Below are 113,572 nucleotides of genomic sequence, written 5' to 3'. Positions count from 1 at the left end.
CCGCGGGCTGTGCCGCCTCGGGCTGCTGCTGCGAGGTGCTGTCGACGACCCGGGCCTGTGTCCCGATGCGGACCTGGCGCAGCAGCGTGAAGGCGAGCAGCGCCATGAGGGCCAGCAGTCCGGCAGCGGTGTACATCGCGATCTGCAGACCGTGGGTGAATGCCTCGCGCGCCGCGGTGGCGAGCGCCTGGCCCAGCTCCTGCGGCATCCGGGTGGTGACGTCGAGTGCCGTGCCCAGGGTGTCGCGCGCGGACTCCAGCAGGGACGGCTCGACCCCGCTGGGGGCGTTCTCGGCGAGATCGGCGCGGTAGACGGCGGCGCCGACGCTGCCGAGGACGGAGATGCCGAGCGCGCCGCCGAACTCCGTGGCGATCTGGGAGAGACCGGAGACCGTGCCGGCCTTCTCCGGCGGGGCGGTCGCGATGATCATGTCCGAGGAGATGGTCAGGACGAGCGTGATGCCTCCGGCCATGGTCGCCGTGCCGGCGACCAGCGCGGCGATGCCGGTGCCGCCGTCGAGCTGGCCGAGGATGACGAAGCCGACGGCGCCGATGAGGAGTCCCGCACCGACGACGAACGCCGGGCGCACCCGACGGACGATCAGCGGTGCGAGGGCGGCGGCGGTCATGGCGGCGCCGGCTGCCGGGAGCGCGTACAGACCGGCGACGAAGGGCCGCACCCCGGCCACCATCTGCAGGTACTGAGTGGTGAACAGGCTGGAGCCCACCATCGAGAAGACGCCGAGGGTGTTGGCCGTGATGGAGGCGGTGAAACCCTTGCTGCGGAACAGCTTCACGTCGAGCATCGGCTGCGCGAGCGAGCGCTGCCTGCGCAGGAAGATGTAGCCGATCAGCAGTCCGGCCGCCATGACGGCGATCGGCGTGACGCTCAGGCCGTCCTGGGCGATGTGCTGCACGCCGTAGATGGTCGGCAGCATCGCGGCCAGCGAGAGGACCGCGCTGAGGATGTCGAACGGGCCCGGGTTCGGGTCCTTGGACTCCGGCAGCATCAGCGGCGCGAGCAGGATGAGCAGGGCCATGATCGGGAGATTGACCAGGAAGACGGAGCCCCACCAGAAGTGCTCCAGGAGCGCGCCTCCCATCAGCGGTCCGAGCATGGCGCCCGCCGCGAACGCGCCGGTCCACACGGCGATGGCGGCCCGTCGCTGTTCCGCGTCGTGGAACATGTTGCGGATCAGGGAGAGCGTCGACGGCATCAGCGTCGCGCCACCGAGACCGAGCAGCGCCCGGGTCGCGATGAGCATCTCCGCACTGTCCGAGTAGGCGCCGAACGCGGACGCGGTGCCGAAGGCGGCGGCGCCGAAAAGTAACAGCTTCCGGCGACCGATCCGGTCACCGAGCGTGCCCATCGTGAGCAGCAGCCCCGCGAGCATGAACGGATAGATGTCGATGATCCACAGCAGCTGCGAGCTGCTGGGCTCCAGAGACGCGCTGATCATCGGCAGTGCGTACGACAGGACGTGCATGTCGAGGGAGATCAGGAGGACGGGGAGGATCAGGACGGCGAGCCCGAACCACGCCTTGCGGTCGGCACGTTGCGTGTCTGAGTTCATGAAACTGAACCATACGTACGTCCTAGATGCTTGTCTAGTACGAGCGTCTCAGCCGTCCGTCTGAGAGGTACGTATCAGACGCTGGTGCGAGACGTTTGTCTGGTACGCATGTATGTGACAAATGTGCGACCGAGGCTAGGATGATCCCGTGGGAAATCGAGAAGACCTGCTGGTCGGTGCCAAGAAATGCCTGTACGAGCGGGGCTATGCCCGGACCACGGCGCGCGACATCGTCGCCGCGTCCGGTGCCAACCTCGCTGCGATCGGCTACCACTTCGGCTCGAAGGAGGCGTTGCTCAGTGCTGCGGTGATCGAGGCGTTCGAGGAGTGGGGGCAGGAGCTGCGCAGAATCCTGGACGAGGCGGCCGACCCCACGGTCGACGCGGCCTGGGAACGTGTCACGCAGTTCTTCGTGACGCATCGCCCGCTCCTGCTCGCCAGCATCGAGGCGTTCGCGCAGGCCGACCGCGTGCCCGGTCTTCGTGAACAGCTGGCCGAGATGTACGAACGGGCCCGGTTGGCGCTGGCGGCCCCGCTCGCCCCGAACCTGGGCGACGCCCCCGACGACCGGACGATGTGGCTGGTGGGCTCCTTCCACCTCGCTCTGGTCTCCGGCCTCGGTCTGCAGTGGCTCCTCGACCCGGAGAACGCGCCGAGCGGGGAGGAACTCGCCCAGGCGATGCGCATCTTCGTCGGCGCGGTCGGCCCGGCCACGGCACCCCCCGCAGACAGCGCCGTGGGGGCCGGCAGCGTCGACTGAGTCGACGTCCGGCCCGGCAGGCAGGCCTCCCGCAGTGGAGGGTGGGTGTAACTCCCCCCTCCGCAGGGGGTGTGACCCGGTTTCCGTCCGACCAAGGTCCGCCTTACCCTGACACCCTCACGCAGGGCGACCGCACATGCTCGGGGAGCAATGGCTTCCGGCACGGCGGCCGCTGAGCAGCCGCGAGCGATGAGGAGCTTGTGTTGGAAGACGACGACATGTGGACCCGGGTGAGACCCGCGTCGGGCGTGAGCGGAGAGGTCGCCGCCGACGGTGAACTCGTGCTGCGCTGCGCGGTCACCGGCCGGCGATGGACGAGCGGTTCCGAAGCCGCGGCCATGTGGATCGCCCTGCAGCAGCACCGGTGGCGCCTCGACGCCGCCGCGGCCGACCTGAGCCGGGTGTGGACGATGGACCCGCTCCTGGTCCGGGTCGCCCTCGGGCAATGGGTGGAGGAGCTTCAGGCGCACGGTGTCGTCGAGGACGACCCGGGGCCGCCCGGCCCCGTCCGTCCGCCTCGCGCCGACGGCCGGTACTGACCTCCGGGGCCGGAGTGGGCGCCCTCAAGGCCTGTTCAGGTCCTAGAGGTTGAGGTGCGCGAGCACCGCGAGCACCCGGCGATTGTCGTCACAGGACTGGGCCAGCCCCAGCTTGCCGAAGATGTTGTTGGTGTGCTTGCTCACCGACTTCTCCGCGATGTTCATCTGCCGCGCGATCGCCGCGTTGCTGCGCCCTTCGGCCATCAGGCCCAGCACCTCGCGCTCCCTCGCCGTCAGCGACTGGACCGTGCCCTGCGTCGAGTTGCGGGCCAGGAGCTGGGAGACGACCGAGGTGTCCATGGCGGTGCCGCCCGCGGCCACCCGCCGTACCGCGTCGACGAACTCGCTCACCTCGAAGACCCGGTCCTTGAGCAGATAGCCGATCCCGCCCCGGTGGTCGGAGAGCAACTCCCGTGCGTACAGATGCTCCACGTGCTGCGACAGGACGAGCACGGGGAGGCCGGGCATCTCACGGCGCGCCTGTGCCACCGCCTGAAGCCCCTCGTCCGTGAACGTGGGTGGCAGACGAACATCGACGACCGCGACGTCGGGGCGGTGCTCCAGGAGGGCCCGCAGCAGGTCGGGCCCATTGTCCACGGCCTCGACCACCTCGAAGTCGTTCAGCGTGAGCAACTGGATGATGCCCTCCCGCAGCAGGGCGAGGTCCTCGGCGATCACAACACGCACGGCAGCTCCATGGTCACTGTGGTGGGACCCCCCACCGGACTGTTCAGTTCGAGTGTTCCGTCGAAGGGCGCGAGTCTGCGGCGCAGACCGTCCAGCCCGCCGCCCTCGCGGATGCCCGCGCCCCCGGCACCGTCGTCGCCGACCACCAGACGCAGCCGCCCGCCGGAGTATTCGAGCCTGACCCACGCCGAGTCCGCCCCGCTGTGCTTGGCGACGTTCGCCAGTGCCTCGGCGACCGCGAAATAGCCGGCCGACTCCACCGGCGCCTGGGCGCGTCCAGGGAGGGCGATGTCGACCTGGACGGGAATGGGCAGGTCGAGCGCGAGAGCCCGGACGGCGCCCTCCAGTCCCCGTTCGGCCAGGACCGGCGGGTGAATGCCCCGTACCAGGTCGCGGAGTTCGGCCAGCGCTTGGGCGCTGGCCTGGCGGGCGTCCACGAGCAACTGCCGGGCCACGACCGGATTCTTGACGAGCATCTGCTCGGCCAGGCCCAGCTTGAGTCCGACCGCCACCAGCCTGGCCTGTGCCCCGTCGTGCAGGTCGCGCTCGATCCGCCGTAACTCCGCGGCCTGCGCGTCCACCGCGGCCGACCTGGTCTCGGTCAACTCGGCCACGCGGCGCGACAGATCGGCCTTGGCGGTGGGGGAGAGGAGGCGGCGTGTGATCCGGGTGTACGTCCGCAGCAGCCGTTCACCGCTCCAGAACCCGAGGAACAGGAACCCCAGTCCCTGGACGAACGCGAGCAGCCCCATGGGCCAGCTGTGGACGGGCCAGGTCAGACCGTAGCCGTAGAAGTCCTCCATGTACGGCCAGAACAGCGGAGTGGCCACCACTCCGTGGATTCCGTAGATGATCAGCCAGGCGGGCAGGAGGCCGAAGACCAGCCCGAGCGGAGCGTCGATCAGCAGCCACAGAAGGTCCCGCCAGGTCGCCGGGTCGGTCACCAGCTTCCGGTAGTGGCGCACACTGCTCGGGACGTCGAGCGGTTCGAAGTCCTCCGCCGGCTCGGGCCGGTACGGACGCGCGATGTGCACGCCCCACCACTCGCGCAGGAACCGCCGGTGCATGTCGGCGAAGCCGCGTACCGCGAACAGGGCTATCGGGAGCGTCAGGACGCCGACGCCCACCGGCGTCACCCCGAGCGAAGCGAGCACGATGGCGAGCAGGGGAATGGCCCCGAGCTGGGACAGGAAGGCCAGGGTCAGGCCCCGGCGCGCGGCCACCAAGCCGTTGATCAACCAGGGACGCAGCTCGTCGCGCAGTCGCTGCCGCAGCCGAGTCGGTGTCACGGGTACAACAGCTCCCGGCTCCTGTCTTCGGTCTCGGACTGCGGGGCGCGGTCCCCCTCGGCCTGCGGGTTCCGCCCCTCAGTGAGGGTACGTCAGCGGGCGTGGCGATGGGCGGGAGGGGGAGTTTTCTCCCCCTCGAAGAGGGGGGTTGGGCGGCTACTGCCGCTTCCCGCCGGTCAGCAGACTTCTTTCCATGAGCACAGAGTTCGCGACGACCACGGAAGTTCCCGGAACCGGGAAGACCACGCTGCGGCGGCCCGCGTCGGGCAGCAGCGACTTCTCCCAGCTGAGCCGCCGGATGGCCGCGGAGGGACTGCTGGACCGCCGACCCGTCTACTACACGGTGCGCTTCAGCCTCGTACTCCTCGCCTTCGCCGGCGGCTGGTACGCGATGTTCGCCCTGGGCGACACCTGGCTCCAACTGGTGCTGGCCGCTGCGATGTCCGTCGTCTTCGCGCAGGTCGCGCTCATCTCCCACGACCTGGCCCATCGTCAGGTGTTCAGCCGGCGCCTGCCCAGCGAGATCAGCGGACGCATCGCGGCCAACCTCCTCATGGGCATGAGCTACGGGTGGTGGATGAACAAGCACACCCGCCACCACGCGAACCCCAACCACGAGGAGCGGGACCCGGACGTGGCCCCCGACATCCTGGTCTGGTCCAAGCGCCAGGCCCGGCAGGCGAGCGGCCTGGCCCGGTTCATCGGGCGGCGGCAGGCGTACCTCTTCTTCCCGCTGCTGCTCCTGGAGGGTCTCAACCTCAGCTTCAACAGCTTCCGCGCGCTGAGCAGCCCGACGATGAAGCGCCCCTTACTCGAGGGCACCCTGCTCGTCGTCCACTTCGTCGCCTACTTCGGCGTCGTCTTCGCCGCGCTCCCCCCGGGCAAGGCGCTCGCGTTCATCGGGGTGCACCAGGCACTGATCGGCGTCTACATGGGGTGCGTCTTCGCTCCCAACCACAAGGGCATGCTGATGGTGACGCCCGACATGAAGCTGGACTTTCTCCGCCGCCAGGTCCTCACCTCCCGCAACGTGCGAGGCGGCCCGTTCGTCGACGTCGCCATGGGCGGCCTGAACTACCAGGTGGAGCACCATCTCTTCCCGAGCATGCCCACCCCCGCGCTCGGCCGCGCCGCCGAGATCACCCGGGAGTTCTGCGCGGAGAAGGACATCCCGTACTACGAGGTCGGGCTGCTCCGCTCCTACCGCGAGATCCTGAGCCACCTGCACCGGACGGGTGAGCCCATCCGCGAGGCCCACTGATCCGGCGGCGGGAGAGCGAGGCAGGCACCATCCGGACGGGCGGCGGGTCCACCGAGGACACGCCGCCCCAGCGACATCAGGAATGCGGAATTCCGTGCACGGATGACCACGCCGTGCTACAGTCGAGATCAGTTGCAGTTGTGGTTCCCATAGACTTCAAGTGCCTTTGACGATGATGAATCGTCGGGCACTTTTTGTATTTTCGGTGCTGTTTCCGGACGGGGAAATCATCGCGGCGACGCCGGGATTCGCACAGTGCGGATTCCCGGGTAATGCCCCGAAGGAGATATGGCATGGCTACTGGCACCGTGAAGTGGTTCAACTCGGAAAAGGGTTTCGGCTTCATCGAGCAGGAGGGTGGCGGCCCGGACGTGTTCGCCCACTACTCCAACATCGCGACCTCCGGCTTCCGTGAGCTGCAGGAGGGCCAGAAGGTGACCTTCGACGTCACGCAGGGCCAGAAGGGCCCGCAGGCGGAGAACATCCTCCCCGCCTGACGTCTTCGCGTCCGACGCAGCTGGGGCCCTCACCCGAGTGGTGAGGGCCCCGGCTCGTTGCATTTCTCGGCCGTTTCCGGTTTCCACGGCCATTTCCCGGCACACAGGTTGCCCACCCAGGTTCCACAAAGGTTTCCATGAGCAGTTCAGCCCGCCCGGACCAGACCCGTCGCCCCGCCACGTCCAAGGACGAATTCGCGCAGCCGGTCAGCCACACCCCGGCCCTTTCCGCCGTCGCGTCCTTCGACGAGCTCGGCCTGCCCGCAGAGGTACGGGAGCTGCTCACCGCGCACGGCGTCGACACGCCCTTCCCGATCCAGGCGGCCACGCTGCCGAACGCCCTCGCCGGACGTGACGTCCTGGGGCGCGGGCGCACCGGCTCCGGCAAGACGCTGGCCTTCGGGCTGCCGCTCCTCGTACGCACCGCCGGCCGGCGGGCCGAGGCCCGGAAGCCGCGGGCGCTCGTCCTCGTGCCCACGCGCGAGCTGGCCCAGCAGGTCACCGACGCGCTCGCGCCGTACGCCCGGGTGCTGAAGCTGCGGCTGGCCACCGTGGTCGGCGGCATGTCGATCGGGCGGCAGGCCGCCGCGCTGCGCGACGGGGCCGAGGTCGTCGTCGCGACCCCCGGCCGCCTCATGGATCTCGTCGAGCGCAAGGACGCCCGCCTGGACCGGGTGGACATCACCGTCCTCGACGAGGCCGACCAGATGGCCGACATGGGCTTCATGGACCAGGTCACCGGACTGCTCGACCTCGTACGCGACGGCGGCCAGCGCATGCTGTTCTCCGCCACCCTCGACCGGAACGTCGACCTCCTGGTCCAGCGCTACCTCCACGACCCCGTGGTCCACTCGGTCGACCCCTCGGCCGCCGCCGTCACCACCATGGAGCACCACGTCCTGCAGGTGCACGGCGCCGACAAGTTCGCCACCGCCACGGAGATCGCCGCCCGCGACGGTCGCGTGATCATGTTCCTGGCCACCAAGGCCGCCGTCGACCGCTTCACCGCGCACCTGCTCGGCAGCGGCGTACGGGCCGCGGCCCTGCACGGCGACAAGTCCCAGCCGATGCGCACCCGCACCCTGGACCGGTTCCGCACCGGCGACGTGACGGTCCTCGTCGCCACGAACGTCGCCGCGCGCGGCATCCACGTCGACGACCTCGACCTCGTCGTCAACGTCGATCCGCCGGCCGACCACAAGGACTATCTGCACCGCGGCGGCCGCACCGCGCGCGCCGGCGAGTCCGGCAGCGTGGTCACGCTGGTCCTGCCCGACCAGCGGCGCGACGTGGTCCGTCTCATGGCGGACGCGGGGCTCCGCCCCCAGGTCACCCAGGTCCGCTCCGGCGAGGCCGAACTCAGCCGCATCACCGGTGCCAAGGCCCCGTCCGGTGTTCCCGTCGACGGCAGCGCGCCGAGCAGCGAACGCCCCAAGCGCGGAGGCGCGCAGTTCCGGGGGATCGGGACGGTCCCCGGCAAGCCCGGCCGGGCCAAGAACGAGTCCCGGCGGTCGGCCGAGGAGCGCAAGATGGCCGAGGCCCGCAAGGCCGCCCGCATCCGCCGCGGACGCTGACGCCGCAGGCGGACCAGGCCCTAGTCGCTGACGCCCCCTCCTCAGCCGTACGGGTCCTCAGCCGCTGACGCCCCCCGCCTCAGTCGCCCCCGGTCTCAGTCGCACCGGTACGTGAAGCGGGTCTCCGCGGTGTGCCCCGGGGTGGGCGAGACGATCACCAGCTTGGCCGTGGCCCGGTGCTCACCCCGGCCTCGGAACGTCCACAGCAGATGCAGGCGCGCCTGTGTCTGGTGGCGGGCGAGCCGCTCCCGCAGCAGCCCGGACGTGGTGCCGTCGCTGCGTTCCCAGCGGTACGTCACGGTGCCGGGCCGCCCGTCGGTGTCCAGAACCGCCACCACGTCCGCCGTACCGTCGCACGCGAGCGGCTGCTCCGGGGCGGCGACCGTCACCCGGCGTACGGACACCTCCGGTCCGAACCGCTGCCAGGCGAGGAAGACCAGCACGGCGAGCAGCACCACGCCGGCCAGGGCGTACCGGCCCAGCGCCCCACGGCGGCGGCGGGCCGGCGGCACGTCACCCGGGTCCCGGCCGGGCAGGGTGCCGTGCCAGATCTGTGCCGTCGTGGGGCCGTCGGCCGCCCGTCGTAGCGCGGCCGCCGTCACCCCGGGACCGAAGCGCAGGACCTCGCCCTCCACGCGGTCGGGCGGTACGTCCTCGGCCGGCCGCTCGAACCAGTGGCTGCCGAGGACCGTGGCGCTGTACTCGTCCGGGTCGTACGGACGTCGGGGATCGCTCATGAGATCGTGCACCGCCGCGTCAGGATCTGTTGCGTGGAGCCGCCGTTCGCGGCCGAGGGGTCCGTCGTCGCCCGCACACCCCAGTAGCAGCCGTTGCCCCGGAAGGTGTGGGTGAGGGTGATCGTGTACTGCGTCGCTCCGCTCCGCCGGACGCTCCCGGAGCCGTCGGAAACGCCAAGCTCCCCCTTGGTGTCACCCGTGTACCAGCCGATGAGGAGGGTCACCGGGCCGGTCCCGTCGGTGAGGACCTCGAACGACGCCTCGGCGGTGGTCGGGCCGGTCTGACGCAGCGAGGTAACCGACACCGACTTCACCCCGACCGGCCGTGGCGCCGGTGGTGTGGTGCCGGTGTCCGTGGTCGGGGCGGACGTCGTCGGGGTCCAGGTCGGAGTCGTCGTCGGCGTCCCCGTGCCGGTCGCGGTCGGGGTGGCCGTCACGGTCGGCGGGGCGGTGGTGGTCGGTACGTCCGAGGGCGATGTCGGGGGAGTGGCCGACGGGCTCGCGGAGGAACTGGCCGTCGGGGAAGGGCTGTCCGGTGTAGGAGTGGTGCCGGGCGCGGTGTCCGGCCGCGCGCTCGTCGTGGCGAAGGCCTCGGTCGTCGTACGGCCCGGCCCGTCGTCCCCGGCGCGCGCGGCGACCGCGGCCAGCACGGCGAGGATCAGCGCGGCGACGCCGGCCGGCAGCACCCTCGGCCACAGCCGGACCCCACGCCCCGCGCGCGGCGGCAGGGTGGTCGTGGCGAGCGCGGTCGTGCCCGTGGCCGGGCCGCCGGACGAGGGGAAGAGCAGCGGAAGCAGGGCCGCGAGCGCCGCGAGCCGCCGCTGGCCACGCTCCTCCCAGTCGGGCCCGTAGGCGGCCGTGGCGACCGTCTCCAGCTCGGTCACGAACGCCTCCGCGTTCTCCGGTCGTTGCCCGGGAGCCTTCGCGAGACCACGCCGGATCAGCGGACGCAGCGGCTCCGGCGCGTCCGCGTCGGGAACGGGTGCGTCGAGGTGCTGGAGCGCCAGTTCGGCGATGTTCTGTCCGGTGAACGGCTTGTGCCCGGTCAGGCACTCGTAGAAGGTCGCGGTCGCCGCGTACACGTCGGCGGCGGGGGACGCGGGCTCGCCGTTCCACTGTTCGGGAGCCATGTACGCCGGAGTGCCGGCGACGCCGGGTGTGCTGCCGCGGTCCGTCGCGATGCCGAAGTCGACGAGCTTGGACGATCCGTCGGCCGCGACCAGCACGTTCTCGGGTTTGTAGTCGCGGTGCACGACCCCCGCCCGGTGCGCGGCGGCCAGGCCCAGGAGCGAGCCCTTGAGCACCACGAGCGCCGCCTCCGGACCGGTGGCACCCTCCCGGGCCAGCAGCGCGCGCAGGGCGAGCCCGTCGACCAGTTCCATGACGATCGCCGCGCCGCGCGGGGCCTCGACGTACTCGTACAGACCCACGACGTACGGCGAGTCGAGGCCGCCCAGAAGGCGCGCCTCCGACCGGAAGCCCCGCACGAAGGCGGCGTCCGTCCGCAGGCGTTCGCCGAGGTACTTCACCGCCACCGGCACGCCGGTCGCGTCATGGACGGCGAGGACCACTCGCCCGCTGCCGCCCGAACCCAATTCCCGGTACTCCGTGTACCCGGGGACCACCCATGCGTCCATTTCGCCCCCCGTCCTCCTTCACGAGGACAGATTCCGGCCACGGCCGGTTCCCGGCAAGGGCGCGTGGGCGGCGCATGGACTTCTCGTACGAGCCCATGGACTCTTCTGCGACCGCCCCCGGCGGCGGGTCACCGGACCCTACGGTGTTCCCGGCCGTGGGGGCGCCCGCTCCCCTTCGCGTTCATGTCCTGTACCGCGCCCCCACAGGTCGACGACACGTCCCCGCCCCCTCACCCACTGATCTTGGGCTCGCTCGGACCACCGTCCCCCGGAATCCATCAGAGGTGCTCAGACCCATGACGGAACTCAATCGGCGCCGCTTTCTCCAGATAGCCGGCGCCACCGCCGGCTTCGCCGCCCTCGGCAGCAGCATCGCCCGGGCCGCCGCCATTCCCGCCGCCCGCGCGTCCGGGACTCTCGCCGACGTCGAGCACATCGTCGTGCTGATGCAGGAGAACCGCTCCTTCGACCACTATTTCGGCGCGCTGAACGGCGTCCGCGGCTTCGGCGACCCGCGCCCGATCACCCTGCCCAGCGGCAAGTCGGTCTGGCACCAGCAGGACGGCGCCAAGACCGTGCTGCCGTACCACCCCACGGCCGACGACCTCGGCATGCAGTTCATCGCCGGGCTCAACCACGACTGGGCAGGCGGCCACCGGGCCTTCAACAACGGCAAGTACGACCAGTGGATCCCCGCCAAGTCCGCGGGCACGATGGCGTATCTGAACCGGAACGACATCCCGTTCCACTACGCGCTCGCCGACGCGTTCACCGTCTGCGACGCCTACCACTGCTCCTTCATCGGCGCCACCGACCCCAACCGCTACTACATGTGGACCGGCCACACCGGCAACGACCGCACCGGCGGCGGCCCCGTCCTCGGCAACGAGGAGGCGGGGTACTCCTGGACGACCTACCCCGAGCGGCTGGAGCAGGCCGGGATCTCGTGGAAGATCTACCAGGACATCGGCGACGGCCTGAACGCGGCCGGCCACTGGGGCTGGATCAACGACGCCTACCGCGGCAACTACGGCGACAACTCCCTGCTCTACTTCAACCAGTACCGCAACGCGCAGCCGGGCAACCCGCTCTACGACAAGGCCCGCACCGGCACCGACGTCAAGAACGGCGGCGGCTTCTTCGACATCCTTCGGGCCGACGTCGCCGCGAACCGGCTCCCGCAGATCTCCTGGATCGCCGCCCCGGAGGCCTTCACGGAGCACCCCAACTTCCCCTCGAACTACGGTGCCTGGTACATCGCCCAGGTCCTCGACGCGCTCACCTCCAACCCGGAGGTGTGGAGCAGGACGGCGCTGTTCATCACGTATGACGAGAACGACGGCTACTTCGACCACGTCGTCCCGCCCTACCCGCCGTCCTCGGCCGCACAGGGGCTCTCCACCGTCGACACCTCCCTCGACCGGTTCAGCGGCAACGCCAGTTACGCCGCCGGCGTCTACGGCCTGGGCCAGCGTGTGCCGATGCTCGTCGTCTCCCCCTGGAGCAAGGGCGGTTACGTCTGCTCCGAGGTCTTCGACCACACCTCGATCATCCGGTTCATGGAGCGCCGCTTCGGCGTGCGGGAGCCGCAGATCTCGCCCTGGCGGCGGGCCGTCTGCGGCGACCTGACCTCCGCCTTCGACTTCGGGCTCGAGGACCCCGCGCCGGCCGCGCTGCCCGACACCTCGGCCTACAAGCCGCTGGACAACCAGCGGCACCCCAGCTACGTCCCCAAGCCGCCCACCAAGCCGGTCCTGCCCGTCCAGGAGGCAGGGCAGCGGCCGACCAGGCCGCTGCCGTACGAGCTGTACGTCGACGGCTCGGCCACCCCGTCCACCGGCCGCTACACCCTCACCTTCGGCGCGGGCGCCAAGGCCGGAGCCCACTTCTACGTCACCGCGCCGAACCGCACCGACGGGCCGTGGACGTACACGACGGGGGCCGGGGCGAGCCTGCCGGACACCTGGAACACGGCGTACTCCGCGGGGACGTACGACCTCACGGCCACCGGCCCGCAGGGCTTCCTGCGCCGCTTCCGGGGATCCGGCACGACGGCGGGCCCCGAGGTGACGGCCCGTCACGACGGCGTCGGCGGCAACCTGGTGCTGACGATGAGGAACCCGGGCGCCGCGGCCGTCACCCTCACCGTCTCCAGCGCCCCGGCCTACGGCGGCCAGTCGCGGACCTTCACGGTGGCCACGGGCGCGACCGTGACGCACACCGTGGACCTGAGCGGCAGCGGGCGCTGGTACGACCTGTCGGTCGTCTCCAGCGGAGACAGCACCTTCCTGCGCCGTTTCGCCGGCCATGTGGAGACCGGTGCCCCGAGCGTCAGCGACCCCGGCATCATCACCGCCTAGAACACGGGAGAGGCGGTGCGGGGGCTCGGGCGGGGCGGCAGGTCAGACGGTGACGACCTGCACGCCCGCGTCCGTCAGCTCCCGCACCGCCTCGGTCGGGATCGCCGCGTCCGTCACCAGGACGTCTACGTGATCGATCCCGCAGATCCGGGCGAAGGCCCGCCTGCCCAGCTTCGAGGAGTCGGCGACCACGACGACCCGGCTCGCCCGCTCGGCGAAGAGCCGGCTGATCCCCGCCTCGTCCTCGTGATGGGCCATGAGCCCCAGCCGCGGGTCGATGCCGTCGACACCGAGGACGACGACGTCGAGCACGACCTCGTCGAGCACCCCGGCGGCCAGTGGGCCGACCAGTTCGTACGTCTGCGAGCGGGCCACGCCCCCGGAGACGACGATCTTGATCTGCGGCCGGACGGCGAGCTCGCCCGCGATGTTGAGCGCGTTGGTGACCACGGTCAGTGCCGGGGTGCCGACCGTCTCCCGTGCCCCACCGCCGGCGAAGCGCAGCGCGAGGGCGCGAGCCACCTCGGTCGTGGTCGTCCCGCCGTTGAGACCCACGACCTCGCCCTCATGGACGAGCTCCGCCACGGCCGCGGCGATGCGCTGCTTCTCCGAGGCGTGCCGGGAGGACTTGTAGCGCAGCGGAAGCTCGTACGAGACCCCTTGCGGCACCGCCCCACCGCGCGTACGGACGAGGAGTCGCTGTTCCGCGAGTTCGTCCAGGTCCCGGCGGATCGTGGCCGGGGAGACGTCGAGCGTCGCCGCGGCGTCCTCGACCTCCAGCCGTCCGGTGGCGGCGAGCAGTTCGAGGAGCGTGTTCCACCGCTCGTGCTTCGACATGATCGCGATCTTAGCGCCGTCCGGGGGAAGGGAGCCCTGGACCGAACGCACCGACTGATGGATACTGCGCACAGGACAGATGCGTGATGTTGCTTGAAAGTATGGTTTTACGAGCAAGAGTAAGCATCACTCGCCAGTGAAGGAGCCGCACGTGCCCACCTCGGGACTCTCCCCCTCCCGCACCGCCGTCGAAATCGCCTCCCAGCCCGCCTCCTGGCGCAAGGCCGCCGAGACGCTGCCCCAGCACCGCGCGGCCCTCCCGGTGCGCGGTGAGCGGGTCGCGGTGGTCGGCTGCGGCACCTCCTGGTTCATCGCCCAGGCCTACGCCCAGCTCCGCGAGAGCGGCGGCCACGGCGAGACCGACGCCTTCGCGGCCTCCGAGTTCCCGCTCGGTCGCCGCTACGACCGGATCCTGGCGATCACCCGCTCGGGCACCACGACCGAGGTCCTCGACCTGCTCACCCGCGTCAAGGGGTCCGTCGCCACCGGCGCCCTCACCGCGGACCCGGAGACCCCCGTGATGGAGGCCGCCGACGACGCGGCCGTCCTCGACTTCGCCGACGAGGAGTCGGTGGTGCAGACCCGCTTCGCCACCACCGCCCTCGCCCTGCTCCGCGCCCACCTGGAGGCCGAGGACGCCCTTCCGGCCGGGGTCCGTACGGTGGAGCGGGCGGCCAAGGACGCCGAGCGGGCCGTCGCCGAACCCCTCGCCGCCGAGATCACCGGCGCCGAGCAGTACACCTTCCTCGGCACCGGCTGGACCTACGGCCTCGCCCTCGAAGCCGGACTGAAGATGCGCGAGGCCGCAGGCGCCTGGACCGAGGCGTACCCCGCCATGGAGTACCGGCACGGCCCCATCAGCATCACCGCGCCCGGCCGGGTCGCGTGGTCCTTCGGCCCCGTCCCCACCGGCCTCGCCGACGACGTCGCCCGCGTCGGCGGCACCCTCGTCGCGGAGTCGGGCGGCGCCGACGACCACCTCGACCCGATGGCCGACCTCGTCCGCGCGCAGCGACTCGCGGTCCTGCTCGCCGAGACCCAGGGCCAGGACCCGGACCGACCGCGCAACCTCACCCGGTCCGTCGTCCTCACCACCGGTGGAGCGGAGCGGAACTGATGCCACTGACCACCACCGACGAGATCGTCCTCGGCGCGCGCGAGCGGAACGCCGGCGCGGGGGCGTTCAACGTGATCCAGATCGAGCACGCTCAGGCCATCGTGGCCGGCGCCGAGGCCGCGGGTCTGCCCGTGATCCTCCAGATCAGCGAGAACACGGCGCGCTACCACGGCTCGCTGGAACCCATCGGACTCGCCACCCTGGCCATCGCCCGCCGGGCCGCCGTCCCGGTCTCCGTCCACCTCGACCACGCCGAGTCGCCCGAGCTCGTACGCGAGGCGGTCGCCCTCGGCTTCCGCTCCGTCATGTTCGACGCGTCCACCCTCCCGTACGAGGAGAACGTGGCCGCCACCCGCGAGATGACGGACTACTGCCACCGCAACGACGTCTGGGTGGAGGCCGAACTCGGCGAGGTGGGCGGCAAGGACGGCGCCCACGCCCCCGGCGTGCGCACCGACCCGGACGAGGCGCGGCAGTTCGTCGCCGCCACCGCCGTCGACGCCCTCGCCGTGGCCGTCGGCAGCTCCCACGCGATGCTCACCCGGGACGCCGTCCTCGACTTCGCACTCGTCTCCCGGCTGCGCGAGGCCGTGGGCGTCCCCCTCGTGCTGCACGGCTCGTCCGGCGTCGGGGACGTGGACCTCAGCTGGGCCGTCAACGCCGGTATGACGAAGGTGAACGTCGCCACGCACCTGAACAAGGCGTTCACCCGGGCCGTCCGGACCCACCTGGGGGAGAACGGCTCGACCGTCGACCCGCGCCGCTATCTCGGCCCGGCGCGCACCGCCGTCGCGGAGGCGGTCACCCATCTCCTCCGGGTGCTGGCCGCCGACGCGCCCCTCATTCGCACGTGACGCGGTCGCGCGGCGTGTAGTGGGTACGGAAGGTCTCCCGTCCCACCTCCGCCCCGTCGTCGCGGAAGACCCGGTCCACGGTGATGTCGAAGCCCTCCAGCGGGGGCTGCGGTTCACACTTGGGACCGGTGCCCTTCCGCTCGGCGGGCTCCGTGAGGTTGGTGCGGGGGCCTTCCACGGCCTCCACGGCGTCGTACTTCTTCGTGCCCAGGAAGCTGATGGTCACCGAGGAGTCCGTGGAGCTCGCCCGGATGTAGATCCACGCGTCGGAGTTGTTGCGGAACTTCAGGTCCAGCGTGCCCCAGGCCACGGTCGCCTCCCGGCCCGGCGGGTACCGCTCGATGTAGAAGGAGTGCGCCCCGTACTCGACCGGCTTGACCCCGGCGAAGAAGATCGCGTTGAAGACCGTGGTGGCGACGGCGGAGACACCGCCGCCGGGTGCCGAGTGGTACTGCCCGTCCAGGATCATCGTGCCGTCGACGAAGCCGTTGGCCTTGGTGCGCTCACCGACGGTCCGGTTGAAGCTCCAGACCTCCCCCGGCCTCACCAGTGAGCCGTTGATCAGCTCGACGGCCCGGCCGATGTTGATCGTCCGGTACGGCGCCGTGGGGAAGTTGACCGTGAAGGTCGACATCTGTTCCCTGATCCCCATCTCCGCCACCGACTCACGGGTGAGGACTGGCTGGATCAGCTGGGTGGCCACCGGCCCGGTCCGTGCGGCCTCGCCCTTCTTCGGAAGCAGCGGGAGGACCGCGTCGCGCAGGGCGGCGGCGGACACCTCGTGGCCCGCGCGGCCGTCCGACAGCACGACCACCCGGCCGTCCTCCTCCACGCCCAGCTTGGCCTCGACCGGCCCGGTGGCGATCGCGCCGAGCGGTCGCGCCACCGCCGGGTCGCGGATCAGCGCCTGGGCGTTCAGCGTGGGGACGAGCCGGCCCTTGTCGTCCGCCTTCACCGTCAGATGGGCACCGAGCGTCGTCGGAGTGATCTGGAAACTCTTGCCGTCGACGGTGAGAGTGACGGGTCCCGACATCGCCGGGGTCCCGAACTCGTTGAGGAAACGCACGGTTTCGGTCTCGCCGACCTTGGGCCGGAACACGGCGGTCGGAAGCGTCACCGGGTTCCCCGCCACGCGCTCGGGGTAGTTGGCGCGCAGGGTCTCGACGGCGCCGTCGACGTCCAGCCGCTGTCCGTCGCGGGCCTGGACCGTGACCGCCTGGCCGTTCCTGAAGGACACGGACCCCTCGACGGTCGCGCGGTCGTACGTCCGGGCCGTCTCGCCCATCGCCTTACGTGCCTCGGTCTCGTCGAAGGAGACGACGGGTTCGATGTCCCGTTCGTCGGAGGAGAACAGTCGCCCGATCACGGTCGCCGGGTCGCGCGCGGGGTCGGCGGCCTTGTCGACGGTCTTCCCGACGTCGACGCTCAGGCCGGCCGCGGCGGGCTCGACGGTTCCGGTGCTCTCACCGATCCGCACCGGAATGGGAGCTGTCCAAGAGGCCGGGGCCGAGGACGTCAGCTTCGCGCGTGCCTCGTCGCGGCTCATGCCGCCGATGTCCACGCCGTCGACCCGGGTGCCCTCGGATATCTCGTCGCCGGTGGCGACGAGACCCGCGACGTACAGTCCGCCCGCGGCGACGAGGGCCACTCCGGCCGCCGTCACCGCGATGAGCAGGCGCCGACGGCCGCGGGACGAGGCGACGGCTTCGTCGTCGGCGCCGCCGTGCGTGGAGTCGCGCACACAACCCTCCCGGTGCGGTCGGGGTACCCGAGATCCACGGGCGACGTTACGCCGAGTGGGTGCCCCACGCATGTCGTAAGCCTCTGACCAGCAGCGATGTGGAGGCATTCGCCGACGCGGAGGAGAAGCGGAGGAGGACGCGCGGGCGGTGGGGGCGCGACGGCCGAGCCGTACGCGCCCCGCCCCGCTCCGATTCAGCCCTCCGCCGGGTCCGAGAGCTCGTTCGACCGCGCCACCCGCGCATACCAGCGGGCGCTCGACTTGGGCGTACGGGCGAGCGACTCGTAGTCGACGTGGATCGCCCCGAACCGCTTCGCATAGCCGTAGGCCCACTCGAAGTTGTCCATGAGCGACCAGAGGAAGTAGCCGCGGACGTCCGCCCCGTCGGCGATCGCCCGGTGCACGGCGTCCAGGTGCGCGTGGACGTAGGCGGCGCGCTCCGGGTCGTGGACGGTGCCGTCCGGGCCGACCTCGTCCTCGTACGCGGCGCCGTTCTCGCTGATCACCAGCGGCAGGCCGGGGTACTGGGACGAGACCCGGGTCAGCAGGTCGTACAGCGCGCTCGGGTCGACGGCCCAGTCCATCGCCGTGCGCTCGCCCGGCGCCCGGTGGAAGGCGACCGAGTCAGCACCGGGCCACGGTGAGTGCTCGCTGTTGCCGTGGCCGTCGTCCTGTGGCTTCTCCTCGCCCTCGGCGACGTGCGAGACGACCGTCGGCGTGTAGTAGTTGATCGCGAGCAGGTCCAGGGGCTGATTGATGGTGGCCGGGTCGCCGGCCCGGACGAAGGACCAGTCGGTGAGGTGCGCCGTATCGGCGAGCAGGTCCTGCGGGTAGGCACCCTCCAGCATCGGGCCGAGCCAGACGCGATTGCCGACGGCGTCGATCCGGCGGGCCGCGTCCCCGTCCTCGGCGGAGGGGGTCAGGGGCCGCACCTCGTGCAGATTGAGGGAGACGGCGATCTGACGGTCCGCCGGCAGCGCGGCCCGCAGGGCCTGTACGGCGAGTCCGTGACCGAGGTTGAGGTGGTGGGCGGCGCGCAGGGCGGCCACCGGGTCGGTGCGGCCCGGGGCGTGGACCCCGGAGCCGTAGCCGAGAAAGGCGCTGCACCAGGGCTCGTTGAGCGTGGTCCAGCGGGTGACCCGGTCGCCGACGGCCGCGGCGACGATCCCCGCGTACTCGGCGAACCGCTCGGCGGTCGCCCGCTCCGGCCAGCCGCCAGCGTCCTCCAGGTCCTGGGGCAGGTCCCAGTGGTAGAGCGTGAGGGCCGGTTCGATGCCAGCGGCGAGCAGCTCGTCGACCAGGCGACGGTAGAAGTCCAGCCCCTTCTGGACGGCCGGGCCCCGCCCGGTCGGCTGGACCCGGGACCAGGACACGGAGAACCGATAGGCGTTCAGGCCGAGTTCGGACATCAGCCGGACGTCCTCGCGGTACCGGTGGTAGTGATCGACCGCCACGTCGCCGGTGTGGCCCTCGAACACCTTCCCCGGGGTGTGCGAGAAGGTGTCCCAGATCGACGGGGTACGGCCGTCCTCGGCCGCCGCGCCCTCGATCTGGTACGCGGCGGTGGCCGCGCCCCAGAGGAAGCCGGGCGGGAACGAGCGGGTGGCGGTGAGCGGTCGGGGATCTGTCGCGGTCATGCGGAAGTGCTCCCGGGTGAGAGAGATGTACGGGGAGGGAAGTACGGGAGTTCGGGGCGCCCGGTCAGCTCTTGACCGCACCCGAGGTGATGCCGCCGACGATGTGCTTGCCGAGCACGGCGAAGACCAGCAGCAGCGGCAGCGTGGAGATCAGCGCGCCGGTCAGCACGATCGCCTGGTCGACGGTGTGATTGCCCGCGCCGAGACCGGCCAGGGCCACCTGGAGGGTCGGACTGCCGTCCGGGGTCAGTGCGATGAAGGGCCAGAAGAAGTCGTTCCAGGCCTGCACGAAGACCAGCATGCCGAGCACCGCCATCGCGGGCCTGGCCACCGGGAACACCACGTGCCAGATGATCCGCAGACTGTGCGCGCCGTCCATCCGGGCCGCCTCCACCAGCTCCACCGGCAGCGCCTCGATCAGGTACTGCCGCATGAAGAACACTCCGAAGGCGGCGACCAGGGACGGCAGGACGACGGACTGGAGCTGGTCGACCCAGCCGAGGTCGGTGATGATCTGGTAGAGCGGGATGACGCTGAGCTGCGGCGGGATCGTCATCGTCGCCACCACGAGCGCCAGCATGGCGCCCCGCCCCTTGAAGGGCAGCTTGGCGAAGGCGAAGCCGGCCAGAGTGGAGAACAGCACGGTGGACAGCGCCACGAGCCCCGCGACGACGGTGGTGTTGACCAGCGCCTCGCCCATGTCGACCTGGTTCCAGGCGAAGGTGAGGTTGTCGAAGAGCCGGGGGCCGGGCAGCAGCGGCGCCGGGGCCGTCGCGACCCGCTCGCCCGAGTGCGAGGCGGCGACCAGGTTCCAGTACAGCGGGAAGAGCGAGACCAGCGCGGCCAGGCCCAGCAGGACGTAGGTCAGAGGGCCGGCGTGGTGCTGACGGCCCGCCGACGGGCGAAGACGTATACGTGACATGAGCTCAGGCCCCCAGCTTCCTACGGTTCGCCCGGGACACGAGCGTCTGGACGGCTCCGATCAGCAGCAGGAGCAGCAGCATCACCCAGGCGATGGCGGACGCCTGTCCCAGCGCGCCGGTCACCCAGCCCTTCTCGTACATCAGCAGGCTCAGCGTCTGGAACTGGTTGCCGCTGCCGCCGCTCACGCCGAGACTGCCACCGAAGATCATCGGCTCCCCGAACAGCTGGGTGGCTCCGATCGTGGAGACGACGATCGTGAACAGGATCGTCGGACGGATCGACGGGATCGTCACGCTGAGGAACTGCCGCCAGCGCGAGGCGCCGTCGAGCGCCGCCGCCTCGTACAGATCCTGCGGCACGGCCTGCATCGCCGCGAGGTAGATCAACGCGTTGTAGCCGGTCCAGCGCCAGGTGACGATCGTCGAGATCGCCACCTGGGAGGGCCACTTGGAGGACTCCCAGTCCACCGGGTCGAAGCCGACCCAGCCCAGGGCGGTGTTGATGAGTCCGTAGTCGGTGTTGAAGAGCTGGGCGAAGACGAGCGTCGCCGCCGCGATCGAGGTCGCGTACGGAGCGAGGACCGCGACCCGGAAGAAGCCGCGTCCGCGCAGCCTGTAGTTGAGCAGGTGGGCCAGGCCCAGGGCCATCAGGAGCTGCGGGACCGTGGAGATGACACCGATGGTGAAGGTGTTGGAGAGCGCCTTCCAGAAGAACGCGCTGTCGGCGAGGTCGGTGTAGTTCTCGAGCCCCTTCCACTGCGCGTCGCCCCCGAGTTCGACCCGGTGCAGCGAGAGCCAGCCCGTGTAGATCAGCGGGAAGAGCCCGAAGGCGGCGAAGGTGAGGAAGAACGGGGCGACGAAGGCGTACGGGCTGAGCCGCAGGTCCCATCGGTAGAGCCGGCTGCGCCAACCACCGGGAGACGGAGGCGATGTGTGAGGTGCGGGGGAGGGCGGGGCGGGCGGCGGGGAGCCGTCGGCCGCCGCCCGGAGGGAGGTGGCCACGGGGGCGTCCCTTCGGAATCGGTGCGGATGTGCTGCGCGCGGGGGTGCGGTGGGACGGCCGCCCGGCGGGGGAGCGCCGGGCGGCTCGTGGCGCCCCCGCTACTGCTCGATCTTGTCCTCGATCAGCTTCTTGACGTTGTCCCACGCCTTCGCGGGATCGGTGCCGCGCTGCTCGATGTCGAGGATGCCGTTGTCGGTGAGGAAGGTCTTCACCTGGCCGTCCCAGCGGCTGATCGGGGCCGGCGTGATGCCCGCCGCGGCCTCCGAGTAGATCTTGCCGACCGGAGTGTCGCCGAAGTACGGCAACTTGGCGTCCCGCACGACCGCCGAGGTGAGGGTGTGCTTGGTCGAGGGGATGTTGCCGTTCACGCCGAAGACCTTGGCGTGCTGCGCGGGCGCGGTGAGCCAGGCGGCCAGCTCCGCGGCCTCCTTGGCGTGCTTGCCCGACTTCGGGACGGCGAGGAACGCCCCGCCCCAGTTACCGGCCACCGGCGGCACGGCGATGTCCCACTTGCCCTGGTTCTCCGGGCCCGCGGAGTCCTTGATGATGCCGGTCATCCAGCTGGGGCAGGCGACGGTGGCGAACTTGGAGTTCTTGAAGGCGGCGTTCCAGGTCTGCTTCTCGTCGAACTGGCGAAGCTTGGCGGTGAGCCCGCCCTGCGCCGCCGCCACGGCGGTCTCCCAGGCCTTCTTCACGCCGGGGCTGTTCTCGTAGTCCAGCTCGCCCTTGGTGTTGGCGTACTGCACCGCCTCGCTGGAGATGACGGCGTTGAACAGCCCGCTCGCGGAGTCGTGGAAGGCGGTCCCGGCCGGCGCGTTCTTCTTGTAGGTCTCGCCGGTCTTGATGAACTGAGCCCAGTCGCCCGCCCACAGCTTGGCCACCGCCTCGCGGTCCGTCGGCAGCTTGGCCTTGGCGAAGAGGTCCTTGTTGTAGCAGATGGCCATCGGGCCGATGTCGGTCCCGAGGGCGATGACCTTGCCCTCGGGGGTGCTGGCCTGCTTGATCTTCCAGTCGAGGAAGGCGTCGACGTTCGCGCCGCCGTTCTTGCCGAGGTCGACCCACTTGTCCGCCATGGCGGGGCCGGTGGCCTCGGAGATGTAGCCGACCTCCAGGGCCTGGATGTCCGCGAGTCCGCTGTTGCGGGACAGGCGTAGCTTGAGGGTGTCCCAGTACTTCTGCCCGTCGGCGACGTTCGACTCCTCGATCTTGATGTTGGGGTGCGACTTCTCGTACTCGGCGTAGAGCTTGGCACCGGTCTCGTTGTCGTAACCGAAGGAGCCGAAGGTTCCGATGCGCAGCGTGATCTTTCCGTCGCCGGCCTCGTCGGAACCGCCGTCGCTGCCGCAGCCGGTGATCAGGGCGGCGCAGACCACGGCCCCCGCGACCGCGGCGCGTGCGGTGCGGCGGTGCCTCTGTCTGCTGCGGCTCGTGCTGGAAGTGCGCATACGACTCTCCTCGTCCAGGGTGGTGCGATGCGTGGGCTCTGGGGCCCGCAACGTGGGAGCGCTCCCACTGCGTCTCGCCGGAAGGTTGCTGCCTGGCTCGTACGGGTGTCAAGAGGTGGACCGCGATCCGTTACGCGGATGGTGGGAGCGCTCCCACACTTGATAGGGTCCACAGGAACGCAGGGGACACGAGGGGAGACGGCAATGGTGGTGAGCGGGCGCCAGACCGGCAGGCCCACCCTGGAGGAGGTCGCCGCCAGGGCGGGCGTCGGCCGCGGCACGGTCTCGCGGGTGATCAACGGCTCCCCGCGGGTGAGCGAGCATGCCAAGGCGGCCGTGGCCCGGGCCGTCGCCGAACTCGGCTACGTTCCCAACCGTGCGGCGCGCGCGCTGGCCGGCAGCCGTACCGACGCCGTGGCGCTGGTGATCCCCGAGACCGAGGCCAGGCTCTTCGCCGAGCCGTACTTCCTCGACATCATCCGTGGTGTCAGCGCCGAGCTCGCGGACGCCGACAAGCAGTTGCTGCTCACACTCATCCGCAGTGACAAGGAGCGCCAGCGCTTCGAGCAGTATCTGGCGGCCCAGCGGGTGGACGGTGTGCTGCTGGTGTCGGTCCACGGCGACGACCCGCTGCCGGACCAGGTGCGGGCGCTCGGGCTGCCTGCCGTGCTCAACGGCCGCCGTACCGAGGCCGAGCCGGTGGCGTACGTCGACTCCGACAACGTCGGCGCCGGGCGCTCCGCCGTCGCCCATCTCGCCGGGCGGGGCCGCCGCCGCATCGCGACCATCACGGGCCCGCTCGACATGGACGCCGCCCGCTGCCGACTCGACGGCTACCACCGGGGACTCGCGGAGGCCGGGCTCGCCTCCGACGAAACCCTCGTGGCCACCGGCGACTTCACCGAGGACGGCGGGCGACGGGCCATGCGGGAGCTGCTTGAGCGCAGCCCCGGCCTCGACGCCGTGTTCGCCGCGTCCGACGTCATGGCGGCGGGCGCCCGCGCGGTCCTGCGCGCATCGGGGCGCCGGGTCCCGCAGGACGTGGCCCTGGTCGGCGTCGACGACTCGGCGGTGGCCCGTCACATGGACCCGCCCCTCACCAGCGTGCGCCAGCCGATCGAGGAGATGGGGCGCACGATGGCCCGGCTGCTGCTCCAGGAGATCGCCGGGGCGTCCGAGGAGCAGCCGCACCGCGTGCTGCCGACGGAGCTGGTCGTCCGCGACTCGTCCTGACGCCGCCGCGCCCGCGCGCGAACGATCCCGGGCCCGCCCCTTCGAGATGCATCTCCCGGGTGATGTGCGGAGAATTGATACACAGGGTTCGTTTCCGCCACCGGGCGCCAACCTGGCAAGGGGGCGGTCGATGATGCCGCTGCGACAGGAGAACAGCGCGCTCATCCGGACCGGGACGCTGAGGATCTGGACTCTCGTCTATCTGGTTGCCATAGCTGGTCTTACGGTCGCTTACCTCACGATCCCCTCCAGGCACACCCTCCTCTGGGCGCTGATCGGCCTCGGCGGGGTGGCCGCGATCCTCACCGGAGTTCACCTCCACAAGCCCGCCAAGCGATGGCCGTGGCTTGTGCTGGCGGGGGCCAACTTCACCTTCGTCGCCGGGGACACGGCGTACAACCTCCTGGAGAGCCTGTTCGGGCAGACGAACCCCTTCCCGTCCATCGCGGACGCCCTGTACCTGGCCACGTACCCGCTGTTCGCCCTCGGCCTCTTCGGGTTCATCCGCTACCGGGCCGCCGGGCGCGACCTCGCCGTGGCGCTCGACGCCCTCATCCTCACCTCCGGGCTCGCCCTGCTCTCCTGGGTGAACCTGATCACCCCGCTCGCCAAGTCGCCCGACATGACGTGGATCGAGAAGACGATCTCGATCGCCTATCCACTCGGCGACGTCCTGATGCTCGCGATGCTGGCCCGCCTCCTGGTCCCCGGCGGATTCAAGTCCCGGTCCGTCCAACTGCTCACCTTGGGGACCGTCGGCATTCTCGCCTCCGACGTCATCTACGGAACGCTCCAGTTGAGGGGCACCTGGCAGGTGGGCACCGGATGGGACCTCGGATGGGTCATCTTCTTCACCGCCTGGGGCCTCGCCGCACTGCACCCCTCCATGACGGGTCTGACCGAGCGGGCGCCCCAACCGCCGCCCGTCATCGCCGAACGGCGCCTCGCGATGCTCGCGGCGGCCTCGCTCGTCGCCCCCGTCCTGCTGCTCTACCAGGCCCTGCGCAACGACCGCGAACAGGACATCGCCGTCATCGCGGTCTTCTCCGCGATCATGTTCCTGCTCGTGCTCACGCGCCTGTGGGGCATGATGTCCGAACATCGCAACGCCGAGGCCCGTGAGCGCAGTCTGCGCGTGGCCGCCGCGTCGCTCGTGGCCTCGCTGAGTCCGCGCGAGGTCGCCAGTGCGGTGGAAGCGGCCGCCGCCACGCTCGTCGGACCGGGCACGCCGCACAGGACGATGCTGCTCGCCCGGGACCGCCGACGCTTCCTGTACCCCGTCCAGACCGGGCACCTGCCCTGGAGCTTCCGCGACACGGCCCTCTCGGGATTCCAGGCCACCTCATGGCCCGAACTCCTCGCCCAGGGCAGCCGGCTCGTCCCCACCGAGGACCTCGACCCCGTCGTGACGCGCGCTCTCGCACCCCTCACCCATGCGCTGCTGTGCCCCCTGGCCCTCCAGGCGCCCGCCGCGGGTGAACCCCTGCTCGGCGTCCTGGTGCTCGCCGGCCCCGAGAAGAAGCTCCGTGCGATCTCCGGACCCGCTCAGTCCCTGGCCTCCCAGGCCGCCCTGGCGCTGGAGCGCTTCGGGCTCAGCGAGGAGGTCAACCGCCGCACCAGCGAGGCCTACTTCCGTACCCTCGTGCACAACACCTCGGACGTCATCCTCATCATCGACGACGACGACACCGTGCGTTACGCCAGCCCCTCGGCGGACTCCATGTTCGGCCACTCGCTGATGCCCGGCACGCGGCTGACCGACCTCCTGGCCCCCGGAGACGCCGCCAGCGCCCTGCGCATCCTGGCAGGTGTCCGCTCGCGCAACGACGTCGACGCCCGGGACGACTGGAAGCTCCTGCGCGGCGACTCCACCGACCTGCATGTCGAGGTCCGGTGCAGCAACCTCCGCAACGAGCAGACCGTCCACGGCCTCGTCCTCACCCTGCGCGATGTGACGGAGCAGCGGAAACTCGAGCGGGAGCTCACCCACCGCGCCTTCCACGACTCGCTCACCGGACTCCCCAACCGTGTCCTGCTCCTCGAACGGATCGAGCGCGCCCTGCTGCGCGGCCGCCGGGAGTCCACTCTGACCTGCATGCTCTTCGTCGACCTGGACGACTTCAAGGTCGTCAACGACACCATGGGGCACTCCGTCGGCGACGAACTGCTCGTCGCCGTGGCCCGCCGGCTGACCTCCGTGCTGCGGCTCAGCGACACCGCCGCCCGGCTGGGCGGGGACGAGTTCGCCGTACTGATCGAGGGCGCGAAGGAACCCGCCGACGCGGAAGCCCTCGCGGCCCACATCGTGCACACCCTCAGCCAGCCCTTCCATCTCACCGACGGCGCCGTGTCCGTGTCGACCAGCGTGGGGATCGCCACCGTCCTCGACAGCGCCCACGCCGAGGAACTCCTCGGCCACGCCGACCTCGCCCTCTACGCGGCCAAGGCGGCGGGCAAGAAGCGCTGGCGGCGGTTCCGGCCCGAGCTGCACTCCCGCCTGGTCGCCCGGCACGAGCTCCAGGAAGGCATGGACACGGCCATCGCCGAGCACGCCTTCGCCCTGCGGTACCAGCCGATCGTCGAGGTCACCGACGGTGCCGTGGCCGGCTTCGAGGCGCTGATCCGCTGGCCGCACGCACGGCGCGGCATGGTCCCGCCCGACCAGTTCATCACCCTGGCCGAGGAGAGCGGGCACATCATGCCGCTCGGCGCCTGGGTGCTGGAGCACGCGGCGCTCGACGTGGCCCGCTGGCAGCAGGCCCGCCCCGGTCGGCAGCCGCCCCTGTACGCCAACGTCAACGTCTCCCCGCGCCAGTTCCGCGACCCCGGTCTCCTCGACGACGTGCGCCGCACACTCGATTCCTCCGGGCTCGAGCCGGGCTCCCTGGTGCTGGAGCTGACCGAGACCGTCCTGATGCGCAAGGACGAGCAGATCCGCACCACGATGCGCTCCCTGCGGGACCTCGGGGTGTCCCTCGCGATCGACGACTTCGGCACCGGGTTCTCCTCGCTCAGCTATCTGCGCGAGTTCCCCATCGACGTCCTCAAGGTCGACAAGTCGTTCATCGACGACATCACCACCGACCGCCAGCAGGTGGCCCTCGTCGAGGGCATCGTGCGCATCGCCGACGTGCTCGGGCTGCGCGTGGTCGCCGAGGGCATCGAGAACGAGGGCCAGCGCGAACTCCTCGCCGACATGGGCTGCCAGTACGGACAGGGCTATCTCTTCGCCCGGCCCATGACCGCGCATCAGGCCGAGTCCTTCCTGCGCCGCCGCGGCCAGGGCAAGGCGGGCGCCGCCGCGGCGGCGCCGGCGGAGCCCGAGACCCCGGGCGGTCGGCTGCCCGCCCACTCCGGGGCCCGTACCGCGGCCCGGCAGACCGCCGCCCGGCGGGCCGCCGGCAACCGGCGAGGAGAGCCCGCCCAGCGCGACCCGCGATGGCGCGACCTGGAACGCCTGAAGCGGACCAGTCCGATGTGCGACGCCGTCATCGACCAGATCGACGGACGCAAGCTCCGCGTCGAGGAAGAGTGGCTCGTCGACTTCGCCTCCTGCAACTACCTCGGCTTCGACCTCGACCCGGAGATCATGGCGGCGATCGGCCCGCACGTCAGAAGCTGGGGAACCCATCCCAGCTGGTCGCGCCTGATCGGCAGCCCTCGCCTCTACCCCCGGATCGAGGAACGGCTGACCGAACTCCTCGGCGCACCGGACACCTTGCTGCTGCCGACCATCACCCTGATCCACCAGTCGGTGATCCCGCTCCTCGCGGGCACCGGCCGGGTCTTCGTCGAGGCCCAGGCCCACCGCACCGTGTACGACGGATGTGTGGTGGCGCGCGGCCAGGGCGCGACGGTGAAGCGCTTCCACGCCGACAGCCCCTGGGAGCTGGACATGCAGCTACGGGCCATACCCGGCGATGTGAGCCGCCTGGTCTGCATGGACGGCGTCAACAGTATGACCGGCAACTACCCGGACCTCCGGGAGATCGCCAGGATCTGCCGCGAGAACGGCGCTCTTCTGTACGTGGACGACGCGCACGGGTTCGGCGTGATCGGCGAACGCGGCCCCGATGAGAGCTCCCCCTGGGGCTCCCGGGGCAACAGCATCGTCCGGCACCTCGGCGAGTCCTACGACAGCCTGGTGCTCGTGGGCGGATTCTCCAAGGCGTACTCCTCGTTGCTCGCCTTCCTCGCCGTGCCGCGGTGGCTCAAGGACCATCTCAAGGTCGCGGCGGCCCCCTACCTCTACTCCGGGCCCTCCCCGACGGCCTCGCTCGCCACGGCGCTCGCGGGCCTCGACGTCAACGCGGAGCGTGGCGACGCGATCCGCGCCGACCTGCACCGCAAGACGCAACAGGTCCTGCGACACGTACGGTCGCTGGACATCGCCACCCCCAACACCGACGGACTCCCGATCATCGAGATCCCGCTCGCCGAGGCGCAGGACCTCGAAGACGTCGCCGCGTTCCTGTGGGGTCAGGGCATCTATGTCACGCTGGCGAGCTATCCGCTCGTCCCGCGCGACCGGGTGGGCTTCCGTATCCAGGTCACCGCCGCCAACACCGACGAGGAGATCGAGCAGCTCAACGCAGCGCTGACCGAGCTGTCCCACCGCTTCGCGCTGCAACGGCCCGCGGAGCCGCACGCCGGAGGCGTCGGGGCCGGACACCCGTCGTCGGACTCCCGATGAACCGGGCGGGGCGCCCCGGCGGGGTGCGGCGCAACCGCGACGCGGACTGGAACGCGTGGCCGGTCGCGGACTACCTCGCCGAGAACTACCGGCACCTGCACCCGTGCGACATCGGCGTGATCTGCCACCACTCGGCCTTCTACCGGCAGTTCGCGCCCGGGAGCATCGGACGTTCCCTGGAGTTCGGCGCCGGGCCCAACCTCTACCCGCTCATGCTGGCCTCGGCGGCCAGCCGGCACATCGACGCGCTCGAACCCAGCACCGCCAACGTCGGCTATCTCCGGGACCAGCTCGCCCGGGGGCCGGACGACAGCTGGCAGGCCTTCTACACACTCTGCCGCGAGCTCGACCCGGGCCTCCCCGAAACGCCCGCGGAGGCGCTGGCCCGGGTGCGGATCGTCCCCGGCGACGCCGACGACATCCCCGAAGGCGCCTACGACCTCTCCTCGATGAACTTCGTCGCCGAGAGCGTCACCGAGGACTTCGCCGAGGTCACCGCGTTGTGCGCCGCCTTCGTCCGCTCGGTGCGTCCGGGCGGGTACCTCGTCGCCTCCTTCATGGAGCGGATGCCGAGCTACCGCATCGGTGCCGGACCCCCCTGGCCGGCCTGCCCGGTGGACGCGGACGCCGTCGGCTCCGTCTTCGCCCCACTGACCGCCGAGCTGAAGATCAACCGGCTGGCGAAGGACCGCACACTGCCCGAGTACGGCGACACGGGCGTCCTTCTCATGACGGCCCGACGCCCCGATTCCTGAGCCCGCCCGGCCTCAGGCGAGCAATTCCCGGTACAGCGACGCGTACTGGGCGGTGAACCGCTCGGGACCGAAGTGCTCTTCCACGGTCGCCCGGCCCCGTTCCGCGAGCATGTCCCAGACCCGAGGCTGTTCGAGCAGCCAAGCCAACTGCTGCCCGGTACGGCGCGCGTCTCCGGCGGGAGCCCGCAGCACCGCGTCGCCGAGTTCGGCGAACTGGGGGAGGTCGCTGAGGATCGCCGGCCGCCCGGTGGCCAGCGCCTGCAGGATGGTGAGCGGGATGTCCGCCTTGCTGCCGACCACCGGAGGCGGGTAGAGCAGGACGTGCGTGGAGGCCAGCAGCGCGTGCATGTCGTCGACATAGCCGCGGACCTCCACGTCAGGCAGACCCTCGGCCCCGGCAAGCTCCCTCAGCTCCTCGTCCAGGGCGACCCCGTTCTGCCCCGGCCGCCTGCGCATGGCCAGCACGAGCCGGAACATGGCCCCCGCCTGCGCCGCCTCCGCCGCGGCCTCGATGGCGGTGACCGCACCGCTCTGGCGGTCGTGATGGCCGGCGAAGAGGACCATCGGCAGGCCCCCGGGGCGGGGCAGGCACGGCCAGAGGTCCAGGGGGATCATGGGAGGGATCACCCTGATGTCGCCGAAATCCGCGGCGCGCAGCCGTCGGGCCATCGACTCCGTCAGCGCGACCGTCGTGCCCAGCGGCCGGGTCCTGGCCAGCAGCCGCGAGTCCATCACCCCGGGCACCGTGTGGACGACCGGCCGGGCCCCGAGCATCAGGGGGCGCAGCCAGGAGAAGGCGGGAAACGTCCGTCCGATCGTCAGAAAGGCGTGCACCAGGTCGGTACGGCGTGCCGCCACCGCCCCGGCGAGCGCGGACTGCACGCGTTCCGGCACATGTGGGACGCCGTCCCGGGAGAGAATCGGGATGGCGCGCCCACGCGGCGGTCGTGGGCGCCCGCGCCGGTGGGGCCACTGGGAGAACCAGAGGAAGTCCACGTCGGGCAGCGCCCCGAGGACCTCCGTGGCCAGCCGCACGTCCGATCCGTCCGCCCCGTCCAGCGGACTGCTGGTCAGGAGCAGGACGCGCGGGCGGCGGGCGCTAGCGTCCATGGCCCGCCCCCGCGGGGGCGAACGGGCACGGGGCGGGGAGGAGGGTCACGACGGGCCTCCGGACGGACGGGCCGTGGCGGCGGGCGCCGTGCTCGGCAGCAGATACGACTCGGGCACGAGCGGGATCATCCCCTGCGGAAACAGCGCGTCCGCCTGCGTGCGGTACCCCCTGATCAAAGCCTCCTTCTCGGCCAGGCCCCGCCCCCAGGAACGCTCCACGAGCGCGTGGCGGCGGGCGAAGGAGGCGGAGGGCGCGTGCGCGGACTTCCGCAGGTTGTAGGGGAAATCGCTGTAGAAGACGACCCGGTGGCCGCTCAGCGCGGCGGCCGTGCGGACGAGCACGTGGTCGGCGTGCCCGCCGACACCCAGCGGCGCCAGGACGAGGCCCGGGCCGGGGCGCAGCAACGCCTCGATGGCGTCGGTCACGCCGCGCAGCGTCTCGGCGTCGTGGGCGGAGAGCCGGCCGCGGGACAGATGCAGCCGATACGTTGGGTAGACGTGGTCGAGCTCCGGGAACAGCCGCGCGGACCGGCCGCCCGCGCCGGGACTCCTTCGCTCCTTACGGCGGAACAGTCCGTCCACCAGACCGAAATGCCGCCAGGCCACGCCCATCCGCTCCAGGACGGCCCGGTCCTCCGCGCGGCGCGCGGCGTACAGCTCCTCGGCGTCCGCGCAGCCCGCCTGCCGCAGGTACTGCCGGCCGGACAGGGTGTACGGAGGCGGCCCGGCCCGGGTGAAGAACGTGGCGACCGTGACCGGTACCCGCTCCCGGGCGTACAGGAGCAGCGCACCGCAGGAGAGCACGGCGTCGTCCAGATGGGGTGACAGCGCGATCAACGGGGCTCCGGCCGCCAACTCGGCGGTCAGGTCGGCAGCCACGGCACACACCGCCTCTCCCTCCCCGCCCGCCGCAGGGCGGCCGGTGCCTCGACGAGGCGGCGCGTCAGGGCCAGATAGCGGCCCGCCATCTCGTCCCAGGTGTAGCGCTGCGCCGCGCTGCCCGCCTGCCGGCCCAGCGTGCGCCGGGCCCGGTCGTCGGTGGCCAGCATCGCCATCCGGTCGGCGAGCGCGGCCACGTCGAAGGGCGGGACGGCGACGTCTCCGCCGTCGCTCATCCAGCGCAGCGCCGGCAGATCGAAGTGGAGGACCGGTTTGCCGTACGACATGCCTTCGAGGGCGACCAGGCCGAAGGTCTCGTGGCGGGACGGCAGGACCAGGAAGGCGCTGTCCCGCAGCAGGTCGCGCTTGAGCTCCTCACCGGCGTACCCCACCCAGCGGATGCTCCCGATCCGGGTGGCGAGCAGCGTCCCGAGCTTGCGTTCCTCGGCCTGGGTCCCGCTGCCTGCGAGCAGCAGCGGCATCGGTGGACGGACGCGGTCGTAGGCGTCGAGCAGCAGGTCGAGTCCCTTGCCCCAGACATCGATCCGCCCCAGGTACAGGATGTACTTGCCGTCGCCGAGCCGTGCGCCCTCGATCTGCCGCTGTTCCACGCCGTTGGGGATCACCTGGACCTCGGCTCGCGGGCCGAGACGGCGGACGGCGGAGGCGTCGGCCTCGTTGAGCACCACCAAGTGCCGGTAGCAGCGCAGTCCGAGCCGCTCCACGAGGAAGAACGGGATGTGGTAGCGGCGCCACAGCGCCTCGGCGCTGCGACCCTGGTCGATGCCGACGACCGGGGCGCGCGAGAAGAGCGGCAGGAAGCTGGTCGAGAACGGCGGCGTGAAGTTCTCCAGCCACACGTCGTGAGGGATCCGGCGGGCCAGGAAAGGCAGAGCGGCCAGGAACAGCAACTGTCCGGCGCGCGGCCCGGCCCGGCAGACCGGCACATAGCGGTAGCGCACACCGTCCCGCTCGCGCGTGCCGCCGTGCCGCCCCGCGGTCACCACGGTCACGTCGAACTCCTCGGAGAGCCGACGGGTGACCTTCTCCACCACCAGCGCGCCACCGCCGCGGTAGTCGGGGTTGCCCGCGTCGTCGTAGATCGAGACGACGACCCGCTTGCGCGGCGCCGGCCCGTTCCCCGACCCGCCCTGGAGGGCGTACTCGCCGCGTACGGTGGCGAGAACGCGGTCCAGGGCAGCGACCGCGACCAGGGAAGCGGGGCGTTCGCCGTCGACGCGGGCGACCCGCGGCAACCGAGCCGCCCAGGTGCGGTAGCGCGCCCACCAGAGGGCCGGCGGTCCCGCGGCCTCCTCCCAGCCGCGTTCCCGCAGACTGGCCGCCCCGGTCTCGACGAGCAGCGTCAGGTCGTAGCCGTCGGCGAGCCAGAGGAACACCCTGGAGCCCCGGAGCCGGGGCGGCAGGTCGAACTTCACGAGCCCGTCGAGAGGCCCGCGATCGCAGAGGACCACCGCCGGCCGGCCTCGGGCGCGCGCGGACACCCCGAACCGCGCGGCCCTGGTCCGTACGTACAACTCGCCGGCGTCGAGGAAGGCGTGGACACGGCGCCCCCACGATCCCCGGCGCGCGGGACCGCTGGGGCGCCGTGTTCCCTGCTCCTCGCCTTCCCTCACCCGTGGCGGAGCAGGGAACCTGCGGCACAGGAAGCAGCCGTAGCAGTGGAGGGTGGCGACGGCGAAGCCGCGCTGCCGCAGCAGTGCGCCCACGCGACGCACCACCGAGGACTTGCCCGCGCCGTCGGGTCCGGACACCGCGACCAGGAAGGGACCGCCCACCGTGCTCATGAGGCGCACCTCCGCGGTCTCCGGGCGGCTGCCGTCGCGAGGGCGGTCCGGCGCGCCCCGTGCACCGCGGCGACCTCGTCGGGGAGGGCTGCCGTGCGGGTGGCGGCGGGGCCGGTGGCGGTCATGGCCGCATTCCTTCGTCGGGCCCCACCGCGCCGACGAGTACGTCCCGTCCGGCGGCGAGCGTGAGGGTGGCCTCGCGTACGTCGAGGCGCCGCAGGGCCTCCAGCGCCTCGACCTCGTCGCAGCCGTGCAGCAGCAGTCGGAAGGTGTCCCCGTCCCGGCTCCAGTCGTCGGTCTCCCGCAGCATCCGCCGCAGCGCCCGTTCCGTCGCGTCGGCGTCCTTCGCCGTGAAGCGGGTGACGACCGACAGGTCGCTCGACGTGCGCCGCGAGCGGCGATGCCGGTGGATGCGCTGAAGGTCCTCCAGGACCACCTGGGCCAGGCGCTCGGCGCTGTCGTCCCAGGAGAAGGCGGCGGCCCATGACCGGCAGCGGGCGGCCATGACCGTACGGGTCTCCGCGTCGGCCAGCTCGTCCATGGCTTCCCCGATGCCGTCCGCGAGGTCGCGGTCGGCCGGCAGCAGCCAGCCGTTGACCCCGGGCTGTACGGCGTCGCGAAGACCGGGAACGTCGTAGGCCAGCGCGGGCGTTCCGGCGGCATTGGCCTCGATCACCGTGAGGCCCCAGCCCTCGGCGACGGAGGGCACGACCGTGAGCCATGCGCGGTGGAAGAGCTCCTGCTTGCGTTCCTCGGTGACATGGCCGTGGAAGACGACGGCGGACGCGACACCCAGGTCTGCGGCGAGCGCCCGCAGCCGGTCCAGTTCGGGGCCGTCGCCGCAGACATCGACACGGAGGTCGGGCATCCGTGCCAGCACCGCGGGCACCGCCCGGACGAGCAGGTCCACCCGCTTCTGCGGCATGAGCCGGCTCACGACGGTGATGGCGGGTGTCCGGCTGCGCGGCCCGTCGGGGGAGGCGCCGGCGGCGCGGGGACTTCCGTTCGGCACGATGTGGATCGGATTGCCGAAGCCGAGCTCCCGCCGGGCCCCTTCCCGCGTGGACGGCGAGACCACGACCACCGGCCGGCCTCGGTACACCCGACGGCTGACCTGCTTCTCCAGGAGCCTGCCCACGGCGTTCAGCGGCCAGCGGAAGCGCAGGTCGAACTGGTGCTGGTGGATGTGGTGGATGACGCAGATGTCCGAGGTCCAGCGCGGGGTGAACAGCGGTGAGAAGAACGGGATCCCGTTCTGGAAGTCGACCACGGCGTCGTACGCGTGACGGTGACGCAGCAGATGGCCGGCCGCCGCCGCGTACACGCCGAACGTCCCGCCGCCCCGCACGATCCGGATGCCGTCCCGGTACTCCCGGGCCCGCGCGCCCGGATACCGCGCCGAGATCAGCGTGACGTGCGCGCCGGCCGCGGAGAAGCGCCGTGCGATCTCCCAGCAGTAGGCCTCGGCGCCGCCCGCGTCGGGGTGCGAGGGATCGCGCCAGTTCAGGAAGGCGATGTCGGTGCGGGCGAGTTGGTCGAGGGCGTTCATGGAAATCACCGGGCCAGAGAGATCCGCAGCAGGTCGGCCATCGAACGCAGGCCGTCCCGCCGGGCGGAGAACGTCGACCCCGGGACGTCCGACCAGTCCACCGGCACCTCGACGACGTCACGCCCGGCCCTGACGACATGGGCGAGGAGCTCCACGTCGAACGCGAACCCGTCGATGTGGCAGTCCCGGACGATCTCGCGGATCAGCGGGCCGGAGAAGAACTTGAACCCGCACTGGGTGTCCGCGATCCCGGGCACGGTCAGATGGGCGAGCGTACGGAAGAGCAGGCCGCCGCCGCGCCGCAGGACCGACTGCTCGACCTCCAGGTGGGCGCCGGGCACGTGCCGGGAGGCGATGACCGCGCCGTGCCCGGCACGCAGAAGGTCCATGACCCGGTCGAGCGTCTCGATGGGGGTCGCGTTGTCGGCGTCGGCGAAGCCGATGAACCGGGCGGAGGAGGTGACGATCCCGCGTCGGACGGCGGCGCCCTTGCCCTGGTGGCTGCAGCCGATCACATGCAGTCCCACGGGCGAGTCGGCGAACGAGCCGAGCGCGTCCAGCGTTCCGTCGGCGCTGTTGTTGTCCACCACGACGACGGCCGACGACCAGGGTCGCGAGGAGAGGAAGTCCATGGTCGACGCGATCGTCGACGGCAGCCGCCGCTGCTCGTTGAAGGCCGGAATGATCAGTTCGAGGTCCACCGGGGAGCGGGTGAGCCAGCGGGGGAGGGGTTCGTGTGCGTGCGCGGCGACCATCACGCCTCGCCTCCTTCGGGGGCGCGGCGCGGCGGGCGTCGCGGAGTCGTACGGCGGACGGGGGCGTACGCGTGGCGGGCGTCCCGAACCTGGTGATCAGCGGGCTTCGTGCGACGACCGGAGCCGTCCGAACCGTCGTTGCCTTGCGGACCGGCGGTGCGACGACGGTTCGCGGCGTGCGCCCGGACGGTACGGGAGCGGCGACGCCGGGCCGTCGCGCGTGGCACGCGGCGGGAGGTACGGCAGAGCGGAACCGTCATGCAGAGGCGGTCGGAGGCCCGCCGCGTGGGATGCGTGGTGGGGCGGCGGGGCGGGGCGCAGGGCGGGCGGCGTCGGGACTCGGCCGTGGGCCAGTCGGTAACCCGTCGCAGCGGATGCGGAGCGGGTGCCGCCGGCGTTCGGCTGAAGCGAAGTGCGGTCACGACGAACTTCTTCCGGTAACCGACCCTACCGAGGGTCTGTCACACGACTGCAATGCCTGTCTTCAACCGATAGCATCCGGTATCTGATCCGTCAAGCGGGGCGGGCCCGTTCCGCCTGTTTCTGGGGGCGCGCCCTGGGGGTGAGCCGGATCAGGGCGTTGTGCGGGCGCTCGTCGAGCAGCCTGCCCAGGATGCGTGTTCCGTCACGGACGGTGCGGGCGCGCGACGGGCCGTGGCGGTGCGGCAGTTCGAGGCTGGGTACCTCGGCGATGCGCAGCCCGTAGTGCAGGGCGTGGGTGACCAGTTCGGCGCCGAGCTCGACGCCGTCCTCGCGCAGTTCCAGCAGGTTCACGAAGCCCCGGCGGAAGGCGCAGAAGCCGAACCACAGATCGGTCAGATGTTGACCGTACAACTGCCGGGCGAGGCGCAGCAGCGCGCTGTGCCCCAGTCGCCTCAGCAGCGGGTAGTCGGCGAAGTCGCCGCCGGCGATGAAGCGTGAGCCCTTGACGAAGTCGTACCCGCTCTCCAGGTAGTGCAGGTAGTGCGGGATCTCCTTCGGGGACATGGTGCCGTCGGCGCCCATCAGCACGATGTGGTCGCCCCTTGCGGCGAGCAGCCCCGCGTGGGGGATGTCGCCCGCCTCGCAGTTCCACGGCCCGAGCCTGCGTACGGAGACGGTGCCGTGGCCGGTGCGCGTGCCGGAGTCGGTGTCGCTGTCGCCGGACGCGTGCCCGACGAGAACGACCTCCCGGACCTCGGCCGGCAGCTGGTCGAGCAGCCAGCCGGTGTCGCGGTCTCCGGGACGGACCGGGACGACCAGGCTCACCGTGCGGGTATCGGCCTCCGGCTGATGGTCGGTCGACCGGCGCAGTGGATGCGACCCGTTACTCATCGGTACGGCTCTCTGGAGAGGTCTCGTCCATACGGCTCGTTATGCGTCTCCATGGGAATTCATCGGTTCCCATTGGCGCTGCCTCCCCTCCACGGTATTACAATCCGTTCATGGCAGGGCGAATTGAGGACTACGCCCTCATCGGGGATTTGGAGACGGCAGCTCTCATAGGAACTGACGGGGCCGTCGACTGGTGGTGCGCGCCGCGCTTCGACTCGCCCGCCTGCTTCGCGGCGATCCTGGGAGACGCCTCCCACGGGCAGTGGAGTCTGGGGCCGGTCGGAAATCGCCCGTGCAATCGCCGGAGTTATCGGGGCGACACGCTGGTACTGGAATCCACCTGGGAATCCGTCTCCGGCACCGTACGCATCACGGACTTCATGCCGCCGCGCGAACGGACCCCGCAGATCATCCGGTTGGTCGAGGGCATCGCCGGACGGGTCGACCTGCACGGCGAGTTGCGGATGCGCTTCAATCACGGCAGCGTCGTCCCTTGGGCGCGCCTGATCGACGGGCGTACGGTCGCGACCGTGGCGGGCCCGGACGCGGCGTATCTGCGCTGCGGTCCCGGCACCGACATCACCGTCACCGACGAATGCACCTCGTTCGACGTCTCGGTGACGGCCGGTCGGCGCGTCTCCTTCGTCCTCGGCTGGTGCCCCTCCCATTCCGCACCACCCCCGATGCCCGACGTGGAGGCGGAGTTGGCGCGGACGCTCGCCTTCTGGGACGAATGGACGTCGAATCTCAGTTATGGCGGTCCCTATCGCGAAGCGGTCATCAGATCTCTTGTCACCCTGAAGGCCCTCACCTATGAACCGACCGGCGGAGTCATAGCCGCGGCCACCGCCTCGCTCCCCGAATGCATAGGAGGCCAGCGGAATTGGGACTACCGATTCTGCTGGCTGCGCGATTCCACCTTCACCCTGTCCTGTCTGCTGCGCAGCGGATACCGCCGCGAGGCGCTCGCCTGGAAGAACTGGCTCGTCCGTGCCGTCGCCGGCGACCCCGCCGATCTGCAGCCGCTCTACGGCGTGGCCGGACAGCGCAACCTCCCCGAGGTGCACGCCGACTGGCTGCCCGGATACGAGGACTCCCGTCCGGTCCGGTTCGGCAACGCGGCCGTCGACCAGTTCCAACTGGACATCTACGGCGAGGTGTTGGGCACCATCTACTCGGCCGTACGGGCCGGGGTCGCCATCGACCCGCACGTCTGGAGCCTGATGGCCTCGCTCCTGGAGTACGTGGAGAAGCGCTGGCAGGACCCGGACGAGGGCATCTGGGAAGTACGTGGCCCGCGCCGCCACTTCGTCCACTCCAAGATCATGGCCTGGGTGGCCGCCGACCGCGCGCTGCGCCTGGCCCGTGTCGCCGGCCTGCGCACCTCCGTCCAGCGCTGGCAGGCCCTGCGCAGCGAGCTGCGCGCCGAGGTCTGCGAGCGCGGCTGGAGCGACGAACAGCAGTCCTTCGTGCAGTTCTACGGAGGCCGGCGCATCGACGCGACGGCCCTGCTCATTCCCCGGCTCGGGTTCCTCCCCGCGACCGACCCGCGTGTCCTCAGCACGGTGCAGCAGATCGGGCGGCTCGACGACGACGGCTTCCTGCGGCGGTACGCGGACGTGAGCAACGGCGAGGTCCACGAGGTGGACGGACTCGGCGGTGCCGAAGGCGTCTTCCTGGCCTGCACGTTCTGGTACGCGGACGCGCTGGCGATGACGGGACGTCAGGCGGAGGCGCGTACCGTCTTCGAGCGGGTCCTGGACGTCCGCAACGACGTGGGCCTGCTCTCCGAGGAGTGGGATCCGCACACCCGCCGCCAGTTGGGCAACATGCCCCAGGCTCTCAGTCATGTCGCCCTGGTGAACACGGCGTTCACGCTGTTCGGGACGCGTAAACACGATCGTTCACCCGCGGGGCGTTCCGCCGTGACATGATCCCGCCCACATCGGGGGATCGGGGCGGTCATGGGGTCGTACATCGGTATCGGAAGCGCGCTGCTGGCGCTGCTGCTCGCGTTCGGCGGTGTGGCCGCGCTCACACGGGGGTGGATGTTTCCCGTGCAGCGCAGATGGATCCACCGCACGGCGCTGTTCGGCTGGGCGCAGCTGGTGACGGCGGGGTCGTTCCTGTTGCAGGCGGTCGAGGCACTGCTCGTCGAGGACCGTGACGCGGGCATCGTCGTGAGCAACGTCGGATTCGTGGCACTCGTGTGCGGTCTCGCCCTGATCCTGCTGGCACAGCGGCCCCGCGAGGACGGCTGAGCCACCGGGGCGCCCACCCCGGACGCGCGCTCGGCGGTTCGTTCGGGTGCGCCCAGCGGGCGCGCGGGCCACCGCCGGGTTCGAATCGGAGCATGGCTCCCTACGACAGGCTCCGTATCGACGGCAGCACGCAGTCGCTGGAGACCGGCACGTGGTGGTACGCCGCCGTGGCCGGTGAAGCGGCCGACTCCTTCAGCACCCGCGTACGCAAAAGAATGCGGCGAGCCTGTCTCGGCGCGGTCCTGCTGTTCGCGGTCGTCTACGCCGGGCTCGTGCTCACCGCGACAGGCCAGCGCTGGGAGAACGCGGTGCTCGCCGGTCGGCTCACCGACGGGACGCTGGCCGCCGCACACGAGGCGAACCACAGCCTGCAGCACATCGCCGTGTACTCCCTCGCCGTCGCCCTGCTGGTGCTGACCGCCATCGGGATGCTGCGCCGGCGGTACGGGCTCACGGTCGTCGCACTGGGCACCGTCGGCCTCTCGCTGGTCCTCACCGAGGCGCTCAAGCGCTACGTCCTCTTCCGCCCCGACCTGGTCGACGCGCCCCCGCACCTCCTGCCCAACAGCTTCCCGAGCGGCCACACCACGATCGCGATGAGCGTGATGTTCGGCCTCGCCCTCGTCGTCCCGCACCGGGCGCGCGGCCTCGCCGTGGGCCTGTGCGGGCTGTGGGCGGCGGCCGTGGGCGCGTACACCGTGGCCGCCGGGTGGCACCGGCCCAGCGACACGATCGGCGCCGACCTGCTCGTCCTCGCCGTGGTCTGCGGGCTCGTCGCGGTCCTCGCCCGCCGCGGCCGGGTGGGCCCCGCGCGCAGGCGCCCCCTCCCACCGCGCACGCTCCTGGTGCTCGTGCCCCTCGCTCTCACCGCGGTGTGCGGCCTCGGCATCGGAATCGTCCTGCTCGTCGACTCCATGTTCGTCCTGCAGCCCACCGACCCGGACCTCCCCCGCCTCGCCTACCAGGCCGGACACGCCCTCGCCGCCGGGGCGAGCGCGGCGGCCACGCTCCTGCTCCTCGCCCTGCTGCGCCACGTCGACCTGGACGCGAACCCCACCTCGTACCGGCTCACGGGCACGCTCGTCACCGAGCCGACGGGGCCCTTTCCCACCGAGGCCGATCACGAGATATCTTGATGTCGAGCAATCTCGCAGACGCAGACGTGGAGCGGAGCACACCCGGTGACTGACTCGACCATCATCTACACCCACACTGACGAGGCGCCCGCCCTGGCGACGTACTCGTTCCTCCCCGTGATCCAGGCCTATGCCTCGACGGCCGGGGTCAATGTCGAGACCCGTGACATCTCCCTGGCCGGGCGCATCATCGCCGGCTTCCCCGAGCGTCTCGAAGAGGGCCAGCGGATCGAGGACGCCCTCGCCGAGCTCGGCGCGCTCGCCAAGACGCCCGAGGCCAACATCATCAAGCTGCCGAACATCTCGGCGTCCATCCCGCAGCTGAAGGCCGCGATCGCCGAGCTCCAGGCGCAGGGCTACGCCCTCCCGGACTACCCGGACGACCCGCAGACCGACGAGGACAAGGACGTCCGCGCCCGGTACGACAAGGTCAAGGGCAGCGCCGTCAACCCGGTCCTGCGCGAGGGCAACTCCGACCGCCGCGCCCCCGGCTCGGTCAAGAACTACGCCAAGACGCACCCGCACCGCATGGGCGCCTGGTCCTCCGACTCGAAGACCAACGTCGCCACCATGGGCGAGAACGACTTCCGCTCCACCGAGAAGTCCACCGTCGTCACCGAGAACGGCGCGCTGCGCATCGAGCACGTCGCCGCCGACGGCACCACCACCGTCCTGCGCGAGTCGGTCCCCGTCCTCGCCGGTGAGGTCGTCGACGCCTCCGTCATGCACGTCGCCGCCCTGCGCACCTTCCTCAGCGAGCAGATCGCCCGCGCCAAGGCCGACGACGTGCTCTTCTCCGTGCACCTCAAGGCCACGATGATGAAGGTCTCCGACCCGATCGTCTTCGGCCACGTCGTGCGCGCCTTCTTCCCGAAGACCTTCGCCGCGCACGGTGCGGCGCTCGCCGCCGCGGGCCTCTCCCCGAACGACGGCCTCGGCGGAATCCTCAACGGCCTGGCCGCCCTGCCGAACGGCGCCGAGATCAAGGCGTCCTTCGATGCCGAGATCGCCGATGGTCCGGCCCTCGCCATGGTCGACTCCGACAAGGGCATCACCAACCTGCACGTGCCGTCCGACGTCATCGTCGACGCCTCCATGCCGGCCATGATCCGCACCTCCGGCCACATGTGGGGCCCGGACGGCCAGGAGGCCGACACCCTCGCCGTCCTCCCGGACAGCAGCTACGCCGGCGTCTACCAGGCCGTCATTGAGGACTGCCGCGCGAACGGCGCCTTCGACCCGTCGACCATGGGCTCCGTCCCCAACGTCGGTCTGATGGCGCAGAAGGCCGAGGAGTACGGCTCCCACGACAAGACCTTCGAGATCGCCGCGGCCGGCACCGTCCGCCTCGTCGACGCCGCCGGCAACGTCGTCCTGGAGCAGGAGGTCGCTGAGGGCGACATCTTCCGCGCCTGCCAGACCAAGGACCTGCCGGTCCAGGACTGGGTCAAGCTCGCCGTGACCCGCGCCCGCGCCACCGGCTCCCCGGCCGTCTTCTGGCTGGACGAGACCCGCGCGCACGACGCCCAGCTGATCGCCAAGGTGAAGCAGTACCTGCCGGAGCACGACACCGAGGGCCTGGAGATCAAGATCCTCTCCCCGGTCGAGGCGACGAAGTTCTCCCTGGAGCGCATCCGCCGCGGCGAGGACACCATCTCGGTCACCGGCAACGTGCTGCGTGACTACCTGACCGACCTCTTCCCGATCCTGGAGCTGGGCACCAGCGCCAAGATGCTCTCGGTCGTCCCGCTGATGGCCGGCGGCGGCCTGTTCGAGACGGGCGCCGGCGGCTCCGCCCCGAAGCACGTCCAGCAGCTCGTCAAGGAGAACTACCTCCGCTGGGACTCCCTCGGCGAGTTCTTCGCCCTGGCCGCCAGCTTCGAGCACCTGGCGACCACCACGGGCAACGCCCGCGCCCAGGTCCTCGCCGACACCCTCGACCGCGCCACCGGCACCTTCCTCAACGAGGACAAGTCGCCGACCCGTCGCGTCGGTGGTATCGACAACCGCGGCAGCCACTTCTACCTGGCCATGTACTGGGCCCAGGAGCTGGCCAAGCAGACCGACGACGCGCAGCTCGCGGAGGCCTTCGCCGGTCTGGCCAAGACCCTGACCGAGCAGGAGGAGACCATCGTCTCCGAGCTCAACGCGGTGCAGGGCTCCCCGGCCGAGATCGGTGGCTACTACCAGCCCGACCCGGCCAAGGCCGCGGCCGTGATGCGTCCGTCCGCCACCTTCAACGAGGCCATCGCGTCCCTCGCCTGATTCCGGCGCGACAGCTGTTCCGCCCCGGCCGGAATTCCTCCGGCCGGGGCGGTCCCGTCGGTGGCGGATGTGGCATCCCGGTGTGAACCTGGATGGATGAGCTGGGCATCATGGACGACCCCCGGCGTCTACACCGGGCGCGGTGGGGTGCTCACCGACGAAGTCGGTGCGGTCACGGGCGACCTGACCGTGCACACCACCTGGGCAGAGGGCGAAGCACGCGTGGCCGTGCAGTACAGCGGCGCGTCCGACTGGTTCACGATGTCGGGCAGTCCGGTTCCGTGCGCCACCGAGCAGGAGAGCCGCGAGCTCCACGAGGCCGCGGTCGAGGCCGTACGAGCGGGGAACGCGGCCACCGTGCCGTACATGCCGCACCCACCGGCATAAACATCGTCGCGAAGTGTTATCCCACCCGCGCCCACGGGTCTCCTCACCACGGGGACGAACAGACCCACGTACGAGGGAGCAGGCAGGATGCACAGCGACGAGCACGGCACGGCCGCACTGGTGGCGGCGGCCGCGGCCGGGGACCGGCACGCCGGTGAGCGGCTGATACGCGCGTACCTTCCGCTCGTCTACAACATCGTCGGCCGCGCGCTCGACGGGCACGCCGATGTCGACGACATCGTGCAGGAGACCATGTTCCGCGCCCTGGACGGACTGCCCGGGCTGCGTGACCCCGAGCGCTTCCGGTCCTGGCTGGTCGCGATCGCGATGAACCAGGTCCGCCGGCGGTGGCGGGAGCGGCAGGCGGGTCCGCTGCCCGGTCTCGACCGCGCGACGGAGCTCGCCGACCCCGCCGGAGACTTCGTCGACCTCACCATTCTGCGGCTCGGCCTCTCCGGGCAGCGGCGCGAGGTCGCCGAGGCGACCCGCTGGCTCGACGAGACCGATCGCGAACTTCTCGCCCTGTGGTGGCTCGAGGCGGGCGGTGAGCTGAGCCGCGCGGAGCTCGCCGAGGCCCTGGCCGTCACCCCCGCGCACGCGGCCGTCCGCGTGCAGCGGATGAAGGACCGGCTGGAGACCGGCCGGGCCATCGTCCGGGCCCTCGGCGCGCAGCCGCCCTGCGCGGAACTGGCCCGGGTGACCGCGGGCTGGAACGGCCGTCCGGCGCCCGTCTGGCGCAAACGCATAGCCCGCCACGTGACGACCTGCGCCCACTGCGGCCGCACCCGCTCGGGCCTCGCCCCCGCCGAGGGGCTCCTGGTGGGCCTCGGCCTGGTGCCGCCGCTGCTGCTCTGGGCCTCGGCCCGTCCGGACACCCAGGCCGCCGCCTGGGCGTCGGACGCTCCGGACCCGACGTCGTACGGGAGCACGGGACCCGATCCGGTCTCGTACGGGGGCGCGGGGGCCGACCCGATCCCGTACGAGCGCACTGGGCCCGACGCAAGCCTGTACGGGAGCACGGGAGCCGACCCGACGCCTTACGCGGGTGGGCCGCTGGAGCCGGCGGTGGACCAGGTGGGCGCGGGGCCGGTGGCGAGCGGGGCCGGGGGTTCTCTGCGGCGGGCCTGGGTCGCGGGAGCGGTGGCCCTCGGTGTACTGGGCGGGCTCATCCTGCTCGTACCGTCCGAGCCGGAGGCACGCAAGCACACGCCCGCCACGCCCGCGGCGGCGCCGCCCCCGGCGCCGACGACCCCGCCCCCGCCGAGCCCCACCACCCCCTCACCCACCCCGACACCGACCCCGACGCCCACCCCGACACGGACGGTCACCGTCGAGGAGCGGCTGACCCGGCTGGTGAACCAGCGTCGTGCGGAGGAGGGCTGCGGGCCGCTGCGGACGGATCCCCGGCTCGCCGAGGCCGCCCGCGCCTACGCCCGGGACATGGTCCGGCGCGGCTACTACGCGCACAGCAGCCCCGAGGGAGAGTTCGCCGGCGCGCGGATGTCGTCGGCCGGATACGCCTGGTCCGCCTGGGCCGAGAACCTGGCGCGCGGCACGACCGACCCCGCCGCCGTCTTCGACGGCTGGATGGACGGTGCGATGCACCAGGAGAACATGCTGGACTGCCGTTACCGGCACACGGGAGTCGCGGCCGTGTCCGGCCCCGACGGCACGGTGTGGGTGCAGAAGCTGGCCTCGCCCGCGTCCTGAACCCCCACCGCCCGGAGCCGTGTCCCGGTCAGCGCCCGGTACCGAAGTTCTGTACCCACCACGGGCCGTTGGAGGCCAGCGCCACCCCGACGCCGATGTCCTTGAACGAGCAGTTGAGGATGTTGCGGCGGTGCCCGTCGCTGTTCATCCAGTCCTCCATCGCCTTGGCGGGGGTCTTCGGGCCACGGTGGATGTTCTCGGCCCAGCTGTCCCACGCGTACCCGGCGGCCTTGATCCGGTCGCCCGCGTCCCGGCCCTCCGGGCTGCGGTGTTCGTAGTAGTCGCGCGTCGCCATGTCGTTCGCGTGTGCCTGGGCAGCCTTCCGCAGCCGGCTGTTGGAGCGGAGCGGGCCACAACCCGCCCTCTCCCGTTCGTCGTTGGCGAGCGAGACCACTTGGGCGATGTACTGGTCCGTCTTCCCGACGGCGGGCGCCAGGGCCGCCGGTGCCGCCGCGTTCCGCGGCGCGGGCGGTGTGGTCGCCGACTGCTGGACCGGCGTGGGGCGGGCGGACGCGGAGGCCGACGCCGACACAGACGGGGGCGCGGCGGGCGGCGTCGTCGTCCGATCCGAGGGCACGGCGGACGGGACGGATCCCGCGTGAAGAGGAGCCACCTGCGACAGGGCGGCCGCTTCCGGACGGGCGCCCGCATCGTCCGGCGTGCTCCGGGAGGCCATGTACGCCCCGGCCACGACGGTGAGGACGACCGTCGTCGTACCCGCGACGGTCACAACGGCACGGAACGACGGCACGCGGCGCACGTGCCGGCCCGCACCCGCTCCCCCTCCTCTGCGGTGCCTGCCGCCGTCCGTCCGTCGGTCGTCGGGGCTGCGCGCGTCGTGGTGCTGCATGGGCTCCGCTCTCTTCTCCGAGTCCACCGGACGGTCCGGCACAGGGGAGAGCCGCCGGGGCGGCGGTCGTAACACTTTCCGGCCCCCGACCTGTCGACACACTTCGTCAACGGCGTGCGTCACCGACTCACTCGTGCGGAACGACCGCCACCGGGCACGGAGCCAGGTGCAGCGCCGCATGGGCCACCGAACCGATCCGGGGCCCGATCGCCCCGCGCCGCGCCCGCCGCCCGACCACCAGGAGCTGGGCGATGCCCGACGCTCCGAGCAGCACCTGCCCCGCGCTGCCGATCTCCACGTGCTCGGCGACCCCTACCTCGGGGAACCGCTCCCGCCAGGGCGCCAGCGCCTCACGCAGCGCCTTCTCCTCGTACGGGACGGGGCCGCCGGCCTCGTCGGCGTCCGCCAGCTTCGTGGAGGTGGGGCTGTACGCGTACAGCGACGGCAGGCTCCACGCCCGTACCGCGCGGACGGAAGCGCCCCGGGCCGCCGCCGTCTCGAAGGCGAAGCGCAGCGCCGGCGCGCTGTCCTCGGCCCCGCCCAGCTGACCGACGACGATCTCGCCGCCCTTCGGTTCAGCCCCGCCGCCTTCGCCCTCCCGCGAGCGCACCGCCACCACCGGCCGGTGGGCGGCCGCTATGATCTGCTGCCCGTGGGAACCGAGCAGGAAGCCGGCCAGCGCCCCATGCCCGCGCGAGCCGATGACGAGCATCTCGGCCCCCTCCTCGGTGCTCACCAGCGCGTCGACCGGGGTGTCGGGCAGCACCTCGGCGGTGAGGGCGAGGCCGGGATGCCGCTCGGCGACCGCCGACTCGGCCTCCCGCAGCACCTCGTCGGCCATCCGCTCCTGGCTCGCCCGGTCCTGCCCGATCGGGAGGTCGAGCGCTTCCCAGCGCCAGGCGTGGACCAGGCGCAGGGACCAGCCCCGGCGTCGTGCCTCGCGGGCGGCCCACTCGGCCGCCGCGAGACTCTCGGGCGACCCGTCCACTCCCGCGACGATCTCTCGACTCATCAGGCTGCCTCCGTCACTCCGCGGCGGGCCCGGCCCCTTCACCGGACCCTCTTCCTTCGGCGTGGGCCCGTCGGCCGCACGACGAGAGGGCCGGACGTCCCCACATGACGGTACGTCGGTCCTCCGTCCGCCGCCTCCGCTCGCCCCGACCTGAGCCTCGGCGACGGCGGCCCGGTCTTCACCGACATCGACGTCGCGCGCCCCGTGTCGACTGCCCGCGACCGGACGGGATCCGCGGCTCACGCCCGCAGGGTGAGCCGCGGATGGGTGCCGTTGAGGTAGTGGTCGCCGATGTCGCGGAGCCGGTGGGCCGGGGACGAATGGGCCGTGAGGGTACGTGCGTTGCGCCAGAAGCGGTCGAAGCCCGGTCCGCCGCCCGCGGTGTCGGCGGCCTCCGTGGTGTCGACGAGTTCGAGGATCCGCGTGGTGATCCGGACCGCCGATCCGCCGGTCACGGCCTCGGCCGCGGCGACAAGCACGGCGATGTCGGCGCGTTCCTCGACCCCGAGCGACCGCTCCGCGACGAGACCGCGCGCCAGGGCCTCCGTCGCCCGCTCCACGACCGCCGCGGCGGCGTGCGCCGCGGTGGCCAACTCCCCGTACGCCAGCAGGAGGTACGGGTCCTCCCCGCCGCCCACCGGGTAGGCGTCGGCGTCGGCGCGCGGGTCGGCGGGCGGCGGCGCGGCCTGGGCGGCGCGGCTGATGTCCCGGGCCTCAGCGAGCGCTCCCTCGGCGATCCCGAGGCCGACGTGGACCAGGAGCAGCCGCAGGGCGAGCGGGGCCAGCGTAGTGAAGGGGGCCACGGCGTGCTCGTCCCGGGGGAGCGCGCCCAGGATGTCCCGGGCGTCCACCGGGACCTGGTCGAAGGTCACGGTGCCGGCGCCGGCGAGGCGCTGGCCGATCCGGTCGGTGGCGGCGTCGGTGAACACCGCAGGATCCGCGGGATCCACCAGCGCGACCAGGAGGTCCCCGCTCCCGGTACACCGGGCCCCCACGATCAGGCGGTCGGCGACGGCGACGCCGGACGAGAAGGAGCGACGCCCGTCGAGGACGTAACCGTCGTCGGACGGGGTGAGGGTGAGCTCGGGCTCGGCGCCCGTCCGCGACGGTTCGATGCCACCGGCGAGCAGCCACCGCTCCTGTGTCGTGCGGTCCTCGAGACTCTCCGGTGTGCCCGGCGCGCCGCCGCCTCCCGAGAGGAAGCGGGCGGTCCACGACAACACGTAGTGGTGGGCGAGGAGTTCGCCGATCGAGCTGTCCGCGGCGGATATCTCACGGATCACCGCACAGGCGGCCCGCCAGTCGGCGCCACGGCGGCTCGGCCCCGGCGGGGTGAGCAGCGCGGGCAGGCCGGCTTCCCGCAGCCGGGCCACCTCGTCGAAGGGGGGCTTGCCGGCCCGGTCCCTGGCCGGCGCGTCGACCGCGAGGTCGTCGGCGAGCTCTCGGGTGACGCGGGGCCAGATCTCGTCGTCGGCCGGGCGGTCGGCCGGTCCGGAGGTGGGCCGTATCGCTGACTTCTTCGGCGTTCTCACGTCACCTCACATGATCCCTAGTATTCCCACTGGAATAGTAGGGATATTGGCAGAGGGTCTGCCCAGGTCCCAACAGGCGTTCGCATCATGGACAGATCAATCCCATGGGGCGAGACGATCAGGGGTTGGTCCACGCCTCAGGGTCGTCCGCCAGCTCGGAGATGCCCGCCGGCAGCTTCGCCGCGGCCACGTCCGCGAGCGACACCCCGTCGAGCACCTGGCGCACGTTCGCGCGCAGCGCGATCCACAGCGTGAGCAGCGACTCGGCCGGGCCGGTGTACGAGAGCTCCGGAGGGCGTACCCCGCGCACGGACACCAGTGGGCCGTCCACGCACCGGATCACATCCGCGACGGAGATCGTGTCGGCCGGTCGGGCCAGCCAGTAACCGCCGTTCCCGCCCCGCTGGCTCAGCACCAGACCGCCCCGGCGCATGTCGCCGAGGATCCCCTCCAGGAACTTGTGGGAGATGTCCTGGTCCTCCGCGATCGCCTCCGCCTTCAACGGGCCCGCGTCCTGGGCGGCGGCGAGCTGAAGCGCGGCACGCACCGCGTAGTCGGCTCTGGCTGAGATGCGCATGGCCGCATTATCCCGCACAGCGGTGACCGGATTCGTACGCCCGAGGCTGTGCATCGAGGGAGTGTCCGCACCCTTGACGCGGGCCGTGACCACCCCGACACTCGGGGGCGGGAAACCGAGCGAACAGGTAGGGAACCATGGAGCTCACGGCGGGAACGGACGCGGCTCGCACCGTCCGGCTGCCTCGCTCCCTGCCCCTGACCTCCCGCCGCCACATCGACCTCCTGCGTGTGTGCAGCGCGGCGAGTCGTGGGAGCCTCCGGGGCGCCGGCTCCCTGGTCTGAGCCTCCCGCCCCCTTTCCGCAGGACCTCCTTCCCGTATCTCTGCTGCCTCCGAGCGCGTGCCGACGCAGACGCCGACGCCGTCGCATGCCGTCGTGACCCAGCACCGAGCACCCCCAAGGGAGAAGCATGTCCATCACCCCGTCCGTCGTCGCCCCCGTCTTCCGTGGCCGGATCGGCTGCGACGTGCGCAGCGGCCACTACCCCGTACCGCACCGCTACCGGCTCCACCTGGCGCTCTCCTGCCCCCGCTGTCTGAGCATCGCCGTCACCCACAGCCTGCTCGGACTCGAGGACACGCTTCCCCTGACGCTGCTGCCCGCCACCCCCGACACACCTGGCGGCGGTTACGCCACGCTGCGCCCGCTGTACGAGGCCAGTGCCCATCAGTACGCCGGGCCGGCGGCCGGCCCGGTGCTCAGCGACGGCTGGACCGGCCGGATCGTCAGCACGCACGTCCCCGACATCCTCCGCGATCTCGCGCTGCGCTTCCGCGACACCGGCCCGGATCTGCTACCGACGGGGCGTGAGGCCGAGATCGACGCGATCGGCGACCTGTGCGAGCGCAGCGTCAACGGTGCCGCGCAGCGCGCCGGTGAACTGGGCCTCGACGACCTGGCCGCGCACCACGACCCGCTCTCCGTGCTCTTCGCCGCCCTCGGCAGGCTGGAGCGACGGCTGGCACGGCAGCCGTACGTACTCGGCGACGAGATCACCGCCGCCGACGTGCATGTCTGGGTGACCCTCCTCCAACTGGACACCGTGCACCGCTGGCACCTGGACGCCGGTGCCATGGACCGCGTCGCGGGCCATCCCGCCCTGTGGGCCTACGCCCAACGCCTCGCCGCACGGCCCGCGTTCGGGCGCCACCTCGACCTCGACGGCATCGCGGACCGGCACCGCGCCCACTGCCGCGGCCGGGAGGCGGCGGGCGCCGCCATGAGCATCGTGGACTGGCAGGCCTACCGCGTCTGAGGAGAGTCGGACGGGGCCGCGGGGAGCCGTGAGGCTAAGGGGATCACGGGACCGTGAGGCGGAGGGGGCCGCGGGGAGCCGTGAGGCAAAGGGGATCAGGAGCCGTGAGGCGAAAGGGGGTCATGGGAGCGGTCAGGCGACGGGGGTGACGGGAGCCGTCAGGCGAAGGGCGGTTCCCAGTCCTTCTTGACCTCGAAACGGTAGTCCCGCCGGTCGAGCACATGCCCCGCCCCGTCGACCAGCGCGGCGGACACCTCGTAGACCCCGCGCGCCCGAGGGCCGCTCGGGACACGCTCGGGCGGAAGCTCCAGATCGTACGGTCCGCCGTGCCGGAAGTCCCCGAGCATCACCTCGTGCCCGCCGACCTCCACGCCGTCCTTGCTCCGCTCGTCGACCACCTTCAGGCCGGTCACCGACCGACCGTCGACCTGGAAACGCACCACGGCGCGGAATTCCGCGCCCTCCTTCACCGTGAACGGGTCCGCCACCGTCGTCCCCGACGCGGGCACCGGCAGTGTGATCTCGCCCGGGCCGGTGAACCGGAGCGCCAGTCCGAGCAGGCGGACGGTACGACCTTCACGGAGCGGAACGGCCGACGCCGGATCGGCGAGGGAAACCATGATGTGCTCGTCTCTCGGGACAGGGCCTCGTGGGAGGCATGGGGTACGACAGCGCTGCTACCCGATTCGTTCCCGCCCATGCGGACCCGGCCCGGGCCGAGCCGTCAGCCGATACGGCGCCCGGCGAGCGGAGCCGTCTCGTCGCCGCTGCCCGCCCGTACACCGCGCAGAAACGCGCCGAGGGCCTCCAGAGAGGTCGTGGACGGCTCCCAGCCGAGCTCCCGGCGGGCGCGCTCCGTGGCGAGCAGCGGCAGCCGCAGCACGGCGTCGAAGAGGTCGGGGGACGCGGGTACCACCCGCAGTTTCCAGGCCGTCGAGAGCAGGCCCCGTACCGCGCCGCTCGGCATCTTCACCGGTCGGGCGTCCAGGAGCGAGGCGAGGGCCGCGGTGTCGATCACCGGTTCCGCCGCCAGGTTGAAGGCGCCCCGGACGTCCCGTACGAGCGCCCGGCGGTAGGCGTCGGCCGCGTCGTCCGTGTGCATCGCCTGGAAGCGGAGTCCTTCCAGCTCGGGAAGGAGCGGCAGCAGGTCGGGGCGGACCAGCGCGCCCGGGAAGAAGCGGCCCGCGAAGATCCGGCGCTGCCCGCTGGCCGACTCCTCCTTGAAGAGGAAGCAGGGCCGCATCCGCACCACCCGGGTCTGCGGATGGTCGCGCTCGAAGGTGTCCAGAACCCGTTCCAGATACGCCTTCTCGCGCGTGTAGGCGGCGCCCGGCCAGCCGTGTGTCGGCCACGACTCCGAGACGGCGGCACCGTTCGGGGGACCCGGGGAGTAGGCCCCGACGGACGAGGCGCACACCAGGACGGGCACCCGTGCCGTCGCCACCGCGTCGAAGACCCGCAGCGAGCCCAGGACGTTCGACCGCCAGGTCTCGGCCGGGTCGTGGGTCGGCTGGAAGCGCCAGGCCAGATGGACGACCGCGTCGGCGTCCTCGATGTACTGCGCGAGTCGGGGTTCGTCGCCCTCGAGCGACAGGTCGACCTCGGCCCACTCGGTCTTCGACAGCGTCAACGCGGGTCTGCGGCGGGCGAGTCCGAGGACGGAGGCGATCCGCGGCTCCTGTTCCAGTGCCCGGACCAGGCTCGTCCCGACATTGCCCGTGGCGCCCGTGACGACCACCTTCAGTCCCTCGCTCGCCTTCATGATTCGACCATCCGTCATCCCCGCCGGGCGCGCACGCCGGGCCACGGCCGTGACGGAGTGTGTCTGCGTGGGTCGCGCAGGTGACGAGGTGACCCGAATATGGAGCGACGGAGCGAAGGGGGGTGTGCCAGGAGGACATGATGCTGCTGCCCGACAGAAACACGATCGACCGGCTGCTGCGGTACTACCGGGCTCAGGAGAGGGCGGTCCTGGCCAGGCCGTGCGACCTGGCGATCCGCAGGCGCTTCGAGGACACGGCGTACACGCTGTGCGTGCTGATGGGGGAGAGGACGGCACGGGAGGCGGTCCACGCCGCCGAGCGGTACGTGGGCAAGGCGAAAGCCGCGTCCCGGCAGACACTCGAAGGACTCCCCGGCTCCTGACCGGGAAGGACCCCCGGCTCCTGACCGGATGGGGCAAAGGTCGCGTTCCGGGGCATGAGTGGGGTAGAAGCCCCTGTACGGAAGCGGAGGAGGCGGGTGACCCGATGGCGTCGGAGCGGTTCAGCGTGACGGCGGCACCCGGGCCGCAGCCCGGAGTCGTGGTGCTGTCCCTCGCGGGGGAGCTCGACCACGACACCGCGGACGCGCTGCGCGGGTCGCTGGAGGAACGGGCCGGCGCGGTTCGGATCCTCGTCGACTGCGAGGGGCTGCGGTTCTGCGACTCGACAGGACTGAACGTGCTGTTGCGGGCCCGTCTCCACGCGCTGGAGGCGGGCGGCCGCCTTGAACTGGCCGGGCTGCGACCGCCGGTGGCCCGGATGTTCGAGATCACGGGGGCCCGGACCGTCTTCCGGGTGTACGAGAACGTGGCCGAGGCGCTCACGGATCGACGGGCGGACGGCTAGGCGGGCGATGACGGAGGGAGCGGTGGGCGAGAAAACCTCGGAAGAAGGCCAGGTCCGGCGCCTCGTGCTGTTCGGGACCAAGGGCGTGGTGATGCGCTGCCGCGACTTCACCGCCGAGGCGCTCGCCGACTGGGGCTGGATCCCCGCAGAGGACGACGAGGCCCGGGAGCGCGTGGACGACGTGCTGCTCCTGGTCTCCGAGGTGGTCACCAACGCCTGTCTGCACGCGGGAGGGCCCGAGGAACTCGTTCTGCGCCATCGCCAGGGAGGCCTGCGGGTGGAGGTCTCCGACGCGAACCCTGAGCACCCGAGGCGTCGGCAGCCCCGGGCGCCGTCATTGCCGGGCGGGCACGGGCTGATGGTCCTGGACCGGCTCGCGGGGGACTGGGGATCCGAGCCCCGCGAGCGCGGCAAGGTGGTGTGGCTGGAGGTCGGCCGTCCGTCCCGCCCGCCCTGGAACCGCGACGGCCGGCCGTGAGCCCTGTACAGGCACCTTGCGGGCACTGAACGGGCACGGCGGGCCTTGAAGGCGGGCCCTGAACGGGACGGCCGACGGCCGACCCTGCATGGGTCGGCCGTCGGAACGGTCGGGAAGCGCCCGGAACCCGGCTCCCTCGACAAGGAAGCTCGGAACCCGCCTCACCCGACGAGAGCCCGCCTCACCCCGCCGAGGCCCGGTGCGGGCTGTCGCTGTCCTCGAGGAGCCCGGCCCTGAGCTCGTCCAGGATCCGGGCGAGCAGCCGCGAGATGTGCATCTGCGAGAGGCCGAGCCGCTCGCCGATCTGCGCCTGGGTCAGCTCCTCGCCGAAGCGGAGTGCGAGGATCGTGCGGTCTCGCGCGTCGAGCCCGGCGATCAGCGGTTTGAGCGACTCCAGCGAGTCGATCAGCTCGAACGCGCGCTCCTCCTCGCCGAGGCGCCGGGCGCCCGCGGTGACGGCCGACTCGTCGTCGCCGGCCGGGGTGTCGAGCGAGCGGGCGACGTAGCCGTTCGACGCCTGTTCGCCCTCCGCCACTCTCTCCTCGCCGATGTGCAGATACGCCGCCAGCTCGGCCCGGGTCGGACGCCGGCCCAGACGCTGCTCCAGGGTGTCGACGGCCTTCGCAAGCTCGATCCGCAGCTCCTGGAGCCGTCGCGGCACCTGGACGGACCAGCTGGTGTCCCGGAAGAAGCGTTTCATCTCGCCGACGATCGTGGGCAGCGCGAACGCGGAGAACTCCACGTCGCGGCCCACCTCGAACCGGTCGATCGCCTTGATCAGGCCGATCGTGCCGACCTGGATGATGTCCTCCGTCGGCTCGGCCCGGTTCCGGAACCGGCGGGCCGCGAACTTCACGAGGCTGAGATTCAGCTCCACCAGGGTGTTCCGTACGTACGCGTGCTCGGGCGTGCCCTCCTCCAGGCCCTCCAGGCGGGTGAAGAGCGCCGTGGACAGCGTCTGGGCGTCCGTCGTGCTCACCTCGGTGGGCCGGTCGATCTCGGGCAGGCCGTCGAGCGCCCGGCGCCGCACGGCGGCGGGTTCCGCGGATGTCGGGTTGTGGTGGGTGGACATAAGACTCCCTCGACGGGTGGCTTGGGCCTGCGCCACCGGGCGGGCGGCGGGGTCCGTCGTTCGAGGTCCTGAAGGAAACATTCCCCTTTCGGGTGATTTGACACTGAATGTCCGGGCAGCGGCGTGACATGACGATGACCGCACGCCGGTTCGCACTGGGCGAGGCCCCGGGGGTGGTGGGGGAGTGTCGCGACCTCACCCGCCAGGCGCTCCGCGACTGGTTCGGCCACGTGGGCGGCGCGGCGGAGATCCTTGTCGAGGACGTCCTGCTCCTGGTCTCGGAGGTCGTCACCAACGCGTACACGCACGGCGGCACCCCGTACGAACTCCGGCTCGACCGCACCGACGACCGGCTGTGGGTGCAGGTCAGCGACACCAGCCCGGTACGTCCGCACCCCCACGGCCCACACGTCGCGAGCCGGTCCTCGGGCCATGGTCTCTATCTGCTCGAACGGCTCTCCACGGCGTGGGGCTCGCTTCCGCGCGGCGAGGGCAAGGCGGTCTGGTTCGAGGTGGAGATGACGCGGGCCGCTCCCGAAGACGGAACCGCCCCCGCCGACGGCACCCCCTCCGCCGACGCTGCCGCCCGCCCCCGTCGTGCCTAGAGTGGAGAAGCGGGGCGGAGGCCGTCGCGGGGCGCACCCCGTACCCGTGGCGGGATCCGATCCGCTTCCCTGCCGTATCCGCGCCGCGCGAGGTCCGCGATGGAGAGTTCCCCCCGAACGCCCGCGTCCGAGCCGCGCGTACCCACGGAACAGCTGGGCGAGGACGGGCTGGGAAGGCTCCTCGCCGGGCTCACCGCCGTACGCGACGGTGATCTCTCCGTCCGCCTGCCCGACTCCGCAAGAGGCATCCTCGGCGAGATCGCGGCCGTCTACAACGACATGGTCGACCAGCTCTCTCTGGTCACCTCCGAGGTCACCCGCGTCGCCAGCGAGGTCGGCGGACAGGGACTCCTCGGCGGCCGGGCCCGCGAGCCACGGGTGAGCGGTGTGTGGCGCGAGCTGACCTCCGGCGTGAACACCATGGCCGACAATCTGACCTCCCAGGTCAGGTCCATCGCCCAGGTCGCGACCGCCGTCGCCCGGGGCGACCTCACGCGGAAGATCCGGGTCGACGCGCGCGGCGAGATCCTGGAGCTGAAGGAGACCATCAACACGATGGTGGACCGGCTGTCCTCCTTCGCCGAGGAGGTCACGAGGGTCGCCCGCGAGGTCGGTACCGAGGGGAAGCTGGGCGGTCAGGCCACGGTCCATGGCGTCTCCGGCACCTGGAAGGACCTCACGGACAACGTCAACTCCATGGCCGACAACCTCACCAACCAGGTGCGCAACATCGCCCAGGTGACCACGTCCGTCGCCCAGGGCGACCTGACCAGCCGGATCGACGTGTCCGCGCGCGGCGAGATCCTGGAGCTCAAGACCACCATCAACACCATGGTCGACCAGCTCTCCTCCTTCGCCGCCGAGGTCACGCGGGTGGCCCGCGAGGTCGGCACGGAGGGCAAGCTCGGCGGTCAGGCGGAGGTCGAAGGAGTCTCCGGGACCTGGAAGCGGCTCACGGAGAACGTCAACGAACTCGCGGGGAACCTGACCCGGCAGGTCCGCGCCATCGCCGAGGTCACCGGCGCGGTCGCCGAGGGCGACCTCACCCGCTCCATCACCGTCGAGGCCCCCGGCGAGGTCGGCGAGCTGCGGGACAACATCAACGCGATGGTCGAATCGCTGCGGGCCACCACCCGCGCCAACGAGGAGCAGGACTGGCTGAAGACGAACATCGCCCGGATCGCCGCACGCATGCAGGGCACCCGCACCCTGACCGACATCGCCGAACTCATCATGACCGAGGTGCCGCCGCTGGTCTCCGCCCAGTACGGCGCGTTCTTCCTCGCCCGGCACGACGCGCGCGGCACCGAACTCGTCGTGACCGCCTCCTACGGAGCCCCCGACGACCCCGCCTTCCCGCCCCGCCGCTTCCGGCTCGGCCAGTCGCTCGTCGGCCAGGCCGCCCACGACCGGCGCACCGTCGTCGTGGAGCAGGTGCCGGCCGGTTACGCCACCGTCGCCTCCGCGGCGGGCTCCGGCGAACCGGTCATGCTGATCATCCTGCCGATCGTCGTCGAGGACCAGGTCCTCGGCGCCGTCGAACTCGCCTCGCTCCGGCCCTTCACCGCCATCCACCGCGACTTCCTCGACCAGTTCGTGGACACCGCGGGAGCCGTCGTCAGCTCGCTCGTCGCCAACCTCCGTACCGACGAACTGCTCGCCCAGTCCCAGCGGCTTACCGACGAACTGCGCTCCAGTTCCCAGGAGTTGCAGGAGCGGCAGCAGGAACTGCAGCGCTCCAACGCCGAACTGAAGGAGAAGGCGGCGCTGCTCGCCGAACGCAACAAGGACATCGAGTCCAAGAACCTCGTCATCGAACAGGCCCGTCAGGAGCTGGAGGCGCGCGCCCAGCAGCTGTCCCGCACCTCCATGTACAAGTCCGAGTTCCTGGCGAACATGAGCCACGAGCTGCGCACCCCGCTCAACAGCCTGCTGATCCTGGCCCGGCTGCTGGCCCAGAACCCGGAGGGGAATCTGACGGAGAAGCAGGTCGACTACGCGGAGGTCATCCACTCCGCCGGCTCCGACCTGCTCCAGCTGATCAACGACATCCTGGACCTGTCCAAGGTCGAGGCGGGCAAGATGGACATCCGCCCCGAACGCTTCCCGCTCCACCAGCTCCTGGAGTATCTGGAGGCGACCTTCGGACCCGTGGCGGACGAGCGAGGGCTGACCTTCTCGATCACGGTCTCCTCGGACGTGCCCGAGGAGCTGACCACCGACGAGTCGCGGCTGCGGCAGATCCTGCGCAACCTGCTGTCCAACGCGCTGAAGTTCACCGACGAGGGCGGGGTCGAGCTGACGATCGAGCACGCGGGCGCCGACGAGCCGCCGCCCGGGCTGCGCGGCAGCGGACCCGTGCTCGCCTTCCACATCAGCGACAGCGGGGTGGGGATCCCCGCCGAGCGCCTGGAGGGAATCTTCGGCGCCTTCCAGCAGGGCGACGGCACCACGGCCCGCCGGTACGGAGGCACCGGACTCGGGCTTTCCATCAGCCGCGAGGTCGCCGGCCTGCTCGGCGGCGCCATCGACGTCCGCTCCACGCCCGGCCAGGGCAGCCGGTTCACCTTCTATCTGCCCGCCCCCCGCACGGCTCCGGTGGGCGCGCCCAGCGGTCCCGGCGCCGTGGCCGCGGACGGGGGCACGGACACCGGCACCGGCAGGCGGGGCGAGCGCACCACCGGTGAACACGACCCCCGGACCGCCGGCCGCACCGTCCTCGTGGTCGACGACGACGTGCGCAACGTCTACGCGCTCACCGAGGTGCTGGAAGGCCACGGAGTCCGGGTGCTCCAGGCCGACAGCGGTCGCGCCGGCCTCGACCTGCTCGAATCCCACGACGAGATCGAACTCGTCCTGATGGACGTCATGATGGCCGGCATGGACGGGTACGCCACCACCGACGCCATCCGCAACCTGGCCGGCCGCGCCCACCTGCCGGTCATCGCCGTCACCGCCAAGGCCATGCCCGGCGACCGGGCGCGGGCCCTGGCCGCCGGGGCCAGCGACTACGTGGCCAAACCCGTCGACGCCGACGAGCTGATGGCCAAGGTCCGGCAGTGGCTGGCCGGATGACACCGCGTCCGGATCGCCCCGAACCCCTGGTCACCGTACGAGTACCGCGACTGGTCACCGTACGAGTACCGCGACTGGTCACCGTACGAGTACCGCGACGATGCTCGTGTCGTCGTCCGTGTCTCCGGTCGCCGCGCCCAGGAGCCGCTCCACCTGCTCGTCCGGCGGGTAACCACTGAGCCGTTCCGCCGCCGCGACGAGCTGCGCGAGTCCGTGGTCGAGCCCGTCGTGGCGCCGTTCGACCAGCCCGTCCGTGTAGAGCAGCAGCGTGTCACCGGGCCGCAGCGAGGTGCGGCGCTCCTCATACGCGTACGAGGGCACCGCGCCCAGCAGGATGTCCTGCGGCGGGTCGAGGAGCCGTGCCACGCCGTCACGCAGGAGCAGCAGCGGCAGGTGCCCGGCGTTCGACCAGACGAGGCCGCGGTCCTCGGGGTCGTACAGCGCGCACACCGCGGTCGCCGTGGGCTGTCCGCTGGTGCGCAGCGTCATCTCGTTGAGCCATGCCATCAGCCGCCGCGGTGAGTCGCCGGTACACGCGAGGCCGCGCTGGGCGTTGCGCAGCGCCACCATGCCGGTGACCGAGTCGATGCCGTGCCCCGCCACGTCGCCGACCGTGACGAGGACCTTCCCGCTCGGCAGCGGCTGGACGTCGTACCAGTCCCCGCCCACCCGGTACTCCTCGGCCGCGGGCCGGTAACGGGCGGCCACCACCAGGCCCGGAAGATCCCGCAGATCGGGGACCTCGGGCACGATCGCCTGCTGCAGCTGCAGGGCCATCTGGTGCCTGAGCTCGGCCTGCGTCCGCACGGCGGTGAGCTGGTCGAACGTCGCGGTCAGCGCGGCCTCGGTGCGCCGGCTCGCCGACACGTCCTGGTACACCCCGGCGAGACCGGTGACCGCACCGGCGTCGAGGAGCGGCTCCGCCGCCACCCGGACATGGCGGACGGTCCGGTCGCCGAGAACGATCCGCAGCACCGTCTGCGCGCCCGTGCGCCGCTCCACCAGCGTCCTGAGCAAGTCGGTCAACGCCTCGCCGTCCTCCGGGTGGACGAGTCCCCGCATCCCCAGCAGCGGTACGGGAGGCTCGTCCCGCCCCCGGCCGAAGACGGCATAGGCCTGTTCCGACCAGACGGTGTCGCCGCCTGTGAGGCTGTCCTGGAAGAGGGCCACGCTCTGCAGCCGGGACATCGCACGCTCCGAGGCGAGCCCCGGATCCGTGGCCTCGTGCCACAGCACCACCGCCCGCTCGGCGCCCGCCGGCAGCACGCGTACGTCGAGGAGCGGCGCCTCGTCGGTCGAACCGGTGTCCGCGGACGTGGGCAGCCGGGCCAGCCGTTGGGTGCGCGCGGTCCGTTGGGCGCGGCGTGCGAGATGGGCGAGGTCCGCGTGGACCCGGGGGAGGAGCAGCGACAGGGAACGGTCCTCGGCGGGAGGCGTGCCGCCGAGCGCCGCCACGGCGTACTCGTTGAGGTGCTCGACCGCCGTCTGCGCGCTGTCCGGGGCGACCTTCAGGAGCATCGCGGGATGGACGAGGGCGTCCAGGACGTCCACCAGGACCGGCGTGGCCGGCGGGGGCGAGTCGGCCGCGTCCAGGACGGTACCGGCCACGTCCGTCAGGCCCACCAGCGCCCTGCGCAGCCCGTCGTCGAACGGACGCGGCCCCGGCCAGGCGACCAGGGCCAGGCCCACCGTCGTCCCGCGCAGGCGCAGGGGGAGCAGCGCCCGCGCCGCGTGCGGCCCGGGGCCCGGCAGCACCTCGCCGTCCTCGGGGCCGGAGTCCAGCCAGACTGGCGACCCGTCGGAGAGCGCCGAGCGGAAAGCCGGAGGGGCCGCAGGGGGGATCCACTGCCAGGCGCCCGCCTCCGCCGCCCCGACTCCCGCGTGCCCGGCCAGGCGCAGACAACCCGACGCGTCACGCCGCCAGAGCCAGAGGCTCTCCGCCCCGAGCGGCACGAGGCCGCCCTCCAGGAGGGCACGGGCCGCCTCGCCGACGGTGTCCATGGTCTCGGCCGCCGTGGCCGCGATCCGGGTGCGCCGCTCGGCGGGGGTGCTGAACACGACGGGCGGGGCCGGGGGCTCGTCCGCCGAAAGGATCGCGGACTCGGCTCCGGTCGCGGTGCGTCCCGAGGGGGTGCGTGCGGGACCCGCGGCGGTGGTCCCGGCGACGGCGTTGACGATGTCGGCGGCGAGATCCTCGATGCCGAGGCCCGTCGCATGGGAGAGGGAGTCCAGGTGCTCCGCCGCATCGGCGGGGGACGCGCCGAGCTGGGCCGCGAGAACACCCGTGGCCAGGTCGATGAGATGCCGGCGGGTGAGTTCGGCACGCAGGCGTCTGTTCTCGGCCGAGAGACCGCTGGTGCCGGGCTCCGGGGCTTCCGCCGCAGACGTCGTCACGACTCCTCCCGTCCCTCCACCGAGTGGTTGTCCGGAATGATCGCGTCCGCTCAGGATTCTACCGGTCCGCCTCGCTCGAGTGTCCGAAGGGCTCCGCCGGGGTACCCGCCTGGGCGGAACGGATCCGGTGTCCACCGGGAGGTGTCGGCGATGGACGAGGCCCGGCTCTCACAGCGTGAGCGGCGCATCCTGGCCGAGATCGAGGAGGCGCTCAGCGAGGACGAGGCGCTGGAGCGCGGACTCCGCACCATGCGACGCAGGGGACGTCGCGGGGGAGGCGGCAGGTTCAGCTTGGGCGGACACCGGGCGGCGCTGGGCGTCGTACTGCTCGGGGTACTGACCCTCGGCCTCCTGGTGCTCGCGGTCGCGACCGGGCACCCCGCGCTGATCTGGGTCTTCGCGGCCATGTGGGTGCTGACCCTGTGCTGTCTGCTGCGCCTGGTCGTCCGCTGGTCCCGGCACATCAGGCCGAGGTCCTGGCCCAGCTGAAGAAGTCCTGGTGGAGCTGAAGAAGCCGAGCTGAAGAAGCAGTGGCGTCCGCCCGACGCGACGGGCAGCGTGCGTACGTCGGCGCCCGGGGCCGATTGTCAGTGGTGCCCGGCACGATGGACACCATGACAACGACTCCGGTTCTTGCCGATGCCGCCGCGTACGCACAGGCGGTCGAGGACGCCAAGCAGGCCGCCGCCGCGTACTACGCGGGCGGTACGTCCCCGCTCGACGACGACGCCTACGACCGCCTCGGCCGGGCGATCGAGGCATGGGAGGCCCAGCACCCCGACGAGGTGCGCGCCGACTCCCCGACCGGCAAGGTCGCCGGGGGCGCTGCCGACGGAGACGTACCGCACACCAGGCCGATGCTCTCGCTCGACAACGTGTTCTCGGCCGAGCAGTTCACGAGCTGGGCCGCGTCTCTCGAGCGCCGGATCGGCCGCGGTGTCGAGCGGTGGAGCGTCGAGCCGAAGCTCGACGGACTGGCGATCGCCGCCCGTTACGAGCGAGGGCGGCTGACCCGGCTCGTCACGCGGGGCGACGGCACGGCCGGGGAGGACGTGTCGCACGCGAGGGGCACGATCGTGGGCCTGCCGGAGCGGCTCGCCGAGCCCGTCACGGTCGAGATACGCGGCGAAGTGCTGATGACCACCGAGCAGTTCGAGGCGGCCAACCCCATACGGGTGGCGCACGGCGGTGAGCCGTTCGCCAACCCGCGCAACGCGGCGGCCGGCACGCTGCGCGCCAAGGACCGCCCGTACCGGGTGGAGATGACCTTCTTCGCCTACGACATGCTCCCGCTGTCCACGGCCGACGCCCAGGACCCGGCCGCGGGGGAGGTCGCGGTCGTGGACCCGGACGGCCTGGACGATCTCGCCCACAGCGAGCTGATCGCGCGGGCGGTCGCCCTCGGCCTGCACACCTCGGGTGCCACGGCCGTGCCCGGGCGCACGGTCACCGGCACGGAGGCGGTGCTGGCCCGCGTCGCCGAGATAGCCGCCCTGCGCGCCGAACTGCCGTTCGGGATCGACGGGATCGTGATCAAGGCCGACCTCGCCGCCGACCGGCGCGAGGCCGGCGCCGGCTCCCGCGCGCCGCGCTGGGCCATCGCGTACAAGCTCCCCGCCGTGGAGAAGGTCACCCGCCTGCTCGCGGTCGAGTGGAACGTGGGCCGCACCGGCGTCATCGCGCCCCGCGCCGTCCTGGAGCCGGTGGAGATCGACGGCAGCACCGTCACGTACGCCACGCTGCACAACCCCTCCGACATCACCCGCCGCGATCTGCGCCTGGGCGACCAGGTGATGGTCTACAAGGCGGGCGACATCATTCCGCGGATCGAGGCGCCCGTCGCCCACCTGCGGACCGGTGAGGAGGAGCCGATCGACTTCCCCGAGTCCTGCCCGCAGTGCGGCTCGGAGATCGACCGCAGCGAGCAGCGCTGGCGATGTGTCCGCGGACGCGACTGTCACCTCGTGGCCTCGCTCTCGTACGCGGTGGGCCGCGACCAGCTCGACATCGAGGGGCTCGGCGCGAGCAGGATCGTCCAGCTCGTCGACGCCGCCCTGGTCGCGGACGTGGCCGACCTGTTCACCCTCACACGGGAGCAACTGCTCGGGCTCGACCGGATGGGTGAGACCAGCACGGACAACCTGCTGGCCGCGATCGCCACCGCGCGCACCCGGCCGCTCGGCCGCGTTCTGTGCGCCCTCGGCATCCGGGGGACGGGACGCTCCATGTCCCGTCGCATAGCCCGCCACTTCGCCACCATGGACGCCGTACGGGCGGCCGACGCGGAGGCGATGCAGCAGGTCGAGGGGATCGGGGCGGAGAAGGCGCCGGTCATCGTCACCGAGCTGGCCGAGCTCGCCGCTGTCGTCGACAAGCTCGTCGCCGCCGGGGTGAACATGACCGAGCCCGGGGCCACCCCGCCGCCCCCGCCGGGGACCGCGTCCGACTCCGGGTCCGGGTCCGGGCCTGGGGCCGATGCCTCCACCGCCGAGGCGGCCGGTCCGCTCGCGGGCCTGTCGGTGGTCGTCACCGGTGCCATGACCGGCCCCCTGGAGGCCCTGAGCCGCAATCAGATGAACGAGCTGATCGAACGCGCCGGCGGCAAGTCCTCCTCCAGCGTCTCCAAGCGCACCGGCCTCGTCGTCGCGGGCGAGAAGGCCGGATCCAAGCGGACGAAGGCCGAGGAGCTGGGTATCCGGCTGGTGGACCCGAAGGAGTTCGCCGTGCTGCTCGGCGACTTCCTGCCGGCCTGACCCCGCAGGGGAGTCCCGTGCTCACCGCACCGTGGTGAGCACGGGACTCATCCGTCAGACGCCCTCGTCGCTCCGCCGGTCCGAGCGCCTGCGCCACATCCACAGGGAGAGCGCGGCGCCCAGCGACGCCCCTACCAACGCCAGGGGCAGCCCCGCCCAGGGACGGGAGGGGACGTCGTCGCGGGAGACGGTCCCCGGCTTCTCCGGCGCGGCGGGAGCGGCCACCTCCGCCGAGCCCGCGACCGAGCCCGCAGGCGGACCCGCCGTGGCCGACCCCGCGGGCGGACCCGCCGCACCCGCCGCACCCGCCCCCGTCCGGTCCCGCGCTTCCCTCCCCGCGTCCCTCCCCGCGTCCTTCCCTGCTGCCTTCTCCGCTTCCTTCTTCGCCTCCGGACCCGCCTGCGGCACCGTCTTGTGCCCCGACTGCTCCTTCGCCGCCTGCTTCACCGACTCCTTCGACCCGTCGCGTGCCGGCGCGAGGGAGCCCACCGGCTGGACCCGGTCCGCCGCCTCGAACCCCCAGTCGAGGAGCGTGCGCGCCTCCTCGTACACGGCGAACCCGCCGCCCGACTGCGGGTTCATCACCGAGACCACCAGCGTCCGCGGGCCCCGGCGCGCCGCTGCGATCAGCGTGTTCCCCGCCTCGCTCGTATAGCCGTTCTTGATCCCGATGAGCCCCGGATAGCGCTTCACCCCGTCCGCCCCGGTCAGCAGTCTGTTGGTGTTGCGGATGCCGTACGACCAGCTCCCCGAGGGGAAGTCCGCGTACGCCGTGGAGCAGTACCGGACGAACGCCGGGTCCTGCAGCCCCGCTCGGCCGAAGATCGCCAGATCGTAGGCGGACGACACCTGCCCGGGCTCGTCGTACCCGTCCGGCGACACCACCCGCGTGTCGCGCGCCCCCAGCGCGCGGGCCTTCTCCTGCATCTGACGGGCCATGGACTTCCAGCCGCCGTTCATCGCGGCGAGCACCCGGACGGCGTCGTTGCCCGAGTTGAGGAAGACCCCGTTCCACAGGTCCGACACCTTGTACGTGTAGCCGGCCTGCACCCCCACCAGGCTGCTTCCCTCGCCGATTCCCTCCAGCTCGGACTCGGTGACGGTGTGCTTCTGCTCCTGGTCGGCGCGGGGGAGCGCCGTCACCGCGAACAGCGTCTTGAGCGTGCTGGCCGGTGGCAGCCGGCGATGCGCGTTGCGCGCGGCCAGGACCTCGCCGGTCGAGGCGTCCGCCACCAGCCACGACAGCGCGGAGACGGAGGAAGGCGCGTCCGGCGCGCCGGACAGCGGTTGGACCTGGGTGCCCGAGCGGTGCAGCCGGGCGGGATCGACGAAGCGGGCGGCGGGAGGCGTGGGTTCGGTGACGGAGGATGCCGTGGCCGCCGGGGCGGGCAGCACGAGCAGCAGCGCCGCGGTACCGGCGGCAGCGTGACGGACAGCTGACGTGACGATCATTCAGCCACCGTAGGGAGCGGGGGCGGCGCCCGCAGATCGAAGTGCGCCGACCGGCGTACGCCTGTGGCGGGCGGGTGAACGGCGACCGGTGGCCGGACTGTCGGAGGGGCAGGGCATCCTGGTGACGTGTCCTCACTTCCGTACCAGAGCACGCCCGTTCCCCCGGATCCCGTGGAGCGCCCGCCCGCCGCCGAGCCGCAGGGCGTGCCGTTCGGCGCGCCCGTGTTCCGGGCCGAGCGGCAGCCCCAGCCCGCCCCGGTCGGCCACATGATCGTCTGCGGGGACGATGTGCTCGCCCACCGGCTCGCGGGTGAGCTCCACGAGGTCTACGGGGAGCGGGTCACCCTTCTCGTACCGGCGCGGTCCGACACTCCGCAGCAGCCCGCGGGCCGCCCCGGTCGCGCCTCCGCGCTCTTCGGACGGGTGACCGCCGCCGTGACGCGCACGGCCGTCGGGGAACAGCGGGGCGCGCCCGCCGGGCGGTCCGTCCGCCTCGTGGAGACGGCCGAGGTCGACGACGCCGTGCTGCTCGACGCGGGGGTGGAGCAGGCCGCCGCTCTCGCCCTCGTCCACGACGACGACGAGACGAACATCCGGTCCGCGCTCGCCGCCCGGCGCCTCAATCCACGCCTTCGCCTGGTCATCCGGCTCTACAACCGCAAGCTCGGCCAGCACCTGGCGACGCTCCTGGACCAGGCCGCCGCCGTCGCCGAGCCCTGTCTCGACCCCAAGCTCCTCGACGCCTCGACGACCGTGCTCTCCGACGCGGACACCGCGGCCCCCGCTCTCGCGGCCACCGCCGTCGCCGGCACGAGCAAGGTCGTGCAGGCCGGCGGTCTGCTGCTGCACGCCGTCGAGCGGACTCCGCCCGCCCGCGGCGAGGTCGCCGACCCGGGGCTGTGCACGCTCGCCCTGCTGTCGGCGACCACCAACGACCCGGCCGGCTGCGAGGGCTCGGAGCGCAGCGGCGACCAGGGCCCGCTGCTGCTGCCCGACGACCGGGCGGTCGCGGCCGCTCCCGGCCGGGGCACGGTCGCGCTCGAAGCGATCACGTACGCCGGTCCGACCCTGCCCTCGAAGCGGTTCGGCGGCTCCGCCCTGCCCGTCGGCTCGCTCTTCTCCCGCCGTCTGCGCTGGTCGCTCGCGGGCGTGGGGGCCGCCGTCGGCGCGATCGCCCTCGCCTCCTGGCTCACCACCGGGGACCACCCCCTGCACGCCGCCTACCTCACGCTGCTCGACATCTTCGCCATCGGGGACCCGGCCGTCGAAGAGGCGACGAGCCGTCAGGTGCTGCAGATCCTCGCCGGCTTCGTCGGCCTCCTCCTGATGCCCGTTCTGATCGCGGGCATCCTGGAGGCCCTTGGCACCTTCCGGACGGCGACCTCGCTGCGCCGCCCGCCGCGCGGCCTGTCCGGGCACGTGGTGCTCCTCGGCCTCGGCAAGGTCGGCACGCGCGTCCTCGCGCGACTGCGCCGGCTGAACATCCCCGTGGTGTGCGTCGAGTCCGACCCGGAGGCGCGCGGTATCGCGCTGGCGCGCCGGCTGCGCGTGCCCACCGTCATCGGGGACGTCACCGAGGAGGGCGTCCTGGAGGCCGCCCGTATCCACCGGGCCCACGCCCTCCTCGCGCTGACCAGCATCGACATCACCAACCTTGAGGCCGCGCTCTCCGCCCGCTCCGTCAAGGCCGATCTCCGGGTCGCCCTGCGGCTGTACGACGACGACTTCGCCACGGTCGTCTACCGCACCCTGCGCGCCGCCCATCCCGACGCCCTCACCCGCAGCCGCAGCGTCTCCCATCTGGCCGCGCCCGCGTTCGCCGGCGCCATGATGGGCCGCCAGATCCTGGGCGCCATCCCGGTGGAGCGCCGTGTGCTGCTGTTCGCGGCCGTGGAGGCCGCGGGCAACCCCCTGCTGGAGGACCGGACGGTGGCGCAGGCGTTCCGCCCGGGAGCCTGGCGGGTGATCGCCCTGGCGACGGGTTCGGCGCCGCTCGGCCGCTATGGAGCGGGACTCGTCTGGCAGCTGGAACCGGACCGTGTGCTGGGGGCCGGGGACCGGGTCGTCATCGCCGCCACGCGTCGCGGCCTCGCCGAACTCCTCGGACGCCGCCCGCGTCAGCCGGCACCGGACCCCGTCGGGTGAGACACGGAGGCACGATCAGGGCCGGGAGCACGCCGGAGGACGTGGTGGAGGGCGGCGGCGACGATCTGCAGCGCGGCGGCGCCAAGGAGCAGCGCGGCAGGGGCCGCGTGCGCCGCGAGCCCGGTCAACGCCGCGCCGCACGCCGCCGCCGAGATCTTGAGCCCGGCCCCCAGAGTGAACACCTGGGTCCGTACACCGGTCGGGGCGTGGTCCGCCCGGATCCGCAGGGTCGCCGTCAGCAGCGGGCCGTCGCACAGCCCGGCCGCCCCGAACAGTGCCGCACACAGGAGCGGTGAGGGCACGACGGCCGCCGCGGCCAGGGCGAGGCCGGTGCCGAGCAACGTCGCGCCGACCAGCTGTCCGGCCGGCAGGCGCGGCCACAGCCGGTCCACGGCGAGCGAACCGACGAGCGCACCGACGGCGAACGCGGTCATCAGCAGGCCGCCGTCGCCCGGCCGACCCCGCTCGGCCGACAGCAGCACCGCCGTCGTGGTCAGCCCACCGAGCCCGAGGAAACCGACGCAGGTGGCGGCGGTGACGGCCCGTAGCTCCCGCACGCCCCACACCGCCTCGAGCCCGGCCACGAGATCGGCGCCCAGCGACCGTTCCCGCACCACACGACCCACCCGTGCTCCGGAGGCAGCGCCTGTCGGTGTCCTGTGTCCGACGGGCAGGAACGCGGCGAGGAGCGCCGCGACGGCAGCGGAGCAGCCCAGGCCCGCGACGGCGGCTCCCGGCCCCGCGACCGCCGCCGTCGATGCCGCCAGGGCCGGCCCCGCGACCGAGGCGGCGTTGTACACCGTGGCGTCGTGGGCGTAGGCACGGTCGCGCTCCCGCCCCGCGCGGGTGAAGGAGGCGACCAGGCTGGAGAGGCCGCCGGAGACCACCGGACCGCAACTGCCCCCGAGCAGGGCGACGACGAGGACGACCGCGACCGGGGCGCGGCCGGTGAGGAGCGCAAGGATCAGGACGGCGAGGGCGAAGCCGCCCAGCGCGGTGGCGTGGAAGAGCACCGGCCTGCGCACGCGTTCGGCGAGCGCCCCCGCCAAGGGGGCCGCGGCGATGTGCGGCGCCATCCACGCCGTGAGGACGAGGGCGCCCAGCCTCGCGTCGCCGGTCCGCGACAGCGCCAGCAGGACCACGGCGACGGGCATGCCCTCCTCGGCGAGCCGCGCGAAGAACGCGGTGCCCAGATAGTGCCGTACGGCTCTCCCCACACCGACCACCCCCGTGTAACGTCTTGTCTGAACAAGACGTTACACGCAGGAACGGCGGTCCCCATGAACGATTCCGGCCAGGGTTTCCGGCCCGCCCAGCGGCTGATCGACCTCGCGAACGCCGTACGGGCCACTCCCGAACTCCCCCGCGAAGCCCTCGCCGAGCTGCTCGCCCGCCACGGCGAGAGCCCGCAGGACCTCACCGAGACAGCGTTCTCCGCGGGTGATGCCGAGGAGCTCCGCACCGCCGTCACCCGCATCGGCAGGGTGCTCACCGAGACCGACCCCGACCGCGCGGCCGAGGAGCTCAACTCCCTGCTCGCCGCGCACGCGGGACCGCCCCGGCTCTCGCGTCACGACGGCCACCCCTGGCACCTGCACGTCGACCGGGGCGACGACACCGGCTGGGCCGACTGGTTCCTGGCGTCCAGTGCCCTCGCCCTCGCCCAGATCCTCACCGAGTACGGCCGGATCACCTGGGGAAGCTGCGCCGCCGCCCGTTGCTCGACTCTCTACCTCGGCACGGGACCCGGCAGCGCCCGGCGGTACTGCTCCGCCGCGTGCGCCTCCCGCGAGCGGGTCGCGGCCCACCGCCGCCGCGCCAGAGGGTGACCAACTCCGTACGTTCGGGAAGGGGTTGACCGTAGGATCTGACCGCTCGCGAGCCGAATCGGCCCGTCTTCGCCGACAGGAGTGCCCAGTTGAACGATTCGCCGTACCGCCTCGACCCCGCCGGCGGCTGCCCGCACGCGGCCAACGCCCGGCTGCTCGCCCAGGGCGCCGTGGCCCGCGTGGTGCTGCCCGGTGAGGTCGAGGGCATGGCCGTACTCGGCCACGACGCGCTGCGTGAATTCCTCTCCCACTCAGACGTCGCCAAGAACGCCCAGCACTTCACCGCGCTCGCCGAAGGCCGCATACCCGAGGGCTGGCCGCTGCGCACCTTCGCCACCGTCCAGGGCATGACCACCGTCGACGACGCCGACCACCGCCGGCTGCGCTCCCTGGTCAGCAAGGCCTTCACCGCCCGGCGCGTCGAGGAACTGCGGCCCCGGGTCGAGACGGTCACTGCCGAACTCCTCGACCGGCTCGCCGAGGCCGCCCACGCCGGCGACGGAGTCGCCGACCTGCGCCGGCACTTCGCCCTTCCGCTGCCCCTCGGGGTCATCTGCGAACTCCTCGGCGTGGACGAGGAGTACCAGGACCGGCTGCACCACCTGTCCAGTCAGGTCGTCGCCACCGACATCGGCCCCGAGCAGGCCCTGCGGGCCAACCGGGAGCTTCTGGAGGTCCTCACCGCCATCGCCGCCGACCGTGCCCGCCGGCCCGGCGACGACCTCACCAGCGCCCTGATCGCCGCCCGTGACGAGGGCGGCGACCGGCTCAGCCAGCCCGAGCTCATCGGCACCCTGGTCCTGATGATCATCGCCGGGCACGAGACCACGCTGAACCTCGTCACCAACGCCGTCCGTGCCCTGTGCACGCACCGCGAGCAGCTCGCCCACCTCGCCGAGGGGCGCGCCGACTGGTCCGACGTCGTCGAGGAGACCCTCCGCTGGGACAGCCCCGTGAGCTACTTCCCGTTCCGCTACCCCACCCGCGACCTCACCGTCGACGGCACGCCGATCCCGAAGGGCACCCCGGTCCTCGCGGGCTACTCGGCGGCCGGCCGTGACCCGAAGGTCCACGGTCCGGACGCCGACCGCTTCGACATCACCCGTGTGCCAGCCGCCAAGCACCTCTCCCTGGGCCACGGACCCCACTACTGCCTGGGCGCGCCGCTCGCCCGCATGGAGGCGACGATCGCCCTGGAAGCGCTCTTCACCCGCTTCCCCGACCTGGACCTCGCCGTTCCCCAGGAGGAGCTCACCCGGCACGCGAGCTTCGTCGGCAACAGCGTCCGAACCCTCCCCGTACGCCTGGGGTAGCCGCTAGGTCCTGTCCGGCGGATCATGGCCGCGGCCTCTCCGACCCTGATCCGCCGGACAGGCCCTACCCCGCCCTGCCGCGGTCGGCCGCTGGGGAGGCGCGCAGCGCCGAGACGAGGCGCAGCAGATGCGCCTCGTTGCCCGAGAAGCCCGCGGCCCGCAGGGCCGCGTCGGCCTCGGCCATGGGGTGGGTGAGCATCGCCGCCGCGTAGGGAACGAGGTGCGGATCGGTCAGCACGGCCTGGGTGGACTCCAACAGGCGAAGGTACGCCTGGGCAGCGGCGCGCTCACGGGCGGTGATCGTGGTCATGTCGGGCTCCCTCTCGACAGATTGGACGCCTCCACCCTCTCGTACGGGTCTGACAATGAGGCTTCACGCGGCCTCGCTCGGGATGTCTGCCCCCGTGTCAGGAACCTTTCGGCGGAGTTGGCACTCATGACCCATGGGATCGGGAGACGGCACGCGCCGGACTCCCGGAGCCTTACGGCTGACCACAGTTCGTGCGCCGTACCGATCGAGTCGAGGAAGAAAACGTGCCCTTGTCGTCACACCGCCGCCTTACCGTGAGCGTCACCCTGATCGCCGCGCTCGCCGCCGGTATCGCCCCCGTCGGCGCCGCGTCCGCCACGCCTCTCGCCCCCTCCGCCCCCACGGTCCCCACCGCCCCCGCCCCCGACATGGAGGGCGTGACTGCCGCGCTGAACGCCGCCATGGCCAACGGCTCACCGGGCGCGATGGCCCGCTACACCGGCCCCGGGGGCGTCCAGACGCAGGCCCTCGGAGTCCGCGACCGTGTCTCGGGCGCGGCCATGGACACCCAGGCGCGCTTCCGGATCGGCAGCGTCAGCAAGACCTTCTCCTCCGTGGTGCTGCTGCAGCTGGTGGACGAGGGCAGACTGGAGCTCGACACGGCGGTGAACAGCTACCTGCCCGGACTTCTGCCCGACGACCGGATCACGGTCCGTCATCTGCTCACCCACCGCAGTGGGTTGGCGGACTACACCAATGCGATGTTCAACCACACCGTTCCCGGCTTCGAGGCCGTGCGGAACCGGGTGTTCAGCTACCAGGAGCTGGTGGACCTCTCGCTGAGCGAACCGCGCACCACGGAGCCCGGCGTCGCGTACAAGTACTCGAACACGAACTTCGTCGTGGTCGGCATGCTCATCGAGAAGGCCACCGGCAGGCCGGTCGCGAAGGAGTACCAGCGCCGCATCATCAAGCCGCTGGGGCTGCGCAACACCTCCTACGTCCACCCCGAGACCCGGATCAAGGGCCTGCACGCGCGCGGCTACCTGCACCCCGACGAGTCCGGCGCCCCGCTCGTCGACTCCACGGAGCAGACGGTGTCCTGGGCACAGTCGGCCGGGGCGGTCATCTCCAACCCCGCCGACCTGAATACCTTCACGACCGCGCTGATGCGGGGCAGGCTGCTGTCGCCCCGCATGCTCGACGCCATGACCACGGTCACCCCGACGGACACGACCAACACCCGGTTCTACGGACTCGGTCTGCGCCGCTACGACCTGTCCTGCGGCACCCAGGTGTACGGACACACCGGCACCGTCCAGGGCTTCTACACCTATGCCTTCGCCACCCGGGACGGCCGCCGCAGCCTCGCCGCGATGGCCAACACCTCCAACCGCGGCGCGGCCAACACCGCACTGGGCGGGACGCTGGAGGCCGCGTTCTGCGGCAAGAAGCCGGCCCCGGCGATCTCGGCGCCCATGGCACGCGGCTTCTGGGCGCTCCCGGCCGAGGAGGACCTGCCGGAGCGCCGCTGACGCCGGCCGGGGCCATCAGCCGGACGAGGGACTGAGCCGGACGAGGCAGTGAGCGCGACCAGGCCGTGAAGGCGCGGTCCGCGCGATGAAAGGCCCCCGGTGTCGCCGGTCGGCACTGCCGCCGCCGGCGGCACCGGTCGACGCCGTGGGCCGTCGCTCCGGTCCGCTCTTCCCCTGTGGAGGCATGCGGCAGCGGCGACTAGGGTGAGGTGTGAGCCGGCGGGACCACCCGGAGCCGTGATGCGCGGACAGCGTCCCGAGCCGCCCGACAACGCGCAGCAACTCCTGATCGCGCTCGGACAGCTCGTCGATCAGGCCCTGGAGCGGATCAAGTTCCAGCGTGCCAGGGTCGAGCTGGCCATGGCGTTGCAGCGCCATATGCTGCCGCCCGGGCTGCCGGAGCTGCCTGGGCTGCATTTCGCCGCCAGGTACACGCCCTCACGCGACGGTCTGGACGTGGGCGGCGACTGGTACGACGCCTTTGTGATGACCGACGGGTCGCTCGGGCTCGCGATCGGCGACGTGCAGGGCCACGATGTGGAGGCGATCGCCTTCATGGGGCAGGTGCGTACGAGCCTGCGCGCCATCGCCGAGGCGACGACCGACACCCGCGAGGTGCTGGGCCGCGCCAACGATCTGCTGATCGCCATGGGGTGCGGCCTGTTCGCGACCTGCTGTTTCCTGCGTTTCGACCCGGCCACCCGCGATCTGACGGTCTCCCGGGCCGGCCATGTCCCCATGGTCTGGGCCACAGCCGCGGGCCACTGGGGCATAGCCCTCGACCGCGGCGGGCCACCGCTGGGCATCGTGCCCGGCGAACGGTATCCGGTGACCCACCGACGGCTGACAGAGGCAGGGGTCCTGGTGCTGCTGACCGACGGAGTGGTGGAGGGCCCGCGCTACCCGATCGAGGCCGGCCTGGACGAGGTGGCCAAACTGGCGCGCGCGGGGTTCGACGCCGATCCCGAAGTGCTGGCCTCCGCCGTCGTCAAAGTGGCCGATCAGACGGGACACCGTGATGACGCCGCGGTCCTCGTCGTCCGCTACGACGGCCCGCAGGAGCCCGACTGACAGACGAAGGGGCCGTCGCCGGAGTCGCCGGGGGAGGGCCGCGAGCGCAGACTGCTGTAGTGCGCCGTGCGGAGATGAGGCGCTACGGTTCCGATGCCGTGCGCGTCCTGGCCGTGGCCGCCGTCTACTACGGAGCCGCCCGGATCGGGCTTCTCCAGCAGCTGGTACGTGACCAGGTCACGCCGCTGTGGCCGCCGACCGGCGTCGCGCTGGCCGCGCTGCTCCTCCTGGGGCTGCGCGTCTGGCCGGGCATCGCCCTCGGCGCGTTCCTGGCGAACGTCTTCCTAGGACCGTCGGCGATCGCCGTCCTGGCCATCACCGTGGGCAACACCCTCGCGCCGGTCTGTGCCTGTCTGATGCTGCGCAGAGCCGGATTCCGAGCGGAACTGGACCGCCTGAGGGACGTACTCGCGCTGGTCTTCCTCGGCGCGCTCGCCGGAATGTTGATCAGTTCAACCATCGGCAGCGGCGCACTGGTGCTGTCCGGGGCGGTGGACGCGGGCGACTTCTGGCCGACATGGTCCGTGTGGTGGACCGGTGACGCGATGGGGATCCTTGTCGTCACACCCTTCCTGCTCGTGCTGCGCAGGGCGCGATGGCCGGCGCGGACAGGGCCGGCCCGCTGGCTCGAGGCGGTGGCGCTGGCAGCGGGTACGGTCTGCACCACGCTGGTGGCCACGCGCACACCCGATTCGACGCTGCTCTTCCTCGTCTCCCCCTTCCTGATCTGGGCGGCCTTCCGCTTCCAACTGGCCGGCGCGGCGCCCTGCGCGCTCGTGGTCTCGACGCTCGCGATTCTGGCCGCTGCCGACGACAGCGGTCCGTTCGCCGGCGAGGATCTCTTCTCCAGCATGGTCACGCTCCAGGCCTTCAACGGCACGACGGCGCTGACGGCTCTGCTCCTCGCGGCCGTCATCACCGAACGCAACAACACCTATGAGGAGATCAAACGGGTGTGCGCGCGGTTCGCGGAGATGGTGGGCCAGTTGGAGCCGCGGCCGGATTCGTATGAACTCCCGCCCGAAGACCCGCCGTCATGACGCCGCTCCCGTCCTGCCGCCGTGCCCCGCCACCGTGCGGGAGCGATTCCGAGACATGGCCTCGGTATCAATAGGGTGATCCCCATGTCTGCCACGTTGAGTTCCACAAAAGCCGCCGCCGCGCTTCGCACCGCAGCACGCGTCTCCGCCGAGTCACTGCTGGTCCTCGTGATGGCTGCCGTGAGCCTGTGGATCGTGGGCCGCATGTGGCCGGTCGTCTGGCCACTCATAGTGGGCCTGTTCCTCACCACCCTCACCTGGCCCCTGACCCGCTTCCTGAGACGGCACGGATGGCGTCCCGCCCTGGCCGCGGGCGCCGTCACCCTGCTGTTCCTCCTGGTCGTCGCGGGCATCGGCGCGCTGATCGCGGTGCCGGTGGCGTCCCAGTCCGGCGAGCTGGCCGACGGCGTCGTCGAAGGCATCCAGAAGTTGCGGGAGTGGGCTGCCGGGCCGCCGCTGAACATCGGCGACGACCAGATCTCAGGCGCCTTCGACACCGCGATGGCCCGCATCCAGGACAGCGTCGGCAGCATGGTCACCGCCATCGCCTCCGGGGTCGGCACCGTGTTCAACGGCATCGTCACCGCCGTCCTGGCGCTCTTCCTGATGTTCTTCTTCCTCAAGGACGGCCCGCGTTTCCTGCCGTGGCTCACCCGGCAGCTCCCCGGCCGGCTCGCCACCGACGTTCCGATCGTCGCCGAGCGCGGCTGGGACACCCTGGGCACCTTCGTACGCTCGCAGGCTTTCGTCGGCCTGCTCGACGCCGTCTTCATCGGCCTCGGCCTGTGGATCCTGGATGTGCCCCTGGTCCTCCCGCTGGCGGTGCTGACCTTCGTGTCCGCCTTCGTGCCGATCGTGGGAGCCCTGTTCGCCGGGCTCGTCGCGGTGCTCATCGCGTTGGTGTCGAACGGTCCGACCGACGCGCTGATCGTGCTGGCGATCATCGTCGCCGTCCAGCAACTGGAGGGCAACGTGTTCCAGCCCATGATCCAGAGCCGCGGGCTCGGCCTCCACGCGGCGGTGGTCCTGCTGGCGGTGACCTTGGGCGGCAGCCTGGCCGGCATCGTGGGCAGCCTGCTCGCCGTGCCCGTGGCCGCGCTGATCGCGGTGGTCTGGAACTACCTGCGCGAACAGCTTGGTGAACCCCTGACGGAACCGGAGACCGACGAACCGCTCACCGGTACCCCCGTCCCGTCCTAGGGCCTGTCCGGCGGACAGGCCCTAGCGCCTGGGAGCGCCGGTCAGACGTCGCCCCGACCGTTCACGCTCGCGCTGAGCCGTTCGAGGAAGACCCGCTGACCGGCGACCAGGAGGGGGGCGGCCGCCTCGGGGGCGAACCAGCCGACCCGGTCGATCTCCGGGAACTCCCGCTGGACGCCCGAACCGCGCGGCCACTCCATGGTGAACGTCCCCGGCACGATCCGGGTCGGGTCGAGATCTGCCTCCACCGCCCAGATCGTGACGGTCTTTCCGTTGGCCTGCCGGGCCTCCCCGAGCGCGATCGGCTCGCCGTCCGGTGCCGGCAGGCCGAGCTCCTCCTCGAACTCACGGCGGGCGGCGGCCTCCGGCGTCTCCTCCGGGCCGTACTCGCCCTTGGGGATCGACCAGGCCGAGACGTCCTTCGAGGACCAGAACGGCCCGCCCATATGACCGATGAGCACCTCGAAGCCACCGTCCGCCGTCCTGCGGAAGAGAAGAAGCCCGGCACTGCGCTTGTCCGACATGGCGTCCAGTGTGGCGGAACGGGTCAGATGCCGCAGCTGCTTGCCGACCAGTAACGCGACGCACGCGTGTCCACGTGCGCGTGGTCGCCGTGGCCCGGGTAGCCGGGGCCGAGGATCCCGTTGAAGCCGTGGTTGCGCGCCTGCTTGGCCAGCGTGCAGAGCGAGGGCGAGCCGGTCAGGTCGATCCCGTCGCCGTACAGATGCCGGCTGTCCGAAGCCCCGCCGACCGCCGAGTTGCAGGCGTACGAGCGGAAGCCGCTGCTCACCGAGATCGGAACGTCGCCGAGTGCGTGGCGCATCGCCTCCAGCTTCCACATCGCGCGCAGGGCGTTCGACTTGGCGGTGGCCGCGCTGACGGCGCCGCCGGAGAAGTCGCCGTTGCACTTGTTGAGCTCGGCGTAGGTGAAGTGGATCGGCGTGCAGTCGGCGTCCTGGAGGGCGTACAACTTCGAGAAGGTCGCGGGGCCGGCGACGCCGTCGGCGGCGAGTCCGTACGCCTGCTGGAAGCGGGTCACCGCGGCCTGGGTGGCGGGGCCGTACTCGCCGTCGACCGCGAGGACGGCGCCGTAGCCGGGATATCCGGCGACCCGGATCTGCAGTTGGGTCACGTCCGCGCCGGACATGCCCGAGGACAGGGTGCGGCCCCAGGTGTAGCACTCGTCCGCGTGTGCGGTGCCGGATGTGGCGACGGTGCCCGCGAGGGCGGCGACCACCACGAGGACCGTGGCGAGCAGGGATCTGACCAAGCGCCGGACCATGACACCTCCGTGTCGGAAGGGGACGGGACCGGACCTCCGCCGGTCCTGCGTCATGAGCATGACCATGAGCATGGGGTGGGGCGGGACGGCGGTCAACGGTGCCGGACCCCTGCCATTGGCCCAGGCCAGTGGCGCCTACGAGCCGATCCGCACGGTCACGGCACCGCCCGCCGGATCCACCTCCCGCGCCCACGCTGCGGCGAGCCGCACGGAACGGTGCGGCCACGCCGTGCCCAAGAGCCTGCCGCGACGGAGGATCCGGCCGTCCTGGGAGACCTCCACGACCGGGCGCACCAGCGGCTCCCGTACCCGGAGCAGAAACGGACGTCCGACCGCTTCCGCGGTGATCAGGTTCGGCGCCGCCCAGGCCACGGGCGCTTCCGCCACCACCGGCACTCCCGCCGGGGGCCACGGCTCTCCCGACAGATGGCGCAGCACCGCGTCCGCCACCCCGCGCCCCTCGGCCGCCGCCGCCCCCGCCGACTCGACGCCGCGCAGCACGTTGCCCACCGCGAAGACACCCACCGATCCGGTACGGAACGAGCCGTCCACCGCGGGCCCCCGGGTACCGGGATCCAGCGGCACCGCCCCGGCGCGGGCCAGCTCGTGGTCGGGGATCCAGTCCCCGGTGAAGACGACCGTGTCGCAGCGGATCGTGACGCTTCGTCCGTCGGGGCGGCTCAGGCGGACTCCGGTGAGTCGCCCCCAGCCCAGCAGCTCCGTCACCACGGCGCCCGTCAGCAGCGGAGGCATCGGCGTGGCGGTGAAGCGCCGTGGCCCGCGCGGCTGCTCGGTCACCATGGCCACCACATCCGCTCCGCCCCGGCGCAGCGCCCGCACAGCGTGATGGGCCACCGGCTCGGCGCCGATGACGACGGCCCGCCGCCCGAGTCGCTCACGCCGCACCCCGTACAGATGCACGGACTGCTGCAGCTCGCCGGTCGTCAGCACCCCGGCAGGGCGTGTCCCCGGCACCAGGCGTGCGCTGCGCGGCCGTTCGCGCGCGCCGGTCGCCAGGACCACCGCCCGTCCCGTGATCCTCTCGAGCCCGGTCGGGGCCGTGACGTCCAGAGTGAGGGGGCCGGCCCAGCCGGTCGCGGAGACTCCGGTACGGACCGTGGCCCCGGCCACCATCGCGGCCCGCGCCATCCGGCGCGCGTACCCCGGCCCGTCCACCGGGCGGCCAGGACCGGTCAGGCCGAAGCCGCCGTGGGCGCAGTGGCGCGGCACGCCGCCGGCCTCCTGCTCCTGCTCAAGGACCTCGATCCGGTACCGGCTCGCCCCGGCCGCGGCGAGCCGCGCGGCCGCCGCGAGCCCGGCGGGCCCGGCTCCGACGACGAGCACGTCCACCGTACGGTTCACCGCTCCGGCCATGGGGGCTCCGCCTCCTCGAACATCGCCCGTACCGCCGCCCCGCAGGAGAACCCCTGGCACCGGCCGCCACGGGCCCGGGTGCGGCGCCGCAGCCCGTCGAGCGAGGCAGGCGGGATCGTCGAGCCGAGCGCCGCCCGGATCTCGCCCCGGGTGACCCGCTCGCAGTGGCACACGATCGACCCGAACTCCGGTTCTCGCGCGATGAGTTCGGCGTCCCGGTACGGGCGCGGGAACGCCTCGCCCAGGTTCGGCATCCGCACCGGGACGAGCGGACGCTCCGCCCCCAGGGACAGTCCGCTGTCCGCGAGCAGCTCAACCACGTGCGCGGCGATCGCCAGGGACCCGGTCAGGCCGGTGGACCGGATGCCGCCCACCGTGACGTACCGGAGCCCCGGGTGAGCAGCGCACTTGTAGTCGTCGTACTCGGTCGCCGCCCGCAGCCCGGCATAGACGGCCGTGACCTCCTCGTCGAGGAGTCCGGGCAGGATCCGGCCGCCCTGGGCGCGCAGCGCCGCCAGGCCGTCGGCCGTCGACCCGGTTGCCGATCTGTCGTCCAGGTTCTCGGCCGTCGGGCCGAGCAGCACGTTCCCGTAGACCGTCGGCGCGACCAGGACGCCCTTGCCGAGCGCTCCGGGGACGGGCAGGAGGATGTGCCGGACCAGGGAGCGGGCGAACTTGTCGAAGACCATCAGCTGGCCGCGCCTCGGTGTCACCGTGAAGTCGCGCCGGCCGAACAGCGCGTCGAACCGGTCCGCGTACAGTCCGCAGACGTTGACGACGTACCGGGCGCGCAGGACACCGCGCGGTGTGACCAGCCGGTGCGGCTCGCCGGGATCGACCTTCTCCACACGGCAGTTGAGGTGCAGGTCGACCCCGGAGCGGACGGCCTGGGTGGCGTACGCGAGTGTGGTCGTCCAGGGACAGATGATCGACTCGCCCGGGACGTCCAGGGCACCGAGCGCGCCGGGCCCCAGGTGCGGCTCCCGCGCGCGCAGTTCCCCGGCGCCCAGGATCCGGGTGGTGCGGTGGCCGTTGCGCACGGCCTTGTCCGCGAGGCGGGGGAGTGCGGCCAGTTGCTCCTCGTCCCAGGCGACGAGCAGCGCGCCGACCGGCTCGACGGGAATGCCGGTCTCCTGCGCGTAATCGGCGAGCAGACGCTGCCCCTCCCGAACCAGCCGGGCCTCCAGCGAGCCCGGCACGGCGTCGAAACCGGTGTGCAGGATCGCGGTGTTGGCCTTCGAGGTGCCCTCGCCGACATCGCCGGACGCCTCGACGAGCGCGACCCGCAACGGGCGGCGGGCCAGTTCGCGGGCGATCGCGGAGCCGACCACCCCGGCACCGACCACCGCGACGTCGTACTCCCCGCCCGGCGCCGAGGTGTCCGGCAGTGCTCCCGTGCGGGTGACGACTCCGGGTCGCCGTCCGGCCGTCATGGGCGCGGCGCGGCGGGGGAGCCGTCGAGGAGCGCCGCCACGGCGGTTCGGAACCGGCCCCTGCGTTCCTCCGCCTCGGCGGGCGTGACGGCGGGCTCGTACACGGCCGACGGCTTCCACTCCGGAACGGCCTCATGGACGGCTAGGCCGGGATCGAGGCCGAGCCGGGCCACCGCGCCGACTCCGAGCGCCGTCGCGTCGGGCAACGCCGAGACCTCGACGGGGACTTGGAGCAGGTCGGCCTGCGTCTGCATCAGCAGCGCGGAGCGGGTCAGCCCGCCGTCGACCCGCAGCGCGGTCAACGGCGCGCCGAGGTCGGCCGCCGCCGCGCCGGCGAGCTCCACGACCTGGGCGGCGATCCCCTCGCACAACGCGCGGACCAGGTGCCCGCCGGTCGTGTCCAGGCCGAGCCCGTGCAGCGAACCGCGGACGTCGCCGCGCCACCACGGCGCGGCGAGTCCCGCGAGCGCCGGTACGAAGGTGACTCCGCCGGAGTCCGGCACCGCCCCGCCCACCGCGTCGATGTCCTCGGCGCCCGACAGCACCCCGAGGTCGGTCAGCCAGCGCACGGCGGACGCGGCCGTGTAGACCTGGCCGTCCAGGCAGTAGTCCGTCCGCCCGGCGAGGCGCCAGGCCACACAGCTCACGAGCCCCGAGTCGCCGCGGCGCGGGGTCGGCCCGGTCTGCGCGAGCAGGAACGCCCCTGTTCCGTAGGTGCACTTGGCCGCGCCCGGTTCGGTGACGCTCTGGGCGAGGAGGGCCGCCTGCTGGTCCACGAGCAGTCCGGTCAGCGGGAGTGGTGGCCCGAACGCGGTGGTGACCCCCACTCGGGTGTCGGCGTCCACCACGCGGGGCAGGCGTTCGCCGCCCAGACCGAAGACGTCGAGCGCGGCAGCGGACCAGGACACCGTGTCCAGGTCGAGCAGTCCGGTGCGCCCCGCGGTCGCGGCGTCCGTGACGAACTCGCCCGTGAGACGGTGCACCAGCCAGGCGTCGCTCGTCGTGACCACGCCGGCCCCGGTGAGCTGCCGACGGATCCAGGCCATCTTGGGAGCGGCGAAATAGGGGTCCAGCGGCAGCCCGGTCCATTGCCGCAACTCATGGGCGTGGGCGGAGAGTTCCGCGCACAGGCCCTCGGCTCTGCGGTCCTGCCAGACGAGCGCGTCGGTGAGCGGCTCGCCCGTCGCCGGGTCCCAGGCGAGAACGGTCTCGCCCTGATTGGCCAGGCCGACCGCCGCGACCGGGGTGCCCGCCTCAGCCAGTGCGGTCCGGCCCGCGGCGACGACCGAGTCGTACAGTTCGGCCGGATCGACCTCGACCAGGCCGCCCGGCAGATATCGCGGCCGTACGGGCGCCGAACCGGAGCCGATGACGCCGCGCTCCGGGCAGACGACGAGCGCCTTCGTCCCGGAAGTGCCCTGGTCGACGGCGAGTACCGGGCCCGTCATCGTCGTACTCCCGTCCCCGAAGCGTCTTCGGTCCTTGATCGCGGAAGCGGAAAGACTGGTGCACACGAACGGTTCCGTCAAGCGGCTGCCGACCCGGACGTCAGCTCGTCACACAGATGTGATGGATGATCATATTCATTCCGTGGCTGAATAGTTACGGTCAGATGTGAAAGTGGACCGGTCTCGTCCAGACGTCTCTATAGTGATCGCCGATCGACGGCCGGGATGCCCACCGGGGGACTGACCACCCCCTCCACCCACCGAGGACCCATGTCTCCCACCGCACGCCCCGCTCCGTGAAGGCAGGACACGGCTTCCGGCCCGTCTACCATCCGGCGGGCCACGATCACGCCCTGCGTCATGCCGTCCAGGATCTGCGGACCGGCCGCTGGGTGTCCATGGCCCGATTACTCGACGAGACGTCCGGCTGGGACGGCTGGACCCGGCGCACCCAGGTGCTCGCCACGGTCGCCGCCGGCACGGATGTCGTCCAGATCTGGCGGAGCGAGCAGCCCGACAGCCTCCCCGCGACCGTGATGCATACCCGGGTCGCCGTGGAACGGGCCGTACGGGCCCACCGCGGTGGCCACCCCCGCACCCGCGCACTCTGGCAGGAGGCGTGGACCGCCTGCCGCCACGCCGCCGAACAGGCGCCCGCCGACCCGGTCCCCTGGGTCTGCCTGCTCGCCCTCGCCGTACTCGACGAACACCAGCACATGGAGGAGCACCGGCTCCGCCCGCCCGCGCCCATGCTGCCGCCCGGCCCGTGGGGCCTCCTCGCCGAGGCGGAGAAACGCGACCCGTTCAACCGCGAAGCACACCATCGGATGCTCCAGTTCTTCTACGGGCGCCGGTCCGGACCGCTCTCCGAAGCGGTCAACTACGCTCAGTGGGCGGCCGGTTCGGCACCCACCGGCTCCGCCCTGCACGCCCTCCCGCTCTACGTACGGGTCGAGCGCTACCGGCGGGAACGCGGCCACGAGCACGCCCTCGACCTGCACTGGGTCGCCGAGGACGCCATCCGTGACGCCCGCCGCGCCCTGGACACCTGGTTCCTCTTCTGCGCCACCGACGAGGCATCCCTCCTCGACCTCAACCATCTCGCCCACGCCCTCCACGGCGCCCTCCGCTTCGCCGACGCGGCCCGCGTGTTCGAGGCCCTCGGGCCGTACTGGACGGTCCTGCCCTGGGCGTACCGCACGCCCCGGCCCGACGACCGGGCGCTCGCCGAGGAGGCCTTCGTGCGTGCCCGCGCCCGCTGTCTCGATCCGTGACCCCCCTACCCCGGCCACCCCTTCACTCCCCACGTCCCCAGCTCCCGGAGGAACCGGCATGTCCCGCACCGCCCCCACCGACGAGATACGCAGGCCCCCGGCCGGGCAGGACGAGGAGGCCCGGCTCAGAGAGCTCGGCTACCAGCCCGTTCTCGCCCGCCGTATGGGCGGCTTCGGCAACTTCGCCATCAGCTTCTCCGTCATCTCCATCCTGTCCGGCTGTATGACGCTCTACGGCTTCGGCCTCGGCACCGGCGGCCCCGCCGTCATGATGTGGGGCTGGGCGGGCGTCGGGCTCTTCGTGCTGTGCGTCGGCCTCGCGCTCGCCGAGGTCACCAGCGCGTACCCCACCTCCGGAGCCCTCTACTACATGGCCGACCGGCTCGGAGGTCGGCGCTGGGGCTGGTACACCGGCTGGCTGAATCTGCTCGGTCTGCTCGGCGCGATCGCGGGCATCGACTACGGCGCCGCGCTCTTCACCGGAGCCTTCCTCAACCTCCAGTGGGGCATCGTGCCCACGGCCGGCTCCACCTTCCTGATCTTCCTCGCGATCCTGCTGCTGCACGCTGTGCTGAACCTCTTCGGCGTGCGTCTGGTCAGCGTGCTCAACTCCGTCAGCGTCTGGTGGCACCTGGCCGGCGTGGCCGTGATCGTCGGCGCCCTGGCGATCGTCCCCGACCGCCACCAGTCCGCCGAGTTCGTCTTCACCGAGTTCGTCAACGACACGGGCTGGGCCAACCCCTTCTACGTCGCCGCCGTCGGCCTGCTCCTCGCTCAGTACACCTTCTCCGGCTACGACGCCTCCGCCCATCTCTCGGAGGAGACGTCCAACGCCTCGGTCAGCGCGGCCAAGGGAATCGTCCGTGCCATCTGGGTCTCATGGATCGCCGGCTTCGCGCTGCTCGGCGGACTGACGTTCGCGATCCAGGACTACGCGGGCACCCAGAACAGTGCCACCGGTGTACCGCCGGCACAGATCCTGCTCGACGCGCTCGGCTCCGGCGGCGCCACCGCCCTGCTGCTCGTGGTGATCGTGGCCCAGCTCTTCTGCGGCAACGCCGAGGTGGCCGCCGCCAGCCGGATGGTCTTCGCCTTCAGCCGCGACAACGCCCTCCCCGGCTCGGCCCTCTGGCGCAAGGTCAGCAGCCGTACGCAGACCCCGGTACCGGCCGTGTGGCTCGCGGTCGGCGTCGCCGCTCTCCTCGCCGTGCCGTCGCTGTACTCCGCGACCGCCTACGGCGCCGTCACCGCCATCAACGTCATCGGCATCACGCCCGCCTACGCCATTCCCATCTATCTGCGGCTGCGGGCGGGCAAGCGGTTCACACCGGGCCCGTGGAACCTGGGCCGTTGGAGCGCACCGATCGGCTGGACCGCCGTGATCTGGGTGGCTCTCGTCACCGTGCTCTTCTGCCTGCCGCAGAAGTCCCCGGTGACCATCGACTCCATGAACTACGCGGTCATCGCCCTCGCCGTCGTCCTCCTGCTCGCCAGCGTCTGGTGGTACGTGGCCCGCCGCTCGTACGGCACCCCCTCGGCGTACGGCAGCCCCCGCGAGGAGGCGGAGATCGCCGAGGGGATCGTATGACCGAACGTCACCCGCTGAACTCGTAGGTCCACGCGGCCCCGTGCGCCGCGAAGTCGATGTCCGTGATCTCCAGCGCGTGCCCGTGCTGGTCGCTCACCACCCGGTGGACGACCAGCCGGGCGGCGCCGTCCCCCACCCCCGCGGCGGAGACCGGCGGCACCCCGATCGACTCCCGGCGGGTGAGGCGCAGTCCGGCCTGGTGCATCCAGTGGTAGAGCAGCCGCAGATCGGGCTGGAGCACGGTGCCCCTGCCCCGCCGATAGCGGGCGAGCTGCGGTATCTCGGCGAGCGCCTGCCGGGAGAACCAGGACACCGAACGCTGCAGGGGCGCGCCGCCGGGGGAGAGGACGACATGCCGGTGGACGAGCGTGGGTTCGCCGGGGACGAGTGCGAGCCGCCGGGCGGGCGCGGTGGGCGGGGCCTCCCAGGAGAGCGAGGCGCGGACCAGGGCGTCGGCCGCCTCCGTACCGCCGGGGAAGGACTGTCGACGAGACGTCAGGACCGGTACACGCGGCTCGTGTTCGGTGGCCGCGGCGAACGTGCCGCGACGGTCGGTGACGACGAGCCTTTCCTCCCGCAGGAGTCGCAGCGCGCTGCGGACCGTCTGCCGGTTGACGTGGTAGCGGTGCGCGAGGGAACGCTCGGACGGGAGCCGGCTGCCGGGGGAGATCTGCCGGTCGGCGAGGTCGCTGCGCAGCGCGGCGGCGACCCGGAGGTAGAGCGGGACCACCGCCGCCTGCTCGGGTTCGGGCTCAGCCATGTTCCAACCCTCTCTTTGCTCGGCGTGACATGTGCTCAGCGTGACTGTCTGGGCCGTGTGGGTGATCAATTCCTATCATTGGTCTAAACCACTAAGGAAGGGGGGGTGACGGGACTGGCCGAAATCCGGACCGTCCCGGGGTGCGCGCGGCAGCGTCTGACCTTGTAATGAGTCTCGACCGGTAGGAGCGGCGGAAGAGGCGGGTGAGGCCGGATGACGACACCTGCGGCGCGGGTCGAGGCCGGCAAAGCGGCCCGCAAGATCGTCCCGCGGTCCTCGCACGGCCGCTGGATACCCTCCTCGCAGCGCCCGGACCCGCTGGCCGTGCTGGAGCGGCAGGCCGTCGACCGCGTACCCGAACTGATCCCCATCCGGTACGGCCGGATGGTCGTCTCGCCCTTCGCGTTCCTGCGCGGAGCCGCCGCCGTCATGGCCGCCGACCTCGCCGCCCAGCAGCACACCGGCCTCACCGTCCAGCTCTGCGGCGACGCCCATCTGCTCAACTTCGGTGTCTACGCTTCACCCGAACGGGCGCTTCTCTTCGACGTAAACGATTTCGACGAGACCCTGCCCGGCCCGTTCGAATGGGATGTGAAGCGGCTTGCCGCCAGCGTCGCCGTGGCCGCCCTGCAGAACGGCACCACCAAGGCCAAGGCCCACCGGGCGGCCCTCGTCGCCACCGAGGCCTACCGCAAGGCCATGCGCCGTCTCGCGGGGCTCGGCGAGCTCGACGTCTGGTACGCGCGGATCGGCGCCGACGACCTGACGGCCCTCGTCGGTCCCGAGAGCCGGGCCCGGCTCGAGAACCGCCTCGCCCGTGCCCGCCGCCGCACCAGCCTCCAGGCGCTCGCCAAACTCACCGACCAGGACGAGAGAGGCGGCCGCCACTTCGTCGACGACCCGCCGCTCCTCGAACGCACCACGGACGTGGACCGGGTCACCCTCGGCAAGATCTTCAGCGACTACCGCAGCTCGCTCTCCGAGGAGCGCCGACTGCTCCTGGACCGGTTCCACTTCGTCGACGCGGCCCGCAAGGTCGTCGGCGTCGGCAGCGTCGGCACGCGCTGCTTCATCCTCCTGCTCGAAGGCCGTGACGACACCGACCCGTTGATCCTCCAGATCAAGGAAGCCGGCCGCTCGGTCCTGGAGCCGTACCTGTCGCAGAGCGCGTACACGCACCAGGGACAGCGGGTCGTCTGCGGACAGCGGCTCACCCAGGCCGCCAGCGACATCTTCCTCGGCTGGATGACCGGACCCGAGAAGCGCCACTTCTACTGGCGCCAGTTGCGCGACATGAAGGGTTCGGCCGAGGTGGAGACCATGTCCCCGTCGATGCTCCGCAGGTACGCGGGGCTCTGCGGCCGCGCCCTGGCCCGCGCCCACGCCCGCTCGGGCGACCGCATCGCCATAGCGGCCTACCTCGGCTCCTCCGACGTCTTCGACCGGTCGGTCGCCGACTTCGCGATCCGGTACGCGGGCCAGAACGCAGACGACTACGCGGCGCTGAGCGCGGCGATCGCCGCCGGAGTGATCACGGCGGCGCCGGGGGTGTGACGACGGGGGCCGGCGTGAACAGCGGGGGCCGGGCCGGTGAACCGCCCGGACCGACCCCCGCGGCGTATCAGATCTCGCGGCGCATGGGCGGCTCGGCCGGTGTCTCCGGGACCGGACCGAAGAGCACCGCGCGGGCCACAGCGGGCGCGAACAGCGTGGTCATCGGGGACGAAAGGGTCAGTACGGAACGGAACGCCGCGCCCACCACCGGATCCCCCGCGTACCGCTGCTGCAGCCGGCTCAGGTACCAGCCCACCGGCTTGTCCACCGCGCGCGCGGCCAACGCGTTGCCGGTGGCGCCCGGCATCTTCTTGTCCGCGCCGGCCGAGATGTCCCAGGCCTGCCTCGAGGAGTCGAGCAGCGCCTTCTGCACCGCCCGGGTGGTCGCCGTGCGCTTCGGGTCGGTCAGCGCCCGGCGCAGGGCGACGGCGTTCATCGCGGCGACCGCCATGCCCTGGCCGTAGATCGGGTTGAAGGCGCACAGCGCGTCACCGGTGGCGAGGAAGCCGGCCGGGCGGCGGCCCGGACGGTCGTACCGCCGACGGACGTTGGCGGTCTTGCGGAAGCCGAAGACGGAGGACTCCGGTTCGGCCTTCGCCAGCCACTCGCCGATCAGGGGATGGGGCAGCCGGTGCGCGTACCCCTCGAACCCGGCCTCGTCCGTGGGCGGTTCGTCGCCCCTCAGCCCGGACAGCGTCACCATGTACCGGCCTTCGCCGAGCGGCAACACCCCACCGCTGTAGACCTGTTCGGGGTTGGGAATGATGTAGTAGGCGAGCGCGTCCGACGCGTCCGACGTGCTGTCCCGCGGGCCCCGGTAGACGCGGGTGGAGTAGGCGAGCCCGGTGTCGATCGTCTCCTCGTGCGGCGCCTCGGCGCCGATCGCGGCCAGCCAGTCGGGCGCGCCCGTGCCGCGGCCCGAGGCGTCCACCACCAGGTCGGCCTCCAGGGAACGGGTCTCCTTGGCGGCGCCCGTGCCCCGTTCGCGCAGCAGCACCCCGCGGACCCGCGAGGAGTCACCGAGCAGACCGACCGTCTCGGCCCCTTCGACGGTCTCGATCCGCGGATCGGCCAGAACGCGTCGCCGTACCAGCCATTCGAGCTGAGCGCGCGGGCCTGTCGAGATGGAGGAGGTGGCGGCCATCCGGCGGAACCACCGGCCGTTCTGCCACTGCACCATGTCCTCGGGCATGCCCACCCGGGGCGCACCCAGCTCGCCGAGTTCCTTCATGAACCCCGGCAACAGCTCGTCCAGCGCCCGCTGTCCACCCTCGACCAGCACATGCGTGTGGCGGCTCTGCGGCACACCGGGCCGGGTGTCCGGCCCCTCGGGGAAGCGGTCGCGCTCGACGACCGTCACCTTCTCCGCGTGCTCGCTGAGCACCCGCGCGGCCAGCAGACCCGCGAGACTTCCCCCGATGACCACCGCGTGACGTGTCCCGCGGTGCCCCAACTCGTCGGCCATCCCCGCCCTTTCCCCGAAGTGGATCTAAGGCTGACCAGTATCCACGGTCTCGCGGGGCACGTCGCGTGCGCCGAGGCGCAGGTGCTCGATGTGGTAGACGGCCTCGTCGAGGAGTTGGGCGACATGGTTGTCGTAGAGGCTGTACTCGATCCGGCGGCCCTGTCGGACCCCGGTGACGAGGCCCAGCGCGCGCAGCAGGCGCAGTTGGTGGGAGACGGCGGACTGCTCCATGTCGACGGCGGAGGCGAGTTCGGTCACTCCGCACGGGCCCTGGCGCAGCTTGGTGAGGATCATCAGCCGCGAGGGCGTCGCGAGGGCCTGGAGGGTGGCGGCGATGGTGGCCGCGGACTCCGCGTCCAGGTGGGTTGCCGGGGTTGTCTCGCCGTTCACGCCGTGTCCCATGGGCTCATCGTAGCGGCGACGATAAACAGATGAATGAAGACCTCTTCATGTATTCCGCTATGGTGGTGCCCCGCCCCCGTCGTCCCCCGATCGAAGAGGTGTCCACGCATGGCTTCCCCGGTGCTCGAAGCCCGGACCGCTGCCCCGGCGGACAAGGCCACGCCGCCTTCCCGCCGCACCCGCGCGTCCGCCCTGCCCGAGGTCCGCTGGGCCGCGCTGTCCGCCCTGGCCTTCCTCCTCGCCCTGCTGCTGGACCTGGCCGGCGCCCCCGCCTGGGCCTGGGGGCCGCTCTACGCGGTCTGCTACGCCGCCGGAGGCTGGGAACCCGGCTGGGCGGGGCTCCAGGCGCTCCGAGAGAAGTCCCTCGACGTCGATCTGCTCATGGTGGTCGCCGCGATCGGCGCGGCGTCGATCGGCCAGTACCTCGACGGCGGCCTCCTCATCGTCATCTTCGCCGTCTCCGGCGCGCTGGAGGCGCTCGCCACCCGCCGCACCGCCGACTCCGTACGCGGCCTGCTCGACCTCGCGCCCGCGAAGGCCGTACGGCTGACGGGCGGGGCCGAGGAACCGGTGGAGGTGGCCGATCTGCGGATCGGCGACACCGTTCTCGTACGGCCGGGGGAGCGGCTGCCCGCCGACGGCACCGTGCTCGACGGCGCGAGCGACGTCGACCAGGCGACCATCACCGGGGAGTCGCTGCCCGCGGCCAAGGCGCCCGGCGACGAGGTCTTCGCCGGCACCCTCAACGGCACAGGCGCCCTGCGCGTCCGGGTGGACAAGGACGCGGCCGACTCCGTCATCGCGCGGATCGTCGCCCTCGTCGAGGAGGCCAGCGCCACCAAGGCGCCCACCCAGCTCTTCATCGAGAAGATCGAGCAGCGCTACTCCGTCGGCGTCGTCGTCGCCACCCTGGCGCTCTTCGCGATCCCGCTCGCGCTCGGCGCCGACTTCACCGGCACGCTGCTCCGCGCCATGACCTTCATGATCGTGGCCTCGCCCTGCGCAGTCGTCCTCGCCACCATGCCGCCGCTGCTCTCCGCGATCGCCACCGCCGGGCGACACGGCGTCCTGGTCAAGTCCGCCGTCGTGATGGAGCGGCTCGGCGCGGTCGACCGGGTCGCGCTCGACAAGACCGGCACCCTGACCGAGGGCGCGCCGCGCGTGACGCGCGTCGAGGGGGACCCGGAGGCGCTCGCCCTCGCTGCCGCGGCCGAGCTGCCCAGCGAACACCCCCTGGCCCGCGCGGTGGTGGCCGCCGCGCGAGCCCGCGGACTGACCGTCCCCGAGGCGAAGGACTTCCTCTCCGTGCCCGGTGAGGGCGTGCGGGCCGTGGTCGAAGGCCGAGAGGTGCGTGTCCGGCGCGCGGACGGCGAGCACGCCGACACCACCGTCGAGGTCGTCGTCGACGGCGCGCGGGTCGCCGTCCTCGAACTCGCCGACCGGCTCCGGGACGGCGCGCCCGAGGCGGTGGCCGCCCTCACGCGCCTCACCGGCACCACACCCACCCTGCTGACCGGCGACAACGCGGGCGCGGCGGGCCGGATCGCCGAGCAGGCCGGCATCACCGACGTACGGGCCGGGCTGCTGCCGCAGGACAAGGTCGCGGCCGTACGGGAGTGGGAGCGGGCGGGCTCGAGGGTCCTGGTGGTGGGCGACGGCGTCAACGACGCCCCCGCCCTGGCCGCCGCCCACAGCGGCATCGCGATGGGCCGGGCCGGCTCCGACCTCGCCCTGGAGACCGCCGACGCGGTCGTCGTACGCGACGAACTGGCGACGGTCCCCGCGGTCGTGGCCCTCTCGCGCAGGGCCCGCCGTCTGGTGGTCCAGAACCTGGTGATCGCCGGCACCTGCATCGGAGCCCTGGTGATCTGGGACCTCGTCGGCCACCTCCCACTGCCCCTCGGCGTAGCAGGCCACGAGGGCTCCACGGTCCTGGTGGGCCTCAACGGCCTACGCCTGCTGCGCGACAAGGCCTGGCAAAAGGCGTCGGCCGGGGAGTGAGCCGGGCGGCGGAGCCGGTGGGAGCCGCGTTCCGGTCCGCTCCCACCCCTTCGCGCTCAGCCCTCCGGGCGCAGCAGGCCGCGCTCGTACGCCCGGGCCAGGCGCTGCGGTACGCGGTAGGCGACGCCGTCGACCGTGATCGGGACCAGCTGGGGCGTGGTCGCCTTCCACTGGGCGCGGCGGTGGCGGGTGTTGGAGCGGGACATCTTCCGCTTGGGTACGGCCATGGGAATCGGACCTCCATCGTCGGGACGTGAGCGTCACGCTACATGAAAATGGTTCCCATTAACAAAGAGCCGGCCCCCGGATGAAGAGCTCGGCTCGCGGCCGATGAGACTCCGGGCGACGATGGCCGCACGGAGGAGTCCCGGACTTCTGCGCGGGCCGGGACATCTCCTCGGCGACGAGGACCGAGAAGGAGCCGGCCCAGCGGTCGGCGGCCCCCGGTGCCGCCCTGACCTGCCACGTCGTCACACCCCCGCACCCGAAAGGTCGGCTCCCATGCACCCCGCGCTCAGCACCGACGCGCTTGCGAAACTGCGTCAGCCCCGCCCCTATCCGGCCGTCTCCCTGCTCATGCCGACCCATCGCCGGGAGCCCGACAACACTCAGGACCCCGTCCGGCTCCGCAACCTCCTGGCCGAGGCCGGGGCGCTGCTCGAGGCGGACCCCGCGGTGACCCGTGAGCGGCGGACGGACGTCCTGAGCCAGTTGGAGCAGGCGCTCGCCGAGGTGGATCTCGTCCATGCCGAGGACGGCCTCGTGATCTACGCGGCGCCCGGAGAACACCAGGTCTGGTCCGTGGGCCGCCCGGTGCCGGAGCGCGTCGTGATCGCCGACACCTTCCTCACCCGCAACCTCGTCGCCGCCCAGGCGGCCGAGCAGCCCTTCTGGGCCCTCGCCGTGGCGGCCGACCGGGTCTCGCTGTGGAGTGGCGACGCCGAACGGGTCACCGAGCACACCGAGGACGGCTTTCCGCTCTCGCGGAGCCTGGAGGACCCGGACGCGGAGCGCAAGGAGCGCATCGGCGACCTGCCGAGCACCTTCCAGGACGAGCAGACCCGCCGGTTCCTGCGCGACGCGCACGAGTCGCTGCGCGTCGTGCTGAGCTCTTCGCCCCGCCCGCTGTACGTGATCGCTGAGCCCGCGGCGCTCTCCCTCCTGGAGGAGATCGGCCCGCTGGGCAAGGACACGACGGCCGTTCGGCGCGGCGGCCTCGCCGCCGGTCCGGCCGCGGCGGTGTGGCAGGCGCTCGAGCCCCTCCGTACGGACAAAGCGGCGGCGGACCGGGCGGCGGTCGTCTCCGAGCTGGACGCGGCACAGGGCCGGCGCGAGTTCGCCGGTGGTCTCGACGAGGTCTGGAAGGCCGCGAAGGAGGGCCGGATCCGCCTGCTGGCCGTGGAGGAGCACTTCCGGGCCATCGTCCGCGACTACGGCGACCACCTGGAACCGGCCGAGTCCGCGGACCTCGACGCGCGCGACGACATCGTGGACGAGATCGTCGAACAGGCCCTGGAGACAGGCGCGGAGGTGCGCTTCGTCCCCGACGACACGCTGTCCGGAGCGGGCCGGGTCGCCGGCGTCCTGCGCTACTGAGCTCTGTCGTCGACCGGGTGGCGTGCGGCTCGGACGGCGACGGCACAGCGGTACCGACCCGGCGAGGCGCGGACCATCGATCAGCAGAGCACCGATCTGGTGACCACGGAGGAACAGATGTCGGAACTCATTGTCATCGGCTACGACGAGCGCTCCGTCGCGAACGACGCCTTCAGGACGGTTCAGGAGCTCGAGAAGTCCCACGTGGTCGAACTCGCCGGGCTCGCCGTCGTCTCGGTCGACCAGGACGGCGAGACACATGTCGACACGCCGAGAAAGAGCGAGAAGACGGCCATCTCCGCCACGGCCGGAGCCCTCTGGGGCTTGGTCCTCGGAATCCTCGTCCTCACGCCCGGACTCGGCGTGGTGGGCGCCGCCCTGGGCGGACTGATCGGCAAGCTGAATCAGATGGGCGTCGACAAGGGCTTCCGGGACAAGGTCCAGTCCCTGCTCAAGCCCGGTTCCGCCGCCGTGGTGATCATGGCCTCGAAGATCACCGAGGACAAGTTCGCCACCGCCATGCAGCCCTACGGCGGAACGGTCCTCAAGACGTCGCTCACGGAGGAGAACGAGAAGGAGCTCGTGGAGCAGCTCGCCGGCGCCGAGTAGGACCCGCCCCCGAGTGAGCCCCCGCCCTCCGAGTGGCCCCCCCGCCCTCCGGGGCGGGGCGCGGACCTCAACGCTCCAGTTCGTCCAGCGCGTGCGTCAGCCACTCCACCCAGAACCGCTCCAGATCGATGCCGCCGCGCAGGACGAGATGCCGCAGCCGGTCCGGCTCGCTCTCCCGGCGGGCCGGCGGGAAGTCCCGTACCTCGATGGCCCGGTACTCCTCCAACTGCCGTCGGTGCAGGTCGAGATGGCGCTCCAGCTCATCCCGCATCCCCGGGGCCCCGACGACCGCCGCCGCCCGCATCCGCAGCAGCAGCGCCGCCCGCATCGGCTTGGGGTCCTCGCTCCTCGCCACCCACTCGCTCAGCTCGGAGCGGCCCGCGGGCAGGACCTCGTACTCCTTCTTCTGTCCACGGGCCGGGACCTGGGCGGGCAGGGCACGGATGTGCCCCGCCTGCTCCAGCTTGCCCAGCTCGCGATAGATCTGCTGATGCGTGGCCGACCAGAAGTAGCCGATCGACTTGTCGAATCGGCGCGTCAGCTCGAGCCCGGAGGACGGCTTCTCGAGCAGCGCGGTCAGGATCGCGTGCGGGAGGGACATGCACGCATCCTAGGTTCGGCCCGTACGGCTCACAGCGCGGCTGCCAGCCGGGTGCCCTGGTCGATGGCGCGCTTCGCGTCCAGCTCGGCGGCCACGTCGGCGCCGCCGATCAGGTGCGCCGTACGACCGGCGGCGATCAGCTCCTCGTACAGACCGCGACGCGGCTCCTGGCCGGTGCACAGGACGATCGTGTCGACGGGGACGGTCTGCGGCTCGCCGTCGAGGGTGATGTGCAGGCCCTCGTCGTCGATCCGCTCGTACGAAGCGCCCGCGACCATCGTGACGCCGCGGTGCTTCATCTCGGCGCGGTGGATCCAGCCGGTGGTCTTGCCGAGGCCGGCGCCGACCTTGGTGGTCTTGCGCTGGAGCAGGTGGACCTGGCGCGGGGGCTTGGGGCGCTCTGGGGTGCGCAGTCCGCCGCGCGTCTCGTACGAGGTGTCGACACCCCACTGCCGGAAGTAGGTCTCGGGGTCCTGGCTGGCGCCCTCGCCGCCGTCGGTGAGGAACTCGGCGACGTCGAAGCCGATGCCGCCGGCCCCGATGATCGCGACCCGCTCGCCGACCGGTGCGCCGTCGCGCAGGACGTCGAGGTAGCTGACGACGCTGGGGTGGTCGATGCCCTCGATCTCCGGCGTGCGCGGGGTGACGCCGGTGGCGACCACGACCTCGTCGTACTCCGCGAGCAGCTCGGTGGTGGCCGTGGTGTTCAGCCGGACGTCCACGCCACGGGCGTCGAGCTGGGTACGGAAGTAGCGCAGCGTCTCGTCGAACTCCTCCTTGCCCGGCACCCGCTTGGCGATGTTCAGCTGGCCGCCGATCTCGCCCGCGGCGTCGAACAGGGTGACGGAGTGGCCGCGTTCGGCGGCGGAGACGGAGAAGGCGAGACCGGCCGGGCCCGCGCCGACGACGGCGATCTTCTTGGCGAGCCGGGTGGGGGAGAGGACCAGCTCGGTCTCGTGGCAGGCGCGCGGGTTCACCAGGCAGGAGGTGATCTTCAGGCTGAAGGTGTGGTCCAGGCATGCCTGGTTGCAGCCGATGCAGGTGTTGATGGTGTCGGCGCGGTCCGCGGCGGCCTTGGCGACGAACTCCGGGTCGGCCAGGAAGGGGCGGGCCATGGAGACGATGTCCGCGCGGCCCTCGGCGAGGATCTGCTCGGCGACCTCGGGGGTGTTGATGCGGTTGCTGGTGACGAGCGGGATGCTCACCGCGCCCATCAGCTTCTTGGTCACCCAGGTGTAGGCGCCACGGGGCACCGAGGTCGCGATGGTGGGGATGCGGGCCTCGTGCCAGCCGATGCCGGTGTTGATGATGGTCGCGCCGGCGGCCTCGATCTCCTTGGCGAGGGCGACGACCTCCTCCAGCGTGGAGCCGCCGGGGACCAGGTCCAGCATCGAGAGGCGGTAGATGACGATGAAGTCCTCGCCGACCCGCTCGCGGATACGGCGGACGATCTCCAGCGGGAAGCGGACCCGGTTCTCGTAGCTGCCGCCCCAGCGGTCGGTGCGGTGGTTGGTCGCCGCCGCGATGAACTCGTTGATCAGGTAGCCCTCGGAGCCCATGACCTCCACGCCGTCGTACCCGGCGGCCTTGGCGAGCTCCGCGCAGCGGGCGTAGTCCTCGACGGTCTGCTCGACCTCGGCGTCGGTGAGCTCGTTGGGGACGAAGGGGCTGATCGGCGCCTGGATCGCGCTGGGGCCGACGAGCGCGGGGTGGTAGGCGTACCGGCCGAAGTGCAGGATCTGCATCGCGATCCGCCCGCCCTCGCCGTGCACGGCGTCGGTGATGAGCCGGTGCTCGGCCACCTCCTCGTCGGTGGTCAGCTTGGCGCCGCCGTCCCAGGGGCGGCCGGCCTCGTTCGGGGCGATGCCGCCGGTCACGATCAGCCCGACGCCGCCGCGGGCGCGCTCGGCGTAGAACGCGGCCATCCGCTCGAAGCCGTTCTCGGTCTCTTCGAGGCCGACGTGCATGGAACCCATGAGCACCCGGTTGGGCAGGGTGGTGAACCCGAGGTCGAGCGGGCTCAGCAGGTGCGGGTACGGGGTCATGGGGGCGCCTCCTCGCGCAGTGTCGTCACGACTGTTGTAGACGACCCGAGGCAGCTTGTGCAACAAGTTGCATAACGGTGGGAGGGTGATCTGCGCGACGTTGCGACGCGCCACGGCCCCCGGGCGGGTTCTCCGCCAGGGGGCCGTCGGGGGTGCGGTACGGCTGGGACTACGCGCCGCGCGGTGCCGTGACCCAGCTGTCCAGGTCCTCCGCCGTGCGCGGGCCCTCCGCGTCCGCCGCGAGCAGACCGTGGGCGCGGAGCAGACGCGTCACCGCCATTCCCCACGGGCGTCGCAGCCGTGCCGCGTCGAGGAGCGCGTCGTCCGCGAGCAGCTCCTCGATCGGGCCCGTCCGCAGCCCCTCGGGCGAGAGCACCGCCGCGTCGTCGGCCCAGCGCAGCGCCAGATCGACGTCGTGGGTCGCCATCACCACCGTGGTGCCCGACTCCCGCAGCCGCGCGAGCGCGTCGAGCAGCCGCTCCTGCCCGTGCGGATCGAGGCCGGCCGTCGGCTCGTCCATGATGAGCACCCGCGGCCGCATGGCCACGGCGCCCGCGATCGCGGCCCGCTTCCGCTGCCCGTACGAGAGCAGATGGGTCGGCCGGTCCTCCAGGGCCACGATGTCCAGCGCCTCCAGCGCCTCGCGCACCCGGAGTCGTACCTCCTCCTCCGGCAGCCCCAGATTCATCGGACCGAACGACACGTCCTGGCCGACCGAGGCGGCGAAGAGCTGGTCGTCCGGGTCCTGGACGACCAGCTGCACGGTCGTGCGCAGCCGGGTCAGCCCCTTCCGGTCGTACGAGACGTCCTCACCGTCCAGCCGGAGCGCGCCGCCGGCACACCGCAGGCCCCCGCTCAGCAGCCGCAGCATCGTCGTCTTGCCCCCGCCGTTGCGGCCGAGGAGGGCCATCGCCCGGCCCTCCGGCACGGCGAAGTCGATGCCGTCGAGGACGACCGGCCCGTCCTCGTAGGCGAACGTGGCCTTCACCAGTTCCACGACAGGCGGCGCAGGACTCACAGCAGGGACCTTTCCAGTACGAGAGTGAGGGCGACGAGCCCGGCCAGGAGGCCGGCCGTCGACGCGAGGAACCGGGTCGAGACCGCGGCCTGGGGCACCAGGACCCGCAGGGTCCCGTCGTAACCCCGCCCGGCGAGCCCGGTCTGCAGGCGCTGTGCCCGGTCGAAGGCGCGTACGAACGCGGTCGCGCCGAGCCCGGCGAGCGAGCGCCAGGTCGCCGCCCGGGTCGTCAGCCCGAGCCGGGCCGCCTGCGCCTGCCGGATCTTGGTCATCGCGTCCAGCAGAAGGAAGCTGATCCGGTACATCACCAGCGCCACGTCCACCACGGGCGCCGGCACCCCGGCCCGCACCAGCCGCGGCAGCACGTCCGAGACGGGCGTGGTGAACGCGAACAGCAACACGCCCAGGGACGCCGCCGAGGTCCGCAGCAGCAGCTCACCCGCGTGGACCGGTCCGTCCGGCGCGAAGGCGACGATCCCCCGTGACCCGCCGACCTCGAACAGGAGCGGGACCGCGCCCGTCACACAGAACCCCAGGGGGATGCGGAACGCGCGCCACAGCTGACGGCGCGGCACCCCGGCCGGACCCAGGAGCACCGCGAGGGTGGCCGCCGCCACGAGCACGGCACCCGGCCACGGCGGCAGACAGACCGCGCAGAGCGTCAGACCGAAGCCGAGCACGGCTTTCTCGCAGGGGTGACGGCGGCGCCAGCGACTGCTGTGCGCCGCCGCGTCGATCGGCAGCACCGGCGGTTACTCGTCGCCCGCGCTCACGAGCGGGGCCTTGGCCTCCGCCGCGCGCGCCTCACCCTGCCTGCGACCGCGCCGCAGCCCGAAGTAGTACGCGAGCACCCCGGCACCGAGCGCGGCCTGCAGGGAGAACAGCGCCGACTCGATCTCGCCGGACGGCGGCTCGTACAGCGGGCTGAACCACGGCTCGTAGTCCGGATCGATCTCGGTGATCGCCGCCTCCGCCTGCGCGTCCGCGCCGGTGAACGGCTCCTCCTTGTGGTCGCCGAGCCCCAGCATGAGCGGGAGCACCGCCAGCGCCGCGACGACGAGCAGCAGCAGCGTGTTGATCTTCGCGTTCCTGCTCATCAGGCGCTCGCCTCCGCGGTGTCGGCCTTCTTCTTCCCCGACGGGAGCAGAACCCCGAGCCGGGTCAGATCCCCCTTGCTGGACTGCGTGAGCAGCCGCATCACGAGCACCGTGAGCAGCCCCTCGCTGACGGCGAGCGGCAGCTGGGTCACGGCGAAGATCCCGCCGAACTTGGCCAGCGCGCCGAGCACACCGCTGCCGGGGTCCGGGAAGGCGAGCGCGAGCTGCACGCTGGTGACGCAGTACGTGGAGAGATCGGCGACGAACGCGCCGAAGAACACGCTCACCATCAGCGGCACGTCGAACCGGCGCAGCAGCCAGTACGTACCGAAGCCGGCCCACGGCCCGACGATCGCCATCGAGAAGACGTTGGCGCCGAGCGTGGTGAGCCCGCCGTGCGCGAGCAGCAGCGCCTGGAAGAGGAGCGTGATGGTGCCCAGGACCGCCATCACGGGCGGCCGGAACAGGATCGCGCCCAGGCCCGTACCGGTGGGGTGCGAGCAACTGCCCGTCACCGACGGGATCTTGAGGGCGGACAGGACGAAGGTGAACGCGCCCGACGCACCGAGCAGCAGGGTGGACTCGGGATTCGCCCTGACCTCACGGGTCAGCGCGCGGACACCGTGGACGACGAACGGAGCGGACGCGACGCCCCAGGCGGCCGCGTGCACAGGGGGCAGATACCCCTCGGCTATATGCATGGTTGGGAGACCCTCTCCAGCACCTCGTGGATGGACAACGCACCTTGGCCGGTCTCCTGGCTGACGGGTCATGCCGCCGCGGCTCCGCCTTCCCACACCGCCGCGGTCTCCCGCGGCGGTCCAGTGGCTTCCCCGGAGGGATGGAGCCGGACTTCCCGATCACAGTGGCGAGGGCCGCACCGGTACCGCACCGGTTTCCCGTACACCAAGGCGCTGTGACAGTAGTGGGTTGACCAGGTACATCACAACACGAGAGCCCCTCCGGACGGTGTGTGACGAGTCTCTCGCGCCCCCCGTTCACCCCTTTCGGTACGTGTACGCCTCCGAGGCCGCGGCCACCACCGCGTCCATGTCCCCTCCGGCGCTCGCCGTGACGAGGGCGGCGACGGCGCCCTCGACGAACGGGGCGTCCGCGAGCCGTGCTCCCTCCGGCAGCTCGTCCCCCTCGGCGAGGAGCGCCTTGACCGTCAGCACGGCGGAGCCCAGGTCGACGAGGAGCGCCACGCCGGAGCCGCGGTCGACCGCACGGGCCGCCTCGACGATCAGCTCGGAGCTGGTGCCGAGACCACCGTCCGGCGTGCCGCCCGCGGGTGCGATCGGCGCGCTCTCCCCACCACCGGCGAGACCCTGGGCCAGGGTGGCGACGGCGGCGGCCACGGCCGCACTGTGCGAGACCAGCACGATGCCCACCTGCGCGGTCACGCGGCCGCCACCTCCGCGAGCGCGGCGATCAGCAGCGCGGACGAGGTGGCCCCGGGGTCCTGGTGCCCGATCGAACGCTCGCCCAGATAGCTCGCCCTGCCTTTACGGGCCTGAAGGGGCACGGTCGCGAGGGCGCCCCGCTCGGCCGCCTCCCGGGCCGCCGCGAAGGACGAGCCGAGCCCCTCGGCGGCCGGAACGAGCGCGTCCAGCATGGTCTTGTCGCCGACCTGGGCACCACCGAGCTGAGCGACCGCGGCGACTCCCGCAGTGAGTGCCGCCGCCAACTCCTGCCGTGTCACCGCCGGGGCCTCGCCGAGACTCTTCCCGGTGCGGCGCAGCAGCGTCCCGTACAGCGGCCCGGAGGCACCCCCGACGGTGGAGATCAACTGCCGCCCGGCTGCGACGAGTACGGCCCCGGGAGTCCCGGGCGGCTCCTTCTCCAGCACGTCCGTCACGGCGGCGAACCCCCGCTTCATGTTGGTGCCGTGGTCGGCGTCGCCGATCGCCGAGTCGAGCTCGGTCAGCCGGTCGGCCTCACGGTCGACGGCGGCCGCGGCGGTGGTCAGCCAGTTGCGGAAGAAGTCGGCGTCGAGATCGGTCACTTCGGTCACTCCTCCTCACCGGCCCCAGCGCAGGGCGGGCGTCTGCACGGGCGCGTCCCACAGCCGCAGGATCTCCTCGTCGGCCTCGCACAGCGTCACCGAACAGCCGGCCATGTCGAGCGAGGTGACGTAGTTCCCCACCAGCGTCCGGGCGACCGGCACTCCACGCTCGGTCAGGACCCGCTGGACCTCGGCATTGAACCCGTACAGTTCGAGCAGCGGCGTCGCCCCCATCCCATTGACGAGGGCGAGGACCGGCCCCGACGGCCGCAGGTCGTCCAGTACGGCATCGACGGCGAAGTCCGCGATCTCCCGAGAGGTCATCATCGACCGCCGCTCACGCCCCGGCTCACCGTGGATCCCGATGCCCAGCTCCAGTTCGCCCGCGGGCAGGTCGAAGGTGGGGCTGCCCTTGGCGGGCGTGGTGCAGGCGCTCAGGGCCACGCCGAAACTCCGCGAACGCTCGTTCACCCGCCGCGCGATCGACTCCACCCGCTCCAGCGGCGCGCCCTCCTCGGCCGCGGCCCCGGCGACCTTCTCCACGAACAGCGTGGCCCCGGTCCCGCGCCGCCCGGCCGTGAACAGGCTGTCCGTCACCGCCACGTCGTCGTCGACGAGCACCTTGGCGATCTGGATGCCCTCGTCCTCGGCGAGCTCGGCGGCCATCTCGAAGTTGAGGAGGTCCCCGGTGTAGTTCTTGACGACGAACAGCACCCCGGCCCCGCTGTCGACCGCGGCGGCGGCGCGCACCATCTGATCGGGCACGGGCGAGGTGAACACCTCGCCCGGACAGGCCGCCGCGAGCATCCCGGGCCCCACGAACCCCCCATGCAACGGCTCATGCCCCGACCCGCCCCCGGACACGAGCCCCACCTTGCCGGCGACGGGCGCATCCCTCCGCAGCACGACGCGGTGCTCGACATCGACGGTGAGCTCGGGATGCGCGGCGGCCATACCCCGCAGCGCGTCGGACACCACGGTCTCCGGAACGTTGATCAGCATCCTCATGGGTACCTCCTGATGAGATTGACAGGCAAGCTGCTGAGCAGGGTCTTTGCAGGTCAGGGCATGTGAGGTGGGATATCGACCTTGGCGGTTCGTGGCGGCGAAGGACGGTTCTGCGCGGTACTGATGGGGCGTCAGGCTCGGGTGGCTGGATGACCTTTGCGCGTGCGCATCATGGCGCAATTATCGACGCGAGATCGTGTGCGCGCACTGGTGTGTCATGGGCCGGATCCCGGTGGATCTGATTCCAGAGCGTCTGCAAGGGCCGGAGCCATGGGTGGGTCCGCCCCAGCGCGTGGGACACGCCCGGCCGTGGCTGAGTACGACCTTCCTCCCCCACCCGACGCAGCCCCCCGTCCAGTGCAAGGACTACCAGGAGTTCACTGCGGGGGACCTGCGGAAGGCTGTTGGACCTCTCAAGACTGGAGGAGCCGGCTTCCGAGGGTATGAACTCGCAAGAACGGTGGGGCGGATCGTGTTCCCAAGCTAGGCCGCGCCCGCCTCAAGCAGTTCCTTGACGTGCGCCTCATCCCGCGGAATCTCCTTGCGGACCAGTGGCTTGACGACGAGCGGGACGAGGACCCTGCCGATGCCGTGCGGCTCGAGGTCGAGGGACAGCGTCAGCCGGGACCGCTCGCCGTCGTCGAGCGGCTCGATCGTGCCCCGGAGGTCACCGCGGACCGGGCCGTCGACACCGTGGAAGTGCCAGCTGCGCGGCGGGTCGAACTCCGTGACCTCCATGGTCATGGGGACGTCCAGGCGCCCGATCCGCCGCTGCACCTGGAAGCGGGAGCCGACGCCGAGCGGCCCTTCACTCAGGGTGCGTACCGCTGCGGCGCTCTCCTCCCACTCCGCGATGTGCTTCGGGTCCGTGATGTACGTGAAGACTTCGCCGGGGCGACGGGAGATGTCGATGCTTTCTTCGATGCGGGACATAACGCCCCCTTCAGGTAGCCCCTAGGACAAAATGATCCCACGCGGCAAGGAGGGCGACCATCGGCCGCCGCGGCCCGGCGAGCCGCCTGCGGCGCCACGGTGCGGTCCGGTCAGGCAGCCGGCTGCAGCCGGACGCAGCATCGTCCGGGGCGGGGGTCCAGGCATGCCTCGAGTCCTGCCGGGTCCAGGCCGCTGAGGACGCCGCGCAGCAGGTGGAGGTTCATGCCGCACACGGTCTGGGTGTGTTCCTGGGCCAGGACGTGGAAGGGGCAGTTGGCCAGAACGATGGCATCGTCCTCGCGGTGTGGCTCGAAGCCGTGGCGCTCCAGCAGGTCGAAGACGTTCGTCTCGTCCTGTTCGCCCAGCTGTCTGCCGAGTTCTTCGGCCTTGCGGTGCAACGCCTCCCGTACCGGTTCACCAGTCGCGTCGGATTCCTCCACGGCTTGGGCGAGGAGTCGGCCGGCCAGCTCGTAGCGGCGGTCCGGAAGGCTGACGGCGACCTGCCTCGCCGAGCGTCGGTAGAGCTTCGCCGGCCTTCCCGCGCCCGGCCCGGAGCGTCCGCTGCGGCGTTCGTAGACGACGTCGAGCAGCGATTCGTCCGCCAGCCGGTCCAGGTGGAACGCCGCGGTCTTCCGGGCCAGCCCGAGAGCGGCGGCAGCCTCGTCCCGACTCACGGGGTCCGACTGGCGCACCACGTGGTCGTACAGCCTCCTACGGGTCGGCTCGTCGAGAGCGGCGATGGCCGAGACGGCAGGGTCGCGTACGTCCTTCGAGGTGTCCACGAACCCCATTGTAAAACCCGCAGCCGTTGACTATAGAGAGGAAGAGGGCTTCTATAGGAAATGAACCTTGCCGATAGAAGGAGGGGCCATGTCCTCCGTAACCACAAGCACCAACTCCGCCGGGCGGCGGCGGGCGGCGCTCGCCGACCCCGGCTACCAGGCGTTCGTGATCCTCCGTGTCGGATTCACGGTGGCGCCCATCCTGTTCGGTCTGGACAAGTTCGCCAACCTGCTCGTGGACTGGCCCACCTACCTCGCGCCGTGGATCGACGACATCGTTCCCGGCAGTGCCCAGGCGGCCATGTACGCGGTCGGAGTGATCGAGATCGTGGCCGGGCTCGTCGTGGCGCTGGCTCCCCGCTTCGGTGGCTGGCTGGTGGCCGGCTGGCTGGCGGGCATCATCATCAACCTGCTGACCATCCCGGGCCACTACGACATCGCTCTGCGCGACTTCGGGCTGCTCCTCGGTGCCGTCGCGCTCGCACGGCTCGCCCAGCGCTACCACTCCGAGCGGCAGCAGCCGTGAACAGACGCGGAGCGCGCTGAGCCTCTCCGGTGGGTGGAGCGGGTGGAGCCTCACGGCGCCACCCGCCCGCGCCGCGCCTCCTCGGACCGCATGGAGCGGGAAGAGCTACGCCCTTCAGGGCATCTGACGCAAGGCTGCCGCGCGGCGCCGGCGTGTGGCCCATGGCTTGGGGATATCAGTGGTCGCAGTCGGCGGTCGGCGGTGATCGCCCCTGTTCGGAAGGCGGGGTTCGGTGACCGTCAGGCCCATTCCCGAGGGATATCCGCGTGTCACGCCGTACCTCTGCGTCGACGGAGCCGCGGCGGCGATCGACTTCTATGTGTCGGTACTCGGCGCGACCGAGCGGATGAGGATGCAGGGGCCCGACGGCACGATCGGCCACGCCGAGCTGGAGCTCGGCAACTCGGTCGTCATGCTCGCGGACGAGTTCCCCGACATGAACTTCCGCTCGCCGAAGACGGTGGGTGGCACGCCCATCACCCTGCACGTGTACGTCGAGGACGTCGACGCGGTCTTCGCCAAGGCCCTCGCCCGCGGCGCCAAGGAGCTGTCGCCGGTGAAGAACGAGTTCTACGGCGACCGAACCGGGCAGGTGGAGGACCCCTTCGGCCACCGCTGGAACCTTGCCACGCACATCGAGGACGTTCCTCCGGAGGAGATGGAGAAGCGGGCCACGGAGGCCATGCAGTCCACGGGGTCCGCCCCGGACGGCGATTGAATCACCCGCGCTTCTCCCCGCGGGACACGTCCTCTCGGCCCTCCTGACATGGATCGGGGCGGGCGGGACCTCTGGACCGATGGCGCTGCCGTCGCGGCCCAGGGGATCCCGCGAGCCGCGATGAGTCCTGCGGCGTCCGGCGGTCGTACTGTCGAGCCCGTTACCGAGGAGGACCTCCGATGCGCAGCGTGACCTATTCGATGAACGTGTCACTCGACGGCTACATCGTCGGGCCGGACGGCGACTTCGACTGGACGGGGCCCGACGAGGACGTCTTTCGCTTCTGGATCGACGAGATCCGAGACGTCGGCGTCCATCTCTTGGGACGACGCCTGTACGAGACGATGCTGTACTGGGAGACCGCTGACCAGGATCCCTCGCTCGACGAGGCAGAGCACGAATGGGCCGCGCTCTGGAATCCGCTCCCCAAGGTGGTGTTCTCCACCACGCTGTCGACGGTGCAGGGCCACGCCCGCCTGGCCTCCGGCAGCGTGGCGGAGGAGATCGAGCGGTTGCGGGCCGAGCCGGGAGAGGGCGAGATCGCGATCGGCGGCGCGACTCTCGCCGCCGAGGCGGCCGGGGCGGGCCTGATCGACGAGTACCGGACCATGGTCTACCCGGTGCTGGTCGGCGGTGGCATCCCGTTCTTTCCCCGGCACGAGCGCCGGGTGGATCTCGAACTCGTCGAGACCCGCACCTTCAGCTCGAGAGTCGTCTACCTCCGCTACCGCGTGGCGCGTTAGCCGGCTCGTCCACGTGGGTCCGGCACTGTCAGGAGGACCGTGTCGTCCTGGCGGACGCGCCGCCGGCGGCGGCCACGCGGAAGCCGATGTTGCCGGTGGAGCTGTCCGGCGTGTTGGAGCTGCGGGCGGCTACGCGGTAGCGGTTGCAGTACGAGTCGTGGCAGAGGTAGGAGCCGCCGCGCATCACCCGGTTCGTCTCCGGGGTGAACCAGTCGGCGCACCATTCCCAGACGTTGCCGACGACGTTGTGGAGACCGTAGCCGTTGGGGCGGAAGGACGTCGCCGGGGCCGTGCCCTCGTAGCCGTCCTCGGCGGTGTTGAGGGTGGGGAAGTCGCCCTGCCAGATGTTGCACATGTGCCGGCCGCCGGGGGTGAGCTCGTCGCCCCACGGGTAGCGCCGCTGTTCGAGCCCGCCGCGGGCCGCGTACTCCCACTCCGCCTCGGTGGGCAGGCGGGTGCCTGACCAGGCGCAGTACGCCTGGGCGTCGTTCCACGAGACGTGGACCACGGGGTGGTTCTGGCGGGCGGTGACCGATGATCCGGGACCTTCGGGTCTGCGCCAGTTCGCGCCGGGGACGGCCCGCCACCAGGGGACGGCTGCCACGGGCCGGGAGATCGCGGCGACGTCGTCGCTCAGGAAACCGCCGAAGACGAAGGAGAAACCGAAGAGTTCGGCTTCGGTGACATGGCCGGTGTCCTTCACGAACGTGGCGAACTGGGCGTTGGTCACCGTCGTGGGGGCGATCCGGAACGGGCCGACCTCGACCTCCCGTACCGGCCCTTCACCGTCGGCAGGAAAGCCGTCCGGGTCGTCGGTGCCCATGAGGAACCGCCCGCCCGGCAGATCGATCAATCGCCGGGCGGCCCGCTGGGCCGGTCCGGTGCGGGGCGGCGCCGCGAGAGAGAGCGTGACGGCGGTGGCGGCGGCGTCACCGTGAGCGGGCGTGCAGCAGGAAGACATGACGGCTCCGTCGGCGAGGAGGGCGAGGAGGGCGAGGAGGACGAAGGGGAAGGGGCGGGGCGCCCCGCGGCGGTTCGCCGCGGGGCGCCCGACCGGGTTGCGCTACGCGGCGCGGTCCGCGGCGAGCTGTGCCGCCAGGGCGGGGATGCCCAAGTTCTGCTCCTCCGCCGGGGTGGCCTGGTACAGCTTGTTCGTCAGCTGGTACGGGTCGCCCGCCAGGTCGTAGTACTCGCGGAACTTCAGCTGGCCCGTGCCGGACACGGTGCCGTTGCCGTCGGTGGTGAGGTCGTAGTACTCCGTGTACTGCTTGTTCTTGGCCACGTACGACGCCCAGGTGGGCGCACCGCCCGCGTTCGCGCCCTGCTCCCACCACTCGACGAGCAGGTGGTCGCGGCTGTACGAGGACAGCAGGGACTTTCCGTCCACCGAGTGGGCGGGCGTGATACCGGCCGCGTCGAGGACGGTCGGGGCGATGTCGATGTTGGCGGTGATGCGGTTGTCGGTGGTCCCCGCGCCCAGGCCGCCGGCCGGCCAGGAGAGGTAGAACGGCACCTCGTGCGCCGGGCGGTAGGGCACCGACTTCTTGGTCCAGCCGTGGTCGGCCCAGCCGAATCCGTTGTCGGCGATGTAGATGACCAGGGTGTTGTCGAGCTGCCCGAGCGCCTGGAGCTTGTCCTTGAACGCCTGGACCGTGTCGTCGACGGTGAGCAGGGTGCGCAGCTGCTCCGCGCGGATCTGCTTCCCCTCGGCGAGGGTTCCGGTCGCGTTCCGGATGTACGCCGGTTTGTCGCTGCGATCGTTCTCCGGGACGGAGGGCCTGCCGTTCCAGTCCGGTACGGCGGTGCCGGCGTACTTCGCCTCGGGTGTGCGCGGGCCGTGGGAGGCGTAAGGGGTGACGTACGCGAACCAGGGCCGCGAGTCCGCCGTCGCCTGGTCGAGGAAGTTCAGGGTGCGGTTCTTGATGATGTTGGTGGTGTAGCCGTTGATCGTCTGAACCGTGCCGTTGACGTTCCACTGCGCGTCGACGTAGCCCGGCTGGAGCAGGGCGAAGTCCTCGAAGTGCGGCGGATTGTCGGACAGGGTCCAGGAGTTGAGCCACTTGCCGAACAGTCCGGTGCGGTAGCCGGCCTGCTTCAGGTAGCGGGGCAGGGTGGTGCTCTGGTCGAGTCGGTACGAGGCCTTGTTGTTACGGACGCCGTGGTTGTGGGCGTAGCGGCCGGTGAGGACGGAGGAGCGGGACGGCGAGCACAGCGGGGTGGTGACGTGCCCGTTGGTGAACTTCACGCCCTGGTCGGCCAGCCAGGCGGTGGTCTTCGGGAGCGCCCATTCGGTGTGCTTGGGCTGGTCGTCGGTGACGATGAGCAGGATGTTGGGGCGGGTCGCGGCGGCGGCGGGGCTGCCGGCCGCCACCTGGGAGATCGCGGGAACCGCCGCGGCCGCCGCGGCGGCCGCCGTGCCGGCGAGGAATCCGCGGCGGCTCACGCGCGGTCTGCGGTTGTCGCTCATGGGATGTCTTCTCCAGGTTCTCGTACGGGCACGGCAGGACGACTGCCGTGAAAGGAGTGGGGAGAGAGAAACGAGAGTCGGGCAGCGGCGGCCGGCCGGCCCCGAGCGGGGCGGGCCGGCGCGCGATGCCAGGTGGGGATCCCGTGCGAAGAGGCGTGATTACGGTCGCGCCACCGCGACCGGACACAACGCGCTCGCCAACCTGCCCAGATCGAGGTGGCGGCGAGCAGTGAGAAGGCTTCCTGCTGCCATGACGACGAGCCTAGGGGCGCGGCGCGTACGGGTCCATGTACGGCATGTGAAGCGTCGAACTCCGCTTCACGGACGGCTGGTTGGGTGCCGTCACGAGGCCGCGCGGGACGCGTAGGCGCGGACGTCGGCGTCCGCGTCGGAGGCGGCCGCGGCGAGGGCCGCGCGAACCCCGGGCTCGGCTCCGTGGGGGAGGAGCGAGAGGACGGCGGCCTTACGGACGTCGGCGTTGGGATCGGCCAGGGCCCCGGCGAGGGCCGGGACCGCCTCGGCGGGCGGGGCCGCCCGGAGTGCGGTCGCGGCGCCCGCCCGTACCTGCCAGGCCGGGTCCTCGAGCGCCGCCGTCGCCTGCGCTGCGTAGCGGGGCGGGCAGCCGGCGGCGGCCAGGGCGGCGAGCGCGGCGGCGCGCACGAGCGGGTCCGCGTCGTCCAGCAGCGGGTCGAGTGGCGCCGGGGCCGGAGCGTGCACGGCCGCGAGTCCGCGGGCCACCGCGACCCGGACCTCACGGGCCGGATCGGCAGCGGCTTTCGCCAGTTCCGGGACCGCGTCCACCGAGACCAGGGCCCGGACGGCGGTGATACGGACCTCGATGTCGTCGTCGGCGAGCGCGACGGCGTACACCCCCGCGTCGCCCAGCCGCAGGGCGCGCAGCACGTCGAGCGCGGCGGCCCGGACGGCCGGGTCGTCGACACCCAGCGCCTCCCGCAGCCCGGCGCTCAACTCGGCGTCGGCGGGGAGGACTTCGACCAGCTCGCGCAGCGCGGCCGCCGCGGCGGCCCTGACCTGCGGCGCGGTGTCCTGAAGGCGTTCGGCGAGCGCGGGCCCGGCGCCGGCCGGCACGGTCTCGCCGAGGGCGGCGACGGCGGTCGCCCGCACCGCCGGGTCGGCGTCGTCCAGGTACGGGCGGAGTGCGTCCAGGTCGGGGGACTCCTCGGCGAGGGACAGGAGGCTGAGGAGTGCCGGGCTGGGTGCGGAGACCTCGAGGGCATCGGTCGGCACCGGCGCGGCCACGTCCGGTGCCGCCGCCGGCGTCGCCGGGCGGGCGGCCGGGGCGGCGTCCCGCGGGCCGGCCGTCGCCACCGGCACCAGCGCGACCTCGCCGAGGTGCCGCTCCGGCCTCGGAGCCGGGGCGAACTCCGGCACCGGGACCACGTACGGCTCGACCGCCCGCGCGGTGAACTCCATCGCCCCCGACGCGGACTTGCGCAGATCGAGGTGGTGCAGCCAGCCCGTGTCGTCGCGCTCCGGGTGGTCCAGCCGCTCGTGGTACAGGCCCCAACGGGACTCGGTCCGGGCCAGCGAGGCCCGGGCGGCCATCTCCGCGCAGTCCCGGATGAAGCTGACCTCCGCGCACCGCATCAGTTCGTGCGCGGTCCGCGCCCCCATCCCGGCGATCTCCGCCGACATCCGGGTGAACGCCTCCACCGCCAGGGACAGCTTCGCCCCGGTCTTCGGCGGTGCCACGTAGTCGTTGACGAACCGCCGCAGCTTGTACTCCACCTGCGGCTGCGGCGGCCCGTCCGGGTTGCGCAGCGGCCGGTAGACGAGGTCATGGGCGGCGGCCAGCTGATCCTGGGGCAGTTCGCCCTCGTACGCCTGGTACTGCGCGGCGTCCTCACCGGCCAGGTCGCCGAAGACGAACGCGCCGATCATGTAGTTGTGCGGCACGCAGGCCAGGTCGCCGGCCGCGTACAGGCGGGGCACGGTGGTGCGGGCGTGCGCGTCCACCCGTACCCCGGAGGCGGAGTGCCCGCCGCACAGTCCGATCTCCGAGATGTGCATCTCGATGTCGTGGGTTCGGTAGTCGTGGCCGCGGCCCTCGTGGAACGTGCCGCGGGTGGGCCGCTCCGTCGTGTGCAGAATCGATTCGACGGCGGTGACGGTCTCCTCGGGCAGATGGCTGAGCTTGAGGTACACCGGGCCCCGGTCGGAGGCGAGTTCGGCCGCGAACTCGGCCATCATCTGCCCCGACCAGTAGTCCGACTCCACGAACCGCTCGCCGTGCCGGTTCACCTGGTACCCGCCGAACGGGTTCGCGACGTAGGCGCAGGCAGGCCCGTTGTAGTCCTTGATCAGCGGGTTGATCTGGAAGCACTCGATCCCGGTGAGCGCGGCCCCCGCGTGGTACGCCATGGCGTAGCCGTCACCCGCGTTCGTCGGGTTCTCGTACGTCCCGTACAGGTAACCGGAGGCGGGCAGGCCGAGCCGGCCGCAGGCCCCGGTGGCCAGGATCACCGCGCCGGCCCGGACGGTGACGAACTCCCCGGTGCGGGTGTTGAACCCGGCCGCGCCGATGGCCCGGCCGTCGTCCGGGTGGGTCAGCACCCTGACCGGCATGACCCGGTTCTCGATGCGGATCCGCTCCCGCATCTCGCGCCGCCGCAGCTGCCGGTAGAGGACCTTCTTGACGTCCTTGCCCTCCGGCATCGGCAGCACGTACGAGCCGGACCGGTGCACCTGGCGGACCGCGTACTCGCCGTGCTCGTCCTTCTCGAACTTCACCCCGTACGACTCCAGGCGCTGGACCATCGCGAACCCACGGGTCGCGGTCTGCCGGACGGTGGACTGGTCGACGACTCCGTCGTTGGCGCGGGTGATCTCGGCGACGTAGTCGTCGGGTTCGGCCCGGCCCGGGATGATCGCGTTGTTGACCCCGTCCATGCCCATGGCGAGCGCGCCGGAGTGCCGTACGTGCGCCTTCTCCAGGAGCAGCACGTTCGCGCCGCGTCCTGCGGCGGTCAGTGCGGCCATGGTGCCGGCGGTGCCGCCGCCGATGACGAGGACGTCGCAGGACAGTTCGGTCGCGTCGGCGAGGGCCGGGACGGTCAGCGGGGAGTCGACCAGGGTGTCCACGGGAGGTGCCTTTCAGAGGGATTCGAGGATGCGGCGGCGCAGTTCGACGGTGCCGGGGGAGTGCCGCTCGTCGCGCTCGCGCGGGCGCGGCACGTCCAGTACCTGGCCGGTGCCCAGGAGGGCGACCCGGTCGCCGAGGTACAGGGCCTCGTCCACGTCGTGGGTGACGAAGACGACGGTGGCACCGGTGCCTCGCAGGATGTCCACCAGCAGGTCCTGCATCTCGGCGCGGGTGTGCGCGTCGAGCGCGCCGAAGGGTTCGTCCATCAGGACCGCGCGGGGCCGGCCGGCCAGGGCGCGGGCCAGCTGCACGCGCTGCCGCTGCCCGCCGGAGAGCTGGTGCGGCAGTTTGTGGGCGTGCCCGGCCAGACCGACCCGGTCCAGCCAGTCGGCCGCGGACCGCTGCCGTTCGGCCCGGGGCACCCGGCGGATCGCCAGCGGCAGTTCCACGTTGGCGAGGACGGTCCGCCAGGGCAGCAGGGCGTCGTGCTGGAAGACCAGCGCCCGGTCGGCGGCGGGTCGGCCGATCGGCTCACCGTCCTGGGTGACCTGCCCGTCCAGCGGGGGGAGCAGCCCGGCGAGGGTGCGCAGCAGGGTCGATTTCCCGCAGCCGGAAGGCCCGACCACCGCAAGGAGTTCCCCCGGCGCGATCCGCAGGGCGACCGCGCCGGGCAGGGGGGCGCCGTCCGCGTGGCCCAGCCGTACGTCGTGCAGAGCGAGTTCGGCGCCCGGCGGTGCGGGGGCGGCGGGCAGGGTCGAGGTGCTCATGGGACCGGCTCCTTCCGGGGAACGGCGGTACGGTCCGCGGCGTGCGCGGTGGCGGGATCGGTGCCGGACTCCGCGGAGGCGGGGCGGGTCCTGCGGAGCGCCGGCCGCGGTGCGGCTCCCCGTGCGGCCGGACGGGGCAGCCAGGAGGTGGCCCGACGGCCCAGCAGTTCCACCGCGGTGGAGGTGAGCCATCCGAGGGCGCCGATGGTGGCCATGCCGACGAACACGGCCGGGTAGTCGACGATGGTGTAGTCCTGCCAGGTGCGGTAGCCCACTCCGTACTCACCGGAGATCATCTCCGCGGAGATCACACAGATCCACGAGACGCCGATGCCCACCGACAGGCCGCCGAAGATGCCCGGCAGAGCGCCCGGCAGCACCACCGAGAACAGCACGCGCAGTCGGCCGCCGCCCATGGTGAGCACGGCCTCTTCCCAGACCGGGGTGAGCGCCCGGACCGCGTGCCGGGTCGACACCACCACCGGGAAGAAGGCGGCCGTGAAGGTGATGAACACGATGCCCTGCTCGTTGGTGGGCAGCAGCAGGATGGCGACCGGAACCAGCGCGATGGCGGGCACCGGCCGCACCACCTCCACCAGCGGCCCCAGCAGGTCGCCGGCCCAACGCGACCGGGCGATGGCCGTTCCGACCGCCACCCCCGCCACCGCCGCCAGCAGGAAGCCGACCACGATCCTGCGCAGACTGTGGCCCAGGTCCTGCCAGTACGGGGCGGTGCCGACCCGGTCGGCGAAGGCGGAGGCCACCTCGCCGACCGTGGGGAACTGCTCGAACCGCAGCCACAGGTTGACGTCCAGGGAGGTCAGCAGCTGCCACAGCCCGAGGGCCGCGGCCAGCGAGGCGGCGCGCAGCAGCCAGCGGCCCGCACTCATGACGCCAGACCCACGGCGTCCGCGTAGCGGATGATCCGGGCCCCGGAGTGACCCTCGACGTACCTCTTCGCACTGGCCGGGGTGACGAAGGCGCGCAGCTCGGTGCCGTCCGCGACCCACACCGCCTTGTCGGCGAACCACAGGGTGCCGGTCAGCGCGTCCGGCACGTACGCGGCCCGCACGTCGCCGGCCTTGGCCGCCTTCAGCAGCTCCTTGGGGCTGTCGAAGGTACGGGTGGTGGTCTGGCCCTTCAGCCACAGTTCGGGCTTGGCGGCGCTCGCCTTCGGGTACGCGGTGGCCTGAACAGCCCGCTTCAGCGGCGCCGGGTCGACGAAGGCGTCCACGTCGACGTCGTTCACCAGCTTGGCCGCCTTCAGCACCGGCACGTCCTCCTTCAGCGCGGCGATCAGCTCAGGGCGGAGCTCCGGGTCGAAGGTGGCGATGCCGTTGGCGCCGTTGTAGAGGTAGACCACCTCGGCCGGCAGACCGGTCTTCCCGGCCACGGACTCGGCGGCGGCGACCGGCTGGGTACGCAGGTACTCGGTGGCCCGCCGCTGCGCCCTGAGGAAGTCGTCGAGGAGCCCGGCCCGTTCCTTGGCGAACTTCTCCCGGACCGTGACCCCGTGGAAGGTCGGCAGGTTCAGTTCGGCGCCGTCGTACAGAGCGGTGGCCCGGCCCTCGAAGGCCAGCTTGCCGGGCCAGGCGACGAACTGGGAGAGCGCGTCTGCGCTGCCAGCGGCCAGGGCCGACGCGCCCACGCTGGGCTGCTGGTTGAGCTTCTGGATGTCCTTGTTCGGATCGATGCCCGCCCGCTGGAGTGCCCGGACCAGGGTGCCGTCGGCGGCGGAGCCGACGCTGGTGGACACCTTCTTGCCGCGTAGGTCGGCGAGTGTCCGCAGAGGCGAACCGGGCGCGGTGACCACCGTGTTCAGACCGCCGCGCAGGTTGTAGCCGGTGACCGCGACCAGCCGGGTCGGCTGCTTGAGCTGCTTGCCGCGGGCCGCGTTGATCAGCAGCGGGAAGTCGCCCATCGAACCGATGTCGATCTTCCCGGCGGTCATCTGGGCGGTGATCGGGGCGCCGGTCGCGTAGTCCTGCCACTCGACCTTGTAGGTGATGCCGTCCTTCTTCCCGCGGGCCGCCAGCTCCTCCTCGAAGTAGCCCAGCGAGCGCAGCAGGGTGCCGGCGGTGACGGTGTTGATGGTCTTGGACTGGTAGCCGACGGTCACCGTGACCGTCTTCGCGTCGGAACTGCCGTCGGCGCCGGCCGTGCCGCCGCAGGCGGTGGCCAGCGGCAGCAGCAGGGCGAGCGGAAGGAGCGGGCGGAGCGGGATTCTCTTGCTGTTCATGGGAGTTCGGCCTTTCACCGGAGCAGGTAGGGCATGTTGACGGTGACCGCGCCGGTGGGACACCTGGCCGCGCACGGGCCGCAGTACCAGCACTCGTCCACGTGCATGTACGCCTTGCCGTTGTCCTCGCGGATCGCGAGCGAGTCGAGCGGACACATGTCGACGCAGAGCGTGCAGCCGTCGATGCACTTGGACTCGTCGATGGTCACGGGCACGTCGGCGCGCTGGGGTACAAGAGGCATGGCTGTCTCCAAGGGCCCGCCGGGGCGGGGGCTCAGGGGGTTGAGGGGCTCAGAGGGAGCGGCGCAGGACGCCGCTCATGGTGATGCGGTCGCCGCGGAAGCGGATGAACTCCAGGTCCACCGGCCGTCCGTCGGGCAGACAGGTCAGCCGTTCCAGCATCAGTACGGCCGCCCCGCGCGGGGCCTGGAGGACCGCGGCGGAGTGCGCGTCGGCGTTGACGGCCTCCAGCGTGATCTCGGCATGGCCCAGCGGGCCGCCCGTCAGCGACTCCAGGAGCCGGAACACGTCCGTGTTCTCCAGGTCGCAGCCGAGCAGTTCACCGCCCACGTCCATGGGCAGATAGGACAGGTCGAGGGAGAGCGGCAGTCCGTTCAGGCGGCGTAGCCGCTCGATACACAGCACGTCGGTGTGCTCGGGCAGGCCCAGCCGGTGGGCGACCGGGCCGGGGGCGGTCACCGGCCCGACGGTACGGACCTCGTTGGTGACCCGGCCGTGCTCGTGCAAGGTCTCGGCCAGGCCCTGGAGGCGGTCGAGCCCGTGCGGGTACTTCTCGCAGACCACCACGGTGCCGACGCCGGGCTGCCGGTCCACGATGTGCTCGCCGCGCAGCAGGTCCAGCGCCTGCCGGACGGTGTTGCGGCTGGCCCGGTAGTCGGCGGCGATGGCGTCCTCCAGGGGCAGGACCCCGCCGGGGAAGGCGCCCGCCAGGATCTGGTGGCGCAGCAGGTCGGCGAGCTGCCGGGCCTGGTCCGCACGCAGCCGCCGACGGCGCGCGGCGGCGACCGGGCGGGCTGCGGGGGCGGGTTCGGCTGGCATGGCAGGGAACGTACAAGGAGAACCGCTCAGGTGGTGTTGCCGCTGTATTGCGCCACCTGACGACCCGTAGGTACCGCTCTGACCTGCGGTTTCATCGGCATGGTGGCGAGATCCGCCACCCTGGCGCCCACAACGTGGACTCCGGATGCCCACGATGCGGCCGGTCCTCGCCATCGCGGCCACGGCCGGCGGGCCTCGTGCCGCTCGGTGTGGGGCGCATCCACACGTTCCATCCGCGCCGCATCACCTCGAGGTGGGACCGGCGAGAGGGTTCAGGATGCGCCGTAGATCCGCTCGATGACGTCGGCCACGCCGTCCTCCTCGTTGGACGCCGTGTGCCGCTCCACTGCGGAGAGCACCGCCGGGTGGGCGTTGGCCATGGCGTAGCCGGTGCCCGCCCACTTCAGGATGGTCAGGTCGTTGGGCATGTCGCCGAAGGCGATGACCTCGGAGGCGGCGACGCCGCGCTCGGCGCAGAGCGCCGAGAGAGCGCCCGCCTTGGTGACGCCCGGCGCACTGATCTCCAGCAGGCCGCGACCCCCGGAGTGGGTGAACTGAGCCTCGCCACCGACGGATTCCTCCGCGACGGCGAGCAACAGATCTGTGTCGAGCCGCGCCGACCAGGCGAGCAGTTGCGCGATGGGAGCGTCCACCATCCACAGGTCCGTCAGGGACGGCACGGTCAACTCTGCTTCGGAGTTCTCGGTGAAACGCAGCCCGCAGCCGGGCTCGAAGAAGACCTGGTGGCCTGTCTCCACGGCAAAACCGACCCCCGGCAGGGCGCGCGACAGCGCTGCGGCCACCCTGCGGGCAGCCTGGACAGGCAGGGTTCGCGACGTGGTGACGGTGCGCGCCTCGACGTCGTAGACGAGCGCCCCGTTGCTGCACACCGCCGTCCCGACCACGCCGGTCGCGGTGGCGAGCGCGTCGACGAACCGGGGCGGTCGAGCGGTGACGAAGACGACCTCCGCGCCGGCATCGGTGGCGGTACGCAGTGCGCGCAGCGTACGTGCGGAGAGGGTGCCGTCGCTGCGCAGGAGAGTGCCGTCGAGATCGGTGGCGATCAACTGGGGGCGGACCATCGCCTGATGCTACTGAGTCGTCCCCGATCCGAGCCGGAAGGCCACGAAGAGGTGCGACTCAGCAGCCAGTAGGGGCATGGGAGGGGGGCAGCGGCTCTGGTGGAGGGTGCATTCCACTGCCCCCGTGGTGTGGGTGCGGGTTACAGGCTGCGGGCGGTGATGTCGCCGTGGGGGGTGGTGGCGTTGATGTCGAGGCCGGTGGTGCCGTCGTTCTTGAGGCT

The 113,572-nt window shown here is 71.9% G+C and carries 100 protein-coding genes and 1 riboswitch (1 of these 101 cut by a window edge); of the genes, 41 read left to right on the top strand and 59 right to left on the bottom strand.

Annotated elements, in window-relative coordinates; translation table 11 throughout:
* A protein-coding gene (locus ABZ939_RS26410) for an MFS transporter (protein WP_361859970.1) crosses the window boundary here: on the bottom strand, positions 1–1,573 show its 5' portion. It extends 209 nt beyond the left edge of the window; the window shows 1,573 of its 1,782 coding nt (coding positions 1–1,573); its start codon is at positions 1,571–1,573; the stop codon falls past the left edge of the window.
* 148 nt (positions 1,574–1,721) lie between these two features.
* Between ABZ939_RS26410 and ABZ939_RS26405 the strand changes: the two genes are divergently transcribed.
* Positions 1,722–2,333 carry a TetR/AcrR family transcriptional regulator gene (locus ABZ939_RS26405; RefSeq protein WP_361859967.1) on the top strand — a complete coding sequence of 204 codons (612 nt, stop codon included), beginning with the start codon at positions 1,722–1,724 and terminating at the stop codon, positions 2,331–2,333.
* A 203-nt stretch (positions 2,334–2,536) separates the two neighbouring features.
* Positions 2,537–2,872 (top strand): PqqD family protein, encoded by a 336-nt coding sequence (locus tag ABZ939_RS26400; RefSeq protein ID WP_361859964.1) that lies wholly within the window; start codon positions 2,537–2,539, stop codon positions 2,870–2,872.
* A 42-nt stretch (positions 2,873–2,914) separates the two neighbouring features.
* On the opposite strand, the gene ABZ939_RS26395 is transcribed toward ABZ939_RS26400, so the two are convergent.
* Positions 2,915–3,559 carry a response regulator transcription factor gene (locus ABZ939_RS26395; protein WP_361859961.1) on the bottom strand — a complete coding sequence of 215 codons (645 nt, stop codon included), beginning with the start codon at positions 3,557–3,559 and terminating at the stop codon, positions 2,915–2,917.
* The gene (locus tag ABZ939_RS26390) at positions 3,547–4,848 is read right to left on the bottom strand and encodes a sensor domain-containing protein (RefSeq protein WP_361859959.1); all 1,302 of its coding nucleotides are present in this window, start codon (positions 4,846–4,848) and stop codon (positions 3,547–3,549) included. Before ABZ939_RS26390 ends, ABZ939_RS26395 begins: the two co-directional genes overlap by 13 nt.
* 193 nt (positions 4,849–5,041) lie before the next feature.
* Here ABZ939_RS26390 and ABZ939_RS26385 point away from each other — a divergent pair, with 193 nt between their 5' ends.
* The 3 genes from ABZ939_RS26385 to ABZ939_RS26375 all read left to right on the top strand — a co-directional run bounded on the left by ABZ939_RS26385 (position 5,042) and on the right by ABZ939_RS26375 (position 8,180).
* Positions 5,042–6,109 carry an acyl-CoA desaturase gene (locus ABZ939_RS26385; RefSeq protein WP_361859956.1) on the top strand — a complete coding sequence of 356 codons (1,068 nt, stop codon included), beginning with the start codon at positions 5,042–5,044 and terminating at the stop codon, positions 6,107–6,109.
* Positions 6,110–6,402: 293 nt separating this feature from the next.
* The gene (locus tag ABZ939_RS26380) at positions 6,403–6,606 is read left to right on the top strand and encodes a cold-shock protein (protein WP_033201600.1); all 204 of its coding nucleotides are present in this window, start codon (positions 6,403–6,405) and stop codon (positions 6,604–6,606) included.
* A 137-nt stretch (positions 6,607–6,743) separates the two neighbouring features.
* The gene (locus tag ABZ939_RS26375; RefSeq protein ID WP_361859953.1) at positions 6,744–8,180 is read left to right on the top strand and encodes a DEAD/DEAH box helicase; all 1,437 of its coding nucleotides are present in this window, start codon (positions 6,744–6,746) and stop codon (positions 8,178–8,180) included.
* Positions 8,181–8,275: 95 nt separating this feature from the next.
* Here ABZ939_RS26375 and ABZ939_RS26370 read toward each other — a convergent pair whose 3' ends face one another.
* Positions 8,276–8,917, bottom strand: a complete 642-nt coding sequence (locus ABZ939_RS26370; protein ID WP_361859950.1) for a hypothetical protein — start codon at positions 8,915–8,917, stop codon at positions 8,276–8,278.
* Entirely contained in the window at positions 8,914–10,554 is a 1,641-nt protein-coding gene (locus ABZ939_RS26365) for a serine/threonine-protein kinase (protein ID WP_361859947.1), read from the bottom strand. Before ABZ939_RS26365 ends, ABZ939_RS26370 begins: the two co-directional genes overlap by 4 nt.
* Positions 10,555–10,850: 296 nt before the next feature.
* Here ABZ939_RS26365 and ABZ939_RS26360 point away from each other — a divergent pair, with 296 nt between their 5' ends.
* Complete coding sequence (locus tag ABZ939_RS26360) at positions 10,851–12,914, top strand: phosphocholine-specific phospholipase C (protein WP_361859944.1); 2,064 nt, start codon at positions 10,851–10,853, stop codon at positions 12,912–12,914.
* 42 nt (positions 12,915–12,956) lie between these two features.
* On the opposite strand, the gene ABZ939_RS26355 is transcribed toward ABZ939_RS26360, so the two are convergent.
* A complete protein-coding gene (locus tag ABZ939_RS26355) occupies positions 12,957–13,751 on the bottom strand; it encodes a DeoR/GlpR family DNA-binding transcription regulator (RefSeq protein ID WP_361859941.1) in 795 nt (264 codons plus the stop codon).
* 151 nt (positions 13,752–13,902) lie between these two features.
* Here ABZ939_RS26355 and ABZ939_RS26350 point away from each other — a divergent pair, with 151 nt between their 5' ends.
* Both ABZ939_RS26350 and ABZ939_RS26345 read left to right on the top strand, forming a co-directional pair.
* Entirely contained in the window at positions 13,903–14,868 is a 966-nt protein-coding gene (locus ABZ939_RS26350) for a sugar isomerase (protein WP_361859938.1), read from the top strand.
* The gene (locus ABZ939_RS26345) at positions 14,868–15,722 is read left to right on the top strand and encodes a class II fructose-bisphosphate aldolase (protein ID WP_361859936.1); all 855 of its coding nucleotides are present in this window, start codon (positions 14,868–14,870) and stop codon (positions 15,720–15,722) included. Before ABZ939_RS26350 ends, ABZ939_RS26345 begins: the two co-directional genes overlap by 1 nt.
* Here the strand turns inward: ABZ939_RS26345 and ABZ939_RS26340 are convergent.
* The 5 genes from ABZ939_RS26340 to ABZ939_RS26320 all read right to left on the bottom strand — a co-directional run bounded on the left by ABZ939_RS26340 (position 15,709) and on the right by ABZ939_RS26320 (position 22,471).
* Entirely contained in the window at positions 15,709–17,463 is a 1,755-nt protein-coding gene (locus ABZ939_RS26340) for a VanW family protein (RefSeq protein WP_361859934.1), read from the bottom strand. The two genes, ABZ939_RS26345 and ABZ939_RS26340, sit on opposite strands and share 14 nt — an antisense overlap.
* A gap of 194 nt (positions 17,464–17,657) precedes the next feature.
* Positions 17,658–19,100, bottom strand: coding sequence for a GH1 family beta-glucosidase (locus ABZ939_RS26335; protein WP_361859932.1), 1,443 nt, complete (start codon positions 19,098–19,100; stop codon positions 17,658–17,660).
* A 64-nt stretch (positions 19,101–19,164) separates the two neighbouring features.
* Entirely contained in the window at positions 19,165–20,022 is an 858-nt protein-coding gene (locus ABZ939_RS26330) for a carbohydrate ABC transporter permease (protein WP_361859931.1), read from the bottom strand.
* Between the two features lie 4 nt (positions 20,023–20,026).
* The gene (locus ABZ939_RS26325; RefSeq protein ID WP_361859928.1) at positions 20,027–21,025 is read right to left on the bottom strand and encodes a sugar ABC transporter permease; all 999 of its coding nucleotides are present in this window, start codon (positions 21,023–21,025) and stop codon (positions 20,027–20,029) included.
* Between the two features lie 99 nt (positions 21,026–21,124).
* A complete protein-coding gene (locus ABZ939_RS26320) occupies positions 21,125–22,471 on the bottom strand; it encodes an ABC transporter substrate-binding protein (protein WP_361859926.1) in 1,347 nt (448 codons plus the stop codon).
* Between the two features lie 204 nt (positions 22,472–22,675).
* Between ABZ939_RS26320 and ABZ939_RS26315 the strand changes: the two genes are divergently transcribed.
* The 3 genes from ABZ939_RS26315 to ABZ939_RS26305 all read left to right on the top strand — a co-directional run bounded on the left by ABZ939_RS26315 (position 22,676) and on the right by ABZ939_RS26305 (position 29,152).
* Positions 22,676–23,704: a LacI family DNA-binding transcriptional regulator gene (locus ABZ939_RS26315; protein WP_361859923.1), complete on the top strand. Its 1,029-nt coding sequence runs from the start codon at positions 22,676–22,678 to the stop codon at positions 23,702–23,704.
* A gap of 130 nt (positions 23,705–23,834) precedes the next feature.
* Positions 23,835–28,397 carry an aminotransferase class I/II-fold pyridoxal phosphate-dependent enzyme gene (locus ABZ939_RS26310; protein WP_361859921.1) on the top strand — a complete coding sequence of 1,521 codons (4,563 nt, stop codon included), beginning with the start codon at positions 23,835–23,837 and terminating at the stop codon, positions 28,395–28,397.
* Positions 28,394–29,152, top strand: coding sequence for a class I SAM-dependent methyltransferase (locus ABZ939_RS26305; RefSeq protein ID WP_361859919.1), 759 nt, complete (start codon positions 28,394–28,396; stop codon positions 29,150–29,152). Before ABZ939_RS26310 ends, ABZ939_RS26305 begins: the two co-directional genes overlap by 4 nt.
* Positions 29,153–29,164: 12 nt before the next feature.
* Here ABZ939_RS26305 and ABZ939_RS26300 read toward each other — a convergent pair whose 3' ends face one another.
* The 7 genes from ABZ939_RS26300 to ABZ939_RS26270 all read right to left on the bottom strand — a co-directional run bounded on the left by ABZ939_RS26300 (position 29,165) and on the right by ABZ939_RS26270 (position 36,564).
* Positions 29,165–30,262: a glycosyltransferase family 4 protein gene (locus tag ABZ939_RS26300; RefSeq protein WP_361859917.1), complete on the bottom strand. Its 1,098-nt coding sequence runs from the start codon at positions 30,260–30,262 to the stop codon at positions 29,165–29,167.
* 45 nt (positions 30,263–30,307) lie between these two features.
* The gene (locus ABZ939_RS26295) at positions 30,308–31,141 is read right to left on the bottom strand and encodes a PIG-L family deacetylase (protein ID WP_361859915.1); all 834 of its coding nucleotides are present in this window, start codon (positions 31,139–31,141) and stop codon (positions 30,308–30,310) included.
* Positions 31,126–32,946, bottom strand: a complete 1,821-nt coding sequence (locus tag ABZ939_RS26290; protein WP_361859913.1) for a glycosyltransferase — start codon at positions 32,944–32,946, stop codon at positions 31,126–31,128. The genes ABZ939_RS26295 and ABZ939_RS26290 overlap by 16 nt, the downstream gene beginning before the upstream one ends.
* A complete protein-coding gene (locus tag ABZ939_RS26285; protein WP_361859910.1) occupies positions 32,943–33,071 on the bottom strand; it encodes a hypothetical protein in 129 nt (42 codons plus the stop codon). The genes ABZ939_RS26290 and ABZ939_RS26285 overlap by 4 nt, the downstream gene beginning before the upstream one ends.
* Positions 33,068–34,495: a glycosyltransferase family 4 protein gene (locus ABZ939_RS26280; RefSeq protein ID WP_361859907.1), complete on the bottom strand. Its 1,428-nt coding sequence runs from the start codon at positions 34,493–34,495 to the stop codon at positions 33,068–33,070. Before ABZ939_RS26280 ends, ABZ939_RS26285 begins: the two co-directional genes overlap by 4 nt.
* Before the next feature lie 5 nt (positions 34,496–34,500).
* Positions 34,501–35,250, bottom strand: a complete 750-nt coding sequence (locus ABZ939_RS26275) for a dolichyl-phosphate beta-glucosyltransferase (protein WP_361859981.1) — start codon at positions 35,248–35,250, stop codon at positions 34,501–34,503.
* 513 nt (positions 35,251–35,763) lie between these two features.
* Positions 35,764–36,564: a glycosyltransferase family 2 protein gene (locus ABZ939_RS26270; protein WP_361859904.1), complete on the bottom strand. Its 801-nt coding sequence runs from the start codon at positions 36,562–36,564 to the stop codon at positions 35,764–35,766.
* 110 nt (positions 36,565–36,674) lie between these two features.
* Here ABZ939_RS26270 and ABZ939_RS26265 point away from each other — a divergent pair, with 110 nt between their 5' ends.
* The 6 genes from ABZ939_RS26265 (at position 36,675) to ABZ939_RS26240 (ending at position 44,323) form a co-directional block, all read left to right on the top strand.
* Positions 36,675–38,498: a glycoside hydrolase family 15 protein gene (locus ABZ939_RS26265; RefSeq protein WP_361859901.1), complete on the top strand. Its 1,824-nt coding sequence runs from the start codon at positions 36,675–36,677 to the stop codon at positions 38,496–38,498.
* A 30-nt stretch (positions 38,499–38,528) separates the two neighbouring features.
* A complete protein-coding gene (locus ABZ939_RS26260; protein ID WP_361859898.1) occupies positions 38,529–38,825 on the top strand; it encodes a hypothetical protein in 297 nt (98 codons plus the stop codon).
* A gap of 92 nt (positions 38,826–38,917) precedes the next feature.
* Complete coding sequence (locus ABZ939_RS26255) at positions 38,918–39,961, top strand: phosphatase PAP2 family protein (protein ID WP_361859896.1); 1,044 nt, start codon at positions 38,918–38,920, stop codon at positions 39,959–39,961.
* Between the two features lie 45 nt (positions 39,962–40,006).
* Positions 40,007–42,226 (top strand): NADP-dependent isocitrate dehydrogenase, encoded by a 2,220-nt coding sequence (locus ABZ939_RS26250; protein WP_361859893.1) that lies wholly within the window; start codon positions 40,007–40,009, stop codon positions 42,224–42,226.
* 96 nt (positions 42,227–42,322) lie between these two features.
* A complete protein-coding gene (locus tag ABZ939_RS26245; RefSeq protein WP_361859890.1) occupies positions 42,323–42,613 on the top strand; it encodes a hypothetical protein in 291 nt (96 codons plus the stop codon).
* Positions 42,614–42,700: 87 nt separating this feature from the next.
* Positions 42,701–44,323 (top strand): sigma-70 family RNA polymerase sigma factor, encoded by a 1,623-nt coding sequence (locus ABZ939_RS26240; protein ID WP_361859887.1) that lies wholly within the window; start codon positions 42,701–42,703, stop codon positions 44,321–44,323.
* Positions 44,324–44,351: 28 nt separating this feature from the next.
* Here ABZ939_RS26240 and ABZ939_RS26235 read toward each other — a convergent pair whose 3' ends face one another.
* From ABZ939_RS26235 to ABZ939_RS26220, 4 genes are all read right to left on the bottom strand, one after another.
* Positions 44,352–45,173 carry a CAP domain-containing protein gene (locus ABZ939_RS26235; RefSeq protein WP_361859884.1) on the bottom strand — a complete coding sequence of 274 codons (822 nt, stop codon included), beginning with the start codon at positions 45,171–45,173 and terminating at the stop codon, positions 44,352–44,354.
* A gap of 127 nt (positions 45,174–45,300) precedes the next feature.
* Positions 45,301–46,185, bottom strand: coding sequence for a universal stress protein (locus ABZ939_RS26230; protein WP_361859881.1), 885 nt, complete (start codon positions 46,183–46,185; stop codon positions 45,301–45,303).
* 239 nt (positions 46,186–46,424) lie between these two features.
* Positions 46,425–47,717 carry an acyl-CoA dehydrogenase gene (locus ABZ939_RS26225; RefSeq protein WP_361859878.1) on the bottom strand — a complete coding sequence of 431 codons (1,293 nt, stop codon included), beginning with the start codon at positions 47,715–47,717 and terminating at the stop codon, positions 46,425–46,427.
* 118 nt (positions 47,718–47,835) lie between these two features.
* Positions 47,836–48,294 carry an Rrf2 family transcriptional regulator gene (locus ABZ939_RS26220; RefSeq protein ID WP_361859875.1) on the bottom strand — a complete coding sequence of 153 codons (459 nt, stop codon included), beginning with the start codon at positions 48,292–48,294 and terminating at the stop codon, positions 47,836–47,838.
* A gap of 411 nt (positions 48,295–48,705) precedes the next feature.
* Here ABZ939_RS26220 and ABZ939_RS26215 point away from each other — a divergent pair, with 411 nt between their 5' ends.
* Positions 48,706–49,551, top strand: coding sequence for a glutathione S-transferase C-terminal domain-containing protein (locus ABZ939_RS26215; RefSeq protein WP_361859872.1), 846 nt, complete (start codon positions 48,706–48,708; stop codon positions 49,549–49,551).
* 158 nt (positions 49,552–49,709) lie between these two features.
* On the opposite strand, the gene ABZ939_RS26210 is transcribed toward ABZ939_RS26215, so the two are convergent.
* On the bottom strand, positions 49,710–50,171 hold the full coding sequence (locus ABZ939_RS26210; protein ID WP_361859869.1) for a hypothetical protein: 462 nt from the start codon (positions 50,169–50,171) through the stop codon (positions 49,710–49,712).
* Between the two features lie 104 nt (positions 50,172–50,275).
* Entirely contained in the window at positions 50,276–51,313 is a 1,038-nt protein-coding gene (locus ABZ939_RS26205) for an NAD-dependent epimerase/dehydratase family protein (protein ID WP_361859866.1), read from the bottom strand.
* Between the two features lie 137 nt (positions 51,314–51,450).
* On the opposite strand from ABZ939_RS26205, the gene ABZ939_RS26200 reads away from it, so the two are divergent.
* The 3 genes from ABZ939_RS26200 to ABZ939_RS26190 all read left to right on the top strand — a co-directional run bounded on the left by ABZ939_RS26200 (position 51,451) and on the right by ABZ939_RS26190 (position 52,638).
* Positions 51,451–51,696, top strand: coding sequence for a DUF5133 domain-containing protein (locus tag ABZ939_RS26200; protein WP_361859863.1), 246 nt, complete (start codon positions 51,451–51,453; stop codon positions 51,694–51,696).
* A 104-nt stretch (positions 51,697–51,800) separates the two neighbouring features.
* Positions 51,801–52,160, top strand: a complete 360-nt coding sequence (locus tag ABZ939_RS26195) for an STAS domain-containing protein (protein WP_361859860.1) — start codon at positions 51,801–51,803, stop codon at positions 52,158–52,160.
* Positions 52,161–52,182: 22 nt separating this feature from the next.
* On the top strand, positions 52,183–52,638 hold the full coding sequence (locus ABZ939_RS26190; RefSeq protein ID WP_361859858.1) for an ATP-binding protein: 456 nt from the start codon (positions 52,183–52,185) through the stop codon (positions 52,636–52,638).
* Between the two features lie 181 nt (positions 52,639–52,819).
* On the opposite strand, the gene ABZ939_RS26185 is transcribed toward ABZ939_RS26190, so the two are convergent.
* Entirely contained in the window at positions 52,820–53,710 is an 891-nt protein-coding gene (locus ABZ939_RS26185; RefSeq protein ID WP_361859855.1) for a SigB/SigF/SigG family RNA polymerase sigma factor, read from the bottom strand.
* Positions 53,711–53,838: 128 nt separating this feature from the next.
* Between ABZ939_RS26185 and ABZ939_RS26180 the strand changes: the two genes are divergently transcribed.
* Both ABZ939_RS26180 and ABZ939_RS26175 read left to right on the top strand, forming a co-directional pair.
* Positions 53,839–54,315: an ATP-binding protein gene (locus ABZ939_RS26180; RefSeq protein ID WP_361859852.1), complete on the top strand. Its 477-nt coding sequence runs from the start codon at positions 53,839–53,841 to the stop codon at positions 54,313–54,315.
* Between the two features lie 99 nt (positions 54,316–54,414).
* Positions 54,415–57,390 carry a HAMP domain-containing protein gene (locus ABZ939_RS26175; RefSeq protein WP_361859849.1) on the top strand — a complete coding sequence of 992 codons (2,976 nt, stop codon included), beginning with the start codon at positions 54,415–54,417 and terminating at the stop codon, positions 57,388–57,390.
* A 78-nt stretch (positions 57,391–57,468) separates the two neighbouring features.
* Here the strand turns inward: ABZ939_RS26175 and ABZ939_RS26170 are convergent, their stop codons facing one another.
* Positions 57,469–59,784 carry a SpoIIE family protein phosphatase gene (locus ABZ939_RS26170; RefSeq protein WP_361859846.1) on the bottom strand — a complete coding sequence of 772 codons (2,316 nt, stop codon included), beginning with the start codon at positions 59,782–59,784 and terminating at the stop codon, positions 57,469–57,471.
* Positions 59,785–59,934: 150 nt separating this feature from the next.
* On the opposite strand from ABZ939_RS26170, the gene ABZ939_RS26165 reads away from it, so the two are divergent.
* A complete protein-coding gene (locus ABZ939_RS26165) occupies positions 59,935–60,273 on the top strand; it encodes a hypothetical protein (protein WP_361859843.1) in 339 nt (112 codons plus the stop codon).
* 116 nt (positions 60,274–60,389) lie between these two features.
* Complete coding sequence (ligA, locus tag ABZ939_RS26160; RefSeq protein ID WP_361859840.1) at positions 60,390–62,537, top strand: NAD-dependent DNA ligase LigA; 2,148 nt, start codon at positions 60,390–60,392, stop codon at positions 62,535–62,537.
* A 54-nt stretch (positions 62,538–62,591) separates the two neighbouring features.
* Here ligA and ABZ939_RS26155 read toward each other — a convergent pair whose 3' ends face one another.
* Entirely contained in the window at positions 62,592–63,989 is a 1,398-nt protein-coding gene (locus ABZ939_RS26155) for a serine hydrolase (RefSeq protein ID WP_361859837.1), read from the bottom strand.
* Between the two features lie 267 nt (positions 63,990–64,256).
* Here ABZ939_RS26155 and ABZ939_RS26150 point away from each other — a divergent pair, with 267 nt between their 5' ends.
* Positions 64,257–66,134, top strand: a complete 1,878-nt coding sequence (locus ABZ939_RS26150) for an NAD-binding protein (RefSeq protein ID WP_361859978.1) — start codon at positions 64,257–64,259, stop codon at positions 66,132–66,134.
* On the opposite strand, the gene ABZ939_RS26145 is transcribed toward ABZ939_RS26150, so the two are convergent.
* Positions 66,107–67,351, bottom strand: coding sequence for an MFS transporter (locus ABZ939_RS26145; RefSeq protein WP_361859834.1), 1,245 nt, complete (start codon positions 67,349–67,351; stop codon positions 66,107–66,109). The two genes, ABZ939_RS26150 and ABZ939_RS26145, sit on opposite strands and share 28 nt — an antisense overlap.
* Before the next feature lie 63 nt (positions 67,352–67,414).
* Between ABZ939_RS26145 and ABZ939_RS26140 the strand changes: the two genes are divergently transcribed.
* Complete coding sequence (locus ABZ939_RS26140; RefSeq protein WP_361859831.1) at positions 67,415–67,963, top strand: CGNR zinc finger domain-containing protein; 549 nt, start codon at positions 67,415–67,417, stop codon at positions 67,961–67,963.
* Positions 67,964–68,052: 89 nt separating this feature from the next.
* The gene (locus ABZ939_RS26135; protein WP_361859828.1) at positions 68,053–69,276 is read left to right on the top strand and encodes a cytochrome P450; all 1,224 of its coding nucleotides are present in this window, start codon (positions 68,053–68,055) and stop codon (positions 69,274–69,276) included.
* A 64-nt stretch (positions 69,277–69,340) separates the two neighbouring features.
* On the opposite strand, the gene ABZ939_RS26130 is transcribed toward ABZ939_RS26135, so the two are convergent.
* Positions 69,341–69,586, bottom strand: coding sequence for a hypothetical protein (locus tag ABZ939_RS26130; protein ID WP_361859825.1), 246 nt, complete (start codon positions 69,584–69,586; stop codon positions 69,341–69,343).
* Positions 69,587–69,840: 254 nt separating this feature from the next.
* Here ABZ939_RS26130 and ABZ939_RS26125 point away from each other — a divergent pair, with 254 nt between their 5' ends.
* From ABZ939_RS26125 to ABZ939_RS26110, 4 genes are all read left to right on the top strand, one after another.
* The gene (locus tag ABZ939_RS26125) at positions 69,841–71,061 is read left to right on the top strand and encodes a serine hydrolase domain-containing protein (protein ID WP_361859822.1); all 1,221 of its coding nucleotides are present in this window, start codon (positions 69,841–69,843) and stop codon (positions 71,059–71,061) included.
* Positions 71,062–71,301: 240 nt separating this feature from the next.
* Positions 71,302–72,132, top strand: a complete 831-nt coding sequence (locus tag ABZ939_RS26120) for a PP2C family protein-serine/threonine phosphatase (RefSeq protein ID WP_361859819.1) — start codon at positions 71,302–71,304, stop codon at positions 72,130–72,132.
* Positions 72,133–72,191: 59 nt separating this feature from the next.
* Complete coding sequence (locus ABZ939_RS26115; RefSeq protein ID WP_361859816.1) at positions 72,192–73,172, top strand: MASE1 domain-containing protein; 981 nt, start codon at positions 72,192–72,194, stop codon at positions 73,170–73,172.
* 84 nt (positions 73,173–73,256) lie between these two features.
* On the top strand, positions 73,257–74,372 hold the full coding sequence (locus tag ABZ939_RS26110; RefSeq protein WP_361859813.1) for an AI-2E family transporter: 1,116 nt from the start codon (positions 73,257–73,259) through the stop codon (positions 74,370–74,372).
* Positions 74,373–74,413: 41 nt separating this feature from the next.
* Here ABZ939_RS26110 and ABZ939_RS26105 read toward each other — a convergent pair whose 3' ends face one another.
* The 5 genes from ABZ939_RS26105 to ABZ939_RS26085 form a co-directional block, all read right to left on the bottom strand.
* Positions 74,414–74,896 (bottom strand): NUDIX domain-containing protein, encoded by a 483-nt coding sequence (locus ABZ939_RS26105; RefSeq protein ID WP_361859810.1) that lies wholly within the window; start codon positions 74,894–74,896, stop codon positions 74,414–74,416.
* Between the two features lie 23 nt (positions 74,897–74,919).
* The gene (locus ABZ939_RS26100) at positions 74,920–75,654 is read right to left on the bottom strand and encodes a D-Ala-D-Ala carboxypeptidase family metallohydrolase (RefSeq protein ID WP_361859808.1); all 735 of its coding nucleotides are present in this window, start codon (positions 75,652–75,654) and stop codon (positions 74,920–74,922) included.
* Between the two features lie 135 nt (positions 75,655–75,789).
* Entirely contained in the window at positions 75,790–77,028 is a 1,239-nt protein-coding gene (locus ABZ939_RS26095; RefSeq protein WP_361859805.1) for an FAD-dependent oxidoreductase, read from the bottom strand.
* Positions 77,013–78,461, bottom strand: a complete 1,449-nt coding sequence (locus tag ABZ939_RS26090; protein ID WP_361859803.1) for an FAD-dependent oxidoreductase — start codon at positions 78,459–78,461, stop codon at positions 77,013–77,015. Before ABZ939_RS26090 ends, ABZ939_RS26095 begins: the two co-directional genes overlap by 16 nt.
* Complete coding sequence (locus tag ABZ939_RS26085; RefSeq protein ID WP_361859800.1) at positions 78,458–79,909, bottom strand: FGGY family carbohydrate kinase; 1,452 nt, start codon at positions 79,907–79,909, stop codon at positions 78,458–78,460. The genes ABZ939_RS26090 and ABZ939_RS26085 overlap by 4 nt, the downstream gene beginning before the upstream one ends.
* Before the next feature lie 296 nt (positions 79,910–80,205).
* Between ABZ939_RS26085 and ABZ939_RS26080 the strand changes: the two genes are divergently transcribed.
* Both ABZ939_RS26080 and ABZ939_RS26075 read left to right on the top strand, forming a co-directional pair.
* Positions 80,206–81,183: a hypothetical protein gene (locus ABZ939_RS26080; RefSeq protein WP_361859797.1), complete on the top strand. Its 978-nt coding sequence runs from the start codon at positions 80,206–80,208 to the stop codon at positions 81,181–81,183.
* Between the two features lie 58 nt (positions 81,184–81,241).
* On the top strand, positions 81,242–82,771 hold the full coding sequence (locus ABZ939_RS26075; protein WP_361859794.1) for an amino acid permease: 1,530 nt from the start codon (positions 81,242–81,244) through the stop codon (positions 82,769–82,771).
* Positions 82,772–82,778: 7 nt separating this feature from the next.
* Here ABZ939_RS26075 and ABZ939_RS26070 read toward each other — a convergent pair whose 3' ends face one another.
* The gene (locus ABZ939_RS26070) at positions 82,779–83,531 is read right to left on the bottom strand and encodes a GntR family transcriptional regulator (protein WP_361859791.1); all 753 of its coding nucleotides are present in this window, start codon (positions 83,529–83,531) and stop codon (positions 82,779–82,781) included.
* Positions 83,532–83,744: 213 nt separating this feature from the next.
* Between ABZ939_RS26070 and ABZ939_RS26065 the strand changes: the two genes are divergently transcribed.
* Complete coding sequence (locus ABZ939_RS26065; RefSeq protein ID WP_361859788.1) at positions 83,745–85,085, top strand: DUF2252 domain-containing protein; 1,341 nt, start codon at positions 83,745–83,747, stop codon at positions 85,083–85,085.
* 67 nt (positions 85,086–85,152) lie between these two features.
* On the opposite strand, the gene ABZ939_RS26060 is transcribed toward ABZ939_RS26065, so the two are convergent.
* A complete protein-coding gene (locus tag ABZ939_RS26060; RefSeq protein ID WP_361859785.1) occupies positions 85,153–86,550 on the bottom strand; it encodes an FAD-dependent monooxygenase in 1,398 nt (465 codons plus the stop codon).
* A 24-nt stretch (positions 86,551–86,574) separates the two neighbouring features.
* Positions 86,575–86,952: a metalloregulator ArsR/SmtB family transcription factor gene (locus ABZ939_RS26055; RefSeq protein ID WP_361859782.1), complete on the bottom strand. Its 378-nt coding sequence runs from the start codon at positions 86,950–86,952 to the stop codon at positions 86,575–86,577.
* Positions 86,953–87,060: 108 nt separating this feature from the next.
* Between ABZ939_RS26055 and ABZ939_RS26050 the strand changes: the two genes are divergently transcribed.
* A complete protein-coding gene (locus ABZ939_RS26050) occupies positions 87,061–88,953 on the top strand; it encodes a heavy metal translocating P-type ATPase (RefSeq protein WP_361859779.1) in 1,893 nt (630 codons plus the stop codon).
* Positions 88,954–89,009: 56 nt separating this feature from the next.
* On the opposite strand, the gene rpmF is transcribed toward ABZ939_RS26050, so the two are convergent.
* Positions 89,010–89,180 carry a 50S ribosomal protein L32 gene (gene rpmF / locus ABZ939_RS26045; RefSeq protein ID WP_361859776.1) on the bottom strand — a complete coding sequence of 57 codons (171 nt, stop codon included), beginning with the start codon at positions 89,178–89,180 and terminating at the stop codon, positions 89,010–89,012.
* Between the two features lie 274 nt (positions 89,181–89,454).
* Between rpmF and ABZ939_RS26040 the strand changes: the two genes are divergently transcribed.
* The gene (locus ABZ939_RS26040; RefSeq protein ID WP_361859773.1) at positions 89,455–90,549 is read left to right on the top strand and encodes a chemotaxis protein; all 1,095 of its coding nucleotides are present in this window, start codon (positions 89,455–89,457) and stop codon (positions 90,547–90,549) included.
* Positions 90,550–90,666: 117 nt separating this feature from the next.
* A complete protein-coding gene (locus ABZ939_RS26035; protein WP_361859771.1) occupies positions 90,667–91,158 on the top strand; it encodes a DUF1269 domain-containing protein in 492 nt (163 codons plus the stop codon).
* Positions 91,159–91,225: 67 nt separating this feature from the next.
* Here the strand turns inward: ABZ939_RS26035 and ABZ939_RS26030 are convergent, their stop codons facing one another.
* From ABZ939_RS26030 to ABZ939_RS25980, 11 genes are all read right to left on the bottom strand, one after another.
* Positions 91,226–91,759 carry a PadR family transcriptional regulator gene (locus ABZ939_RS26030; protein ID WP_361859768.1) on the bottom strand — a complete coding sequence of 178 codons (534 nt, stop codon included), beginning with the start codon at positions 91,757–91,759 and terminating at the stop codon, positions 91,226–91,228.
* A gap of 29 nt (positions 91,760–91,788) precedes the next feature.
* Complete coding sequence (locus ABZ939_RS26025; protein ID WP_361859765.1) at positions 91,789–93,804, bottom strand: NADPH-dependent 2,4-dienoyl-CoA reductase; 2,016 nt, start codon at positions 93,802–93,804, stop codon at positions 91,789–91,791.
* Positions 93,805–93,973: 169 nt separating this feature from the next.
* Positions 93,974–94,822: an ATP-binding cassette domain-containing protein gene (locus tag ABZ939_RS26020; RefSeq protein ID WP_361859762.1), complete on the bottom strand. Its 849-nt coding sequence runs from the start codon at positions 94,820–94,822 to the stop codon at positions 93,974–93,976.
* Complete coding sequence (gene cbiQ / locus ABZ939_RS26015; RefSeq protein ID WP_361859759.1) at positions 94,819–95,568, bottom strand: cobalt ECF transporter T component CbiQ; 750 nt, start codon at positions 95,566–95,568, stop codon at positions 94,819–94,821. The genes ABZ939_RS26020 and cbiQ overlap by 4 nt, the downstream gene beginning before the upstream one ends.
* A 6-nt stretch (positions 95,569–95,574) precedes the next feature.
* Positions 95,575–95,919 (bottom strand): energy-coupling factor ABC transporter substrate-binding protein, encoded by a 345-nt coding sequence (locus ABZ939_RS26010; protein ID WP_361859756.1) that lies wholly within the window; start codon positions 95,917–95,919, stop codon positions 95,575–95,577.
* Positions 95,919–96,620 (bottom strand): energy-coupling factor ABC transporter permease, encoded by a 702-nt coding sequence (locus ABZ939_RS26005; protein ID WP_361859753.1) that lies wholly within the window; start codon positions 96,618–96,620, stop codon positions 95,919–95,921. The genes ABZ939_RS26010 and ABZ939_RS26005 overlap by 1 nt, the downstream gene beginning before the upstream one ends.
* Before the next feature lie 28 nt (positions 96,621–96,648).
* A riboswitch (cobalamin riboswitch) is annotated at positions 96,649–96,873 on the bottom strand.
* A 44-nt stretch (positions 96,874–96,917) separates the two neighbouring features.
* Positions 96,918–97,322: a PTS fructose transporter subunit IIA gene (locus ABZ939_RS26000; RefSeq protein WP_361859750.1), complete on the bottom strand. Its 405-nt coding sequence runs from the start codon at positions 97,320–97,322 to the stop codon at positions 96,918–96,920.
* Complete coding sequence (gene dhaL, locus ABZ939_RS25995; RefSeq protein ID WP_361859747.1) at positions 97,319–97,933, bottom strand: dihydroxyacetone kinase subunit DhaL; 615 nt, start codon at positions 97,931–97,933, stop codon at positions 97,319–97,321. The genes ABZ939_RS26000 and dhaL overlap by 4 nt, the downstream gene beginning before the upstream one ends.
* A 6-nt stretch (positions 97,934–97,939) precedes the next feature.
* Entirely contained in the window at positions 97,940–98,932 is a 993-nt protein-coding gene (gene dhaK, locus ABZ939_RS25990; protein WP_361859744.1) for a dihydroxyacetone kinase subunit DhaK, read from the bottom strand.
* Between the two features lie 483 nt (positions 98,933–99,415).
* Entirely contained in the window at positions 99,416–99,865 is a 450-nt protein-coding gene (locus tag ABZ939_RS25985) for an SRPBCC family protein (protein ID WP_361859741.1), read from the bottom strand.
* A gap of 110 nt (positions 99,866–99,975) precedes the next feature.
* Positions 99,976–100,656 carry a helix-turn-helix domain-containing protein gene (locus tag ABZ939_RS25980; protein WP_361859738.1) on the bottom strand — a complete coding sequence of 227 codons (681 nt, stop codon included), beginning with the start codon at positions 100,654–100,656 and terminating at the stop codon, positions 99,976–99,978.
* Positions 100,657–100,735: 79 nt separating this feature from the next.
* Between ABZ939_RS25980 and ABZ939_RS25975 the strand changes: the two genes are divergently transcribed.
* The 3 genes from ABZ939_RS25975 to ABZ939_RS25965 all read left to right on the top strand — a co-directional run bounded on the left by ABZ939_RS25975 (position 100,736) and on the right by ABZ939_RS25965 (position 102,634).
* Complete coding sequence (locus tag ABZ939_RS25975) at positions 100,736–101,173, top strand: hypothetical protein (RefSeq protein WP_361859736.1); 438 nt, start codon at positions 100,736–100,738, stop codon at positions 101,171–101,173.
* A gap of 232 nt (positions 101,174–101,405) precedes the next feature.
* Complete coding sequence (locus tag ABZ939_RS25970; protein ID WP_361859733.1) at positions 101,406–101,891, top strand: VOC family protein; 486 nt, start codon at positions 101,406–101,408, stop codon at positions 101,889–101,891.
* A 179-nt stretch (positions 101,892–102,070) separates the two neighbouring features.
* Positions 102,071–102,634 (top strand): dihydrofolate reductase family protein, encoded by a 564-nt coding sequence (locus ABZ939_RS25965; protein ID WP_361859730.1) that lies wholly within the window; start codon positions 102,071–102,073, stop codon positions 102,632–102,634.
* 28 nt (positions 102,635–102,662) lie between these two features.
* Here the strand turns inward: ABZ939_RS25965 and ABZ939_RS25960 are convergent, their stop codons facing one another.
* From ABZ939_RS25960 to ABZ939_RS25915, 10 genes are all read right to left on the bottom strand, one after another.
* On the bottom strand, positions 102,663–103,595 hold the full coding sequence (locus ABZ939_RS25960; RefSeq protein ID WP_361859727.1) for a formylglycine-generating enzyme family protein: 933 nt from the start codon (positions 103,593–103,595) through the stop codon (positions 102,663–102,665).
* A gap of 102 nt (positions 103,596–103,697) precedes the next feature.
* On the bottom strand, positions 103,698–105,101 hold the full coding sequence (locus ABZ939_RS25955; RefSeq protein ID WP_361859724.1) for a sulfatase: 1,404 nt from the start codon (positions 105,099–105,101) through the stop codon (positions 103,698–103,700).
* 159 nt (positions 105,102–105,260) lie between these two features.
* Positions 105,261–105,353 carry a putative leader peptide gene (locus ABZ939_RS25950; protein ID WP_361859721.1) on the bottom strand — a complete coding sequence of 31 codons (93 nt, stop codon included), beginning with the start codon at positions 105,351–105,353 and terminating at the stop codon, positions 105,261–105,263.
* A 90-nt stretch (positions 105,354–105,443) separates the two neighbouring features.
* On the bottom strand, positions 105,444–108,203 hold the full coding sequence (locus tag ABZ939_RS25945) for a fumarate reductase/succinate dehydrogenase flavoprotein subunit (protein WP_361859719.1): 2,760 nt from the start codon (positions 108,201–108,203) through the stop codon (positions 105,444–105,446).
* A 12-nt stretch (positions 108,204–108,215) separates the two neighbouring features.
* A complete protein-coding gene (locus ABZ939_RS25940; RefSeq protein WP_361859716.1) occupies positions 108,216–108,971 on the bottom strand; it encodes an ABC transporter ATP-binding protein in 756 nt (251 codons plus the stop codon).
* Entirely contained in the window at positions 108,968–109,861 is an 894-nt protein-coding gene (locus ABZ939_RS25935) for an ABC transporter permease (protein WP_361859713.1), read from the bottom strand. Before ABZ939_RS25935 ends, ABZ939_RS25940 begins: the two co-directional genes overlap by 4 nt.
* On the bottom strand, positions 109,858–111,210 hold the full coding sequence (locus tag ABZ939_RS25930; RefSeq protein ID WP_361859710.1) for an ABC transporter substrate-binding protein: 1,353 nt from the start codon (positions 111,208–111,210) through the stop codon (positions 109,858–109,860). Before ABZ939_RS25930 ends, ABZ939_RS25935 begins: the two co-directional genes overlap by 4 nt.
* Before the next feature lie 14 nt (positions 111,211–111,224).
* Entirely contained in the window at positions 111,225–111,452 is a 228-nt protein-coding gene (locus tag ABZ939_RS25925; protein ID WP_125741086.1) for a ferredoxin family protein, read from the bottom strand.
* A gap of 49 nt (positions 111,453–111,501) precedes the next feature.
* The gene (locus ABZ939_RS25920; protein ID WP_361859707.1) at positions 111,502–112,269 is read right to left on the bottom strand and encodes a GntR family transcriptional regulator; all 768 of its coding nucleotides are present in this window, start codon (positions 112,267–112,269) and stop codon (positions 111,502–111,504) included.
* 272 nt (positions 112,270–112,541) lie between these two features.
* The gene (locus ABZ939_RS25915; RefSeq protein ID WP_361859704.1) at positions 112,542–113,351 is read right to left on the bottom strand and encodes a Cof-type HAD-IIB family hydrolase; all 810 of its coding nucleotides are present in this window, start codon (positions 113,349–113,351) and stop codon (positions 112,542–112,544) included.
* Between the last annotated feature and the right edge of the window lie 221 nt (positions 113,352–113,572).

The organism is Streptomyces sp. NPDC046712, from assembly GCF_040645695.1.
Lineage (GTDB): Bacteria > Actinomycetota > Actinomycetes > Streptomycetales > Streptomycetaceae > Streptomyces.
This window is presented reverse-complemented; position numbering and strand designations above follow the sequence as displayed.

Coding starts and splice junctions, on each gene's coding strand:
- ABZ939_RS26060 (WP_361859785.1), bottom strand. CDS start 86,550: ATGGCCGACGAGTTGGGGCACCGCGGGACACGTCACGCGGTGGTCATC.
- ABZ939_RS26195 (WP_361859860.1), top strand. CDS start 51,801: ATGGCGTCGGAGCGGTTCAGCGTGACGGCGGCACCCGGGCCGCAGCCC.
- ABZ939_RS26300 (WP_361859917.1), bottom strand. CDS start 30,262: ATGGACGCTAGCGCCCGCCGCCCGCGCGTCCTGCTCCTGACCAGCAGT.
- ABZ939_RS26215 (WP_361859872.1), top strand. CDS start 48,706: ATGTCCATCACCCCGTCCGTCGTCGCCCCCGTCTTCCGTGGCCGGATC.
- ABZ939_RS26275 (WP_361859981.1), bottom strand. CDS start 35,250: ATGGTCGCCGCGCACGCACACGAACCCCTCCCCCGCTGGCTCACCCGC.
- ABZ939_RS26375 (WP_361859953.1), top strand. CDS start 6,744: ATGAGCAGTTCAGCCCGCCCGGACCAGACCCGTCGCCCCGCCACGTCC.
- ABZ939_RS26255 (WP_361859896.1), top strand. CDS start 38,918: ATGGCTCCCTACGACAGGCTCCGTATCGACGGCAGCACGCAGTCGCTG.
- ABZ939_RS26280 (WP_361859907.1), bottom strand. CDS start 34,495: ATGAACGCCCTCGACCAACTCGCCCGCACCGACATCGCCTTCCTGAAC.
- ABZ939_RS26355 (WP_361859941.1), bottom strand. CDS start 13,751: ATGTCGAAGCACGAGCGGTGGAACACGCTCCTCGAACTGCTCGCCGCC.
- ABZ939_RS25980 (WP_361859738.1), bottom strand. CDS start 100,656: ATGGGGTTCGTGGACACCTCGAAGGACGTACGCGACCCTGCCGTCTCG.
- ABZ939_RS26305 (WP_361859919.1), top strand. CDS start 28,394: ATGAACCGGGCGGGGCGCCCCGGCGGGGTGCGGCGCAACCGCGACGCG.
- ABZ939_RS26070 (WP_361859791.1), bottom strand. CDS start 83,531: ATGGCTGAGCCCGAACCCGAGCAGGCGGCGGTGGTCCCGCTCTACCTC.
- ABZ939_RS26200 (WP_361859863.1), top strand. CDS start 51,451: ATGATGCTGCTGCCCGACAGAAACACGATCGACCGGCTGCTGCGGTAC.
- ABZ939_RS25975 (WP_361859736.1), top strand. CDS start 100,736: ATGTCCTCCGTAACCACAAGCACCAACTCCGCCGGGCGGCGGCGGGCG.
- ABZ939_RS26310 (WP_361859921.1), top strand. CDS start 23,835: ATGATGCCGCTGCGACAGGAGAACAGCGCGCTCATCCGGACCGGGACG.
- ABZ939_RS26185 (WP_361859855.1), bottom strand. CDS start 53,710: ATGTCCACCCACCACAACCCGACATCCGCGGAACCCGCCGCCGTGCGG.
- dhaK (WP_361859744.1), bottom strand. CDS start 98,932: ATGAGGATGCTGATCAACGTTCCGGAGACCGTGGTGTCCGACGCGCTG.
- ABZ939_RS26120 (WP_361859819.1), top strand. CDS start 71,302: ATGCGCGGACAGCGTCCCGAGCCGCCCGACAACGCGCAGCAACTCCTG.
- ABZ939_RS26210 (WP_361859869.1), bottom strand. CDS start 50,171: ATGGTTTCCCTCGCCGATCCGGCGTCGGCCGTTCCGCTCCGTGAAGGT.
- ABZ939_RS25935 (WP_361859713.1), bottom strand. CDS start 109,861: ATGAGTGCGGGCCGCTGGCTGCTGCGCGCCGCCTCGCTGGCCGCGGCC.
- ABZ939_RS26105 (WP_361859810.1), bottom strand. CDS start 74,896: ATGTCGGACAAGCGCAGTGCCGGGCTTCTTCTCTTCCGCAGGACGGCG.
- ABZ939_RS26380 (WP_033201600.1), top strand. CDS start 6,403: ATGGCTACTGGCACCGTGAAGTGGTTCAACTCGGAAAAGGGTTTCGGC.
- ABZ939_RS25930 (WP_361859710.1), bottom strand. CDS start 111,210: ATGAACAGCAAGAGAATCCCGCTCCGCCCGCTCCTTCCGCTCGCCCTG.
- ABZ939_RS26330 (WP_361859931.1), bottom strand. CDS start 20,022: ATGTCACGTATACGTCTTCGCCCGTCGGCGGGCCGTCAGCACCACGCC.
- ABZ939_RS25965 (WP_361859730.1), top strand. CDS start 102,071: ATGCGCAGCGTGACCTATTCGATGAACGTGTCACTCGACGGCTACATC.
- ABZ939_RS26100 (WP_361859808.1), bottom strand. CDS start 75,654: ATGGTCCGGCGCTTGGTCAGATCCCTGCTCGCCACGGTCCTCGTGGTG.
- ABZ939_RS25985 (WP_361859741.1), bottom strand. CDS start 99,865: ATGTCCCGCATCGAAGAAAGCATCGACATCTCCCGTCGCCCCGGCGAA.
- ABZ939_RS26240 (WP_361859887.1), top strand. CDS start 42,701: ATGCACAGCGACGAGCACGGCACGGCCGCACTGGTGGCGGCGGCCGCG.
- ABZ939_RS26270 (WP_361859904.1), bottom strand. CDS start 36,564: ATGAGTAACGGGTCGCATCCACTGCGCCGGTCGACCGACCATCAGCCG.
- ABZ939_RS26175 (WP_361859849.1), top strand. CDS start 54,415: ATGGAGAGTTCCCCCCGAACGCCCGCGTCCGAGCCGCGCGTACCCACG.
- ABZ939_RS26290 (WP_361859913.1), bottom strand. CDS start 32,946: ATGAGCACGGTGGGCGGTCCCTTCCTGGTCGCGGTGTCCGGACCCGAC.
- ABZ939_RS26075 (WP_361859794.1), top strand. CDS start 81,242: ATGTCCCGCACCGCCCCCACCGACGAGATACGCAGGCCCCCGGCCGGG.
- ABZ939_RS26285 (WP_361859910.1), bottom strand. CDS start 33,071: ATGACCGCCACCGGCCCCGCCGCCACCCGCACGGCAGCCCTCCCCGAC.
- ABZ939_RS26230 (WP_361859881.1), bottom strand. CDS start 46,185: ATGAGTCGAGAGATCGTCGCGGGAGTGGACGGGTCGCCCGAGAGTCTC.
- ABZ939_RS26055 (WP_361859782.1), bottom strand. CDS start 86,952: ATGGGACACGGCGTGAACGGCGAGACAACCCCGGCAACCCACCTGGAC.
- ABZ939_RS25940 (WP_361859716.1), bottom strand. CDS start 108,971: ATGAGCACCTCGACCCTGCCCGCCGCCCCCGCACCGCCGGGCGCCGAA.
- ABZ939_RS25920 (WP_361859707.1), bottom strand. CDS start 112,269: ATGCCAGCCGAACCCGCCCCCGCAGCCCGCCCGGTCGCCGCCGCGCGC.
- ABZ939_RS26155 (WP_361859837.1), bottom strand. CDS start 63,989: ATGATCGTCACGTCAGCTGTCCGTCACGCTGCCGCCGGTACCGCGGCG.
- ABZ939_RS26010 (WP_361859756.1), bottom strand. CDS start 95,919: ATGAGCAGGAACGCGAAGATCAACACGCTGCTGCTGCTCGTCGTCGCG.
- ABZ939_RS26035 (WP_361859771.1), top strand. CDS start 90,667: ATGTCGGAACTCATTGTCATCGGCTACGACGAGCGCTCCGTCGCGAAC.
- ABZ939_RS26360 (WP_361859944.1), top strand. CDS start 10,851: ATGACGGAACTCAATCGGCGCCGCTTTCTCCAGATAGCCGGCGCCACC.
- ABZ939_RS26130 (WP_361859825.1), bottom strand. CDS start 69,586: ATGACCACGATCACCGCCCGTGAGCGCGCCGCTGCCCAGGCGTACCTT.
- ABZ939_RS26065 (WP_361859788.1), top strand. CDS start 83,745: ATGACGACACCTGCGGCGCGGGTCGAGGCCGGCAAAGCGGCCCGCAAG.
- ABZ939_RS26165 (WP_361859843.1), top strand. CDS start 59,935: ATGGACGAGGCCCGGCTCTCACAGCGTGAGCGGCGCATCCTGGCCGAG.
- ABZ939_RS25915 (WP_361859704.1), bottom strand. CDS start 113,351: ATGGTCCGCCCCCAGTTGATCGCCACCGATCTCGACGGCACTCTCCTG.
- ABZ939_RS26335 (WP_361859932.1), bottom strand. CDS start 19,100: ATGACCGCGACAGATCCCCGACCGCTCACCGCCACCCGCTCGTTCCCG.
- ABZ939_RS26320 (WP_361859926.1), bottom strand. CDS start 22,471: ATGCGCACTTCCAGCACGAGCCGCAGCAGACAGAGGCACCGCCGCACC.
- ABZ939_RS25925 (WP_125741086.1), bottom strand. CDS start 111,452: ATGCCTCTTGTACCCCAGCGCGCCGACGTGCCCGTGACCATCGACGAG.
- ABZ939_RS26050 (WP_361859779.1), top strand. CDS start 87,061: ATGGCTTCCCCGGTGCTCGAAGCCCGGACCGCTGCCCCGGCGGACAAG.
- ABZ939_RS26370 (WP_361859950.1), bottom strand. CDS start 8,917: ATGAGCGATCCCCGACGTCCGTACGACCCGGACGAGTACAGCGCCACG.
- rpmF (WP_361859776.1), bottom strand. CDS start 89,180: ATGGCCGTACCCAAGCGGAAGATGTCCCGCTCCAACACCCGCCACCGC.
- ABZ939_RS26345 (WP_361859936.1), top strand. CDS start 14,868: ATGCCACTGACCACCACCGACGAGATCGTCCTCGGCGCGCGCGAGCGG.
- ABZ939_RS26040 (WP_361859773.1), top strand. CDS start 89,455: ATGCACCCCGCGCTCAGCACCGACGCGCTTGCGAAACTGCGTCAGCCC.
- ABZ939_RS26315 (WP_361859923.1), top strand. CDS start 22,676: ATGGTGGTGAGCGGGCGCCAGACCGGCAGGCCCACCCTGGAGGAGGTC.
- ABZ939_RS26220 (WP_361859875.1), bottom strand. CDS start 48,294: ATGCGCATCTCAGCCAGAGCCGACTACGCGGTGCGTGCCGCGCTTCAG.
- ABZ939_RS25950 (WP_361859721.1), bottom strand. CDS start 105,353: ATGGCAGCAGGAAGCCTTCTCACTGCTCGCCGCCACCTCGATCTGGGC.
- ABZ939_RS26365 (WP_361859947.1), bottom strand. CDS start 10,554: ATGGACGCATGGGTGGTCCCCGGGTACACGGAGTACCGGGAATTGGGT.
- ABZ939_RS26025 (WP_361859765.1), bottom strand. CDS start 93,804: ATGACCCCGTACCCGCACCTGCTGAGCCCGCTCGACCTCGGGTTCACC.
- ABZ939_RS25960 (WP_361859727.1), bottom strand. CDS start 103,595: ATGTCTTCCTGCTGCACGCCCGCTCACGGTGACGCCGCCGCCACCGCC.
- ABZ939_RS26030 (WP_361859768.1), bottom strand. CDS start 91,759: ATGTCCCTCCCGCACGCGATCCTGACCGCGCTGCTCGAGAAGCCGTCC.
- ABZ939_RS26095 (WP_361859805.1), bottom strand. CDS start 77,028: ATGGCCGGAGCGGTGAACCGTACGGTGGACGTGCTCGTCGTCGGAGCC.
- ABZ939_RS26085 (WP_361859800.1), bottom strand. CDS start 79,909: ATGACGGGCCCGGTACTCGCCGTCGACCAGGGCACTTCCGGGACGAAG.
- ABZ939_RS26180 (WP_361859852.1), top strand. CDS start 53,839: ATGACGATGACCGCACGCCGGTTCGCACTGGGCGAGGCCCCGGGGGTG.
- ABZ939_RS26005 (WP_361859753.1), bottom strand. CDS start 96,620: ATGCATATAGCCGAGGGGTATCTGCCCCCTGTGCACGCGGCCGCCTGG.
- ABZ939_RS25955 (WP_361859724.1), bottom strand. CDS start 105,101: ATGAGCGACAACCGCAGACCGCGCGTGAGCCGCCGCGGATTCCTCGCC.
- ABZ939_RS26265 (WP_361859901.1), top strand. CDS start 36,675: ATGGCAGGGCGAATTGAGGACTACGCCCTCATCGGGGATTTGGAGACG.
- ABZ939_RS26090 (WP_361859803.1), bottom strand. CDS start 78,461: ATGACGGCCGGACGGCGACCCGGAGTCGTCACCCGCACGGGAGCACTG.
- ligA (WP_361859840.1), top strand. CDS start 60,390: ATGGACACCATGACAACGACTCCGGTTCTTGCCGATGCCGCCGCGTAC.
- ABZ939_RS26205 (WP_361859866.1), bottom strand. CDS start 51,313: ATGAAGGCGAGCGAGGGACTGAAGGTGGTCGTCACGGGCGCCACGGGC.
- ABZ939_RS26260 (WP_361859898.1), top strand. CDS start 38,529: ATGGGGTCGTACATCGGTATCGGAAGCGCGCTGCTGGCGCTGCTGCTC.
- ABZ939_RS26150 (WP_361859978.1), top strand. CDS start 64,257: ATGATCGTCTGCGGGGACGATGTGCTCGCCCACCGGCTCGCGGGTGAG.
- ABZ939_RS26385 (WP_361859956.1), top strand. CDS start 5,042: ATGAGCACAGAGTTCGCGACGACCACGGAAGTTCCCGGAACCGGGAAG.
- ABZ939_RS26235 (WP_361859884.1), bottom strand. CDS start 45,173: ATGCAGCACCACGACGCGCGCAGCCCCGACGACCGACGGACGGACGGC.
- ABZ939_RS26245 (WP_361859890.1), top strand. CDS start 42,323: ATGAGCTGGGCATCATGGACGACCCCCGGCGTCTACACCGGGCGCGGT.
- ABZ939_RS26140 (WP_361859831.1), top strand. CDS start 67,415: ATGAACGATTCCGGCCAGGGTTTCCGGCCCGCCCAGCGGCTGATCGAC.
- ABZ939_RS26110 (WP_361859813.1), top strand. CDS start 73,257: ATGTCTGCCACGTTGAGTTCCACAAAAGCCGCCGCCGCGCTTCGCACC.